The sequence below is a fragment of the Herbiconiux ginsengi genome (assembly GCF_900107435.1).
Lineage (GTDB): Bacteria > Actinomycetota > Actinomycetes > Actinomycetales > Microbacteriaceae > Herbiconiux > Herbiconiux ginsengi.
Map to the genome: position 1 here is coordinate 803,425 of NZ_FNPZ01000002.1, position 110,376 is coordinate 913,800.

Sequence of the window (110,376 nt, forward strand, 5' to 3'; positions counted from 1 at the left end):
AGCGTCGTGGTCTTGCTCGTTCCGGGAGGCCCCTCGAGCACCAGGTCGCGCCCGGCGGCGACGGCCGCGAGCGCGAGTTCCAGCTCCCGCTCGCGGCCCACCAGGTGCGCGGCGATCCTGCGACGGGTCTCCGCGACATCCGTCTCACCCATTCAGGCTCCTCACTTGATCGTGTACCCGGCGTCGATCTTCAGCTCGGTGCCCGTGACGTAGCGCGCCTCGTCGGAGGCGAGGTAGAGCACGGCGTTCGAGATGTCGATGGGTTCGACCCACGGGATGGGCAGGGCGTTGGTGGTGGCGAAGATCTCCGCCGCCGCCTCCTGCGTCGGGTGCTCGACATCCGGCATGAACAGGCGGAACGTCGCCTCGTTGAGGATCATGTCAGTCGCCACCCCGGTCGGATGCACGGTGTTCACGCGGATGCGATGCGGCGCGAGCTCGAGAGCCAGCGTGCGCATGATCCCCACCACGGCGTGCTTCGACGCCGTGTAGGCGACCACGTTCGGGGTGCCCTTCAATCCCGCCGTCGACGAGGTGAGGATGATCGACCCGCCCGTGCCCTGCTCGATGAGATGCGGGATGACCGCCTTGGCGGTGTGCCAGACGCCCTTCGCGTTGATGTCGTTGACCATGTCCCACTCGTCGTCGGTGACCTGCTGCGACTGCTCGCCGAAGGCGAAGATGCCCGCGTTGGCCGACACGATGTCGACGTGCCCGAGCTCGGCCACCCCTTCGTCGAGCGCGGTCTTCAGCGCGTCGTAGTCGCGCACGTCGGCCTTGCGGGCCACGATCCGCCGGTCGAGCGCCTCGACCTGGCGCACGGTCTCGGCGAGGTCCTCCTCCGTCGCGCCCTGGTAGAACCGGTCCATGCCGGGGATCGACTCAGCGATGTCGATCGCGATGATGTCGGCGCCCTCCTGGGCCAGGCGCAACGCGTGGCTGCGCCCCTGCCCACGGGCGGCGCCGGTGATGAAGGCGACCTTGCCGTCTACGCGTCCCATCGCGCCCTCGTCACTTGATCGCCGCGCCGGCATCGACCGGCAGGGTCACGCCGGTGACGTAGCGCGACTCGTCGGAGGCCAGCCAGAGCAGGGCGTTCGAGATGTCGACCGCTTCGACCCACGGAATCGGCAGGGCGTTCATGCCGGTCGCGGCATCCGCGAAGTCCTGCTTCGTCGGGTTCTCGAGATCGGGTCGGAACAGTCGGTAGATGGCGTCGTTCTGCACCATCGGGGTGTCGACCGTGGTGGGGTGGATGCTGTTCACCCGGATGAAGTCCGGCGCGAGCTCGAGCGCCAGGGTGCGCATGAGGCCCACCACGCCGTGCTTGGCCGAGACGTAGTGCGAGATGTTCTCGTAGGGGAACAGCCCCGCATCCGAACTGGTGAGGATGATCGATCCACCGCGTCCGCCGGCCCGGAGGTGCGGGATGGCCGCCTTGGCGGTGCGCCAGACGCCGCCGAGGTTGATGTCGATCATGTTCTTCCATTCCGCATCGGGAATGTTCTCCGAGCGGTTGGGCGAGCCCGAGATCCCGGCGTTGGCCGAGACGATGTCGAGCCGGCCGAGCTGGGCGACGCCCTCGTCGAGCGCGCCCTTCAGCTGGTCGAAGTTCCGCACGTCGGCTTTCGACGCCACGATGCGCCGATCGAGTGCTTCGACCTGCCGCACGGTCTCGGCGAGATCTTCCTCGGTCGCCGGGTCGTACGGGTTCTCGGGGATCGCCTCGCAGATGTCGATCGCGATGATGTCGGCGCCCTCTTGCGCCAGCCGGATCGCGTGCGACCGCCCCTGGCCACGTGCCGCGCCCGTGATGAACGCGACCTTTCCTTCTACACGCCCCATGGCGTGCTCCTTCCGTCATGGGCCCGGAGGCCCGGGAACTACTTGATGAGCGAGCCGGCGTCCACCGGCAGAGTGACGCCGGTGACGTACCGCGACTCGTCGGAGGCCAGCCACAGCACGGCATTCGAGATGTCGACCGGCTCGACCCACTTGATCGGCAGCGCGTTCAGCGTCTGGAACCGTTCGCCGACCACGTCGCGAGTGCGCTCCTCGAGCGGCAGGTCGCCGGCGAACAGTGCGTAGGTGGCGTCGTTGTGGATCATGTCGGTGTCGACGCTGGTGGGATGCACCGAGTTCACCCGGATGAAGTCGGGCGCCAGTTCGAGAGCCAGCGTGCGCATCAGCCCCACCACGCCGTGCTTGGCGGCGACGTAGTGCCCGATGTTCGGGATCGCCATCAGCCCGGCCGTCGACGAGGTCAGGATGATCGACCCGCCGTTGCCACCGGCCTTCAGGTGCGGGATGGCCGCCTTCACGGCGTGCCACACACCCGTGAGGTTGGTGTCGAGCATGTCGCTCCACTGCTCCTCGGTGAGTTCCTCCATGCTGCCGAAGCTGAAGATGCCCGCGTTGGCGGCGACGATGTCGAGTCGGCCGAGCTGGGCCACGCCGTCGTCGAGCGCCGCCTTCACGGCCTCGTAGTCGCGCACGTCCGCCTTGGTCGCCACGATGCGCCGGTCGAGCGCCTCGATCTGCCGGACCGTCTCCTCCATGTCGGCCGGGGTCGACATCGGATACGGCACCGAACCGATCTGGTCTTCGATGTCGACCGCGATGATGTCGGCGCCTTCCTGCGCCAGCCGCAGCGCGTGGCTGCGCCCCTGTCCGCGTGCCGCACCCGTGACGAATGCGACCTTTCCTTCTACACGCCCCATTGCGTGCTCCTTCCTCTCTTGCGAGGCCCGGAGTGCCCGGGTCAGAACTGGGTGTTGCCGGCGTCGACGGTCAGCTCGAGGCTGGTGACGTAGCGCGACTCGTCGGAGGCGAGCCAGAGCACGGCGTTCGACTGGTCGACGGGTTCGGTGATCTCGATCGGCAGCAGGTTCGCGAGCATCCCGCCGAGCTTCGGATGCGCCTCAAGCAGCGGACCGAAAGCGCCGCCGCCGAGAGTGCCCATGGGCGTGTTGACGCCCGTGGGGTGGATGGTGTTGACCCGCACGTTGTACTCCGCGAGCTCGGTGGCGTAGGCCCGCATGAGCCCCACCACTCCGTGCTTCGAGGCGACGTAGGCCGAGAGGAACGGCAGGCCCTTGATGCCCGCGGCCGAACTGGTCATGATGATCGATCCGCCGCCGCCGTCGATGAGGTACTGCGCCGTGGTCTGGAGGGTGTTCCAGATGCCGGTGAGGTTGGTGCCGATGGTCTGCTCCCACACCTCCTCGGAGGTGCCCTTCCAATCGGCGATCACGCAGATGCCGGCGTTGGCCACCACGATGTCGAGCTTGCCGAGCTGGGCGACCCCGTCGTCGACGGCGGCTTTCAGGGCCGCGCGGTCGCGCACGTCCACCTTCGTGGCGATGATCCGGCGGTCGAGCGCCTCGACCTGTCGTACGGTCTCGGCGAGGTCCTCCTCGGTGGCCGAGGGGTAGTCGATGTTCGGGATGTGGTCGGCCAGGTCGACCGCGATGATGTCGGCGCCTTCCTGTGCCAACCGGATCGCGTGCGAGCGCCCCTGTCCACGAGCGGCTCCGGTGATGAAAGCGACTTTGCCTTCGACTCGACCCATTTTGCCTGTTCCTCTCTCTACACACGCGGGTCGTGGATGCGGCCCGTGGCCTTTGTGCCCGGGGTCAGTCTCCCGGGGTGAATCCGGCGAGGGGGTTCTCCTCGCACGCGCTGACCGGCGGATGCGCCGGGCGGCTGAGCGACAGCGTCACCGGCACCGGGCGGCGCGTCGTGACTGCGCCGGCCGTGATCAGACTTGTCGAGCTGGGTTTGCCGTCGCGGCGCGGCCCGCGCACGGTCGAGTGCGAATGGTCGCCATCCGGGCGCGGGATGGAGTCGGCCTCCTTGCGCTTGGTCAACGCCTCTTCGCCGAAGCCGCGCACGCACTCCGGGTCGGGCCCGTCGAGCGGCAGCCCGGTGAAGAACTTCGCCGCCATGCACCCGCCCTTGCAGGAGTCGAAGAACGAGCAGCTCGTGCACGCCCCGCCCGACTGCGGCTTCCGCAACCGGGTGAACAGCTCCGAGTTGCGCCAGACGTCCTGGAATCCGCCCTCGCTCCGCACATTTCCGGCGAGGAATTCCTCGTGAATGGCAAAGGGACACGCGTAGACGTCGCCCACCGGATCGATCAGGCACACCACCCGCCCGGCACCGCAGAGGTTCAGGCCCGGCAGGGCCGACCCGTACGCCGAGAGGTGGAAGAAGGAGTCGCCCGTGAGCACGTTCTCGCCGTTGGCGACGAGCCAGTCGTAGAGCTCCCGCTGCTGCTCGGGCAAGGGGTGCAGCTCGTCCCACACATCCGCGCCGCGACCCGACGGGCGCAGGCGGGTGAGGCGCAGCTGCGCTCCGTACTCGTCGGCGATGGCCTTGAACTCATCCAGCTGGGGAATGTTCTGCCGGGTGCAGACCACCGAGATCTTGAACCCGGTGAACCCGGCGTCCTTCATGTTCTGCATCGCCCGCATCGCCGTGGCGTAGGAGCCGGGCCCGCGCACGAAGTCGTTGACCTCGGCCGTCGCCCCGTCGAGCGAGATCTGCACGTCGACGTAGTCGCTCGACGCGAGCTTCTGCGCGACCTCGGGAGTGATCTTCACCCCGTTGGTCGAGAACTTCACGCCCACCTTGTGGGCGGTGGCGTAGTCGACGAGCTCCCAGAAATCGGAGCGCACGGTGGGCTCACCGCCGCCGATGTTCACGTAGAAGACCTGCATCCGCTCGAGCTCGTCGATGACGGCTTTGCACTCCTCGGTGCTCAACTCCCGCGGATCCCGCCGGCCCGACGACGAGAGGCAGTGCACGCAGCTGAGGTTGCACGCGTAGGTGAGTTCCCAGGTCAGGCAGATCGGCGAATCCAAACCGAACTCGAACAGATCGACCAGCCGCCCCGGCTTGGGCGGCGGGGCGGGCTTGGGGGCTTCGGGGCGGGCATCCAGGAGTGTCATTGCGACCTTTCGACGACCATCGACGACTGAGCGAGCGTGCCGAGAGCCTGCTGGTAGCGCGGCAGATCGGCGTCGCCGACCCCCGCGGATTCGCAGGCGGCGCGCACGCTCGACGCGGTTCCGAGCGATTGGACGACCGCCAGCAGAGTGCGGTCTTTGAGGAACGACAGCTTGCGCGTGCCGAAGTGGTAGAGCAGAGCGCCGAACGGCTCAGGACGGACGGACACTTGCGGATGCAGATCCCACGCCGTGTCCAGATCCAGCGTTACCATGGCAGCGGCTTTAGTAGACGCCGCACATACCGTCGATCGAAACCTCTTCGACCAGCGAATCGGCCTCGATCACCGCCGTGTCGTCTCCGAGGGACTCGGCCGAGGTGGTCTGTTCACGTGCACTCATGGGATTCTCCTCATGGTCGTAATTCGTCTACATCGTCGATTTACTGTGATTGAGACGATACTAATGACACCGAGTGCCGAATGGAAGAGGTGACCCGATGACGACTCCGACCCGACTCGGTCGCGCCCCGTCCACCTCGCAGGCCGAACTCAGTCACATCGCGCTGCAGTTGTTCGTCGAGCACGGTTTCGACGCCACCACGATCGACGAGATCGCGGCGCGCGCGGGCATCGGCCGGCGCACCTTCTTCCGCTACTTCCCGTCGAAGAACGATCTGCCGTGGGGCGATTTCGAGCAGTTGCTCGACCGGATGCGCCGGTACCTCCACGAACTGCCCGCGTCGCTGCCCCTCGTCGAGGCGCTGCGGGAGGCGGTGATCGAGTTCAACCGGTTCCCCGTCGAAGAGGTGCCCTATCACCGGCAGCGGATGGAGTTGCTGCTCAACGTGCCGACGCTGGTGGCGCACTCGACGCTGCGGTACGCATCCTGGCGGCAGGTGGTGGCGGAGTTCGCGGCCGAGCGCCTCGGGGTGCCGGAGGACAGCCTGCAGCCGCAGGCCATCGCCTGGACCTATCTCGCCGTCTCGCTCGCGGCCTACGAGCAATGGCTGAAGCACGACGACGCCGACCTCGCCGAGCTGCTCGATTCGGCGATCCGGATGCTCGAGACCACGTTCGACCCCGGTTCGCCGCACTAGACATGGCCGGCTCCCCCGGGTCACCGTCAGACCCGCCCCACCACGACGTGATCGTGGTCGGGGCGGGAGGAGCCGGAGCGCCCCTGGCGGCGTCGCTCGCCGAGGCCGGACGACGGGTGCTGCTGCTCGAAGCGGGGCCGGCCCCGGCCACCGCCGCCGGGATGCCGCGTGAGTTGCTGGATGCGGGCACGATCCAGGGGGCCGACCCGGCGCATCCCGACAACTGGGCCTTCGCGGCGCAGCTCACGCCCTCCCGGCCGTACTCGATCGCGCGGGGGCGCATCCTGGGTGGGTCGACGACGATCAACGGTGGCTATTTCGTGCGACCGCGCCGCGCCGACTTCGACGACTGGGTGGCGCTCGGCAACCCCGAGTGGAGCTACGAGGCGTGCCTCCCGTTCCTCCGCGCCCTCGAGTCCGACGCGGATTTCGGCACGGATGCCGCGCTCCACTGCTCGGCGGGCCCCATGCCCGTGACCCGCCCCGCCCTGCACCACCTCGCGTCGGCCCCCACGACGAGGGGCGCCATGGGATGGGCGGTCGGTGCACATCCGGTGACCGCGGCGTTCACCGCCGCAGCCGCGGGAGCGGGGTACGCGGACGAGACCGACAAGAACGGTGAGATGGCGGCCGGGCACGGGCCGCTGCCGATGAACGTGCGCGACGGCGTGCGGTGGAACACTGCGCTGGCCTATCTGCTGCCGCTCGCCGAGCATCCGAACCTCGAGGTGCGCGGCGGAAGCGTGGTGCGCCGCGTCGTCTTCGACGGCACCCGCGCGGTCGGCGTGGAGATCGAGGGGCGGGTAGGCGCGACGGGCGGCGGGACGCGCCACGTCGTCCGGGGGCGAGAGGTCGTGCTCGCTGCGGGTGCGATCATGTCGCCCACGCTCCTGCTCCGCTCGGGGGTGGGTCCGCGGGGCGAGCTCGCGCGACTCGGCATCCCGGTGGTGGCCGACGTGCCGGGCGTCGGTGCGGCGTTCAGCGACCACCCGCAGGTGCAGCTCACCTGGCGGCCCCGCCCCGAAGTGGCGAGCATGGAGCCGCATGGCGGGCCCACGATGGAGAGCGTGCTGAACGCCACCCTCGACGACGGCACGGACCTGGAGGTCCTGCCCCTGCTCAAGCCGATGCACTACCTGCTCACCGGCGAGCCCGCCGCCGTGCCCGAGCTCACGATGCTCGTGGCGGTGCAGAACGCGGAATCGCGGGGGCGCATCCGTCTCTCGGCGGACGGGCCGGACGCCCCGCCGCGGATCGACTACGACTACCTCGCCTCCCCCGCCGACCGCGCCCGGATGCGTGCCGCCGTGCGCCGAGCCGCCGCGCTCATCGAGTCGCCGGCCTTCGCCGAGGTCTCCGACGGCCTGACGAACATCGATGCCACCACCTTGGCCGACGACTCCGCGCTCGACGCGTGGGTGCACGCGAATCTCGGCACGGCCATCCACCTCTCCGGCGGCGCCCGGATGGGCCCGCCGGACGATCCGGGCGCCGTCGTCGAACAGCACGGCCGGGTGCGCGGTGTCGAGGGCCTGCGCGTGGCCGACACGTCGATCCTCCCCACCGTCCCTCGCCGTGGCCCCGCTCTCACAGCTGTGCTCCTCGGCACCCGCATCGCCCACTTCGTCGCCACCGACTGAGCCGCAGACCGCGAGCGCGGGCCCCTCGTCAGCGGAGCGACGACGCACCGATGACGGAGAGCAGCTGCAGCTTCTCGTAGCCCTCGCTGCCCGGTGACGCCGTGTACACGAGCAGCGCGTGCGACTGATCCGGATCGATGAGCGTCTGGCAACTGAGCTCGAGCGCGCCGAGTTCGCCGTGCACGAACCGCTTGGTCTCCCGCGGACGGATGCCGACCTCGTGCAGCTCCCAGAGGGTGCGGAACTCCTCGCTCCTCTCCAGCAGCTCGTCGGCCAGGTGCCCCGCGCGCGACGACCGCCCCCGCCTCGCCGCTATGTCGCGGAGGCTTGAGACCCAGAGCCGGGACAGGAACGGATGCTCGTCGGGCGCATAGAGCGCACGGCTCGACGGGTCGGTGAACCACCGGTACCCGATGCTCCGCGACGATCCGGTGAAGTGCGTGGTGTCGCCGGTCAGCGCCACGCCGAGAGGCGTCTGGCGCAGGGTCTCGCCGAGCTCGGTGACGATCTCGGCCGGGGTGTCCTGCAACCGGTCGAAGATGCGCAGCATCCCCGGGCCGATGTAATCGCTCGAGACGCCGCGCACCGGAGGATGGTGCCCCGCCAGCCGGAACAGGTGGTCGCGCTCGTCGGGCGTGAGGTGCAGACCCTGCGCGATCGACGCGATCATCTGTTCCGAGGGATGCGGACCGGTGCCCCGCTCGAGGCGAGCGTAGTAGTCGGTGGACATGTGGCTGAGCACTGCGACCTCCTCGCGGCGGAGCCCCGTGGTGCGGCGGCGCTGGCCCCGCCCGAGGCCGACGTCTTCGGGTTGCAGCGCCTCGCGCCGCCGCAGCAGGAACTCCCCCAGCCTGACCCGGTCGATCTCCATGCGCCCTCCTTCGTCGTGTCTCATTCATACCTGCTCCGGGACTCCTCATCAGTGACTCGGCGAGTCCTGGATGACGATCGCCGGAACGAGGAGAGTCGGATGACGCCCACCAGCCCCAGGAGAAGACCCATGGCACGCACACCCATCGACATCACCGTTCCCGACCTCAGCGACATCCGTGCCGTCGTCACCGGCGGCAGCGACGGCATTGGCCTCCGGATCGCGACCCGGCTGGCGGCCGCCGGCGCCGAGGTGGTGCTGCCGGTCCGCAACGCCCGCAAGGGTGAGTCTGCCCTGGCCACCATTCGGCAGTCCGCACCGTCGGCCCGGGTGTCGGTGCGGCAGCTCGACCTGTCGTCTCTCGAGTCGGTGGCGGCTCTCGGTGAGACGCTCCGCAGCGAGGGCGTGCCCATCCAGGTGCTCGTCAACAACGCCGGCGTCATGACCCCGCCCGAGCGGCAGACCACCGTCGACGGCTTCGAGTCGCAGTTCGGCACCAATCACCTCGGCCACGTCGCCCTGGTCGCCGCCCTCCTGCCGCTGCTCCGGGCCGGGCGTGCCCGGGTGACCGCGCAGATCAGCGTCTCCGCGAACCAGGGTGCCATCAACTGGAACGACCTGAACTGGGAGCACGATTACGACGGCATGCGCGCCTACAGCCAGTCGAAGATCGCCTTCGGGCTGTTCGGCCTCGAGCTCGACCGGCGCAGCGCGGCTCACGGATGGGGCATCAGCAGCAACCTCTCGCATCCGGGCATCGCACCCACCAGCCTCCTCGCGGCGCGGCCGGAGCTCGGCCGCTCAGCGGACACCCGGAGCGTGCGGATCATCCGCTGGCTGTCGGCCCGCGGCATCCTCGTCGGAACCCCCGACACGGCGGCCCTCCCCGCCCTCATGGCCGCGACCTCGCCGGAGGCGGAGGGAGGGCGCCTTTACGGCCCGAAGGGCCCTGCCCACGTGGGCGGCCGCCCAGCGGAGCAGCCCCTGTTCTCCCGCCTGCGCAACGCCGACGAGGCGCGCCGTGTCTGGGCCGTCTCCGAAGACCTGACCCGCGCCCCCTTCCCCGTGGCCTGAGCCCCGACGAACTTCTTGCCCCCAAACGTCCCACAATCCCGAATTTGGGACGTGTGGCGGCAAGAAGTTCGGGAGTCGGGACTTCGGGAGGGAGGATGGGAGCATGGCCAGAGACAAGTCGTTCGCCCTCTCGTTCGGTGGCGAAGCCGCCGCCTACGACAAAGGGCGGCCGGGGTATCCGCTCGACGCGGTGGAGTGGATGCTCACGCGCGCGGCCACCGACGACGGGCGGCTGCCCGACGTGGTCGACGTGGGCGCCGGCACGGGGAAGTTCACGGCGAGCCTGGTCGGGCGCGCGGCATCCGTCACCGCGGTCGAACCGGATGCGCAGATGCGCGCCCGCCTCGCCGCGAACCTCCCCGGGGTGGTCGCCGTGGCCGGCACCGCCGAGGCGATCCCGCTCGGCGACGACTCGGCCGACGTGGTGACCGTCGCCCAGGCCTGGCACTGGGTCGACGTCGACGAGGCGTCGCGCGAGGTCGCCCGCATCCTGCGGCCGGGCGGGGTGCTGGCGCTGATCTGGAACATCCGCGACGATTCGGTCGACTGGGTGGCCCGCCTCGGCGAGATCATGGGCGCCTCCGAGGCCGAGCGCTTCGACAGCATCACGCCGCCCGTCGGCGAGCCGCTCACCCGTGACGCCCATGCCGAGTTCCACTGGACCAGCCCGCTCAGCCACGACGAGCTGCTCGCCATGGTCACGTCACGCAGCTACGTGATCGCGCTGCCCGAACCCGAGCGCGCGGCGCTTCTCGAACGGATCGAGGAGCTGCTGCGCACCCATCCCGACCTCGCCGGCCGCGAGCACTACGACCTGCCCTACTCGACCCGCGTCACCATCGCACGGGAGTTCTGAGGGGCGCCCCGCCCGGGGTTAGCATCGAGTAATGGCCACACCGCTCGAGGCAACCGCATGACCGTGGTCGACGGGGTCGGATTCCGCTCGAAACGCGGCCCCATCCTCATCGCCCTCATGGTCACGACGGGGCTCGTGGCGATCGAAGCCACCATCCTCGCCACGGCCGTGCCGTCGATCGTGAAAGACCTCGGCGGCTTCGCGCAATTTCCCTGGCTGTTCTCGATCTATCTGCTCTCGCAGGCCGTCTCGGTGCCGATCTACGCGAAACTCTCCGACACGGTCGGTCGGAAGCCCATCATCCTCATCGGCATCGCCTTGTTCATGGTGGGGTCGATCCTCTGCGGTTTCGCCTGGAGCATGCCCGCCCTCATCGCCTTCCGCGCGCTGCAGGGCCTCGGCGCCGGTGCGGTGCAGCCCATGGCGCTCACCATCGCGGGCGACATCTACACCGTCGCCGAGCGTGCCAAGACGCAGGGCTACCTGGCGAGCGTGTGGGCGGTGTCGTCGGTGATCGGCCCGACCCTGGGCGGCCTGTTCTCGGAGTTCGTCTCCTGGCGCTGGATCTTCTTCGTGAACGTGCCGATCTGCATCCTGGCGGGCTGGATGCTCATCCGCCGCTTCCACGAGACCATCGAGAAACGCCACCACCGCATCGACTACCCGGGCGCGATCCTGCTCACCGTCGGCATGAGCGCCATCATCCTCGCCTTCCTCGAAGGCGGGCAGGCCTGGGAGTGGGTGTCGCCCGAGAGCATCGGCGCGTTCGCCCTGGGGGCGATCGCCCTGATCGCGTTCTACTTCGTCGAGAAACGAGCGGCGGAGCCGATCATCCCGATGTGGATCTTCTCGCGCCGCCTGCTCGTCACCACCACCCTGCTGGGACTCGGGGTCGGTGTCATGCTGATCGGCCTGACCTCCTACATCCCCACCTACCTCGAGGGCTCGATCGGTGCCTCTCCCCTGGTGTCCGGCCTGGCCTTGGCCGCCCTGACCATCGGCTGGCCGGTCTCGGCCTCCGTGTCGGGCCGGCTCTACTTCCGGATCGGCTTCCGGGGCACCGTGCTGATCGGTCTCACCCTCGCCGTGCTCGGCACCCTCGCCCTCACCCTCTCGGCGTCGTCGCCGTCGATCCCGCTGGTCGCGGTCTGCTGCTTCGTGATCGGTTTCGGCTTCGGCTGGGTCGCGGCCCCGAGCCTCATCGCGGCGCAGTCGAGCGTCTCCTGGAGCGACCGCGGGGTCGTCACGGGCACGAGTCTGTTCGCCCGCTCGATCGGCAGCGCGGTCGGAGTCGCGGTCTTCGGCGCCATCGCGAACGCGATCCTGGCCGGCGCATCTGGTGGCGAGCACGACCCCACGGCCATCGTCGCGGCATCCGGAGCCGTGTTCACGGCGGTCGCGGTGTGCGCCGTGCTCACCGTGACCGCGGGACTGCTGATGCCGCGCTCCCGTGTCGAAGACGTCGAACTGGTCGCCACCCGGGAGTAGCCCGGCGGTATCTTTGCATCATGTCCGAGACGCTCACCCCGGCCGCTCCCCCGGAACCGGCCCCGGGCCCCGCCTCCGGGTCGCCCGCTCCGGGCAAGCGTCGACGGACGTTCTCAGTGAACGCCGTGCTCGACAACCTCTTCTTCGTGGTGGCAGGCCTCGCATCGATCTGGCTCGCCTACCTGGTGCTCACCGACGGCTTCTCGATGGGATGGGCGCAGGTCTGGTTCTACGTGGTGTTCTGGGTGATCGTGGCCTACGTCGCGCTGCCGCGGCTGCACCGCATCCTCACCAACATCTACGTGCCCAATTACTTCATCGGCCGCACCCGCACGAGCGACGGGTTGCTCGGCGATCCGGTGAACCTCGGCCTCCTCGGCACCGAGGAACAGGTGCACACCGCCCTGCTCGCCGCTGGCTGGACCCGCGCCGACGACCTCACTCTGCGCAGCGCCACCAAGATCGTGACCTCCACGGTGCTCCGCCGCAGCTACAACGAGGCGCCGGTGAGCCCCCTCATGCTGTTCGGCCGCAACCAGGACTTCGCCTACCAGCAGGAGGTCAAGGGCAACCCCGCGAAGCGTCATCACGTGCGCTTCTGGAAGTGCCCGGACGGGTGGCTGCTGCCGGGCGGGCACACCACCGACTGGCTCGCGGCCGGCACCTACGACCGCGCCGTGGGCTTCTCGCTGTTCACGTTGCAGATCACCCACAAGATCGACGAGAACACCGACGTCGAGCGCGATCACATCGTGACGACGGTTCAGGATGCCGACCCTGCGGTGACCGTGCGCGTTCTGGAGGACTTCGCCACCGGATACCACTCCCGCAACGGCGGCGGCGACCAGATCGTGACCGACGGCGACCTGCCGATCGTCGACCTCCGGGCCGTGCTGCCGAGCGCCGAGTCGGTGGCCGAGACGCTCGCGCCGGTGCCGACACCGCACACCTCGGCGAACGCGAGCACGCTGCCCGAGAAGGCGGTGCGGCGCCCGGCGCAGATCACCTTCGGCGCCGTGGTGGTGGTGCTGCGCGCGCTGACGCCGGTGGTGCTGATCGCGCTGGTGCTGCTCGACTGGCAGAACCTGCGTGACTCGCTCCGACTCGACCTCGACATGGGACTGCCCGCGTCGCTCGATCCCCGCGACGCCGCGCTCTGGGTGGTGATCGGCGGCACGGCCGCATTCGGCCTGGCCGAGGTGCTGTTCGGGCTCTACGTGTTCTTCGGCAGCAACGTCGCCCGCATCGCGGTGATGACGTTCAGCGTCATCAACATCATCATCGCGGCGGTCGAACATGTCAGCGGACACCAGGCGATCACGCTCGGAACGAACCTGATCGGGGTGTCGCTCGACATCCTCATCCTGATCGCCCTCTCCAGCAGCCGGGCCCGCGACTTCGCCCGCCGGCCGCGCGAGAAGAAGGCGTCGCGCGCCGCTGTCTAGTCGGCTGCGGCCGGCACCCGGATCAGCACGCCTCCCGGCGACACCCAGGTCTTCAGCGACACCGCGCGCCCGAAGCCGTCGCCGTCGAGCTCGATCTCTTCGGGCTTGCTCAACCGCAGCACGAGTTCCCGGCCCTTGAGGTAGTTGAGCGCCCGCACCTCTTTCGTGGCGCCCATCAGTCTGCGGCCCGCCGTGGTGCGGCGCAGCACGCCGTTCTCCCAGAAGATCTTGGTGATGATCTGCAGCCAGCCGATGAAGCCCTCCGGGCGCAAGATGACGATGTCGAAGATGCCGTCGTCGATCGAGGCCTCCGGGAGCAGCAGGATGTTGGCCGGCAGCGATCCGCAATTGCCCACCATGATCGAGTTCGCCCGCACCGAGTGGTTGCCGCCCTGGTCGAGGTTGTACCGGATGCGCAGATGGTTCTTGTCGCCGAGCACCTGCGCGATGGCCTTCGCATAGGCGAGCCAACCCACGCGCTTCTTCAGCTCTTCGTCGGTCGCGGCGAGCATCTTGGCGTCGAGGCCGAGGCCGGCCATCACCAGGTAGGCGTGCTGCGTCACGGTCTGGTCTTCGTGCCGGATGCGGATGAGACCGAGATCGACCGGCCGGTTCTCGCCCTGGAAGGCGGTGCGGAGCGAGTTGCCCACGTCGTCGAGCGTGAGGTCGAGGTTGCGGGCGAGCAGGTTGCCCGTGCCGGAGGGCAGCAGGGCGAGCGGAACCTCGGAGGCGTGCAGCGCTTCGGCCACGGCGCGCACGGTGCCGTCGCCACCGGCCGCGATCACGAGGTCCACTCCCTCTTCGAGCGCCTTCTTCGCCTGACCCTGGCCCGGATCGTCGACCTCGGTCTCGAGCCACATCGTCTCGGCCCAACCCGCGGCCTGCTCCTCCGCCGTGACGGCCGCTCGCAGCGCTTCGAGGTCGACTTTGGTGGGGTTGTAGACGAGAGCGGCGCGGCGGGTCGAGGTCATGCTGGCGACCGTACCAGGGCACGGCTGCGGCCGCGCGGGCGCTGCCGTGCGCTCGTCGCCGGGTCGCCCTCTCAGAGCTCGGGGAAGGCGTCGCCGAACAGCGCGCGCAGGTAGGCCTCCGTCGCATCGAGATCGCCGTCCATGTAGCACCCGATGGCGCCCCGGGCGCTCGACGCGGCCCGCTCGATCGGGAACTGCGCCTCGATCGCCCGCCCGAGCGTGGCGCAGGCGCGCACCGGCTGGGTCTGGCTCGGGCTCGTGAGGTCGGGCACCGGGGCGAGGGCGTCGGTGGAGAGGCGTTCCCAGATCCAGCAGAGATCCCAGAGCAGGCTGAACGATCGCTGCTGCAGGGCTTGGCGGAGCGCGACGGTCTCGAGGTAGTACGACGAGACGGCCACCTCGTGCCGGTGCTTCCAGGCGAGCAGGAGCCGGATGAGCGTGCGCAGCGACCCGTCGTCGTCGATGCGCGAGAGCAGCACGGTGCGCGCGGCCGGCCGGTGCCGCACCCAACGGTGGCCGGCATCCGGCACCCAGACGGAATCGGCCGTGTCGGCCGGATCGCCGCTCGCCTCGTAGGCGGGGATGAGCCGCACACCGGCGCCGCCGAGGCGTTCGATGACGAGCGAGTCGTCGCGGACGGCGGCGGCCGAGAGCGCATCGACCGGGACCACCGCGTGCAGCATCTCGAGCGAGCGGCCGAGGGACTTGGGTTTGGTGCCGCGCAGCACCACGATCACGTCGAACAGGCTTCCGCCGCGCACCGCGGTGCCGTGCTCGAACGAGCCGGTGTCGACCAACCGCAGCACCCGGCTCTCGGTGACCACGGAGTCGGCGATGCGGTTGCGGAGCCGCCGCGACGCGTCGACGTCGGCGGCCGAAGGGCGTACCGATTCAGCGAATGCCAGGAAAGCGTCGGCGATCTGCTCGGGCACGGTGGTCCTCCGTCTCCGAATCTACTCCCGAGGGCATTCGCGACGATACCGGCCGTATGGCGCGAGGGCCCGGGCGCTCAGCGCACGCCGCCGCGTTTCGGCCTGCGGGCGTAGTTCTGGTCGGCCAACTCCCAGAGATCGAACTCGCGCAGGCGGCGCATCCGTTCGTCGCGGTCGCGGAAGTACTCGTCGTCGACCACCACGTTCGACACCCGCTCGACGTCGTCGAGTCGGTTGGACAGTTCGCGCCCGATGTCGTCCCAGGCGGCCCGGCGGGCGTCTTCGACGATGGTCGCCACCCATTCCGGGTCGTCGGCCGATCGGCGGAGGTCGCGGGCGACGTCGTGGTAAACCTGGCGCCGCGCCGCCAGCAGTTCGACGTCGCGCGACTTGTAGTCGTGCTCGTGCTGCGCCACCCCACGGTCGCCCTCGGCATGCTCGATCACCTCGTCGGCATGCTCCTCGTTCAGCTCCTGCTCGAGAGCGACCTCTTCGGCCACGTCGCGCACGATCTCCGCCGCCCGCTCGCGGTCGAAGCGCTGGTCGTCGCGCAGTGCCGCCACGATGAGGCGGTTCTTCACCGCCATCACCACCGAGAACCGGGCGATGAGGATGCCGTCGACGGTCGCCGCCTCGACGTCTTTCGGACCGAAGGGCTCCGGTGCTTCGACCGGTTTGCCGGTCGCCAGCCAGCGCGGTGCCCGTTCCCGCCGCCGCCAGCCCATGGTGCACCCTCCTCGCCCTTCCAGGATACGGGGCGCACCCTCTCCGCGCGGCCCGCGTTCGCCCCGCCGCCTTCACGTCGCCATCGCACGTTCAGAAGGCCGACGACGGTTCGGGAGGCCGTTGCCGCCTCCCGGCCATCCGCCACGCCGCTCGCGGCCTCCCGATTGTCGCAGCGCGGGACGTCAGGCGGCGGGCGGGGCCGCGCAGAGGCGGTGCGCGATCCAGGTCGAGACGTCGCCGAGCGGCAGACGACCGGATGCGACCAGACGCGTGAACTCGATCGCCGCGTCGGTCAGCCGGCCGTCGGCGGAGTCGGGGTGATCTCGCCCGAGGTGCACCGAGGCCCAGCGCGCCGGAGCCGGTCCGATCCGCGCGGCGACCGCGACGATTCCCGCGAAGTGCCGGGCCTGGCCGCGTGTGCTGTCGTCGAACTCGGCCGCGAATCCCCGGCCCGGGAGGCGGTTGCGACCCCCGCGTGCCGCGTCGATCAGCCAGAGCGGCCCGGTGCGCACCCCGGCGGCGGCCCGGCCGAACTCCACCAGGAAGCGGCGCGGCGTGGCGCGCGACGCGATCGCCCGGGCTGCGACCTCGTCGGCGACCGAGCAGAGCCGCGTGCACGCATCCATCCTCCGAGCGTAACGACGCACGCTGGACACCCGCCCGAACGGTGCCGGCGGGATCGCACGCCGCGGGATCGCACGCCGCCGGATTCACGCCGCCGGAGGCCAGCCGATAGCATCGCGGTGAGAGAAGGGGGCGAACGTGGGCACACTCGTGTACGGACCGCACGGTTCCGAGTTCGAATTCGACGACCGCCTGCTCGCCCACCTGCGGGTGGTGATCGTCACGAAGTTCCGGCGGCGCGAATCCTTCACCCTCAGCTGGGAACTGCACCGCGAGAGCGGGGGCGGGCGGGTGTCGTTGTGGCTCGACCCGGCGATCCCGCTGCAGTTCCACTTCCGGGGCAGCCGGGAGCCGACGCTCAACCGCGAGTGGATCGAGCAGCTCGCCATCATCGCGGGCACCACCACCGGGCTCGTGCCCCTCGACGAGCCGGGCGCTCCGGCGTCGTAGGCATCCGCATCCGCAGCAGGCGCGGCCGGTCACGGCGACTCCGGCGCCGGAGGCACCCCACCTGCCGGTGCTACGCCGGCGGGGTCCAGAACGGATCGCGCCCGATGAAGCCGAGCAGGCGCGTCTGCGCATCCGATCCGGCGGGCACGGGAACCCTCGGACCGTACTGGCCCGATGATCGGATGATCTCCTCCATCGGCTCCATCCCGCCCAGCAGCGCGGCGCAGAAGTCGAGGTCGAGCCGGGCGTTCTGACCGGTCGCGGTCGCGAGGTCCCAGGTGTGCATGAAGACATCGGCGGTGTAGAACTGGTCGATCGCCTGCGGGAGCGGGATGTCGCCCACGTGCCGGTTGTGGAGCATCCGCCCGCTCGTGGCGGGGTCGTCGAGCAGGGCCTGGACCCCGTCGGCCTGGGCGCGCCAGGCGTCGGCCGGGTCGTCGGCGACGGATGCGCCGCGCGGCAGCACGACGCCGCTCCCGTTCTCGAGGAAGGGCGGAAACCACCCCACGAGGTGACCCACGACGTCGCGGGCGCTCCACTCGGCGACGGGTGAGGGAACATCCCACTCCCCCGGTTCGACGCCGGCCACTCGCGCGCTGAAGATCGCGGCGACCTCCCGATGCCGCTCGCCCGGCTCCCTCGCGAACATGCCCCCACGGTACCGGCAGCGTGCCGCGCCCGTCGAGTCGCCAAATTCTGACGGAATGGCGCCGGTCGTAGCGGCGCGTCTTGGCGAATCGATGCCCGCTCAGGGCAGTGGCGCGGTGAGCAGGGCGGCGCGCTCGGTGAGGTAGGGCACCAGGGGCGTGAGGCCCGCAGCCCCGGGCTGCTTGTTCCAGCGCACCATCACGGTGTCGCCCGCGAGCGAGAGCAGACTCCCGCCGGCGCGAAGGCCGTCGGCGTCGACCGCGACCGGTGTCGTGTCGTAGTTCACGGTGTCGCCGCGCTCGAAAGCACCTTGGTAGGCGGCGCGGCGGTAGTCGCGACGCTCTTCGGCGCGCGGCGACTGGTTCGTGACGCGACCGGGGTCGACCGCCCGGGTGACCGCACCGACCTCGTGCAACCCGCCGTGCGTATCCAGCAGCAGCACACCGAGACGCCACACACGCCCTTTCGGCACGAGCGCGGACCCCCGGCGGATGCCCAGGATGCTCCGCTTCTGCTCGAACGCCCCGAGCGCCTCGGTTCGCGCGCCCGCCGCGGTGAGGTCGCGCACGAGGTCGTCGAGTGCCGCTCGAAGCGCGGCAACCGCTGCCTCCGCGTCGCCGACCGTCGCGCCGTCACCATCCATGCTCCGACGCTACTATCCGACGACGGATGCCCGCTGCCGCGTCCACTGTGGTGCCCTGACAGCCCAAGCGAGCCCGAACACCGCACCCGCGATGAGCCCCACCGCAAGTCCGATGGCCGCACCGACACGCGCTCCCACCGACGCCGTCATCGCGATCCAGCCGATCGATCCGGTCAGATCCAGGCAGTCCGGCGCGAGCAGCTGCCCCGGAACGGAGTGCATCCGCGCGAACGACACTCGCACGATGACACCGACCGTCGGGCCACCGACCACCGCGAGTGTCGCGACACCTGCGAGTGGGGCGTGGAGTGACAACCTACGCCGAGGTCGCGGTGGCATCTTTCATCGGGCACTATATGAGCGCTTCTCGACTATATCCCAATAGTCGTGCGGTCGAAGCCCGGCCAACCAGGTGAGGAGAATCACCCCCGCCACTCCCCACGTCGAAGTCCACAACGGGACGAGGAGCGTTGCCGGATCGGAGCCGACAGTCACCATCACGAGGGTGGCGGCCGTTGCCGTCATGGCGCTCGACCCGACGACAATGGCGCCCGACTGCGGCGCGCGCATCGCCCATGCCGCCGCCATGGCCGCGCACGTCACGACGCCCACCACGAATCCGTATCCGATTCCGACCGCCAGGCCGACCATCGCACCGAAGACGCTGAGACCGACCGATCCGGTTCCACCCGCCCAGGCCGGATCGAGCAGGAGGTCCAGAACCGTGTAGAGGAGCGAATACTCGACACCCGCGATTGCGCCGACGACCATTCCGCCTGGGATTGCGAGAAGAGCCAGACGAGCGAGCGGTCGACGACGACGTGCCGCCGACCGCCCACCCCTCGGGTCAGACGCCTCCGCCACCACTGGAGCCGCTCGCGTGGTCAGCGACCCGCTGCCAGTAGAGCAGCCAGTTGGCACCGGCGATGTGGGAGTTCTGCACGTTCAAGAACACGCCGAGATCGCGCAGGATTTTCGCGTGCACGTAAAGGTGAATGTAACCGCTCGGGTCGTTGTACCAGGAAAAGGTGATCATCGACCCCGCCCCATCGAAATGACCGGCCTGCGCCACGAACTGCATGGCACCCTGGTTCGCCGTCTGCATCAACACGGGCGCCGCGGTGAGCTCGAGGGAGAATGGACTCGCGTTCAGCAGCAGTACCTGCCCGTCGAACGGGTATGAACGCGGCGCCCCGTTGATCGGGAAGTAGCAGTTGAAGCACGTGTGCAGCAGTCGGTCGACCGCGGTGTCCGTCGCCTTCGGATACGTCGCGTGGTAGCCCGGGAGCGTCGCCGAGAAGTCGTACGTGTAGTACCAGGTCGGGTCGATCAGCACCGGATAGGCCGTGTCGGCCGACAGCTCGACGTGCTGGGTGAGGGTCGATCCGCTCCACGAGTACGACGTCGGCAGGGCCCGACCCCGCGCATCCACCGCCCACGCCTCGCCGAGCGAGCCGATGTAGTGGTGGGAGGCATCCGACAGGATCGTGTCGCCGCCCGGCAGCGCGGTCGAGTACGTGCCCGCGGGCACGTCGAAGGTGTACGAGAAGTCCTCGCCGGCGGTCGCATCGGCCAGAGCCGTGAGCATCCGCACGCCGTTCTGCACGGGCTGCAGATAGGCGGCCGAGGAGGCGCCCGGATCGGCGAAGGCGGTGATGCCCTGCTCGAGCCTGGCCTGCCCGCGGGCGCCGTCGATCGTGACGGCGACGGGCAGCCCCGCCCCCTCGGTCTCGGCGGGCGAGAGGAGCAGCGGATGCGCCGGGTCGGTGGGCAGATCGGCCCGGAACGGCGCGACGCCCGTCTCGGCCTCGACCGCCGCCGCCTCGGCGGGAGTGGGCGGGATGCTCGTCTCGGCGAGGATCCCGGGAGCCAGCCGCCCGATCAGGCCGAGCGGATCGGTGATCGAGGGCGGCGCATCCGGCGGCAGGGTCGACGCCCCGGCCGGAGTGCTGATGAATGCGCTTGCAGCGGTCGCAACCACGGCCAGTGCTGAGGTGAGAAGCCGCAGCTTGAGTCGATGAGAAATGGGCATCGAAAGGCCTTTCGTGTGACACCACCCCCGAGGCCCTGCCGACGACGACAGCATATACACATGAAGCGTTTAATGCTCATGCGTGTGGGGCATTTCTCAGATTCGTGTCGCGGCCACCCGCGGGGTCGATCCGGTGGACGGAGCGGATGCGGGGCGCCGCCGCCACAGCCAGCCCACCTGGAACACCACGAGCGCCAGCAGCAACGCCCCCGCCGCCACCTCGGGCACGAGCTCGCCGCCGCCCAGACCGACGGCGGTGGCGCCGAGCGGCGGAGCCAGAGCGATCCCCGCATACATGGCGGTGGAGAACCACGAGAGCGCGATGCCCGAGGTCGCCGGATCGATCTCGATCAGCCGGTGCTGCAGCGGCAGCGTCGACGCGTTGGCGGATGCCCCCCACAGCGCGAACAAGACGGCCGTGCCCACCAGACTGCCGGCCACGACAGGCAGAGCCGCGAGGGCGGCGAGCTGCAGGAGCAGGGCGGCGGCCGTCATGATGCGACTGCCGAACCGATCGACGAGCCGCCCCGCGAGCACGTTGCCGATCACGCCCGAGACCCCGAACACGAGCAGCAGCAGGGCGAGCAACGATCCGGTGTCACCCGTGGCCTGGCTCGTGACGGCCGAGCTGAAGATGTAGACCGCGTTGAATCCGCAGAACACGAGCAGGGCGGCGGCGAGGGTCAGCAGGATGCGCGGATCGGCGAGCGTGGCGAAGCGGCGGCGCACCGAGACGGCGTGGCCGACCGGCACGCCGCGCACGAAGAACACGATGGCGATCGACACGAGAACGGCGAGACCCGCGAGGGCGAACAGCGGCAGCCGCCAGCCGCCGGCGGTCGCGAGGGCGGTGCCGAGCGGGGCGCCGAAGGCGGAGGCCGCCGTGAACCCCACAGCGACGAAGGCGATGGCGCGACCCCGCCGCTCGACCGGAGCGAGTGCGGCAGCGGCGGCCGTCGCGGCGGGCACGAGCGCGGCCCCGCCGAACGCGGCGACCAAGCGGCCGGCCGTGAAGACCTCGAGGCCCGGCGCGGCGGCGGCGATCACGGTTCCGACGGCGACGAGCGCGGTTCCGGTGGCCATCAGGGTCGTGCGCGAGAGTCGCGGGAGGAGGATGGAGATGGCCGGCGCAGCCACGGCGACGACGATCGCGTAGTACGAGATGGAATAGCTGACCTGATCAGCCGACACCCGGAACGAGGAGGCGATCGACGGCAGGAGGCCCGCGATGACGAACGCGTTCGTGGCCACCACGAACAGGCCCACCGCGAGGATCGCCAAGCGCGGGGTGAGCCGATGCGCGTATGATAGTTCGATCGATGTCATACGATCACGATAGCATAGTTCGATCGTTATCAAACTATGCAGGGCTGCATCCGTGGCCCGCTGTTCGCACAGGAGGGAATCGGCGCATGACGAACGACTACCCGGTGCCCGACATGGCCGACGTCGAACTGGTCGACGTGCTGCGCGCCGTCGCCGATCCGATCCGGCTGCGCATCGTGACCGTGCTCGGCGACGGCGAGCCCCACTCGAAGAGCGCGCCCGACTGGGGCTTCGACGTGCAGAAGTCGACCCTCGCCCACCACTTCAAGGCCCTCCGCGAAGCGGGGATCACGCGCACCATCGTCGAGGGCCGCTCCCACGCCATCCAGTTGCGGAGAGCGGAACTGGATGCCCGCTTCCCCGGGCTGGTGGACGCGCTGACGCACGCGGGCGCCGCCGCGGACTGAGCACCCGACCTGGTCGATGTCGGCGGGCTCGGGCATAGTCGGAGGATGACCGCGAGCGACTCCTCCAGCGAAACCGACCCGATCGCCGATCCCGCCAAGGCCGTGCTCCTCGACTACCTGCGCGTGCGCCGCGCCGATCTGCTCGCGAAACTCGACGGGCTGGGCGAATACGAGGTGCGCCGCCCGATGACGCCGACCGGAACCAACCTGCTGGGTCTGGTGAAACACGTCGCGAGCGTCGAGCTCGGCTATTTCGGCGAAGTCTTCGGACGCCCCACGCGCGAGCTGCCCTGGTATGCGGAGGGGGCGGAGCCCGACGGCGACATGTGGGCGTTCGCCGACGAGACGCGGGCCGAGATCATCGAGCTGCACCGCTACTCGGCCGAGCACAGCGACGCCACGATCGAGGCGCTGCCCCTGGATGCGCGCGGCGAGGTGCCGTGGTGGACCCCGGAGCGGCGCGTGGTCACGCTGCAGCAGATCCTCGTGCACATGATCGCCGAGACCGCACGGCATGCCGGCCATGCCGACATCATCCGCGAGTCGATCGACGGAGCGATCGGCAACGGGCCGGTCGACCCGAACATCCCGCAGCGCTCGGCGGCCGAGTGGGATGCCTACCGCTCACGCCTCGAGACGGCGGCCCGCACGGCGGCCGCCGGCGAAGGCGCGCCGTCCACTCCGCCCCCGCCGCCCGCGCCGCCCGTGAGGTAGCGCCAGGTGCACGATACGGGCACGCCACTCGACACTTCGCGCCACCTCGCGCGAGCGGTGACCGAACGCGACATCGTGACCCGCACGGCCCGGGCTACTCGGCGGGCTGCTCCGGGTCGCAGTGCGAGAGGTCGGTCTCGGCCAGCGGGTCGCCCTCGGGGATGACATAGGTCACGAGCAGCACCACGTCGTCGGTGCCCTCGTTCTTGCCTTCGTGCACGTAGTGCGCACCCTCGACGATCGAGTCGCCCGCGTGGTAGACGTGCACCCCGCCCGGATAGACGGGTGCGTAGTGGGTGAACGTGCCCTGCTCGACCACGGCGATCAGCTGGCCGTCGTGGCAGTGCTTGCCGGTTCCGGCGCCTGGGTGGAGCGTGATGCGGCGGAACGCGACCTGCGTGGGGCCGGCGACCTCCACGTCGACAGCTGCGTCCTGCTCCCCCTTGCCGAGCTCCTCCACCACGACGGGGGTGTCGGTCGCCGGCGCGGACGGGGTCGGGGTCGGGGCCATCGCGTCAGCGCTCGACGACGCCGAGGCGGGCGACGCGGCGGGCGTCGCGGCGCATCCGGCGACCGTGGCCGCGAAGACCACGGCGAGGGCGAGGGCGACGACGGTGGCGGGGCGATGCTTCACGGAGGACCTCTTCGCTGGTGTGGCGGGGCAACGGACAGGATGCGTGTGCTGTCACGCCCGGCCAGATCACGCGCCGGAGAATCCCTGATCATCGTCGCAGAACGCCCCGGCGCGGCGGCCGTCTGCGGCACCCCCACTTCGGGGAGCGACGAGGCCCAGCACATAACGACTCGATTGCGACCATCGACGGCCCGGCGCGCCGGGCGTCACAGTGCGGATGCCGCTGCCTACCCTGGTCTCGGGTGCGGACGGGCCGGGGGCGCATCCGTCGACCGCCGCATCCGATCCAGTGGCGGTCTCTGGCGAATCGGCCGAGAGCTGCGACACGATGACGACGACGAGGGAGAGACTCGAGCGCCGATGGACGCCCGGGCGCGTGGTGCTGCTCGTCGTCGGCATCGTGGCGGCTCTGCTCCTGGTGGCGGCGGGCGTTGCGCTGTGGTGGCTGCCGCCCGTGCTCGCCGAGACACCGCGCGAGCGCCTGATGACGCCGACGCCGGTCATGGTGCGGGATGCGTCGGGCAGCGCGGCCGTCGACGTCGAGGCCGGCTGGGTGCCGCTCGGCGTGGGGCCGTTCCTGCCCGAGGATGCAGCGACCCTCCTGTCTCCCGACGGGGTCTACCGCGCCGAACTGGGACTGGCGCCGCTCCCGGACACGAGTGCGGCCACGGTCGCCTCCGCCCTCTCGCACCTTCTCACGGAGCACGACCTGACGGGGCCGGCCGACACCCTCGGGAAGTCTGCCACCTCCGACCCGGCGATCCCGGGGAATGATGCCGCAGCGAATCCCATCCGCTGGAGCGAGGAGACGCTGACCTCGGGCGTCACGGTGCGCTACGCGGATGTCACCCGAGGCGACACCACCTACACGGTCGCGATCGCGCTCCCACCCGCCGCCGTGGCCGCCGGCACCACGTCGACCGTGCCGCCGGCCACAGCGGCGAGCGACGCGCGTGCCGATGCCGGCGATGTGCCCGCAGATGCCGCACCGAGCACCGACGACCCGGCCGCGCCACCCGGCGTCGCACTCACACTGATCGCCGCCGTGCCCACCGCCGACGCGGTCGCCTACCGCACCGTCACCGCCGACCTGCTCGCCACGGCCACGTTCGCGCGCACCTCGACCACCTCCCCGACCGCTCCCCACCCGTCCCCGGCGGCACTCGGAACCGCCGCGCCCCCGCCCCACCCATCCCCCACGGCATCCCGAACCACCCCGATCGAGTCCGAACCTTTCCCGACGGGCGGCGACCGATGACGCGCCCGGCGCACCGCACCCGCACCCGGGCCCGCGCACTCGCCCTCGCCGCCGCGAGCATCCTCACCGCGGCGTGCCTCGCCGGGTGCGCCGGCATCCCGGCGGCACCGGCCTGGGCGCCGCGCACCGCGGCGCCCGCCGCGCTCGGCATCTCCGACGCAGGCCCCACCGCGGCGCAGCCCGACGCACCCTCCGGCACCCCCGCGGGACTCGACGTGCGCCTCCTCTACAACGACGACCCGGCCTCCCCCGTCGGCGCGCGCTGGGGCGAGATCCCGGGCAACCAACCCTTCACCGACCTCTTGCGCGGTCGCGTCACCACCGCGATCGCCGAGCACGCCGCCGCCACCGGCACGCCCTACGAACCCGCTGCCGACGCTCCCGGCATCGCGCCCGAGGCCCGCGGGTGCGTGCCGGGCTCCTCCACGCGCGCCGCCGCCGATCTCCTCACCGACCCCGCCTTCACCCCTCCCGGCGACGGCCCCACCCTCACCATCACGTGCGAGATCGTCGCGGCCGCCGGCACCGTGCTCGTCGAAGCCCTGCGCATCACCACGGCGGATGCCGGCAAGGTGACGTCCGACACCACCACCGTCTACTACGCCGACACCTCCGGCGCCTTCGTCACCACGAGCGACACGCTGATCAGCGACGACGGCCTCCGCACCCTGCTGCGCCTCGTCGTGCAATCGCTGAAGGTGCGGGCCGGCGCCCTGCAGCCCGAGATGATGCAGAGCGTCGACGAGTTCCCCGTCGAGCAGCTGCGCGCCCTCTTCGCCCACTTCTCCTTCGCCCCCGACGGATCACTCGTCGTGAACCTGCCCGCCGACTTCAGCACCCCGGAGCTCGACCGGCTCGCCACGACCGGAGGCGTTCGCACTGCACCCCTCTTCGTGACCGTGCCGGCGGACACGACGACCGGTCTCCTCACCGAGCCAGGCGTGCGGGTGCAGTCGGTGCTCGCATCCGGAGCCCCGCTCACCCTGCCGGCGGCGCCGTGGCGCGGCACCGAGAACGTCGACTGCGCCCTCTTCGCCTGCGTGGCCGTGACCTTCGACGACGGCCCCGGCGATCACACCGCCGAGGTGCTCGATGCCCTCGACGCGCGCCGTGCGGCCGCCACGTTCTTCCTCCAGGGCGTGAACGTGGGCCGCCACGCCGATGTCGTCGCCCGCATGCAGGCGGAAGGGCACGAGATCGGCAACCACACCTGGAACCACCCCGACCTCACGAAACTCCCCGACCCCGAGATCGCCGACCAACTCGCCCGCACGAGTCAGGCGATCCAGGATGCGGCAGGTCAGCGCCCCTCCACCTTCCGTCCTCCCTACGGCGCCGTCGATCCGCGGGTGCTCGCGCAGACCGACCTACCGGCCATTCTCTGGACCGTCGACACCAACGACTGGCAGCTGCCCGACGACGAGACCCTGCTCGATCGTGCCGTGGAGCAGCCGAAGCCCGGCGCCATCGTGCTGCTGCACGACGTCCACGAGAACACGGCGCGGATGACGCCGGCTATCCTCGACGGACTGCTCGGTCGCGGGTTCACCCTCGTCACTGTTCAGCAGGTGCTCGGCGGACGACTGCCGGCGGCGCACACGACGACCTCACACGGGTGATCTGCAACTCATACAACCAAACGGTTGCGCATTCTGTGGGGTCGCGGTAACGTACAACCAAATGGTTGCACAACTGATGAGCGAGCCCGAGGCGGATGCCGTCTTCCACGCCCTCGCCGACACCACCCGCCGCGACATCGTGCGGCGGGCGATCCGGCGGGAGCAGTCCATCTCGAGCCTCGCCGAGCGTTACACCATGAGCTTCGCGGCGGTGCAGAAGCACGTCGCGGTGCTCGAGCGCTCGACCCTCGTCGTCAAGGAGCGACGCGGCAAGGAGCAGATCGTCCGAGCGAATCTCGACACCCTGCGCCGGGCCACGCGACTCCTCGACGAATTCGAGGCCATCTGGCGCGACCGCGTGGTGCGCATCGACGCCCTCCTCGCCGAGGAGGCATCCGGAGCCACCACGGCACCCTCAACCGAATCAGAAAGGTAAGCACGATGCCGGTCATCAGCACAGACAAAGACACCGACGCACTCACCCTCACCTTCGTCGCCGAATTCGACGCCGATGTCGAGCGCATCTGGCAGCTCTGGAGCGACCCGCGCCAGCTCGAGCGCTGGTGGGGTCCGCCCACCTGGCCGGCCACGTTCACGCAGCACGACGTGGTGGTGGGTGGCGAGTCGCGCTACTTCATGTCGGGCCCGGAGGGCGAGAAGTCGCGCGGCTGGTGGCGCATGACCGCCGTCGAGGCCCCCACCTACCTCGCCTTCGACGACGGCTTCGCGCACGACGACGACACCCCGAACGACGCGATGCCGGTCATCCACGGCTCAGTGCGCATCGAAGACGTCGACGGCCGCACCCGCATGACCACGGTCAACCGTTTCGAGTCGGTCGACCAGATGGATCAGCTGATCCAGATGGGCATGGCCGAGGGAATGGGCCTCGCGATGGGCCAGATCGACGACATCCTGGCCGCCTGACCCGCTGGGCGGTTCGATCGCGTACTCCTCGCGCGATCCGACGCCGTATTCGGCGAGGAGCCCGCCACGTTTGCGATTTCCAACCGTACGCCGCGTCGCGGGGCGCGCAGCACGGAGCGGGGCGCGCGGCCGAGTGGGTGCGCGCACAGCGATGCCGGCCGCGGCGGGCGGCACAGCACCGCGAGCCGCCGCGAGCTGCCGCGAGGTGCCGCGAGCCGCCGTGAGCGGGTGGGGCCGGACGCGTGAAACGGGCCGCCATCGGGGCCGGCGAGGGCTATCCTGAGAGCATGACCGATTTCCGGAATGCCGCAGGCAGAGACCCCGAGACCGGCCTGGGCTCGGGCGAAGAAGTCGACTCGTTCGACCGCGAGCTCGAAGACAAGATCCACAAGTACATCGCGGCCGCCACGCCCACCGACGGCCCCGCACCGGCCGGCTGAACCGCTCACCGCACGCCGGTGACCGACCTGACCGAGCCGCAGCAGGCCCTCTACGCCTCCGCCCTGGAAGCAGTGCGATCCGTCGCGCCCCTCGACGACGCCGATCGGGCCACCCGGATGCGCGTGCTCGGGTTCTTCGAGACCGGGCCGTCGGTCGTGGGCCGCCATCCGCATCCGGTGCACGCGACCGCGAGCGCGTTCGTGTTCGACGCCGAACGGCGGCACGTGCTGCTGTGCTTCCACAAGAAGGGGCGATTCTGGGTGCAACCCGGCGGACACCTCGAGCCGGGCGACGCCACCGTGATCGACGGCGCGGTGCGCGAGGCTCGCGAGGAGACGGGAGCTGAGCCGCCGAACGACCCCGCTCCGACGATCGTCGACGTGGATGCGCACCGCCTCTCGAGCCGCTTCGGGCACTGCGCCGAGCACCTCGACATCGGCGTGTCGTTCACCGCCGATCCCACGGCCTCACTCCGCCCGAACGACGAGGTCGAGGGCGTGCGCTGGTGGCCCGTCGACGCGCTGCCCGACGACGCGGCGGCGGGACTGGATGTGCGGATCGGCAAGATCCTGCAGCGCCTCAGCGCGCGCTGACCCGTCTTGACCGACTCGACGGAGGATGCCGCGTTCACCGGGCATCCGTCCGACTGTGCTAGAGATGACAGGACCCGCCCCCTCCTGGAGACCCGCCATGAGCATCCGGCCGCCGAGCACGCGCCCCTCCCTGGCCGCCACGCTGACCTCCGGCGCGGCGATCGCGGTGCTGGCCGGTCTCGTGCTGACAGGCGGCGCGCATCCGGGCACCTCGACCCCGGATCGCCACCTCGGCGGCGGCCACCTGCGCACGCCCGCGGCGCACTCGACCGTTCTCGACTGGAGCGGCGGCTGCGGGGGCGCCGCGAGTTACAACCGGCGGCCCTGCTGAGCTACGGCGCGTCGCGCAGGAACGGCTCCTGCCGGTATCGCCCCTCCTCGAGCACCGCGACCGTCGACTCGGGCACCTCCACATACGCCCCCGGCAGGTCGCTGAGGGGCTCCGACACGATCACCCGAGCCCCGTCGCCGTATTTCCGCAGCCGGTCGATATCGGGGTAGGTCTGCCGCAGGGCGCCGAGGTCTTCGGAGTAGAAGAGGGTGCGCGACCGGTGCTCGCTCGAGTAGCGGAACGCCCAGATCGTCATCCCGTCGGTCACCGCGAAGGTGCCCTGCACCGGATGCGGCACGCTGAGTGCGGCGCCGATCCGTTCGACCTCGGAGATCGCCCGCGCCATCGCCCCGATCGGATCGGTGGCGAGGCCCATCGTCAGCGCCAGGCAGAACAGGGCTTCGGAGTCGGTCGTGCCCCGGATCGACGTGAACAGCGCCGGCTCGACCTCGAGCAGGATGTCGCGCTTCATGACACCGAACTGCCGCAGCACGCCGTTGTGCATGAACATCCAGTTCTGGTGGCGGAACGGGTGGCAGTTGGTCTGCTGGATGGGCGGCCCGCTCGCCGCCCGCACATGCGCGAAGAAGAGCGGACTCTCGACCGCATGGGCGAGCTCCCGGAGGTTCTCGTCATACCAGGCCGGCTCGACGCTGCGGAACAGGGCGGGCGCCTTCCCCGGCGCCTTGCCCGGCAGGTACCACCCCATTCCGAAGCCGTCGCCGTTGACCGTCTCCTGCCCGAGCGGCGAGTGCAGCGACTGCGCCACGAGCGAGTGCGGGGTGTCGAGAAGGAGGGTCGACGGATGCAGCGCCGGCCCTGCGTAAGCCACCCACCGACACATCTGCCTACCTCCCGTCTCCCCACATCCGACCCTACGCGCGCTCTCGCCGCGCATCCACCCGCTGCGCGCGGGTAGCCTCGATGCATGGCGACGCACCGAATCGTGATCGAGCTGGAAATCGACGTCGAGAACGAGGACGCGTTCAAAGACGCCCAGATCGTCGACATGGATCCGCGTGCCATGGCGCTCTCGGATTCCGACGACGAATCGGTCACCCGCATGGTGACGGCGGCGGTGCTCTTCGACACCCATTGGCGGCGTCGCGGGCTCAACCCGCAGCTGCGTTCGAGCGGCTGGCGGGTGCGCGACGCCGCGGGCGGCTACCTTGAACACGTGCTGCCTGCCGAGCCGGCCGGCCCCACCGGCCCGGCCGATCCCACAGGCCCGGCCGATTCCGACCCATCGCGGTAGAGTCACGGCATGAGTGACGCCACCACCTATCTGGCCCGCCTTCTCGCCGATGAGCCGTCGGGTATCGGGGCCTCAGCCGTGACCGTCGCGGCCGATGACGGCGAGGCGCACGAACTGATCGCCCTGCGCAACGGCGACGACATGTACGACGTGTGGAAGGCCGACTCGACGAAGATCGAGCACGGCAGCTGCAGCTACGAGCTCCTCGAGCACAACATGCCCGACCCCGGCGAAGCCTTCCTGGTCACACCCGTCTGAGCCAGAACGCGGGGCCCGGCCGCCCCCTCAACAGGGGCTGGCCTGGTTTCTTCGACATCCGTAGTGTTCATCCGGGGCACGGATGCGCGACCACCCATCGCGCAGACCCGCCGTGACCCGACTCCCCCGAGTCGCCGCGCACGCCCGACCGAATGCGACCCTCATGAGCACACCGCTGCCCCCTGCCGGCTGGTATCCCGACCCGCATTTCCCCGATCGCCAGCGTTGGTGGGACGGTGGCCGCTGGACCGACTTCTTCCAGCCCGCTCCACCGCCGCTCCCCGTCGCGTCTCCCCCGTCCACCACACGGTCGATCCGCTCGTGGCGACCCGGCACGTCGACGTGGATCGTCGGTGCCATCGCGATCCTCTGCGGGGTCATCGGCATCCCTTCCGGCGGGATCGGCGGTTTCGTGCTGATGGTGTCGCTGTTCGTGCTCGGCGGCGGTCTCTGGACGCTCGCCACCGGCCGCCCCGGCTGGTTGAATCTCGTGCGCACGCGGAAGGCCGGCGGCGCCGCCACGGGTCTCGCGATCGCGGTGCTGCTGCTCGGCACGATCCTCCTCCCGCATCCCGCGGCCGCGCCATCCGCCACGCCCGTCGGAGTGGCGCGTCCGCTCGGCTCCGAAGCGGCATCCCCTTCGCCCACGCCGAAGAGCAGCCCCACTCCCACGCCCGCGCCGACGCCGACGCTGACGCCGACGCCGGTCGTCACGGTGAAATCGGTCGATGTCTCCGAGCCGATCCCCTTCGGCCGGTCGAGCTACGACGAACCGACGCTCGAGGTGGGCACGAACGTCGTCGTCACCGCCGGGGTGCCGGGAACCAAGGTCTCCACCTGGCAGGTGACGCTGACCGACGGGGTCGAGACCGGTCGCACCCTCGTCTCGGAGACCATCACGGTGGCACCCGTCGACGAGGTCACGGCGATCGGAGTGGCCGAGCCCGCCCCGGCGCAACCCGACCCCGCTCCGGAACCGGCCCCGGAGGGAGGCGGCTGCGACCCCAACTACACCGGCGCGTGCGTTCCGATCGCGTCCGACGTCGACTGCGCCGGCGGAAGCGGCAACGGTCCGGCCTACGTGCAGGGACCGGTCTACGTCGTCGGCGGCGATCCCTACGAGCTCGACCGCGACGGCGACGGCGTGGCCTGCGACTGAGCCTTCGGCCGAGCCCGGAGCCGACAGGCGTCGTGCCCGCCCGCGCTCACTCGGGCCGACGGGTGGCGAGGCGCAGCTGCAGGAAGCGGAAGACCTGATCCGATCCGGTGACCCGCCCGTATTCGTCGGTCACGCGAGCCACGAACTCGTCGCGCCGTTCCTCCGGCAGCCTCTCCGTGAAGCTCGTGAAGCCGAGGGCGCACCACGTGCGGAAAGCCGTGGCTCGGCCGAAGTCCCAGGCGAGGTCGCGCTCCGTCGCCTCCTCGACCACGAGCCCCGCCGCTGCAGCGATGTCACGCCACTGGCCACGCGTGCGGTGCACGTGCGGTGCGCTGAACCCCTCGAACCACGGAGCCCACGCCGGCGCCGTGGCCACCGACAACGCCACGTCTTCGATCGAGGGGCGCTCCCCCTCCGGCACGAACTGGCACACGACGGCGGCTCCCGGATGCACGGCCTCCCGCAGCCGGGACAGCGCCGCCACCGAGTCCACCACCCAGTGCAACGCGTTGAGCGACACCGCGAGGTCGAAGGGCTGCGTGGTCACGAAGGCGGTGACGTCGCCCTCCACGAAGTCGATCGACGGATGCGCGTCGTCGCGCGCCTTCCGGATCATCAGCGGTGAGGGGTCGAAACCGACCACCTGCACGACCTCCGGCCGGTCGGCGATGAGCCGGGTGACGTAGCCGTCGCCGCATCCGGCATCGAGCACGCGAGCGCCCTGGGGCGGGCTCAGTTCGGCAGCGAACCGGCGGCCGAGGTCGTGCTGCAGAGTCGCGATCGCGGCGTAACGCTCGCCGTCCCAGTCGGTCATGCGGTGCTTCCGTTCTCTTCAGCGATCAGCTTGGCACGGCTGCGCGGCGCACCGAGCAGCGCGCACCGGGCACGGGGTCATTCGCCGATCTCACCCGCCAGCCGGGCCGCGAACTCCTCGAGCGTCGCGCGGCGGTCGTGGTCGAAGAAGAACGACAACTGCCCGCCGTGCGTGGGACTGATGCTCACCATCCGCTTGTTCACCGTCATCCGCGGCCGGAACGCCCGATGGAACCGGTGCACGTCGGCGAACCCGAACACCTCGAGCACCCGGCCGTCGAAGCTCAGCAGGGTCGACTCGCTCGCCCACACCTCGACCGCGCCCGCATCCGTCTCGCTCATGCCACCACGATGCCGCATCCGTTCACCCGTCGGGCGAACAGCGGATGAACGGGCCCGGGTCGGTCAGCGGGGTGGCCCGAGCGTCGGCCGTGGAAAGAGACGTCCGTGCCGCTCACGCGAGGGGTCGCAGTTCGTCGGGCATCGGCCAGGCGAGCTCGAACTCGCGCAGCGGCACGGTGATGTCGCCGAAGTCGTCTTTCTTCACCCGGATGCGCCGGGTGCTGACCTCGGTGATGCGCACACGCAGCGACACCCCGTCGACGTCGAGCAGGTAGGGATCGGCGAGGTAGTGAAGCCCCCGCTCGTCGAGCAGCTCTTCGGCGTCGAACCAGTCGAGGGGGCCGCTCAGCTCACGGCCGAGCAGGTCGATGACGACGAACCCCTCGCCCTCGGGCCGCATCCATCCCACCAGCTCCCCGTCGCCCCGCCGGTGCTCGATCCATCCGTCCCGTTCCACCCCTCGACGCTAGCCGGTGTGTGATGTTCGAGCCACCCGCCGCGCGAACAGCATCATGGCGAGCACCACACCCACCAGCACAGGGTGTGAAATGTCTCATCCTTGCCGGACATGAGCCATCGTGGACTCTGTGAACAGCGCCGACCGGTTCGACCAGCACCTGTCTCAGGTGCTCGAACCCCTCCGTCGCTATCTCGCGCGCCGCACCGACCCGGCCACGGCCGACGATGTGCTCGGCGAGACGCTGCTGGTGCTCTGGCGACGGGCGGGCGACATCCCGGTGGGCGAAGCGGATGCCGTGCCGTGGGCGATCGGGATCGCCCGGTTCCAGCTCGCGAACGCCGAGCGGGCGGCGCGGAGGCAGCGGCGGCTGTTCGCCCGGATCGTGGCGGTCGACCGGCCCGAGGCGGCCGTCGACGCGCATCACGAGCGGGCGGGCGACGACGGCGGCGATTGGCACGGCGGCGGCGCGGGGCGTCCGGATGACGGCGCGGTCGAGCGCATCCGGTCGGCTCTGGCGGCGTTGCGGCCGGCCGACGCCGAGATCCTCCGCCTCGCGGTCTGGGAGGAGCTGACTCCTCCGCAGATCGCGTCCGTTCTCGGCATCACGCCGAACGCGGCGAGCATCCGTCTGCACCGCGCGCGCAAGCGACTCCGCGCGGAGTTCGAGCGCCTCGGAAAGGTCGGGGGCGCATCCGGACATGACGGGGTGAAGGAGGGAGAGCACGCATGACCGCCCACGATGACGACGGCACCGCACCGCACGCCGACGAGGCGACCACCTCGGATGCCGCGAGCGCCGCGCCCCCCGCGAGCGCCGCCGATGCGGCACGCACCGCGGATCCCGCGGGTCTCGCGCCCCGCACAGACGCGGTGGATGCGGATGGCGCGGTGGAGCGCCTGCTGCGGCGCGCCGATCCGGCCCGGTCGCTGCCCCCGCTCGACCTCGCGCAGATCGCCCACCTGAAGGAGACCACGATGAGCCGCGCCGCCGACGAACGCACCCCGGAATCGACGACCCCGACCCCCGCTCGCGCAGGCGCAGACGCACGCCGACCGCGCCGGCGCGTCGGTTGGGCCGTCGCCGTGGGAGCCGCGGCGGCCGTGCTGGCGGTCGTGGGCATCACGGCCGCCGTGCAGCTGAGCGCGAGCACGGGCGCCGGCGCCTCCCACGTGACCGAGCTTGCGGGCGGTCCGGGCAACGGCGCCGAGATCGCCCTGAAGTGCGCCGAGATCACACCCGAGATGCTGGCCGGCTCCGCGGATGTCGCATTCGAGGCCACGGCCACGAGCATCGCCGACGACGGCACGGTCACGCTCACCGTCACCGACCGTTACGCCGGAGACATCACCGACGTGGTGGAGGTGCCGCAGGGCGACGACGTGCTGCTCGACGGGATGCCGCTGCACTACGACGAGGGGGGAAGCTATCTGATCGCCGCGAGCGAGGGCGCCATCCTCACCTGCGGCCAGAGCGGACCCGTCACCCCCGACCTGGAGCAGCTCTATGCCGCCGCCTTCGGCCGCTGACATCATTCGATACGCGCGGCCGCACGGCGCAGGGTGACGGCATGCCGGACACCGCCTTCTGCCCCGAACCGTTCACCCTGAGCACGTCGACTACCGGGCCAACGACTTCGACTGGCCGGCGCAGGAGGCAGCGCTCGCCCGGCTCCCGCCGTTCCGGGCGACTCTCGGCGGACGGAGCTCCGGAGACGGCCCCGACGCATCGCTCTTTCCCGGCGACATCCTGCGCCCGCCTCGGGCGTGGCTCGGCCGCACCGCGAACTCCGCACGAGTCACCGAGCCCGCGCGCGGCGGGCACTTCGCCGCCTTCGAGCAGCCCGAGCTCGACGCCGAGGAACTCCGCGCCTTCTTCCGCCCCTTCCGGCACGGATGACGCAGGATCGCATCGAGCAGGAATCGAGAAGCATCCGTCGCGCCGCCTCCGTATCGTCGCAGGCATGACAACCATCGACTCCCTCATCCTCGACGTTCCCGATGCCGCCGCTGCAGAGGCGTTCTACACGGCCGCCTTCACCCAGAGCGGTCTGAACGGTCGCCTGCGCGTGCGCCAAGCAGCCCCCGGTGACGGCGCGGCAAGCACCGCGACATCCGGATTCCGCGGCTACACCCTCTCGATCACGGTGTTCCAGCCCGCGACCGTGCACGCGTTCATCGACGCGGCCGTCGCGGCCGGTGCCACCGTGCTGAAGCCCGTCTCGAAGTCGCTCTGGGGTGTGGGCGGGAGCATCCAGGCACCCGACGGTGCGATCTGGAAGGTCGCCACCACGGCCAAGAAGAACACCGACCCGGGCGACCGCCGCATCGACAAGATCGTTCTGCTGATCGGCGCCGACGACGTGGCGGCCAGCAAGGCGTTCTACGGGCAGCAGGGTCTCCCGGTGGGCAAGAGCTTCGGCAAGTACGTGGAGTTCGCGATGCCCGAGAGCCCTGTGAAACTCGGCCTCTACAGCCGCAAGGCGCTGGCGAAGGATGCCGGGGTGGCACCCGAGGGCAGCGGCTCGCACCGCCTCGCGATCATGGGCGACGCGGGCGCGTTCACCGACCCCGACGGGTTCGCCTGGGAGGCATCCGTCACCGCGTCCGCCTGATCGCGGAGGTTGCGGTAGGTGCGCTGCAGCATCGTGCTCACGGTGCCATCCGACCACCGCACCACCGGCATCGCCACGCGCGACCGCTAGCGTGGAGACCATGACTGATCTCCGCCAGACCCGGCCGTTCGGACGCACCGGATTCGACGTCACCCCGCTCGCCCTGGGCACCTCCTCCTGGGGTCGGGTGCGCGCGGGCGAATCGGGCGACGAGCGCGATGCCCGCATCCTCGAGGTGGCGCACGCCTTCTTCGCCGGCGCACTCGAGACCGACCTCCTCGACACCTCCAACATGTACGGGGCGACGGATGCCGGACACCTCTCCGAACTCTTCGTCGGGCGTGCGCTGGCGCAGGCCGGCGGCGTGGCGCCCGGTCTCGTCGTGCAGACCAAGCTCGATCGCGACACCGTCACCGACGACTTCAGCGGCCGTCGGATGCGCCGCTCGCTCGAGGAATCGCTCGACCGGCTCGGTCTCGACCGCGTCGACGTGCTCTACCTGCACGATCCCGAGGTCGTGGGGTTCGAGACCGTGATGGAACCCGGCGGAGCGGTGGACGCGCTGGTGCAGATGAAGGAACAGGGGCTCGCCACAGCGATCGGCATCTCGGGCGGACCGGTGGACATGCTGCTGCGGTTCATCGAGACCGACCTCTTCGACGCGCTGGTCACCCACAACCGCTTCACCCTGCTCGACCGTTCCGCGGCGCCCCTTCTCGACGCGGCGGCCGACCGCAACGTGGGCGTCGCGAACGCCGCGCCGTACGGCGGCGGAGTGCTCACCGGGGAGCCGGGATTGGCGGGCCGTTACGGCTACCGCCCGATCAGCGCCGCGCGGGCGGCGGCACTCTCCCGCCTGCGAGAGATCGCGGAGCGCCACGGCTTGGCGATGGGCGCCCTGGCACTGGGCTTCAGCCTGCGCGATCCGCGGGTGCACACCACCATCGTCGGCGCCTCCTCGCTCGACCGGTGGACGCAGGCGGTCACCGACGCGACGGCCGCGGCATCGGTTCCCGAGGAGGTCTGGGCCGAGCTCGCCGACCTCGCCGACGGCCTCCCGCCCCACGACGCGTAGCGCCGGGGCCCTCGCGACCGACGACCGACACGTCGCCTAGGCGCGCAAGCGGGCCGCCGCGATGCCGGCATCCCACCCGGGTGCCCGCCCACCGCGGGGCGGCACCACCGCGGCGGCGTCGATCCCCGAGGTCTGCAGCAACCAGGAGATGAGGGAGTTCGAGTTCCACATGTCGCTGCCGAAGGCCGCACGACCCCAGACGGGCGTGGGGACATCCGCGACGCGTTCGATCAGCGCCTCTGCAGCCGACGGGCGGAGCGGGAATCGCACCACCTCGCCCACGGCGAAGCGACGATCGGGGAGGATGCCGTCGGCCCAGCACCGCACCTCGTAGCGGAAGAACCGCGACCGTCCGAGCAGGCGCAGGCCGACCGCTCCGGTGGCCACCACTCCGCGCTCTCCGGCCGGCACGTTCCACGCCGGCGCCATCTCGACGAGGTGTCGCCGCTCACCCGCGACGACATCGAGTGCGGCGTGGAACAGCGGGCACGGCGCCCGGTGCTCCCGTCGTGCGCGGTAGAGCTCCCACCAGCGGCTGGTGTGCACGACGACGTGACCTCCGGCGCCCACCGGCAGCCAGGTCAGGTTCGCCGAAGCCTGCTGCTCACCCGTCCGCCCCACCGGCTCAGCCCTCCGTGACGTGCCCGGCATCGACGTGCCAGTGGCGGTTCAGCGCCACCGTGGAGAGCATCCGCCGGTCGTGCGTCACGAGCAGCAGCGTGCCCGTGTACGACTCCAGCGCCTCTTCGAGCTGTTCGATCGCCACCAGGTCGAGGTGGTTGGTGGGCTCGTCGAGTACGAGCAGATTCACGCCCCGCGCCTGCAGCAGCGCGAGCCCGGCTCGGGTGCGCTCCCCCGGCGAGAGCTCGTCGACGGGCCGGCCCACGTGATCGGCCTTCAGACCGAACTTCGCGAGCAAGGTGCGCACCTCCGCGACGGGCCAGTCCGGAACCTGCGCCTCGAAGCTGTCGGTGAGAGTGGCGGCACCCGCCAGCACGGCCCGCGCCTGGTCGATCTCGCCGATGGCGACGGATGCTCCGAGACTCGCCCTCCCCGAGGTCGGCGACACCCGCCCCAGCAGAAGCCGCAGCAGGGTCGACTTGCCGGCGCCGTTGGGCCCCGTGATGCCGATCCGGTCGCCCGCATCCACCTGCAGCGACACCGGTCCGAGCGTGAAGTCACCCAACGAGACCACGGCCTGTGACAGCGTCGACACCACCGACGACGACCGCGGGGCCGACCCGATGGTGAACTGCAGCTGCCACTCCTTACGCGGCTCCTCCACCTCGTCGAGCCGCGCGATGCGGCTCTCCATCTGCCGCACCTTCTGCGCCTGCTTCTCGCTGGACTCGGCCGAGGCCTTGCGCCGGATCTTGTCGTTGTCGGGCGCCTTCTTGATCGCGTTGCGCACGCCCTGGCTCGACCACTCGCGCTGCGTGCGTGCCCGTGCCACGAGATCCGCCTTCTTCTCGGCGAACTCGTCGTATTCCTCGCGCGCGTGCCGCCGTGCCGTTTCGCGCTCCTCGAGATAGGAGTCGTAGCCGCCCCCGTAGACGCGATTCGTGCCCTGCGCGAGATCGAGTTCGAGCACGCGGGTGACGCTGCGGGCGAGGAACTCGCGGTCGTGGCTCACGAGCACCACCCCACCGCGCAACCCCCGGATGAATCCCTCGAGCCGCTCGAGCCCGTCGAGGTCGAGGTCGTTGGTGGGCTCGTCGAGCAGCACGATGTCGAAGCGCGAGAGCAGCAGCGCGGCCAGTCCCACGCGAGCGGCCTGCCCACCTGAGAGCGAGGTCATGAGAGCGTCGGATGCCACGCCCAGCCCGAGTTCGGCCAGCACGACCGGGAGGCGCTCCTCGAGGTCGGCGGCACCGCTGGCGAGCCAGCGGTCGAGGGCGGTGGAGTAGACGTCGGCGGGGTCGGGGGCTCCGGCGGCCACGGGTTCGGTGGCGCCCAGAGCCTCGGCCGCGGCATCCATCTCGGCCGTGGCGAGCGTCGTGCCGGTGCGCCGCCCGACATAGGCGGCCACGGTCTCGCCGGGCACCCGCTCGTGCTCTTGAGGCAGCCATCCGATGAACGCGTCGGCGGGCGCGAGGTCGACGCGCCCCTCCATCGGAGCGTCGATCCCGGCCAGGATGCGCAAGAGCGTCGACTTGCCCGCTCCGTTGGCGCCCACCACGCCCACGACGTCGCCGGGCGCGACCACGAGGTCGAGCCCGGAGAACAGGGTGCGGTGGTCGTGGCCGCCGGCCAGGCCTTTGGCGACGAGTGTTGCGGTCATCCGTCCATGCTCTCGTATTCGCCCCCCGAAGGGTGTGTAGTATTGGTACACACCTGTAAAGCCACAGGTGAAACAGCGACGTTTGAGGAGGGCTGACGTGATCAGCACAGCGACCACCGGCACGATGGCAGTCGACTGGGAGGCGCGAACCGATTTCGATCGCCTCCGCGAAGAACGGCTCGGCCGGCTCCGAGCCCAGTTGAACGCCTCCGACCTCGGGGCGGTGCTCGCCTTCGACTTCTCGAACATCCGTTACATGACGGCCACCCACATCGGCACCTGGGCGATGGACAAGCTGATCCGCTTCTCCCTGCTCACCCGCAACTCCGACCCCATCTCCTGGGACTTCGGCTCGGCCGCGAAGCACCACAAGCTGCACAACCCCTGGCTCGACGTCACGCACTCCGAGATGGATGCCGACCCGCACTCCCCGCACCACGGCGCCACCCGGCCCCGCGCCGAGAGCGGCGCCCGCGCGGGCATCTCCACCCTCCGCGGCGCTTTCCACCCCGAAGCGGGGATCGCCGACGAGGTGGCGGCGAAGATCCGGCGGGAGCTCGAGAAGTTCGGCCTCCTCAACGAGCCGCTCGGCGTCGACGTGATCGAGCTGCCCATCCTGTTCGCCCTGCAGCGCGCGGGCATCACGGTGGTCGACGGCCAGCAGGTGTTCATGGAAGCCCGGCGCATCAAGACGCAGGACGAGATCACGCTGCTCACCCAGTCGGCGTCGATGGTCGATGCCGCCTACGAGAACCTCTACGAGTTCCTGCGCCCGGGCGTGCGCGAGAACGAGACGGTCGGCCTCGTCGCCAAGACGCTCTACGACCTCGGCTCCGAGTACGTCGAGGGCGTCAACGCCATCTCCGGCGAGCGCTGCTCCCCGCATCCGCATGTCTACTCCGACCGCATCATCCGCCCCGGCGACCCGGCCTTCTTCGACATCCTGCACAGCTTCAACGGCTACCGCACGTGCTACTACCGCACCTTCGCGGTGGGCTCGGCGAGCCGTGCGCAGCGGGATGCCTACGTGCGGGCTCGCGAGTACATGGACAACGCGATCGACCTGGTGCGCCCCGGCGCCACCACGGCCGACATCGTGGCGGTCTGGCCGACGGCTCAGGAGTTCGGTTTCCCCGACGAGGAGGCGGCGTTCGCCCTGCAGTACGGCCACGGCGTGGGGCTCTCCATCTGGGAGAAGCCGATCTTCTCGCGCCTGGTCTCCTTCGACCACCCGGAGGTGCTGCAGGCGGGCATGGTGTTCGCGCTCGAGACCTACTGGCCGTCGGCCGACGGCATCGGCGCGGCCCGCATCGAGGAGGAGGTGGTGGTGACCGAGACCGGCTGCGAGGTCATCACGAAGTTCCCCGCCGAGGATCTGCTGGTCGCGGGCGGCAACCGTTACTTCACCATCAACGGTCCGCTCAATCCGCTGCGCAGCAGCCAGTCGCACCTGAACCGGCCGGACGCATCCTGATGCCGGCGGTCGCGTTCGTCGGACTCGGCACGATGGGCAGCGCGACGGTGTCGCGCCTCATCGAGACCGGCCACGAGGTGCACGTCTGGAACCGGTCGCCCGAGCCGGTGGAGCGGATGCGCGCCCTCGGCGCCATCCCGCTCGGCTCGGTGGCCGAGGCGTTCCGGATCGGCACGGTGTTCTCGATGGTGGCCGACGACGCGGCCGCCGAGAGCCTGTTCACCGACGACGTGCTGAGCGCCGCCCCCGAGGGCGCGGCGCACGTGAACCTCGCCTCGCTCAGCGTGGCCGCCACGCGCCGGCTCGCCTCGGCGCACCGGATGCGCGGGATCGACTATCTGGCCGTTCCCGTGCTCGGCCGCGCGGAGGTGGCCGCCGCCGGCGCCCTCAACCTCGTGGCCGCCGGGCCGGAGCAGGCACTGAAACGGGTGGAACCGGTGCTCCAGAGCATCGGCAAGCGCACCTGGTACCTCGGCGACGATGTCGCGGCCGCCAGCGTCGTGAAGATCGGGGTGAACTTCAACCTCATCCACACCCTGCAGGCCCTCGCCGAATCCGTGACGCTGGTGGAGGCCGCGGGCATCGACCCGTCGGTCTTCGTCGACATCCTCACCGACACCGCCTACACCGGCACGGCCTACACCGGCTACGGCCGGCTGATCGCCGAACGGCGATACAGCCCGCCCGGGTTCACGGTCGGGCTGGGCCTGAAAGACCTGTCCCTGGTCGAATCCGCCGCCGCGGACTACGACGTGGTGCTGCCCACCGTGCCGACGCTCCGCACGATGTTCGAAGCGGCGATCGGAGCCGAACTCGGCGACGCGGACTGGTCGGCCATCGCCGAGGTCACCCGCGGGCTGGCCGCACAGCACAGCGAGCGCTGAGGCGCCACCGGCTCACTCCCCGGTGGCGCCGTAGTGGCTGCCGTAGCCGAAGCCCTCGCCCCCGGAGTGGCGGCCGAGCCGCGCCACCTGCTCGGCGATCTCGCGCGGGTGCGCGAACCCGTGGCGACCCACCACGGCCCAGATCGAGACGCAGTCCTGGGTGTAGGGATTGCTGATGCGGTGCGGGATGGTGGAGTCGAACGAGAGGCTGTCGCCCGGCTGCAGGGTGTCTTTGTCGAAGCCGACCTGCAGATCCATCTGCCCGGTCAGCACGTGCAAGTACTCCCAGCCGGCGTGCCGCATCATGTTCTCGACGGAGTTGGACTCGCTGCCGGCGGCGTAGGTGACGCGCAGGTATTCGACCAGCGGGTCGTCCTGCACGGTCAGGCGCTCCCAGCGCACGCCGTCGACCCGGATGTCGGGCGCGGTGCCCGCGCGCTGCAGCCCCGGGATGCCGACCGTGGTCAGCCGTTCCCCGACGGGCGCTGCCGCGGCCTCGCCGGTCGGAGCGCCGGACTCCAACGGCACCCCGGTGACGGCGGTGGCGAGCAGGGAGTCGAGCGAGAGATCGAGTTCGGAGACGATCGTGTAGAGCGTTCCGATCGAGGGCGTCGCGCGACCCAGTTCCACCTGCGAGATGAAACTCGCCGAGACGCCCACGCGCCGGCCGAGCTCGCGCAGCGAGATGCCTTCGGCCGTGCGGGCCTGCCGGATGGCGGCTCCCATGCCGGGCGCACCGTTGTCCCGCACCGCGTCGACCAGACGCTCCCGCGGGGAGCCAGCTCGTGCCATGTCACCCCTCGTCATCGCGCATTTCCGCTCTCCAGGGTAGACCGTGACCGTGATTCTCCGGCCAGGAACTGCCGTGATCGTTCAGAGGGGTGGGGATCCCCTGTAGTTCCCCACCCCCGCTCCGTGGCCGCGACGTGCGGTCAGCCCTTCGGGCGCGGTGTCGGCTGGAATGCGATAAGCCTCCAGCGACCGCTGGCGGGGTCGCGCGCCCACACCGACAACGTGACGCTCTCGAGTTCGAGCGGAGTGCCGGCCGACACGGCCGCGGCGCTCATGCCGCCGACCACCAGAACCGTGTCGGCACCCGCGACCACCACCTCGTGCACGTCGTGGTCGAGCCGGGAGTAGCGCAGGGTGCCGCTGCCGAGCTTCTCGAGCACGGCAGCCTTGCCGTCGCGCAGCGTGTTCGAGTGGCCGTAGCCGAGCCGATCGTCGAGGAGTTCCCGCAGGGTCTCGACGTCGGCGTTCAGGAAGGCCCGGTAGCGCTCGGCGTCGAGGCGGAGCACCTCCGTCTCGACGGCGGTCGCCGCGCCGCCTGCGCCAGCCTCGACGGTCATCGCGGAATCCTCCGCCGCCGGCGCAGCCGCACCGCCATCGGCAGCACGGCGGCCACCAGCACGAAGATGCCCTGCAGCCAGTACTGCCACGAGAGGTCGACGTTGAGGAACGGCAGCGAACTCGTGATGGTCTGCAGCAGGATGGCGGCCGCCGCGACGGCGAGCGCCGATCCCGAGCCGCCGAAGATGCTCACACCGGCGATGACGATCGCGGTCACCGAGGTGAGGGTGAGCGCCTGGCCCACGCCCGCGTCGCCGATGCCGGTCTTCGTGAAGAGCACGACCCCCGCGATGGAGGCCAGCACCCCGGATGCGACGGTGGCGAGCAGGCGCATCCGCGGCACGTCGACGCCCATCCGGTTCGCCTTCACGGCATCCGATCCGGCGGCCCGGAAGCCGCGGCCGACGGCCGTGTTGTTGAGACCGAGCCAGAGCAGCACCGCGATCACCACGGCGACCACGAGCACCAGCGGGATGCCGGCGACGGCGGTTCCGAGAGCCGTCATGAGATCGGCGCTCGCCTGCCCACCGGGCTTCGGCCGCAGCAACTGGGCGGTGCCGAGCACCGCGATCGACGACACCAGGGTGGCGATGACCGGAGGCATCCCGAGTCGGGTGACGAGCAATCCGTTGATCAGGCCCACCACGACGCCGGCCACGATGGCGATCGCGATACCGACCACCAAGAGGCCCGGCCCTCCCCCGCCGAAGAACGACACGATCACCGCCGAGAGCGCCACCACCGAGCCGATCGACAGGTCGATGCCACCGGTGATCACCACGGCGAGCTGGGCCAGCCCGACCAGGATCAGGATGGCCGCGGCCGCGAGCAGCTGGCCGATGCTCAGCGGGCTGAGGAACGACGGCGCGACGCCGGCGGTCACGAACACCAGGGCGAAGGTGATGATGAGGAGCGAGACGGTCTGCACCTCGCCGCGCTGGTAGAACGGGAGGCCCTTCTTCGACGTCAGCTCGCCCGCATCCGCGTCGTCATTGATCGAGGTCTCGGTCGAGAGCACGGCCGCGCCGGTGATCCGCCGTTCGGTGAGGGTGTCGCCCTCGAGTTCAGCTTGCACCCGGCCGCGGGAGAACACCACGACGCGGTCGCAGAGCCCTTCGAGCTCGACGGCGTCGGTGGAGAGGATGACGACGGCCATCCCGTCGTCGGCCATCGCGCGCAGGAAGGCGTAGATCTCCACACGCGCGCCGGCGTCGACGCCCTGGGTGGGGTCTTCGACGAGCAGCACGGCCGGGCTGCCGAGGCGAGCCCGGGCGAGCAGCACCTTCTGCTGGCTTCCGCCGGAGAGCGAGGTGATCGGGGTCTCGAGCGTGGGAGTCTTCACGGCGAGGCCGCCGATGGCCTCGTGCACCAGGGCGTTCTCGGTGCGGGGCGACACGACGCCGGCCGGCATGGCCAACGAGATGTTCGGGGCGATCACGTTCTCGCGCACGCTCAGCTGGCCGAACATCGCCTCGCCGAGGCGGTCGCCCGGGAGGTACACGATGCCGGCCGCAGCCGCACGCTTCGAGGTGAGGCCGCTCACGTCACGCCCGGCCAGCGTCAACGAACCCGTGCCGCGGGCGACGCCGGCCAGAGCCTTCATGAACTCGCGCTGCCCGTTGCCCTCGACTCCGGCGAGACCGACGATCTCGCCCCCGCGGGCGGTGAAGTCGACGTCGCGGAACGCGCGCCCGGAATAACCGGATGCGGCGAGCACCAGGGGGCGATCGCCACCATCGGGCTTGTCGGGGAACGTGGTCTCGAGCGACCGGCCGACGATGAGCTCGACGATCTCGTCGGCGTCGTAGTCGGAGACACGGCCGCGGCCGACCACGCGGCCGTCGCGGAGCACCGTCATCCGTTCGGCGATCTCCATCACCTCGGGAATGCGGTGCGTGATGTAGACCACGGCCGAGCCGGTGGCCAGGAGGCCCCGCACCTGCCCGAAGAGCCATTCGGTCTCGTCGGCGCCGAGCGCCTCGGTGGGCTCGTCGAGCACCAGCACCTTCGGCTCGGAGGCGAGGGCGGCCGCGATCTCCACGAGGTGCGCTTCGCGCTGCGACAGCGCCGAGACGCGCTGCCGCACGTCGACCTCGAGGCCGAGCCGGGCGAACAGCTCGGCCGTCCAGGTGGTGGCGGCGCGCCGGGGCGGGCGCACGGAGTCCGGCAGCAGCAGGAGCATGGCGTCGACGACCGTCAGTGACGGCGCGAGTGCAGGAACCTGGTAGACGATGGCGAGACCGCGTTCACGGGCCTCGCGGGGGTGCATGCGGGGGCGGGGTTCGCCGCCCAGGTCGATCGTTCCGGTGTTGGGAACGACCGACCCGGCGGCGATGCCGACCAGCGTCGATTTGCCGGCTCCGTTCTCGCCGAGGATCGCATGCACCTCGCCCGCGTAGACCGTGACGTCGACGTCGTCGAGGGCACGGACACCCGGGTACTGCTTCCCGATGCCCGAGAGCGTGAGGAGCGGCACGGGCTGGTCGACTGTCTCGTTCATCAGCTGGAGAACGCCTTCTTGACCTCGTCGGCGGTGAGCAGCGACGACGGGGAGCCGTCATCCGGCGCACCCTGCTGGCAGACATCCGAGGGCGACTTGGCGCCGTCGGTCTTGCCGGTGGAGTCCTCGGCCAGCGAGAGGTCGTAGATCGAGGGCTCGGTGTCGGAGGTTCCCGCGACGGAGGCGAGCGCCTTACGCAGGGCGACCCGGCCGACCCAGGTGCGCGACGACACGGTGGCGAGCTCGTACGACGGGTTCGCCGCCTTCAGCGCCTCGAAGCCGCAGCTCAGGCTGTTCTGGTCGGTGGTGGCGATGGGAGGCAGCGAGATACCGGCCGCCTCGTAGGCGCGGATGACACCGTCGGTCGAGGCTCCGTAGTCGGAGATCACGGCGTCGATCTGCGGGTACTGCGAGAGCAGTCCGCTCATGGCCTGCTGCGCCTGCGCCGGGTCCCAGTTCGTGGTGACCGGCTCGTCGGTGAGGAGCTTCACCTGGGGGTTGTCGGCGAGCACTTCCTTGATGCCCTCGAGCTCCTGCGACGAGACGGCGCTACCGGCCGGTCCGCCGAGGAACACGACGTTGCCGCCTGCGTCGCCGAGCTGGTCGACGACCCACTGGGCCCACGACTTGCCGCTGAACTGGGGCGACCAGTCGGTGTAGTCGAGGTAGTCGGAGCCGGCCGTGCCCTCGGGGTCGGAGGCGAACGCGACCACGGTCGATCCCGACTGCACCGCGCTGCGGAGAGCCGACAGGTGCGCTTCGCCGGGGCCCGCATCCGGGATGACGAGCACGATGTCGGTGCCCTTGGCCGCCATGCTGGTGATGGCGGCGGTGGTGGCCTGCAGGTCGCCGCGGCCGGCTTCGTAGTCGATCGACGTGATGGCCGGGCACTTCGCGGCCTCGGCCTCGATCTCGGCGCGCACGGTCTTCGACCACGAGTTGGTGCCGAAGCCGTCGACCACGCCGAGGGTGATCTCGCCGTCTTGCGGACAGATGCTCGAGATGTCGGCGAACTGGTCCATCGTGCCGGTGGTGCCGACCGCGATGTCGGCGCCGGCCGAGGTCGAGCCGCCTCCGCTCGCGTTGGTCGACGAGCATCCGCCGAGCAGGAGGGCGAGTGCCGACGCCGCGGCGATGCCGCCGACGGCGATGGTGGTGCGGGAGCGTGTTGCGGGTTTTTTCATCAGGATGACTCCTCGTTGAGTGCGGTGGGGTGGGCAGGGGTCTTGCGGCGGTGCACCATGGCCTTCAGGCGCGAGGTGTTTCCGCCGAGCTTGAGTTGCACGACGATTCCGACGGCGATGATCACGGCCTGGATGATGTTCTGGGCGGCCGTGGTCTGGGTGAAGGTCTGCACGAGCTGGCCGAGCTGACCGAGGAAGAGGGCGCCGAGCGCGGTGCCGATCACGCTGCCCTTGCCGCCGGTGAGGGCGGTGCCGCCGAGCACGACGGCGGCGATCGAGGGCAGCAGGTAGGCGTCGCCGGCGGTGAGGGTGGGTGAGCGGAGCAGGCCCGCCAGCAGCACGCCGCAGGCGGCAGCGAGCAACGCGGAGAGCGTGTACGCCGCGACCACGTAGCCGTTCGTGCGGAGGCCGATGATGCTCGCCGCCCGCGGGTTGGCCCCGACGAGCTCGAAGCGCCGGCCGGCCCGCAGGGCCTTCAGCACCACGTGCACCACCAGCACCACGATGGTGGCGATGACCACGAGCACCGGGATGCCCAACCAACGCGAGATCGAGAAGCCGGCCAGCGACGCCACCACCTGCCCGCCGTAGCCGCCCGAGACAGCCTGCACGGTGCCGACCATCAGGGCGTTGCTCGCGATCGTGACCACGAGCGGCGGCAGACCGAAGAAGGCGATCACGAGACCGCTCACCAGCCCGAAGGCTGCCGGCACGAGGATGGCGACGACGATCGCCGCTCCCAGTCCCAGCTGATCCGGGCCGCCGAATTTCGCCACGATCAGGGCACCGAGCGTGATGGCGCCCGGAACCGAGAGATCCAGGCCGCCCTGCTGGATGACGAGGGTCTGCCCCACCGCTACCACGGCGGTGAGCGCCGCGAACGGCAGCATCGACGACATCGCGGTGGCCGAGACGCTCCCGGGCGCGATCAACGGACTGATGGCGAACAGCACCACCACGGCGAGCAGCGCCCGCGCCGCCGGCCAGGAGGCGACGCGCGCCCAGAGCGAGACGGGCTTGATGCCGGGTCGCTCGTGTCCGGTCTGGGCTTTCGGCGCGGATTCCACGGTCATGCGTGCACCACGTGCGGGTGCCAGGCTCCGTCGACCGACGCCGTCGGCATCTGCGACAGGATGTAGTCGCGCGCATCCGCTGCGTCGTCGCGGAGCTTCTTCTGGTCGACACCAACGAGTCGGCCGTCGCGCTTGCGCACCACGCCGTCGACCACGACGTCGCGCACGAGGCCGGGATGGGCGTTGTAGACGATGCTGCCGAACGGGTTGTTGAGGGGCGACATCGCGAGGGTGGTGCCGTCGACGACGATCACGTCGGCCGCCTTGCCGACCTCGAGCGATCCGGTGAGCGTGCCGAGCCCGGCGGCGGTCGCGCCGTCGAGGGTCGCGAACTGGATGACGTCCTGGCACTCCAGCCCGATGCGCTCGATCACCGCTCCCGCGTCGACGAGCTCCTTGTTGTCGGCCGCGCGCTGCAGCCCGATGGCGGTGCGCATCGTGCCGAACATGTCGCCGCCGTTCGAGCTGCAGACGTCGATCGAGAAGGAGGGCCGCACGCCGGCCGCGAGCAGGCGCCCGGTGGCCGGGTAGCCGTGGCCCATCTGGGCCTCCACATCCGGAGCCACGGATGCCGACCCGCCGGTCGCCGCGATGATCCGCAGCTCCTCGTCGCTCAGCGTGGTGCAGTGCACATAGGTGGTGGTGTCGGAGAGCAGGCCGTCCTCCTGCAGCATGATGATCGGCCGCATCTTGCCCCAGTGACCGTCGCCGACGTGCACGGTAACGCGGAGGTCGAGGTCTTTGGCCAGCCGGTAGTCCTCGCGGTTCACCTCGCGGGTGGTGAACTGCGGGCCGCGCAGGGCGAGCGCCATCGTGACGAGGCCGTCGTTCGTGGCGAACTTGCCCTCGCGCAGGCGAGTGGCGTCTTCGCGCGGGTGCACGACCGGTGAGGGCATCTCGCCACCCCACTGCGCCGCTCCCCCGCCGTGGGCGAAGACCGCGCGCATCCCGGTGTCTTCGAGCGCCGCGATGGCGGCGTCGGTGTGCTGCTCGGTGCGCAGGTTGTGCGACCAGTCGACGAGAGTGGTGATGCCCGAGTCGAGCGCCTCGAGACCGCCCAGGTAGTTGCTGACGTAGGTGTCTTCGGGGCGGAAGTGACGGCTCAGTCCGACGTGCAGGCCCGCCATGTACTCGTCGAGCGACCAGTCCGAGGCGACGTTGCGCACGATGGCCTGCCAGGTGTGGCGGTGGGTGTCGACGAAGCCGGGCATCACGATGCTGTCGGTGGCGTCGATGACCTCGGCGCCGGGTGCGTCGAGGTTCGGTCCGATGGCGGCCACGATGCCGTCGCGGATGAGGACATCGCTCACCACGGCGGGGTCGCCGGCGCGGCCGGTGAGCACCGTGCCGCCGGTGATGAGGATGTCGGTCTTGTCGGTCATGGGGTTCGGCTCCTTCAGGGGGTGGGGCGGAATTGTCGGGTGGAGGGCGACGCGGTCACGCGCGTTCGCGGTAGAGGGGGATGTCGACGGGCGGCTGCGGGATGAAGCCGCCGTGGCGGTCCATCTGCTCGTAGAGATAGTCGTGCGATTCGCGGAGCAGCCGGAGGGCGGCATCCACGTCGACGTGCACCAGCCGGCCGCCGCGCTTGACGACCCGGCCGCCGAGGAGAACGGTGTCGACGTTGCCCGAGTTGGTCTGCGCGATCGCGGCGCCCGTGGGGTCGCGGCGGTTCCAGCCGGCCTGGCTGATGCCGCTCATGTCGAGCAGCACGATGTCGGCCTGCTTGCCGGGCGTGAGCGACCCGACCTGGTCGCCGATGCCGGCCGCGACGGCGCCGTTGCGGGTGATCCAGGAGAGCGCGTCCTTCGTGGTCCAGCGCATGGTCTGCGGGGCGACGAGCTTCTCGTAGCCGGCGCTGTCGTCGCGCCAGCGTGTGGCCTGCAGCACCAGCCGGGCGTGCGAGAGCATGTCGCCGGAATCGCCGCTCACGCAGTCGATGCCGAGACTCGGTCCGGGGGTGAATTCGGTGGCTTCGCGGATGACCGGGAAACCCATGCCCATCTGCATCTCGGTCTCGGCGCAGACCGAGACGGTGGTGCCCGTGCCGCGCAGCAGCTCCCACTCCTCGGGCGTGTTGAACGAGCAGTGCACGAGCAGCAGGTCGGGCCCGAGCAGGTCGTGGTCGTGCAGCACCTTCACGTCTTGGAAGAGCTGCCGCACCGCGAGCTGGTTCGCGTGCATGGTCATCCGGGCGCCGAGTTCGCGCGCGAGCCGGAACTCGGCGGCCACGTCGGCCACCGGAGCGATCGGCAGCTCCTGCGGCACCAGGCCGAAGCGCAGCGGCTGCGACTCGTCGCGGAAGTACTGTTCCTTGATCTCGCGGGCCAGCCGAGCGCGCGGCTCGAACTCGGCCGGGTCGACCTCGCCCTCCCGGCCGCCTTCGCTCTCCGACCAGGTGTTCGAGGTGACCGGGGTCATCCCGTGCCCGTAGAGCCCGCGGATGCCGGCGTCCAGCAGCCCGTTCACGGCACCGTGGGCGCACTCGGGGTCGAGGATGTTGTGGCAGTAGTCGACCACCGAGGTGATGCCGCAGTTGAGGGCGTCGAGGGCGCCCGCGTAGTTGCCGGCGTACATGTCCTCGGGCCGATAGCGGATGGCCATCTGCAACCGGATGCCGCGCAGATAGTCGGGGATGTTGCCGTCGGCGAGGGTGCCGCGCAGGGCCGTCTGCCAGGTGTGGCGGTGGGTGTCGATCATCCCGGGCATCGCGATCATCTCGGTCGCGTCGATGATGTCGGCGTCGAGGTCGCCGAGGTCGGGCGCGACGGCGGCGATCCGGCCGTCGTCGACCAGGATGTCGGCGCGCTCGAGATCGCCGATCGAGGCATCGCCCGTGGCGACCGAGGCGTTGCGGATCAGGATGCGCGCGCTCATCGGAGTGCCTCCTGCAACTCGTGCCGGGCAGGCCGCGGCGCGTCGATCCACGGGTCGATCAGGGTCTTGATCTGGGTCGACCGGCCGGCGGCGAGCGGTTCGAGGCCGCGCTCCACCAGCTGCGCGAGAGGAAGCACTTCGGCGGCGATGTCGTTCCAGCCCTCGGCCCGGGCACCGAGCAGCCGCACGGCCTCGGGCAGGTCGTCGGCCACCACGTGCGCCACGGTTCCCACCAGGGTGAACTCCGCCAGGGTGAAGCGTGCCAGGTCGAGCTCGGTGCGGCCCTTCTGGATGCCGACGGGCACGATCACGGCGCCGGGCGCAGCGGCCGCGAAGATCGACTCGAGCCCCTGCCGCGATCCGCTCACTTCGAAGAACACCTCGGGCTCGTAGCCGAGCGTCTCGAGCAGCTCACCGAGCGGGGCGCCCGACGCAAGGGCGGTGTGCGAAGCGCCGAGGCGCTCGGCCAGGTCGAGCCGCGCCGGATCGAGGTCGAGCACGAGCACGCGGGCGCCGGTGGCGGCGGCGACGTAGCCGAGGAACGCACCGATGCCGCCGGCGCCGATCACCACGGCGTCCTGGCCGGCGTGCAGCGCGCTCCGCCGCACGGCGTGCACCGCCACGGCCATCGGCTGGGCCAGAGCGAGGGTGTCGGCGCTGAGCCCCGACCCGGAGGCGTCGTAGAGGATGGCCGCGGGCGCGGCGACGAACTGCGCCAGTCCCCCGTCGTTCTGCAGACCGAGCGAGTGGTAGGAGCGGCAGACGTTGGTGCGGCCGGCCCGGCACATCACGCATCGGCCGCAGGAGATGCCGGCGCCGCAGACGGCGACCGCACCGATCGGGAAGCCCTCGACGCCCGGGCCGCGCTCGACCACGGTGCCCACGAACTCGTGTCCGAGCACGAGCTCGCGCGCCGTGCCGTCGGCTTCGCGCGGAGCGAGGTGCGGACCGCTGGCGTACTCGGCCGAGTCGGTGCCGCAGATGCCCGAGGCGCTCACGCGGAGCAGCACCTCGCCGGGCCCCGGTACGGGGACGGCGCGGGACTCGACCGACACGTCGTGCGCGCCGCGGAACACCGCGGCCGTCATCGTGCCGCTCATCGTCTCGCTCGTCGATCCGCTCATGCTTGAGCCGTCACCTTCTGCTCGGTTCCGTCCCACTCGGCGTAGCGGTAGGGGTTCGGGATGTCTTCAGCGGCCGGCAGGGCGGGATGCATCCCCTCGGTCCAGGCCTCCTCGCCGATGCTGCGGCGCACGTGCTCGACGCTCGCGGCCACCTCGTCGCGCACCGGCGCGAGCGGCAGGCCGATCCGCTCGCCCGCGTACTTGACCACGCGCCCGTCGATCACCACCGTGTGGATGTCGGCGGTTCCGGCCTGGAACACCAGGTGCGCCCAGGGGTTGAGGATCGGCGTCATGGCGGGCGACTCGTCGTTCTTCACCAGCACGAGATCGGCCTTCTTGCCGACCGCGATCGAGCCGAGGCTGTCCTCTTTGCCGATCGCGCGGGCGCCGCCGATCGTCGCGTAGCGCACCACGTCCTCGGCGCGCAGCGCGTTCGCCACCACGGTCTCGTTCTGGGCCTGGGCCTCGAGGTGCTCGCGCGAGCGGTCGCTGGAGAGGGTGGCGCGCATGGCCGAGAAGAAGTCGGCGCCCCACCACACGCTGGTGTCCATCGACAGCGAGGTCGGGATGCCGTGCTTGCGCAGCTGCCAGGTGGAGGGGTAGCCCTGCCCCGCGTTCTGCTCGCTCTCGGTGGCAACCGAGGCGCTGCCGCCGGTCGCGGCGATCTTCTGGTAGCTCTCCTGCGACAGGGTGGCGCAGTGCACGTAGTCGACCTCGTCGGTCATCACGCCGGCGGCGTACATCTGGTCGATCGCGACATCCGTCGTCGCTCCCCAGACACCGGCGTGGGTGCTCACCCGCACGCCCAGGTCGCGGGCGGCGCGGAACGCCGCTTCCTCGGGGAAGCCCTGCTGGCCGATCACGTCGAAGGCGAGCTCGAGGGTCAGCATCGAGTCGGCGGATGAGAAGGTGCGCTCGGCGAAGGAGCGGAAGTCGGCGCTCGTCGACCACTCCCAGGGTGCGCCGAGGTAGTCACCGTAGCCGAGCACGAATCGGCCGGGGATGGAACGCAGGGCGTCGACCGCCGCTTCGGCGTGCTCGATGGTGCGCAAGCCGTGCGACCAGTCGAGGGTGGTGGTGACGCCGGTGTCCACCGACTCGAGGGCGCTGAGGCGGTTGCCCGCGTGGATGTCCTCGGGCCGGAACACCGATCCGTGGTCGAGGTAGTAGAAGCTGAAGTACTGGCTGAGCGCCCAGTCGCCACCGTAGCCGCGCATCATCGACTGCCACATGTGGCGGTGCGTGTCGATCATGCCGGGCATCAGGATGCCCCCGGTCGCGTCGATCTCCACGGTGCCCTCCGGCACGGCGAGGCGGGAGCCGACGGCGGCGATCAGGTCGTCGATCACGAGCACGTCGGCGTTCTCGAGCACCCCCGCGGAGTCGACCGTCACGACCGTGGCCGAGCGGAAGACGAGTGGCCGCCCGTCGAATGCGGGGGCTCCTCCATCTGGTGCTGCCATGATTCTCCTCGTCGAGATCTCGGGGTCCGATTGTTCAGTATTGAGAAGCCTGAGCCACTTTGTCAACTATTAGTTGACATTTCTCTGCTGATGTAAAGCATCAGTTAATATCTGGTCAGACGAGCATGCTGAGTGGATTCTCGATCTTCTGCGTGAACGCGGCGAGCCAGCGAGCTGCGAGCGCTCCGTCGACCGCGCGATGGTCGACGGAGAGGGTGCACCGCATGACCGTCGCGACCGCCAGCTGGCCCTCCACGACCACCGGTTGAGGCTTCGCCGCTCCGACGGCGAGGATGCCCGACTGGGGCGGGTTGAGGATGGCCGAGAACTCGAGCGTGCCGTACATGCCGAGATTCGAGACCGAGAAGCTGCCGCCCTCGAGCTCGTCCTGCTTCAGCCGCCGGTCTTTCGCCTTCTGCACGAGGGCGGAGATCTCGCTGCTCACCCGGGAGAGGCTCGCGGCGCCGACATCCCGAACCACCGGAGTGACGAGACCGCCCTCGGTGGCGACCGCCACGGCGATGTCGACGGTGCGGTGCTGCCGCATGCCCTCGTCGCTCCAGGTGACGTTGGCCTCGGGAACGTCGGCGAACGCTGCAGCGACGGCCTTCACCACGAAGTCGTTGACCGAGATCTTCACGGGCGACGTGGCGTTGATGCGCGCACGCAGGGCGAGCAGCTCGTCGACCCGGCACTCCGTCGTGAGGTAGAAGTGCGGCACCGTCGACTTGCTCTCGGTGAGCCGTCGGGCGATGGCGCGGCGCATGCCCGTATGCGGCACGAGGTCGAATTCGGGGTCGCCGGTCTCGCTGCGTGACGCCGCGGGCGACGCGCCGGGAACGGTGGTGGCGGTCGGAGCGGCTGCGCTCGATGAACCGGATGCTCCCGAGTCGGCGACAGGAGCCGCGAGACTCCCGGATGGCGCGGCTTCGACGTCGCGCCGCACGATGCGCCCGCCCGGCCCGGAGCCAGTGAGGGTCGCGACGTCCACGCCCCGCTCGCGGGCGAGCTTACGGGCGATCGGGCTCGCGAACAGGCGTTCGCCGTCTGTGGCGGACTCGGGAGCGGGTGCCGACGGTTCGGCGCGATCCGCGGCATCCGTCGCCCCGGCCTGCGCCGGAGCGACCTGCACCGACGCGGCCTCGACCACGGGTGCGCCGGCTTCGGGGTCACGCGTACCGGCCGCCACGGCTGACTCCGGGTCACGCCCACCAGCCGCCGCGTCGAGCACCTCAGGCGCCGACGGCGACGCCGCGCTCGGGTCGCTCGCGGCAGCGGCGCCCGATTCGGCGGGAGCCGGCGCGGCCACTCCGCCCAGTGCCGCGTCGATGTCGGCGTCGGAGTCGCCCTCGGCGATCAGCACCGCGATCGGCGCGCCGATCTCACCCGAGGCACCCGCGTCGAGCACCAGGCGCCCGACCACTCCGGCCTCCTCGGCGTTGTACTCCACGATCGCCTTCTCGGTCTCGATCTCGGCGATCGGATCGCCCACGGCGATCGAATCGCCGGGGCCCACCAGCCAGTTCGCGATCGCGGCCTCGCTGGAACCGGCGAGCACGCTCGGCATCCGCACGATCGACACCATCTCAGGCCTCCCGTCCGAATGCGGCACGCACGCGCTCGAGGCCTGCGACGACCTCTTCGGTGCGGGCGATGGCGGCGCGCTCGAGCACCTTGGAGATGCTCGGCGACGCCTCGGAACCGGTGACGCGCTGCACGGGCTGATCGAGCCAGTCGAAGAAGCGGCGCTGGATCTCGTCGGCGAGCCAGCTGCCGTAGGAGGTGCCCTGGGCGCCCTGCTCCACGATCAGCACGGCGTTGGTCTTCTGCACACTCGCGCCGATGGTGTCCCAGTCGATCGAGGCGCGGTCGAGGAAGCGCAGGTCGATCAGCTCGCCGTCGACGCCGGTCTGCTCGATCGCCTCGAGCGAGTGGCGCACCATCGAGAGGTAGCTGATGACGGTCACCTCGGAGCCGGTGCGGCGGATCGCCGCCGTGCCGAACGGGATGCGCACGTCGAGGTCGTCGGGGATCTCGCCCGACTCGCCGTAGAGGTCGACGTGCTCGATCACGAGCACCGGGTCGTCCATGGCCAGCGCGGTGTTCATCAGGCCGATGTAGTCGTAGGGCGTCGAGGCGGCGACGATCCGCCACCCCGGGCTGGTGGCGAAGATGCCGGCCGGGTCCATCAGGTGCTGCGATCCGTAGCCGGAACCCATGGCGATCTTCGTGCGCAGCACGAGGGGAACCGGGTTCTCGCCGCCGAACATGTGCCGAGCTTTGCCGATCTGGTTGAACACCTGGTCGGCGGCCACCCACATGAAGTCGGGGTACATGAACTCCACCACCGGGCGGAATCGCCCGTCGAGTGCGATGCCGCCACCGAGGCCGGCGAACGCGTTCTCGCTGATCGGCGTGCCGAGCACCCGCCCCGGGTACTTCTCGGCGAGCCCCTTGGTGGCTCCGTTCGTGCCGCCCTTCAACCGGTGGATGTCTTCGCCGAGCACCACGATCCGGTCGTCCTCGCCCATGCGGCGATCCATCACGGCCGCCACGGCGTCGATGAACTTGCCGGGCTTCGACCCTCCGGCGTAGTCGGCTTCGTCGATCTCCTCGCCGCCCGCGAGCTCCGAGAGATCGCCGCGGATGCCGACGTCGACGAACGCGGGGTCGGGCCAGAGAGCAGGCACGATCCGGCGGATGCCGGGCTTCGCCTCAGGATCGGGCTCGACGAGTTCGGCCATCGCGAGGCGCATGGCCTCCTGCGCCTGGGCGCGCACCGAGGCGATGCCGGCGTCGTCGATCAGACCGAGCTTCGTCAGCTCGGACGCCATCCGGAGCAGCGGATCGCGCTCGCGCCACTGCTTCTCCTCCTCCTTCGAGCGGTAGCCGAAGGCGCTGCCCGGGTAGGGGCCGTTCTGGTGGAAGTAGCGGTAGACCTCGGCCTCGATCACGACCGGACCACGGCCCGAACGCAGGTGCTCGAGCGCCTGTTCCATCGCGAGGTGCACGGCCAGCGGGTCCATGCCGTCGACCCGCCAGGCGGGGATGTCGAAGCCCAGCGCCCGAGCCGAAAGCCGGGGCTCCTTCGTGACCTCGCTGACGTGGGTCGACACGGCATACAGGTTGTTCTCGATGAAGAAGCACAGGGGCAGATCCCACGCGGCCGTGAGGTTCATGCTCTCCAGCACCGAGCCGATGTTCGTGGCGCCGTCGCCGAAGTAGCTGACCGTGACGTCCGTGGTGCCGGCGTGCTTCTGCGACCACGCGTTGCCCGCGCCGAGCGGCACTCCCCCGCCGACGATGGCGTTGGTGCCGAGCGCACCGGCCTCGAACCACTGCAGGTGCATCGACCCGCCGCGACCGCGGCAGTAGCCCTGCGCGAGGCCGAGGATCTCGGCCAGGGTGCGTTGCAGCACCTCCTGCACCGCGGGGGTCACGAGGGCCGTGAGGTCGAGCCCGTCGGGGGCGACGTGGGCGAGGGCCTTGGCGAGGAACTGGTGGTGGCCACGGTGCGAGCCGTTCACCCCGTCGCTCGAACGCAGTCCCACGATGGAGCCGACCGCCCCGCCTTCCTGCCCGATGCTCGAGTGCGCCGGGCCGTGAACGAGGCCTTCACCGGCGAGTTCGAGCACGGATTCCTCGAACGCCCGGATGAGATGCAGCTGACCGAGCATGGTGGCGAGGAGGGCGGGATCGGCGTTCTTCCAATCCGCCGAGGTCGTCTGCAGTTCCACCCAGGGTGAGCCGGGCTTCAGACGCGTGGTGCGGGGCATTCGAGTTGCTCCTTTGCAAAATGCGTGGGGCGCTGCTGTGCGCTCTGAGGAGCACGCTACGGCATGAATGTATCCATTGCAACCGCAATTGCCCTTGAGATCGAGTTAATCTATCCTGGTTGGATACATTCGACGAAGGAGTCCTGAATGGCACTACCTGGCTTGCGCGGCGCCGAACACCTCGGCTTCACGGTGCCCGACCTCGACGAAGCACATCGTTTCCTCGTCGAGACCATCGGCTGCGAACACGTGTACTCCCTGCCCGGGATGCGCCACGACGACTCCGACTGGATGCGCGAGCACCTCGCGGTCGACCCGCGAGCGGCGGTGAAGGAGATCCGGTTCTACCGCTGCGGCACCGGACCCAACTTCGAGGTCTTCGAGTACTCCGTGGCGCCCGGCCAGAGGCCGCAACCACGCAACAGCGACGTGGGAGGGCACCACGTCGCGTTCTACGTCGACGACCTCGACGCCGCCGTGACCCGGTTGCGCGAGGAGGGCATCCGGGTGCTCGGCGAGCCGACGGCCAGCACCAATGCGTCCCGAGGCCAGCGCTGGGTGTACTTCCTCAGTCCCTGGGGGATGCAGTTCGAGTTGGTGAGCTACCCCGAGGGCAAGGCCTACGAGCAGGGCGCTCCGGTGCTGTTGTGGCATCCCGCCCGGCCCGCCGAGTGATCGCCCCGGCCGCGAGCCGCCGCGCGGCTCCGTCACTAGGATCGAAGCGAGGAGGCCCATGACCATCGACGATTCGCTCGACAACGTGGCCAGCCACCGCATCGCCGACAGTCTTCGCACCGCCATCCTCGACGGACAGCTGGCGCCCGGCACCCGCATCCGTCAGGGTGATCTCGCCGACCAGTTCGGCGCGAGCCGCATCCCGGTGCGCGAGGCGCTGCGGATGCTGCACTCCGACGGACTGGTGACCCTGGTCGCCAATTCGGGCGCCTGGGTCGCCAAACTGTCGATGGCGGAGTGCATCGAGGCCTACCAGGTGCGCGAACGCGTGGAGCCGTTGCTCTTGCGCACGAGCATGCCGCATCTCGACGGGGAGGCGATCGACCGGTTGCAGGCGATGGTCGAGGCGATGGAGGCCGACGACTCGGTCGACTTCTTCATGCGCACCGACCGCGACTTCCACCTGGCCACCTACGCCGGTGCTCCTCCGTCGATGCTGTCCGACCTCATCCGGCGCCTCTGGAACACCACCCAGCACTACCGGCGGGCGTACGCGATGCTCGTGCGTGCGCCGTCGATCGGGGTGACCCACATGGAGCACCACCTGTTGGTCGACTGCATCCGGCGGCAGGACGCCGACGACGCCGAACGGGTGCTCGTGATGCACATCCAGCGCACGCGGCTGGAGCTGCAGAAGCATCCCGATCTCTTCCGCTGAGCCGAAGCCGGTCGCCGAGCGGGATGCCCGCTCAGGCGGCGAGACCGGCGCCGGCCAGGTGGCGCAGCAGAGCCGCGTTCTCGGGCGACGGGTCGAGTTCGTGCCGCTCGATGCGGTGGGCCACCTCCACGACGGCCGCGTTGACGGGAGCCTGCAGACCGAGTCGCTTCGCCTCGGTGACAACGTATCCGTTCAGGTCGTCGACCTCGCTGTGCCGGCGTTTGGTCCAGTCCTGCAGGATCGTGGTGGTGGTGTTCGGCAGCACGAAGCCGCGATAGAGCGTGTCGAGCAGGGTCTCCACGACCGTCTCGGGGCGACTCACGTCGTCGTGGCCGAGGCCGAAGATGGGCATGATGCGGTGGCCGGCGGCCACGGCGACGTCGAGCGCCTCCTGGCCGGAGCGCAGCATCAGCTCGCGCATGCCGGGATGCTCGAGGGCGGCCATCATCGGCAATCCGAGGCTCGCCGTGGTGACGAGGGTGGTCGCATTGCTGACGAGCTTCATCCACTTGGCCGAGCGGATGTCGTCGACCACCTCCACCCGCCCCGCGTGGGCCAGCAGATCAGCCACCTCCCGCTCGCGGCCCCGCGTGGCGTCGGAGAGGCTGCCGACCGCGAACCAGGAACGGTCGGGGCCGGAGTGCCGCTCCACGACGCTCGGCGTGAACATCGTCGACGACACCTCGATGACGCAGCCCAGCGTGCGGTGCGCGCCGACCACCTCCGCGATCGCGTCCACGGTCATGCCGTTCTGCACGCCCACCAGCAGGCCGTCGGGAGCCAGGTGCGGCTCGATCAGGTGTGCCGCCCAGCGGCTGTCGTAGGCCTTCATCAGCAGGAGCACCACGTCGAACGGCTCGGTGAGCGTCGCCACCTCGCAGAGGTGGAGCACGCGCACGGCCGTGTTCTCCGAGCGGTCCGGCAGGTTCACGGTGAGGCCGCGCTCACGCATGGCCGCCACGTGCTCGGGCCACTGCTCGATCAGGGTCACGTCGAGCCCGGCGCGGATCAGGTCGGCGCCGATCGAGGCTCCGTTCGCCCCGGCGCCGAGCACGGCGATCCGGGGGCCGGTCATCGGGCGACCACCCCGCTGAGCAGCAGGTCGAGGTTGGCGGGATCGGCCGGGAGTTCGCCGGCCTCCACCTGCCGGGCGAGATCGACGACGAGTCGGTTGAACGGGGCATCCTGACCGGCTCGCTCGAGCACGTCGACCACGAGGCCGTTGATCTCGGCGACCTCGCTGCGGCGGCCCTTCAGCCAGTCCTGCAGCGAGGTGGTCTTCGTGTCGGGCAGTGAGAACCTGGTGAGCACGATCTCGAAGAGCTGCTCGGCGAAGGCGTCGGGCTCGTCGAGGCGGGCGCCTTCCATGCCGAAGATGGGGCGCAGCCGGTTGCCGTCGGCGAGTGCCGCTCGGGCCGCCTCCGTGCCGCAGGCCAACATGAAGTCGTACATCCCGGGCACCTCGGCAGCGGTGTTCAGCTCGAGATTGAGCAGGGCGGAGGGCACGAGCTCGGCGGCGTTGACGATGAGCTTCATCCACTTCGACGAGCGGATGTCGTCGGAGATCTCCACCGTTCCCGCGTGCCGCAGGGCGGCCGCGACCTCTTCTTCGCGGCCCTCGGTCTCGGGCGAGATGCTGCCCACGGCGAACCACGATTCCTCGGGCGGGTTCTGGCGGTTGGTGATGCCGGGCTCCCACATGTTGGAGGCGAGCTCGATGACGGCGCCGATGGTGCGCCCGGCGCCGACGACATCGGCCATGTCGTCGATCGACATGCCGTTCTGCAGCCCGATCACCAGGCTGTCGTCGTGCAGCAGCGGCTTCACGAGTTCGCAGGCCCAGCGCGTGTCATAGGCCTTGACCCCGACGAAGACGAGGTCGAATTTCTCGCGGATGGTCGCCACATCGCAGAGGTGATGGGCCTTCACCGGGGTGATCTCGGTGCGGTCGGGCATCCGCACCTCGATGCCGCGCTCGCGGATGGCCTCGACGTGGGCGGGCCACTGCTCGATGAACGTGACATCGAGCCCGTGGCGGGCCATGTCGGCGCCGATTCCCGCGCCGTTGGCGCCCGTTCCCACTACAGCTATCTTCGTCATCGAGGTGCCGCCTTCCCACCCGCGGGCGGCACAACCGTTGTGCTGTCCGGCCCAGGTGTACGTGTGAAGTAATACTACACACCCCGGCATCAGGCGGAAGGGTCGATCACCTTCCCGTCGAGCTGCTCGGTGGTCGACGCGCCCGCTCGCGCCGTGCGCTCGAGGAAGTCGATGATGCGCGGCACGGCGAACATCGTCACGTCCGGCACCCCGCGCGTGCTCGACTTCTTCACAGCCGAGGCCCTGGAGGAGGGAAAACACAGGGTTAAAGTAAACTCGGCCCCAGAGGGACCGAGCGGTATGCATCGAGTATGGCACACTCTGCATGACATTTCCTCGCATTACGTGCATTCTGCCGGACGTCACCATCCGTCGGGCCGGGAGAGCTTTCCAATCCGCGGCGGCAATTGCACCGCCGACAGGTCCTCGCCGATCAGGCGATGCCACCAGTGCCCGCCAACACCCTCGGCCGGATTGCCGTTGAGCCGGCCTGCTGGAAATCCCTTTGTCGGATTCACGAGCCCCGTAGGCACGCGTTTCCGCGCCTCCCGTATGGGGAATTCGAGATCACTGTCATTGCTCACGACGATCGCCGCATCCACGCGGCGTTCCAGAATGTCGATGAGGAGGTGCGAGGCGACGTTGACGTCGCTCCCCTTCTCCTCGCGGCGCGCGACCGATGCCATGAACCTCGCATCGGGGCGAGGGGCGCCGGCGCCATCCTGCACCATGAGAGGCCAGCACGGATGAGAGATGACAGGCCTGCCCCGCGCATCCGCCGTCGCCAGAGGCGCCGTGGACACTCGCGAGACGCAATTGCCCAAGGCGATCTCGTCAACGGAGCCAGCCGCCCGGAGCGCCCGCAGATAGACATCCTGATCCTGCTGACCGCTCGCATTCCCCGCCCCACTGATACGCGCGGTGCAGTAGACGACCCGCGTCTCGAAGGGCCCTATCCAACCCGAATGCGACGCGATCAACCGCAGGGCGAGTGCGCGCAGATCAAGCCACCGCCAGCCGGCAGTCGATCGACCGCAGACTCCGCGCGCGCCGTAATAGAGATTGAACCCATCGACATAGACACCCACCCTCACGGGGACCAATGTAGTACGCTATCTGATTAATCGTCAGTTCTCCGCGCGGGCGGCGCAATGAGCCGGGATTCATCGAGGCTTCCCTGATCAGCTCATCAACACCGGCCCAGAATGGGGGCTTTCAGGCGGACCAGCGCGGCTGCGGGTCGGTCACGGCGGCGAAGCGAGTGGCCCAGAGGGCGTCGAGGGTGGTGAGGGTGGACTCGTCGAGAAGGATGTCGGCGGCGGCGACGTTCTCGCGCAGGTGGGCGATCGATCCGGTTCCCGGAATGAGGAGCGCGTTCGGCGCGTGCTGCAACAGCCAGGCGAGCCCGATCTGCGCCGACGTGACGCCCAGTCGAGTCGCCGCAGCCTGCACCTCGGGCTGGTCGGCGGCCTTCGGCAGGCCCTCGAACGACGAGCCCAGCGGGAAGAACGGCACCCACGCGACCCCGTTGGCCGCGCTCAGCTCGAGCATGCTCTCGAACTGGCGGGCGACGAGCCCGTAGGCGTTTTGCACGGCGACGACGCCGGCGGGGAGCGATCGGCGAAGGCCATCGAGGTCGACGGCGCTCACGCCGATCGCCCCGACGAGACCGTCGTCGCGCAGCGCCATCAGCGCGGCGAGCTGATCGTCGAGATCGACGACCTGATCACCCTCGGCGCGGATTCCCGGCCCCACATCGAGGCGGCGCAGATACACCAGGTCGAGGCGCTCGACTCCCAGCGAGCGCAGATTGTCGTCGACCGCCGCACGCAGCTCGTCCGGGCGCTGCGCTGCACGCAGGGGCAGCGGCCCGCCCGGGTTCTTCAGCGCCCCCACCTTCGTGGCCACGACCACGTCGTCGCCAGGCCGGAGGGCGGCACGGATGATCGCATTGGACACGCTGTCACCGTAGAAGTCGGCCGTGTCGAGGTGATCGACGCCGAGGTCGATGGCCTCGCGCACGAGCCGCACACCGGCATCCGTATCGCCCGCGAATCGCTCGAGGGCCATGGCGCCGTAGCCGAGGCGGGAGACCGTTCGACCGCCGAGATCGACGACTCCGCCGGGTCGTTCACCGCTGTTCGTCATCGTGTCCGCCATGCTCGCGCACTCCTCGTGATCGTATAATCGACTGAAGCGGAGGTACCTCCGCTAAAACCACTATACGGAGGCTCCTCCACTTTGTCATCCCTGTCGACCTCACCACCGGCTCGCCGACCCCGCGCCCCTCGGGTCGACGCCGCGCGCAACCGCGTCGCGCTCCTCGATGCAGCGCGCGACGCGTTCTCCGATGACGACGCGGATGCCTCGCTCGAGGCCATCGCCCGCGCAGCCGGCGTGGGAATCGGCACGCTCTATCGCAACTTCCCCACCCGGGAAGACCTCGTGGCCGCCGTCTACGCCACAGAACTCGACGCGGTCATCGCCGCTGCCGATCCGCTCCTGCGCACGAAATCGCCCGATCAGGCGCTCCGGGCCTGGACCGACCGCTACGCCGCCTTCGTGGCCACCAAACGCGGGATGGCCGAGAGCCTGCGAGCAGGTGCACTCGTCGGCGCGGCCGCGGCGAACCACACCCGCGAGCGCGTCAACAGCGTGATCGGCGCCTTCCTCGCGGCGGGAACGGAGACAGGTGTCTTCCGCACCGACGTGCAGGCCGACGACGTCACGACCGCTCTGGTCGGCTTCTTCCTGGCCACGCGCGACTCCCCCGACCCCGCTCAGACCTCGCGCTTGCTCGACCTCCTCATCGACGGCCTCCACCCCCGGCCCTGAGCCCGCGCCGGCGAGCCCGCGCCCGCGAGCCGGACCCGGCGAGACGCCGTCGGAGTGCCGGCGGCGAGCTCAGCGCCCGCGGCGGCCCGCGAAGAGGGCGTGCAGCAGCGGGAGAACCGACACCACCATCAGCGCCGTGCCGAACACCGCGTCGTCGGCCCGCACCACAGCGCCGGCGACGAGCAGCGCCCCGAACAGCACCGCCGACACCACGCGACCCACCGACCGCTCGAGCCGCGTCACCCGCTTCTCGAGGTCGGGGCTGCGGAATCCGACCGAGCCCTCCTCGATCCGCGACACGAGCGTATCCACGCGTTTCGGCAGCCGCCACACGAGCCCGAGGGTGGAGAGCGCCTGCGCGCCGAAATCCTGCACCACGTTGCCGCGCTCCTCGCGGATCAGCTGCTGCGCGTAGGGCTCCACCGAATCCCAGAGGTTGAACGCCGGATCGAGCGCGCTGCACACCCCCGACGTGAGCGACATGGCCCGGATGACGAGCAGGAAGTTCTCGGGCAACTGGAACGGCAGCGACCGCACCACGTCGCCGAACTCCACGGCGAACTCGCGGAACTCGCGCGGATCGACCTCCCGCAGCTCGGCGAATCCCATCCCGCCGAAGCGGGCGAACAGGTGCGTCATCGCCCGCTCCAGCTCGCTGGTGTCGGCCGTCGCGAGCAGCACCCCCACCTCGCGGGCCGCATCCACGAGTCCCTTGCCGTCGCGCGAGGCGGCGGCGATGAGCAGCTTGCGCAACCCGCTGCGGGTGTTGGCGCCGACCTCGCCCATCATGCCGAAGTCGATGAACGTGAGCTTCCAGGGGCGCTCTTCCGAGCCCTCGGTCACCGCGACCGGGGTCACGAAGATGTTCCCCGGATGCGGATCGGCGTGGAAGAACCCGTTGGAGAACAGCTGATCGAACATCACCGCGGCGAAGACCGGCGCGACCTCGGCCGGGTCGATGCCGGCCGCCGCGAGCCCGACGGTGTCGGTGATCTTGATGGCTGTGACGTCTTCGAGCGTGAGCACGCGCCGGGTGGTGCGCTCCCACACGACCTCGGGCACGCTCACCCGCGGATCGTTCTCGAACTCCGCCGCGAACCGCACCGAGCTCGCTGCTTCGTGCAGGTAGTCGATCTCCTCGAGCGAGGTCACCGCGAACTCCTCGACGAGGGCGGGCGCGTCGACCCGCGACGAGACGAGCCGCACATGGCTGAGCCAGCCGCCGACGCGACGCAATGCCGCGAGATCCACGGTCACGATCTCGTCGATCCCCGGCCGCTGCACTTTGATGACGACGCCGCTCAGCCCCGTGTCGCGGGCGTCGAGCGGCGCGAGCCGGGCCCGGTGCGCCTGACCGAGGGATGCCGCGGCCACCGGAGTCTCGTCGACCCACGAGAAGGCGCGCGACAGGGGCATGCCCAGCTCGGCTTCGGCCAGCCGCGCGATGAGGTCGAACGGCACGGCCGGCACTTCGTCCTGCAGCCCCTCGAGCTCTTTCGTGATCTCGGGCGGCAGCACGTCGAGCCGCGACGACATGAACTGCCCGACCTTGATCATCAGTCCGCCGAGGTCGACGGCGAGCACGTGGAAGCGTCGCGCGAAGCGCTGCATCCGCTTCGATCGGGTGCGTTCAGCGATGCGCGCGAGTCCGATGCGCGGCAGCAGCAGTTCGTACCACCACGTCACCGCGAGATTCCACGCGGCGAAGCGCAGGATGCGGCGATACCGCGCACGAGCGACCCGGGCAGCGGGAACGTCGTCGCCCCGATCCGGACGGACGGATGTCACCCGGGTCAGTCCTCGGCGAGGATCGAGTAGAGGCGGCGGCGCGCGTCTTCGAGCTCTTTGACGGCCGCTTTCACCTGCTCGGGGGTGCCGGTGCGCCCCACCTGGGCCGCAGCCTGGGCGAGTTCGAAGCCGGCCTTGGGCAGGGCGCCGAAGTCTTTGTCGCCGGCCTTGCCCGCGCCCGTCTCACCGTCGGATGCCCAGGGAGCGGATGTGCTGGAGCTCGCGGCTTCGGCGCGTCCGGCGTCGGTGAGGGCGTAGGTCTTGCGGCCGTTCGACTCCTCGGCAGCGATCAGGCCCTCGTCGGCGAGCAGCTGGAGCGTCGGGTAGACCGAGCCGGGGCTCGGCTTCCACGCGCCGCCGCTGCGCTCCTCGATCTCGTGGATGATCTGGTAGCCGTGCATCGGCTGCTCGGCGAGCAGGGCGAGCACGGCCGCGCGCACGTCGCCACGGCCCATGCGGGTGCCGACGCGCTTCTCGAATCGCGCCTTGAACTCCTCCATCGCCTGCCAGATGCCCTCGGCGTTGACGCCGGCGCCGAATCCGCCGGCGGGGAATGAGTTGCCCATGGTGACCTCCTGTGTGCGATCGCGAACGATACTCAACGATATGCCCGGGCGACTGTCAGCGATAGCTCGTGGGGGAAGCATCCAGCGGATCGTCAGGTCGGGCCGTCAGTCCCCTTCCCGGGGCGTGTTGAAGGAGTGCAGGAGGGCCGTGAACAGGTGCACGTCGTCGACCGACCAGTCCCGGGTTCGGGCGAAGAACGTCGTTCCACGCAGATCCAGAGCCTCGACCACTCGAGCCACGCCGGCATCGGTCAACGACACCATCACCGCGCGCCGGTCGGCGGGATGGCGAGAGCTCTCGACCAGCCCCAACGCCTTCATCCGGCCGATCAGGTTGCTGGTGGAACTGCGGTCCATCGCGACGGCATCGGCCAGCGCGCTCGGTTGGGCCGGGCCGTAGGCATAGAGCCAGCGGGCCAGGTGGAAGGCGGCGGGCTGCAGGTCGGGGTGGAAGGCGGCGGCCGTCCGCTCCGTCAGTGCGCGGGATGCGCTGAGCAGCGCGTTGATCTCCACACCGAGGGCGAGTTCGGCTTCGCGACGCGTCCCGTCCCCGGCAGGGCCGGAGGCGTCATCCTCTGCACTAATGGACATTTCTCCATCAACTCCATATGATTGGCAATTCCCCACTATACCCGCGGTACTCGAAAGGGACACCACCACACCATGCCCACCCCAGCGCGACCCACCATCGTGATCACCGGCGCCACCAGCGGACTCGGACGCCTCGCCGCCATCGAATTCGCGAAGCAGGGCGCCCACCTCGTTCTCACCGCCCGGGACCCCGGTCGGGCCGAAGCCACCCGCGCCGACATCCGGCTCGCCGCGCCCGGCACGCCGGTCGATGTCGTCGACGTCGATCTCACCCGCATGGCCGACGTCCGCCGGGCCGGCAGGGAGATCGCCGAGCGCCACGACCGCATCGACGTGCTCGTCAACAACGCGGGAGTGCACGCCTTCGAGCAGCGCGTCACCGCCGACGGGCATCCGGAGATGATCGCGGTGAACTACCTCGCCCCCTGGCTGCTGACGCGCGAGCTCCTGCCGTCACTGGCCGCCACACGCGGCGCGCGGATCGTGAACGTCGGCTCGGAGGCATCCCGGCGGCACGGAACCCTCGCCCTGCCCGGAGACCTCACCGACACGGAGCCGTTCACGGCCCGCGGTTCCTCCGTTTTCTATGGCAAGAGCAAGCTGCTCGACATCATGTTCACCCTCGAACTCGCCCATCGGCTCGACGGCACGGGGGTCACCGCCAACGTGCTCGATCCCGGGTTCAACGTCACCGGCCTGGGGCGCGAACTCGGGTTCGCCGCCCCGCTCGAGAAGCTGTTGACCCGCCTGCACATCGGTGACCCGCGGCGAGGTGCCGGTCTCATCGTGAAGCTCGCCACCGATCCGTCGTTCGCCGGACGGAGCGGGGGCTACTACTCGGTCAAGGGCACCCGACGCCTCGTGCCCACCCGTCCCGGCGACGACCCGGAGTGGCAGGCTCGCCTCTGGTCCGAGACCGAGCGTCTTCTCGACGCCGCTTGACTCAGGCTCGGCCTGGCTCGACTCGCGGTCAGCGCAGGAAGACGTCGTCGAGGGTCACCGTGCGCAAACCGCGCTCGGCGATGATGCCCTGCAACTGCGGGAAGACGTTGGTGACCGGCAGGTAGTTGAGGTGCCCGATCACGATGTGCTGCGGCAGGAACCACTGCGTCGCGAAGTCGACCACCTGCTGCTCGGTGATGAGTCCGGAGTCGGAGAGCGAGCCGTACCAGAGCACCGGGCAGGTGTAGCCGATGCTCGCGGCGAGAGCATCCACCCGGTCGTCGTGGTAGCCGTAAGGCGGGCGGAAGTAGGGCCGAGCGTCGATCCCGTAGGTGCTCTGAAGGAAACCGTGATTGCGCTGCAGTTGATCGAGCACGTCGGCGTCGCTGAGCTTGGTGAGGTCGACATGGTCGAAGGTGTGGTTGCCGAGCTGGATCTGCCCGGATTGCACGAGTGGGCGGAGGAGGTCGGCGTGCTGCGTCCAGCCGGGGTAGGTGCCGTTCACGAAGAAGGTCAGCCGAGTACCGGAGCGTTCCGCGAACTCCGTGTAGAGGCGGATGACGTCGGCGTTCGAGCCGTCGTCGACCGTCCAGGCGAGCAGATCGCCGTCGCCGGGGAGGCCGGTGAGGGAACCTCCAGGGAGCGGGATCTTCTCGAGGGGAGGGAGGGCGGGCGCGGCCGGAGTGGGGGTGGGAGTCGGCGTGGGGGTCGGGCTCGGCGTGGGCGTCGCGCTCGACGTGGGCCGTGGGGTGGCTGACGGCGTCGGCGGCGCAGTCCTCGCTTGCGGGGCGGCCGCCCCGGACACGGCGAGGATCGCGGACCCCCCGGCGAGCACTCCGACGCCGAGCACGCCGAGAAACACCCGACGATCGACCAGCACCGGCGCCCTGCGCGCTCGTGCATGCCTCGGTGCCACCGTTGTCCTGTCTCCGCCGGTCGACATCGACCGCTCCGAACGACGCTAGATGAGTCGCCCTCATCGTCGCTACCGCCCTTTCGGGGGATGAACTCGACGACTGTCGACACAAGATCGGGAGAATGACGGGGGATGTGGACGAGGAGACACGCATCCCCGACCCCCGCCCACGACACACTCCCCTCTGAGCGCAGCTCTCACGGTGGCTGCTAGCGCTCACGGTCGACCGGCTGCGTTGGGCTGCCCTGGTAGAGGCTCGGACGACGCGTCGGCCTCCGCGACTCCGGCAACGGCTACCCGTTCGACCTCATCGTCGACGACGTCGGAGTGCTCACACTGGCCCTCGGTGTCCTCAGCGCGGCGGCGTGATCGCGCGGCATCGCTCAGGAGTCACCGAAGGAGACGAGGGTCGACGCACCCATCTGCGTTCATCGCGAAGGAGGTGCGGAATCCGGATCTGCGAAAGATGGTGCGCACCATGTGGGTGGTCGCACGTACGACCACGTCGACTCGACCAGGATGAGCGGCCTTCAACGCGGCGATGTACTCGGCTTGCCGCTTCTGGGTCTCGGGATCGTCGATCAGGATCGCGGTGAAGTACTTGACGCGAATGAGCTCATTGCGAGGGCGCAACGCCTCGAACAGTTTCACGAGGTCGAGCCAGAGATAGCGACGATCGTAAGCGTCGTGAATACCGTTGTAGAGATTGAATCCATCGACATCAGCGATCGCCCGACTCGGCGCACCATCCCCCATCATTGCCTCGCTCCTCACGAAATGCTAAGCCTTTCTCATACCCCCCCCGTGGGTCTCGACCAGACCTACGCTTGACGGCCCCGAAAGGGGCCGTCGTTGTTTGTCTGGCGGAAATCGAGCGCCTCGCCCATTTTATCGATTAATCCTCATTACCTGATCCTACGCGAATCGTAGTCGTGGCGGGCGTGGCAGAAATAGGCTCGGACCATGGTGAACGACGCGCAAGCCGAGCGGATGAAATCGGGCCAGGGCTTCATCGCCGCCCTCGATCAGAGCGGCGGATCGACGCCGAAGGCGTTGAGCGCCTACGGCATCCCGCCGAGCGACTACTCCACCGAGGCCGAGATGTTCGACCTCATCCACCGGATGCGCACGCGCATCGTCATGTCGCCCGCGTTCGGCGGCGACCGGGTGCTCGCGGCCATCCTCTTCGAGGAGACCATTAACCGCGCGTTCGGCGGCAAGCCGGCCGCGGACTTCCTCTGGCACGACAAGGGGGTGGTGCCCTTCCTCAAGATCGACAAAGGACTGGCCGACGCCGCCGACGGCGTGCAGCTGATGAAGCCAATCCCGGAGCTGGATGCGCTGCTCGACAGCGCAGTGCAGCACGGCATCTTCGGCACGAAGGAGCGCTCGGTGATCGGCGACGCGAACCGCGCCGGCATCGCCGCGATCGTCGAGCAGCAGTTCGAGGTCGCCCGTCGGGTGCTGTCGCACGGCCTGGTCCCGATCCTCGAACCCGAAGTCACGATCACCATTCCCGACAAGGCGGCCGCCGAGAGCATCCTGCTCGAGCAGATCACGACCCACCTGGCCGACCTGCCCGATGATCAGCACGTGATGGTGAAGCTGTCGCTGCCCACCGTCACGAATGTCTATCGGCCGCTCACCGAGCATCCGCGAGTCCTGCGGGTGGTGGCGCTCTCGGGCGGCTACACGCGCGCCGAGGCCGACGCCCTCCTCGCCGAGGACATCGGCGAGATCGCCAGCTTCAGTCGCGCGCTGACCGAGGGGCTGTCGGCCCAGCAGTCGGATGCGGAGTTCGACGCCACCCTCGACCGCGCGATCCAGTCGATCTACGACGCCTCGGTCTCCCCCACCGCGCCCTGAACCTGCTCACCATTCGACTCAGGCCGGAACGCCGATTCCGGATGCCGCGTCAGAGCTGGTCGGGCAGGCCCGCGCGCCGAAGGAAGTCGGCCCGGTCGGGGTTCAGCGGGAGGGGCCGGGTCGCCGTGTCGTCGGCCGCGCGGTCGGGACCCTCCCACACGGCGTCGTCACCGAAGAGCGCCGCGATCTCCGCGGCCGCGTCGCGGGGCTCGTCGAAGTCGCCTGCCGCCGCCCCGCCGCGGGATTCCGCGAATCCGCGCACGCCCGCCGCATCCCGCGGTGCCACGACACCGAGCGGCTCGGTCGCGTCGTGCCGGTCTCCGAAGCCGAGCGACCTCGCCGCATCCCGCAGGCGGCCGAATCCCCGCGACTCGCGGGCGCCGGGAGCCGCCGCGTCCTGCGGCGCCCCGGAGGCATCCTGCGCCTCCCCCGCCTCGAGCGACCGCTCCCACTCCTCCATCCGCTCTGCAGCACGCGCGGCGGCGTAACCGCCCCAGACCTCGAGCGCCTGCGCGATCACGGCCTCCTGCTGCTCCAGCACGGCCTTATTGATCCGCTTGCCGAACTTCACCTGCCGGGCAGCCCGATCCGACGCCACCGACACCTGCACTCCCGCCTCGGCCTCGATGGCCCGCGCGCGCTCCGAGGCCCAGATCTCGCCACCGGAGACCTCGCCGTCTTCGCGCACATCCACGAGGCGGTCGTACGCGGTCGGCACGCCGAGGTTCGACAACACCTTCACGATCACCGGCAGCAGCTCGATGCAGATGAACAGCAACGCGATCATGATGTGCGCCACGTTCAGCAGCGGATTCGCCTCCCCCAGCCGGAACAGCGCCTCCAGCCGCGAGAGCAACCCCGCGCTGTTGTCGACGGCGCTGTCGTAGGCGGCCTGCTCGGTGGCACGCTCGTCCTGCGCCTTGGCCAGCGAGGCCTTGTCGTCGGCCAGTTGCTCCTTGGCCGCGTCGAGCCGGCTCTGAGCGGATGTCTGCAGGTTCGCCTGCGCCGCCGTCTCCGCCGTCTGCTCGGCCGCCTTCGCCGCGTCGAGCCGTGCCTCGGCCTGCTGCACGGCAACGAGCTTCGACTGCGTCACCGCGCCGTCGCCCCGGATGCCCGTGCCGCCCGTGCCGTCGATCTCCGCCAGGTAGGCGGCCTGGGCCGAGTCGTAGGCGGCCTGGGCGGCAGCGGTCGCTGCTACGGCCGCGGCATAGTTCGGGTCGGACGAGAGGTCGGTCTGCAGCCCCTGGTCGACGATCGCCTGGTTGTCCGCGATGGACGACTGCAGCGACGGGATGGCGGCGAACCGCGGGTCGTTCGCCATCCGCTCTTCGAATGCCGCTTTGTCCTCGGCCTGCATCACCTGGATCTCGGAGTTGATCTCGGCCGAGAAGATCTGCAGCGTGAGCGGCGTGGAGATCACGGTTCCGATGATGAGCGCGAGCGCCACGCGCGGCAGAGCGAGCCCGATGTTGCGCGCCACCCCCTTCTGCTTGGCCATGCCGATGATGAGCAGCCGGTCGAGATTCAGGATGATCGCACCCCAGAAGATCCCCACCAGCACGGCCACCGCGATGGGCGCCCCCACCGCCATCTTCAGCGCGAACGCCGCCGACACCGCCGACAAGAACGCCGTGCTCAGGATGACCCCGCCCATCGCGACGAACCGCGCACGGTCGCCGGGCGCATCCTGCAGCACGTCGAGGCGGGCGCCGCCCAGCCAGGCCATGAAGTTGGAGACGGGGTTGGAGTTGTAGCGACGAGCCATTCAGCGGCGACCTTTCGGGGAGGTGACGTCGGTCAGAACTCCGGATGCGCGCTCGACCACGCCCGCACGTCCTGACACGAGGAGCGAAGCTACCCCACCAGCATCTGCGTTCCCTGGCACACGTCTGTGTTCGCCCGATGCGGCGAAGCCTCACCGGGTCAGGAGGTTCCCCCGGCCCGGCGCCCGCTGCCGCGCCGACGAGGGGCGGCGGAACGCGGCGGTGTCGACCTCATGTGATCGCGAACGAGGGAGAGCGAACGGGCCAGCTCTTCCACGTCCTCGCGCCCGAGGGGCGCGAGGAACAGCTTCTTGAGCACCGCGATGTGCCCCGGAAACACCGTCGCGAGCACGGCGCGGCCGGCCTCGGTGATGGTGACGGTCACGCTCCGCTCGTCGTCGACCGACGGGGCGCGCGTGACGAGGCCGGCCGCCTCCAGCAGCCCGGCCTGGTGCGTGAGACCACTGCGGCTGTAGACGACGCCGTCGGCCAGGTCGGTCATCCGCTTGCTGCCCGCCGGCGAATCGCCCAGGGTCGCCAGCAACTGGAACTGCACGTAACTGAGACCGCCCGCTTCCTTCAACTGCAGCTCGACGGCGTGCCGCAGCAGGCTGCTCACCTCGATGAGTGCGAAATAAGCGCCGAGTTCGACGGGGTCGAGGGAGGCAGATTCGTCGGTCATGTGCCAATTCTAACTTGCTTCGACATCGAAGCACTGTTATGGTCTTCTCAAGTGCTTCGACATCGAAGCATCTGATGCAGATGAGCGAAAGCGAGAACACCATGAAGGCAGTACGTTTCCACCAGCACGGCGCCCCAAGCGTGCTGCAGATCGAGGACGTGGAGATCCCCACCCCCGGCCCGGGCGAGGTACGCATCCGGGTCGCCGGCGCCGGCTTCAACCCCGCCGACAACGGCATCCGGGCGGGCTTCCTGCCCATTCCCGTCACCCTGCCGCACACCCCCGGCTTCGACGTATCCGGCACGATCGACGCGCTCGGCGACGACGTCTCATCGTTCGCCGTGGGCGATGCGGTCATCGCCTTCCTTCCCATGACCGCTCCGGGAGCGACGGCCGAGTATGTGATCGCGCCGGCGAGCGTTCTGGTGGCAGCGCCCACCAGCATCCCCCTGGCCGATGCGGCGGCCATCCCGTCCGCCGCGCTCACCGCCACGCAGGCCCTCTTCGACGAGGCCGGGCTCCAGAAGGGCCAGCGCGTGCTGGTCGTCGGCGCGGGCGGAACGGTCGGCGGATTCGCGGTGCAGCTCGCGAAGCGCGCCGGCGCCTACGTCATCGCAACGGCCAGCCCCCGCAGCAGCGAGAGCGTGCGGGCGGCGGGGGCGGATGAGGTCGTCGATCACACCGCATCCACCGTGCTCGAGGCGGTCTCCGAACCGGTGGACGCGCTGCTGAACCTGGCGCCGATCGCGCCCGACGAGTTCACGGCGCTCGTCGGCCGGGTGCGCGACGGCGGAGTCGTCGTGAGCACGACGGCGTGGATGCCGGCCCCGAGCGACGAGTCGCGTGGGGTGCGCTCCGTGGTGGTCTACGTGCAGAGCGACGCCGAGCAGCTGGCCCGCATCTCATCGCTGGTCGACAGCGGCGAACTCCGCGTCGAGGTCGCGCGGCGCGTTCCGCTCACGGAGCTCGCCGCCATCCACGAGCAGTCGGCGGAGGGAACCCTCCGCGGCAAGGTCATCGTGCTGCCGACCGTCGGCTGAGCGCCGCTCCGGGCGCTCGAGACCGCGCATCCGTCATCGGGCGGCCGTCGTGGAGATCACTCTCCACCCGGCCGCCCGCGGACCGTCGCTTCAGGGGTGACCCGGACGGTGCGCAAGGCGGACAACGCGCCGCTGCATCCGTGCGACGGATCCGTGCAGCCCTGCAGACCGCGGCCTGACGAAGCGCTCAGTCCCGCGGTTTCTGTGCGTCGGCGTCGTTGAGGAACTCCTCGAACGGCGGGAAGAGCCGCTCGCGGGACACCCGTTCGGCCTCGATGCCGAAGCGCATCAGGTCACGCACGGGCGTGGCATCGGCGTCGAGCCGTGCGCGCAGCTCCGCGACGCGGTCGAAGGGCGAGATCTCGCCGCCCCGGGATCCGGCCGACGAAGGAGGAGTCGAGATCCCGAGCGCCGCCTCGAGCGACGCGAGATCGGGCAGCACCCCGAGCCCCGCCGGCACGTCCGGCGACGCGAGCGGAATCTGCGCGGGAGTCGGCACAGGCAGCACGCGCACGACGTTCGACACCGCGACGACGTCGCCGTGGGCATTCGACGCCCGCACCCCGATGCGGCCGCTCTGCCGGGCGGTGAACCGCTCCGACACGACCCGCCCGCCCACGTCGCGCCGGATGTCGGCGCGCCCCGGCATCTCGATGGTGAGCTGCTGCGCCCCCGAGACCTCCACCTCGATTCGCACCTCGTCGCCCTCGGCCACGAGCGCCGGACTCACCACGACGCTGCGGATCACGGGCGCGTCGAGATTCTCGATGATCACTCCGCGCAGGTAGGAGTACCACTCGGATGCGGTCGGCCGCTCCTCGGGCTCGTCGCCCAGGGCGCGGGTCATCATCCGCTGTCCGGCTGCGTCGACCACACCCTGGATGCGCTCGGGGTCCCGGCTCCGCTCGAGCCCGTCGCCGGCGGGCGCGAGCACCCGCAGAATCAGCAGGCCGAGCTTGTAGCGGTCGGTCGCGACCGTCTGCACCGACGGCGCCCTCGACGTCGACGCATCCGTCTTCACGAACGATGCGCTCGACGTCGGAACAGCCGCTCCTCCATCGCCGTCGGCGATCTCATCGTCCGCGCCGCTCCCGCCCTCGTCGCCGTCTCCCCCCACCGTCTCGGGCGCCGCCCACCCGGCACTGTTGCGCTGCAGGGCCCCCTCGCCCGCGAACACCGCACCCTCGCATCCGACCACGAAGGCCTCGGCCACGTCGCCGACTCCGTACAGCACGGACTTCTCCGAGAGATCGCCGAACACCACGCCATGCCGGTGCATCGTCTCCAGCAGCAGGCACACCCGCGCGAGCACGGTGCACCGAGCCACCAGATCCCGCTCGGCCACGGCGACCGCGCCGGCCCGCCGGGCCCGCTTCGGTGCGGCGATCAGCCACTTCGCGTTCTGCGGCGTCTTGCCCGCGCTCTTCTCATCCGAGGGCAGGTAGTAGAACGGATGCGCCGCCAACGGCATCAGGCATCCCACGGCTTCCCCGCCGTCGTCTTCCACCACGGCTGCCGGCCACGCGGCCACCCCGTCGAGCATCGCCCGCGCCTCCGCGTCGAGCCCCAGCCGCAGGGCGACGAGTCGCGACAGCACGGCGGGGTTCCAGAGTTCGTCGGCGCGATCGCGCGTTCGCACGAAGGCGAGTCCACCGTGATGGCCGGGCACGGTGAAGCTGTCGAGCCGATAGACGTCGGTGGCGGCGCCGCTCCCGATCAGTCCCTTGGCGCCGAGGTCGGACTCGCGCAGGCGGATGCCCGCGGCGCGCGACACGAATCCCTCTTCACCCACACGTTCCGACACGAGCAGCGAACCTACCCCACCCGCATCCACGTTCCCTGGAGGTCGCGATTGCGCGGGGGCTACCCATCAAGGTGCGCGCGCAGCGCCTCCGTCACCTCTTCGACGGCGTCGAGACTCGCCTCACCGCCGCCCGCCGCGAACGCGTCGACGAACAGCTCCTGCACCGCCCGCAGGTGCGACGCCGACGCCCGGCGGAACTGTGACGCCCCCGACGCGGTGAGCACCACCTCGGCCCCCCGGTTGTCGGTCGCGCACGGCTCGCGCACCACGAGCCCACGCGCCTCCATGCGCCCGAGGTGGTGCGACAGCCGGCTCCGCTCCCAGTCGATCACCGACGCCAGATCGGATGACCGGAGCCGCTTGCCCTCCGCCTCGGAGAGCGCGAGCAGCACAGAGTAGTCCCCCGTCGACAGCCCCGACTCGGCCTGCAGCCGGGCCGCGAGCAGAGAACGGATGCGGTCACCCGTCTCCACGAAGTCGCGCCACACCCGGAGCTCCTCCGCGGTCGGCGACTTGCGGCTCCGCACCGCCTGGGAATTTTCCACGACTCCTCCTAGTTGACATGTCAATCATATAGACGCGAAGATGGACGCGTCAATCACTTCAGGAGGCATCCCGTGACCACTGGTTCGATCGAATTCGGACTGAACTCCTTCGGCGACGTGCCGACCGACGGCGCCCGCACCCTGTCCGACGCCGAGACGGTGCGTCTGCTCATCGAGGAGGCGAAGCTCGCCGAGAAGGTGGGCCTCGACATCTTCAGCATCGGCGAGCACTACCGCGAGGGCTACGTCGACTCGGCCGGCCCCGTGCTGCTGGCCGGTATGGCCACGGCGACCGAGCGCATCCGTCTCGGCACCTCGGTCACCGTACTGAGCACGAACGATCCGGTGCGCCTCTACAACGAGTTCTCCACGCTCGACGCCCTCTCGAACGGGCGGGCGCAGCTTGTGCTGGGTCGTGCGTCGCAGACGCAGTCGTTTCCGCTGTTCGGCTACAACCTCGAAGACTACGAGACGCTCTTCGAAGAGAAGCTCGACCTCTTCATGAAGCTGCAGCGTGAGATGCCGACGACCTGGTCGGGCTCCGTGCGTGCCCCGCTCGTCGAGCAGACGCTGCATCCCACGATGCGCCCCGGCGGCATCCCCACCTGGATCGGCGTCGGCGGCAGCCCGAACTCCGTCATCCGCGCGGCGCACTACGGCCTGCCGCTCATGCTGGCGATCATCGGCGGTGAGCCGCACCGTTTCGCGGGTCACGTCGACCTGTACTTCCGGGCGCTCGAGCAGTTCGGCAAGCCGATGCAGCCGGTCGGGCAGCACGCGCTGGGCCTGATCGCCGACACCGACGAGGAGGCGTCCGAGACCTGGTGGAAGTCGTGGCAGCCGCTGATCACGCAGATGGGTCAGGAGCGCGGTTTCTACCCGCCGACTCGCGAGCGCTATGAACTCGAGCTGGCGACGGGCGCGCTGTTCGTGGGCTCGCCAGAGACCGTGGCGCAAAAGATCGTGCGCATGACGAAGGAACTGCAGATCAGCCGCTTCGACCTCAAGTACGACATCGGCGGCCTGTCGGTGGATGCACGGTCGCGCACGATCGAGCTGCTCGGCACGCAGGTCGCGCCGCGCGTGCGGGAGCTGCTCGCCGCCGAGTCGCAGCTGGAGACGGCGGGTGCGACGCATGAGTGACCTGCAGTCCACCCTCCCCACCATCGGCATCCTGGGCGCCGGAAAGGTCGGCACCGTGCTCAGCCGCCTGCTCCTCGCCGCCGGCTACCCCGTGCACATCGCGGGCTCCGGCAGCCCGGCGAAGATCTCGCTCATCATCGACGTGCTCGCACCCGGCGCCGTCGCGATGACGGCTGCGGATGTCGCCCGCACCTCCGACATCGTCATCCTCGCCCTCCCCCTGGGCAAGTACCGTTCGATCCCGGCCGACCTCCTCGAGGGCAAGCTCGTCGTCGACGCCATGAACTACTGGTGGGAGGTCGACGGCATCCGCGACGACCTCAACGACCCCCGCGTCTCGACGAGCGAGCTGATCCAGTCATTTCTCCCCACGTCGCGCGTCGTGAAGGCCTACAACCACATGGGCTACCACGACCTCGACGAGGGCCCCACGCCCGCAGGCACGCCGGGCCGCAAGGCGATCGGCATCGCGGGCGACGACGACCTGGCCCTGTCCGACGTGGCCGCGCTGGTGGACGCATCCGGCTTCGACCCGGTGCTCGTCGGATCCCTCCGCGACAGCATCGCCCTCCAGCCCGGCAGCGAGCTCTTCGGTGCCAACTTCACCGCCTCCGGCGTCCAGGATGCGCTGACCCGCTTCCCGACCACGGAGCGCGGTCTCGAGGTGGCGGCGGCCCGGGAACAGGAGATCGCGGCGTAGCACCGCGGAATCATCCGATCCCGAACATCCTCCCGTCCGAGAACCCGACGACGTAGCCTCCGGCCGATTCCCATCGTTCATCCGACGCGATGGGGATCGTCCACAGTTCCTCTCCGCTCACGGCATCGAAGGCGGTGGCCGTTCCCGATCCGGGAATCACCCCGTCGAACACCCTCTGACCGCCGGTGCCGTACCCACCAGACAATTCGTAATCCACGGCCGATCCGAGCGAACCCGGATCGCGACGCGCGCCGACATCGACAGCGTCACCAGTCGCGTAGTCGAATGCGCAGCGTTTGTACACGTCCACCAGCACGCCGTCCGGTTGCAGTGTGAAGAACGCCGAACTCCGATCGAAGCTCGCAGGATCGACATCGCAGGCCGTCGCATCCGCCGTCCACTTCGCCTGCCCGGTGAGGCCCTCGATGAGCTCGAGCTGGTTTCCTGCGGTGAACAAGGCGAGGTCGCTGCCGTCGTTCAGGGCGATGGCAGCCGGCTTCTGGCCCGGAAGGTCGACCCGACCGATGGCGATTCCGGATTCGCTTTCCCGACTCCAGAACTCATTTCCGGCATCGTCGATTCCCGCGATCGCCGACGGGACGCCGTAGGGGGTGAACCCTGTCTCCCGAAGAGTGAAGCCGTCGAAGTAGATGTACGAGCGCTCGGGCACCCCCGCCGCCATCACGGCACCGGTGTCAGCGTCGAGCACGTCGTCGGCCCAACCGCTACCGTCCCGCAAGTAGGGCACGTTCAGAACGGAGCTCGAATTGCCGATCGGGTTGTAGCCCAGCACCTGGTCGGCAGTGATCTCATGCGACCACAGCGGGGTGCCGAGCGACATGGGATCCGCTCGCCTGACCGACCACTCCGTGGTCGGCTGACCGTCGGCATCCAGGCGCGGGGCGGTGTAGATCACGTCTCCGGATTCTCCGGGCACGGCATTCAGCTCTCTGATCGAGTAGCCGTCCGGCACGGTGACAGGGCCCAGTGTCTCGCCGGTGGCCAGCTCGAGCACTTCTGCCGGCCCGACGCCGGCCATCCGGTCCCAGATGAGCACACGCCCTGAGGTCCCCAGCAGGCGCGCCGTGGTCGAATCGCCGTCCGAGGGCTCCCAGCTCCAGTCCCTGCTCCACACGATGGAACCGGCGGCGGTGTCGACCAGCGTGACCGCGAGCCGATTCGAAGAGACATCGCAATGGTCGGGCGATGCACTGGCAGCGATCAGACTCTGCTGAACGACGGCGTATCCGTCGGAGACGTCGATCACCGTGTCGTACGTGCATCCGGGCGCTCCACCAAGTGCCGGCAGGTCGATTGACCACAGCGGTGACGCCCCAGGCGCCGAGACGATGTCGTGAGGCATGATCCGGTCGCCGGTGATGGCCAGCGAATGCGACGGTGCAGTCGGCGTGGGGGCGGGCGTGGCCGCTTCGGTGGCCGACGGCGAGGGCGCGGGCGATGAGGATGTGGTGACCGGCGCCGGCGCCCCGACGGTGAAGAGCGAACCGCCCGAGAGCGCGACCGCGACCGCCGTGCCCCCGAAGGTCACTCCGAGCGCCGCCAATACCGCTGCGAGTGTAATACGGAAGTGCACCCGGCGGGCTCGTGCGGGCTCAGCTTCCACGGTCTGGGTGAGCATGGTTCGGATGGCTGCGCTGCGCTCGGGGTCGAATCGTGGCTCGTTCACTTCCCACCTCCTACGGTGCTCATGGTGTTGAATCCGTCGCTGTTCAGGTCGGCGAGACGCTTCTTCGCCCGCGAGAGTCGCGACTTCACGGTGCCGTCCGGCACTCCGAGCGCCGCAGCGGCCTGTGCTTGAGTGAGTCCTTCGATCACGCAGAGGGTGATCACGTCTTGATCTGCTTTCGACAAGCTCGAAAATGCCCGACGCACCTGAGCATCGCGCGCATCCTGGTCGATCCGCTCTCCGACCGATTCGGCGTGGTCGGGCTGCTCGTCGTGGAGTGACGGCTTCGGCAACCGGGAGAGCGCGGCACGGTATCGACGCTTGCCGCGTTCGACGTTGCGCACCACGTTGTTGGTCGTGACCAGAAGCCACGGCATCACAGAGCCGTCGACGAGTCTCACTGAAGCCCGTCTGCGCCACGCCTCGAGAAAGACGAGCGCCGTCACGTCCTCCGCATCGTGCGGCTCACGGATGAGTCGGAGCGCCTGCCCGAACACCCGGTCCCGATGCAGATCGTAGATCGACGCGAACGCCGCGGAGTCGCCCGCGCATGCCGCGGCCCACGTCTCCGCCTCCTGGTTTTGCATCCCCATACCCACTAATGTCCACTCGCCTCGCAAGTGTTCCATATTGCCGTCAGCCGGGGTCAGGAAGTTTCCGCGCGCACCCGGGGCCGGCGGGCTCTGCGACGGGTCGAGGAGGCTCTCCGGCCGCAGCTTCTGGGTATCGCCGTCGAGGATGCCCGCGCCCGTTCCGAGCGCGGGGCCCCTCGTCAGCACGTCGTCGGTCGTGGAGACGATCTCGCCGGCCGTCCAGGCCCACGACGTGTTCCAGTCAGTCGAGTCGGTGGGGTTGTCAGGCGTCGAGGCGTCGCCGTTCAGCGTGAATCCGCGCGCGCAGGGCTCCGGCATGGCCGGTTGTTCCGACATCAGGTGATCCGTCGGAGGAGACGAGTAGCGTGGCCGCCATGAGAAGCAGAGCCGGGCGCACAGCGCTCATCGTCGTCGGTGTCGTCGCCCTGCTGGTCGGGGTCGTCTTCGCGGGACAGGGCGCGAACCTGATCCCGGGAAGCTCCATGACCGGCGACCGCACGTGGCTCTACATCGGCCTGGCCCTCGCGCTCGTCGGCGTCGTGCTGCTCGTGCTCGGCGTGCGGCGTCGCAAGGACGGCAGCTGACCTCCGACTACTGAAGCCTCTTGGGATGAACAGCTGGTGGGGCATTCTCTCTGGAGAGATACTTGAGGCCAATTGAGATATACGCAGGAGAACGGATGCCCGCCACGAAGACGAAGAAGCTCATCGGCTTCACCGAGGAGCAGGTAGCCCTCATCGACGAGCTCGCAACTCGTCAGGGCACGACGTTCACGGCGATAGTCTCCGACGCCGTGAACGAGTACACCTCAGTGCGCGCCAACGCCAAGGATCAGATCCTCGACCGCCTCCTGATCGAGCACGGAGACGTGATCGATCGCCTGTCGCGTACGTGAGCGTCGCGGTCGTCACGTTTCCCGAAGCGCTCCTATCATCGGCCGTCTCTTCAACACGGATCGGCCCGAGAAGCCGGTTCGTGATTCAGCCCTGCTCCTCTCAGCGCTCGATCGCCAATCGGCCTCGATGTTCGGGCAAGAGGCGTACCCGGGAATCCATCACAAGGCGGCCGCCCTGCTCCACGGCCTCACCAAGAACCACTCGCTCTTCGACGGCAACAAGCGCCTCGCACTCGTGACCGCGCTCTACCTCTACGCGAAGAACGGATATTGGAACACCACCGACATCGAGGCCGAGTACGACTTCATTGCCATCGCGTCAGACGAAATCGACTCCATCGACGAGATCGCTGCGTGGCTGAGCACGCGCTTCGTCCCGTCCGACCGGTCCCCCCTGTGACAAGGCGCCCAGATCTCCCCCGCGCGGCGGACCCCACTCCCCCCAGAGCCTGATCCCCCGCGGCCTCCGCCTCGCGATGATGAGTAGACCGCATTCACCCGAGGCGGCTCAGCTCCAACCGATCGGTTCTCGTGAACAAGCCCGCCAAGATCGCCCTTCTCTCCCTTGCAGTCGTCGTCGGGATCCCGACGCTCGGCCTGATCGCCACGACGACTGTGAACGCGATAGCCACCGCCTCGGAGAACGCCGAGCTGCGCCCGTACGGACAGCTCGTACCGGTCGACGGAAAGAACATGAACGTGGTCGTGAGCGAGGATGCGCCCGATGAGTCCGAGACGATCGTGGTGCTTCCGGGCCTCGGCACGGCATCGCCCGCGCTCGACTTCGCACCTCTTGTGCGCGAGCTGGACGACGACTTCCGGGTGGTGGTGGTCGAGCCGTTCGGTTACGGCTTGAGCGATCAGACCGACGCACCCCGCACATCCGCCGCCATCGCCGGTGAGGTGCATGAGGCCCTGCAGACTCTGGGAATCGACCGCTACGTGCTCGCGGGCCACTCGATCGCGGGGATCTACGGCCTCGAATACCTCAGCCGCTTCCGCGACGAGGTGACCGCGTTCGTGGGCATCGACACCAGTGTTCCAGGTCAGCCGGGCAGCGAGGAATCCGCCCCGCTCGAGGGTATGGATGCGTTGAAGCAGCTGGGCATCCTCCGCCTCCTCGCGTCGTTCACGCCCGGTGCGTACGACGGCCTCGCCGACTACGACGATGACGCCCGACGGCAACTGGCCATCCTGAGCAACCGGAACACGATGACACCCACACTCATCGACGAGGCGACCCGCACCCCCGAGAACTTCGCCGCCGCCCGCTCACAGACCTTTCCGCGAGACCTCCCCGTGCTCGTGTTCGTGGTGGGCACGGACCCCGAGATTCCGGGCTGGGTGAAGCTCCACGAGGCCCAGCTGACTCAGGTCGACCACGGAGAACTGGTGCCACTCGATGGCGGCCACTACCTCCACCACACGAAGTCTGCGGAGATCGCGGCGAAGACGAGGGAGTTCTTGGGCCGCTGACCCGTCGTCCTCGTTGCCGGGTGGGGACGGAGTCTTGTCCGGTTGGAGCCATAGTCCCCCGCCCGCTGCGCGGGCTCCCGCCAAACCCGATGCCAATGGCTCCAACCGGACAAGCCACCATCCCCACCCTCCCGTTTCGACCGTGGCCGCGAGGTCGTCGTGCCCGATCTCAAACGGTGACCGACATCACGACCTCACCGGATGCAGCGATCACCGGTTGCGATGGCAATCACACCAATTCCACTTCGCTCGGTTCAACTCCCATGGCCGACCGATTCCCATAGCCGACCGATCAATCCCAAGGCAGAAGCGAACCATCGTTGGTCAACCGATACCCACGCTTGCCAACCGGCGACATGTCGTTCGCCTTCTCCATCATCACGAAATGGAGCCATCGACCCGCGTTGACGAGATCGGAACCACCCCCGCCCAACGCGCTCCGAGCAGCCTTGGCGAACCCAGCCAAGTTGTTCTCAAACGCAGAAGTCGGTATCAGGAACTGCAATTGACTGCCGTCAATCCTCTCGTAGGAGACCACCTCCTCAGCCTCGTCGGCGCTCAAGATGCCCTCACCCGGAGCAAGGATTTGCTGAAAGAGCTCCCTCCGAAGATCTATCTGCACAATTCAGTCTCCGATCGCACCAGAAGGCCATGCCGTAACGACATTCTCCGTCGACCGGCCCACCGCGACATAGGCCGTGAAGCTCCGCATGCTTCCTGACCTTGTGTCGTAGAGCTCAATGTAGGTCGAATATTGGTAGGAGTTATTGCGATCGAGGCTGACGACACCGTCCGGCCAGACGAGCGTTTGGGTGATGACGAAACTGCGAATGAACGTGTCCATGGTCTTGTCATCCGTAGGCCCGTCCAGGAGCGGCGGTCGAGGACGTTCTTCTGCAGGAGCGCGAAGAACGATTCCATGGCGGCGTTGTCGCCGGTGGAGCCGACTCTGCCCATTGATCCGACCCCTTTCGCTACCCAGTTCTACTCTGGTGGCCTCTCAAGTACGGGTATTAGTACACTCATGGGTGGCTTGCAGTTCGCCCCTTATTAGGAGTGCAGCGTGATTACGATCGGTGAAGCCAAATGAACGATAAGCGAGGCTTTGCATTCGCGGTTGTGGGGGCGCTTCTCGCAGCATCGGGCTTTCTGATACTGCAGTTCGTGCGGACCTCACAATCCACCGGTGATTCCGTGGCCGCGGGGATTCTCGTCGGTGTGATGGCGATCTCACTGGTCACGGTCATGCTTATCGGTGGCTACGTCGTCGCCGTCGCATACGGGTGGGACATTCGAGCCCGGAATCTTCGCGCGCAGGGCTCATGGGATGTTATCGCTTCAGCGCTGCGCTCCGAAGAGTTGATTAGTGAACTTCGGAGGGGAAATCCAGCAGGAGCTCGCCGTGTCATTCCCCGGGGTTTGACTATTGTTGCCAACTCTCAGGGGATCGGAATTTGGTCAGGTCGAAGCACCCTTGCGCTCGAATTGTGGCTTCCCTGGTCAAACATTGACGACATACGGCCCGCGATAGGTCGTGATGTCCTAGAACGGTATCGGGCTGTTGGGTTGCTAGTTCGGTGGGGGCCCACGATGTTGCAGCTGCCGATACCGGTTACTGGCGGTTTCCCTTTTGGCGTACGTCCTGCAAACCAGCGGGTGATCGACGAGTTGATTGAGCAACTGCTTCGAGCACGGTCGCGGGGAATTGCGGCGACGACGAGGCAGGCGGCAGCGGCCTGTCATCGCCCGTACTTCGTGGACGATGGGGATGTGTGCGGATGATCCGACACGGCGAATCGTCGAAAGACGTCCTGTGGATAACTTGCCCAGCTGATTGCCGCAGCCAAGGACGCTGTGAAGATCTTGTCGACAATCTCCACCAGTGCAAGCGTGGCGGCTGCGACCTGGGTGGACATGAACAGGGGACTGCTGCACGGATAAGTGAAGATGTCACCTATTCGCGCAGCAGTCCCCTAACTTGGGCAGGCTCGGTAGTGGCCTGAGATCAGACCGATCAGCCATCAACCGAAGGAACAGTCAATGGATGCACCCAGCGTGATCATCGGCATCATCGTCTACGTCGTCGGCTTCGCCGTCGCGATCCTCGTCCTGTCGGCCGTCATCCGGAATGCGGTCAGGCGCGGCGTCGAAGACGTGCTCTACACGAAGGGCAAGGACGGCCTGTGGTCGGCGAATCCATGGGTTATCTCTATCGCCAAGGAGGTCGCAGCGGAGACGCGCAAGACCGACGCCTGATCGCGGGGCTGCCCGAACGGCTGAGGCAGTGGGTTCCAACAGGCGCCCCGCCTGCAAAGCCCGAGTAGCGTCACGACGATGAGAAGCAGAGCCAGGCGCAAAACGCTCATCGCCGTCGGTATTGCTACCCTGCTGGTCGAGGTCGTCTTCGCCGGACAGGGCGCGAACCTGATCCCCGGAAGCTCAATGACCGGAGACCGCACCTGGCTCGACGTCGGCCTCGCGCTCGCACTCGTCGGCGTTGTGCCGCTCGTGGGTGGAATTCGGCGTCGAGGGACCAGCAGCTGAAGCGCGCGCTTCTGCGTGAGGGCGGGAGGCCCAACACCCGACACCTCGCCGCTCGCCAAACATTTATAGCGGACGTGATACTCAGCGGTGCGGCGGGCCGCCCAACGGTCATCAGTTAGACGACGGGCACTCGGGTGATGGTCACGTCCAAATTCATGTTCTTGAGCTGTCGTCCGTGCTGCATCAGATTCAACTTGCTGAAGAACGGGAGCCAGTTAGTCCCATCGGCGGCGGAGTTGGCGAGCACCACGTAAGACACGGAGTACGCCGACCGATCAATTGGGTCGGCGCTGCCGGGTATCAGCGCGAGCCACCGAGACGTCAACGGTTCAGATGTGTTCTCAACGATGTGGGTGCGCACCTTATCGCGAAAGGTGCCATCGCCGATAAAGGTGGCAGCGGATACGCTCCCCTGCGCAAATAGGTGACTCAGCGTCGATGACCGAGACTTCCGCTTGACATGTATGAACTCGCCCGAAGATGTCAGAATGTCGCACACTTCGATGCCGCTCGCGGCGCCGCCCGGCCGTACTATGCGAGCATCCAAGAGGAGGCGATCGTCAGGGGCCGAGTCCGCAGTCCGCTCATTGAATAGTCTCTCCGCTTCTCCAGACACGGCATCCGGAAAGACTGTCGGTGACGCGCCGAGGGAATTAGCGAACGTGTCCACTTCGTCTACCAAGGACTCACTCACCACGAACCATCGTCCCTCAATGAGTACGTAAAGCTGCAAGTCGATTCGTTGCTCAGTCACGAGGCATTGATAGACCGTCCACCGGGATTCGAACGTCGTGGAGCGACTGAAACGAACTGAGACATGACGCTGTTTCAAAGCCTCAATGGTCAGGTCGACCCGGGCGTCGCCCAGAGCATTCAGGTATGCGTCAATCTCCAGATCGTCATATTCGGTGCTCCGGGTACCCGCGATCTTGAAGGCATCAACGTCTTCCCAGCTCAACGCCTCGGGCATGGCAAAATGCGTAGACGAAGTGTCCGACTCGATCAGCTGTTGGACCAGGAGACCGTCCAATTGCTCGATGATCGTGGCGTCTGTGACTAGTGCGAGATGGTCGATCCATTCAAAATTCGCCTTGTACGAATCTTCTTCATATGCGGCTAGGAACTCCCTGCAGATATCTGGTAGCTCCGAAGCAACAGCCACCAGATTCACGACCAGCGCATCCGAACCGGACAGCCGCTTGGCAATGCTCTTGTCTCTTGGCTCCCCTGTGACTGCTCGAAGTATGTCTCTCGACACGTCTACCCCGAACGTCGGCAGCTCCGAGCTCTTGCTGGCCTGGGTGGTTCTAGTCACAACCATGTCTTCGAACGTCTTGGTGTCGAGACTCCTGATCTGACTCGCGTCGATTCGATTTAGTGCGACGCGTAGTCCGAATTGATGCTCAATCTTCGCTGGGTCGAGAAAGCTGCGACCGTATCCGAAAGTGAAGGCTAGAAACTTGTTGTCGACCTGTAGCACGAGCAAACCCGAAGCTGACGATGAGGTCAGCGATTCTGGCTTGTCTTGTAGTGCGGGTGACACAAAGGAGACCCAACTCGGCGACACTTCCGGTTTCGATTCATAAAAGAACCGACCGACCAATCCGGAGTCGGCGTCTAGCTCGGCACTATGGGGAGACTTGTCGGAAGCCAGTGCGTCGTCAACCGTATCGATGTCCCGTAATAGGTAGATCGTCAAGCGTCTCGATGCCATTGCGAATCCCCGTTCCAGCGCTAAAGAACTGAGTTCGAAGCGTGTAGTCGAACGGAGGCTCGAATAGTCTCCGCGTGTTCGTATATCGCGTCCAGAGAATCAATCGGAATCTTCGTCTCAACCTTCTCGGCGTCGAAAACCCCGAGATACTTCTGCTTCTTCCCGTTGAACCACAACCGCGCAATCGGCTTCCGGTTGTTGTCGTCAAGCAGCACCGCGAAATACGACTTCGCATCTCGATGCACGACCCGCTGCGGCTTCACCTCAGCACAGGCGATCGCCTTCACGATCTGGTAGCCCTCGAGCTCCTCCAGAGTTGTGTCGATCTCGTCCGAGTTCTGCTCGATGTCGAGGTCGGCCACGGGCTGACTTTGGACGGCGGATGGCCCGTGCGCATCGACAGCCGATGAAACGGGGAGCGCGGTCGCCCCGAGCGCCGACTTGAGACGCTCGTTCACCCGCTCGTTGAGGAACTGCCGTGCTGCCTTGCCAACGAGCGTCGTGAACTGCGTTCGCACCTTCTGCGTGTACGCACCGTCGTAGACCCGCGAAGTGAAAAACTTGATCCACTCGTCGGATGGCTCGCGGAATTGGGCCGCAATCTCCCGCTTGAGCGCACCGACGTACTTGAGTTCTTCGGCCGCGCTGATCACCGAGTCGAGATCGAAGACATCCTTCGTGAGCTTCTTCAGCTCCGGGATGAGCGTCTCGTCAATGTCCGCAAGGTCGAGCACCAGGAAGGGCTTCTCGTCCATCCGGTTCGGTGCGTCGAGGTCGGTGTAGAAGTTGTAGACCTGGCCGTTGGTGAGCACGGCGATGCGAGCGTTGGTCACCGCGAAGTAGCGGAACAGCTGCGATGCATGCTCGATCTTCAGCTGTCCCATCGACGCCTTGCACTCGATCAGAATCTGGACTTCGCCATCACGCACGATCGCGTAGTCGATCTTCTCGCCGCGCTTGATGCCAACGTCAGCCGTAAACTCGGGCACGACCTCAAGCGGATTGAAGACGTCGTACCCGAGGATCGTCGAAATGAACGGCATGATGAACGCGTTCTTCGTCGCTTCTTCGGTCTGTATTGCGTCGCGCTGATTCTGCACTTTTGCAGCCAGTGCGACGAGCCGTTCTTCAAACTCCATTGTTTCCCCCGGATCGTTGGTTCCGAAGCTACCTGACAACTGTCGAGCAATGCGGAGCGGCCGCACCCCTACTTGTGGGGGCATGCCGGCCAAATCGAGATTCACGACAAAGAGATCCCGAACTTCCCGCTCGCGTAGATAAGGGGTGCCGCAACGACAATCGAGGAATAGACGTCGCCGGACAGACCGTTACCGACCTCGCCGGTTGTCGCCGTCCTGCTTGAGTACCGTGTCCACGGCGAGCGCCGCGGAGACCACGAGTGTTAGAAGCGGGTCTTCGAGCGACCGATGCATCTGAAGAACGTAGTTGTCGGCCTTGGTGAACATTTCTTTGCTGAAGCCCGCCCAAGTCTTCGTGATCCGAGCGATCTCGGAGCCGTGCGGGTCCTGGATGCTGAAGTCCCAGGCCTGCCAACTCTCCGCATTGATCGTCCCGAGCGTCTCGCCGTCGGCCTCCATGCGGAAGCGGACGTTGAACCTTCCTCCGAGCACTGACGCCAATACGCCGAAGTTCTCCTGCACGATCTGGCCCACATGGGTGCCGTCTTCACGCATGACGCTCACCGTCGACTTGAGAACAGTGGCCGGCCGGGTGAGCGTCAGGATTGGGCGGCCCGCCTCATCAACGATCTGGAACCGCTTGGTGGCGTTGTCCCGCCCCACGGCCATTCGAGACATGCTGCTTCCGAACTGCCGAACGCCGCCGACCTTCCGTCCGTGCTGATTGAAGACCGAATACTCGGCTTTCCTCTCGAACAGCTTCGCCTTCTGGTTCACGACCAAGAGCGGCTCGGTGAACAGCGTTCCACCACCTGCGCGGGCCGCATCTGCGACGCCGAGTTTACGAACCTGCCGTTGCACGCCCTTGTCAACTGGCGTGCTTGTCCCAGCTTGCCCCGTGGGCTGGTTCGCGTGCGTGGCTGTCGGCAGTGGCATCGCTGGCGTAGGCGCGTCGACCGCCTGAGTGCCGGCCGAGCCCACGTGCTCGGTCCACTGATAGCCATCCCAGTACCGGTGCTCATGTCGCCCGAACGGGTCCGGGAACCACCCCGCTGACGAATGCTGACTCATAGACGGAGGCTAACAGCGGCGGTCACCGAGTCCAGCAGGCTCCGACGGGTGATTCTGGTGGTCGATTCTTCTAATACGCTCGATCGAGCAGACTCCAGGGGGAACAGATGACACGTATCCGATCAGCGATCACCGCGACCATCATGGCGATCGGGCTTGTCGCCGGTTCCGTCGCCGTATCCACGTCATCCGCGGCTGCCTCCGACAGCGCGACGCATGCCATCTCGGGTCATGTTGCCAATCTGAGCCCCGCGGGCCAGAACAGCTTTGGCGTCAGCGCGCACATCCTTGTTTTTGACGAGAACGGCAACTACGCACAGTGGGGCGATGCCGATTGGAAGGGCAACTACCGCCTCGAGGGGCTCAAAGACGGGGACTATCGAATCCAATTCACCGAGTATCACTCGCCGTACTCAGCAGATGACGTCGGGCTTGCGCCGACGTGGTGGGGCGACACTCCATTCCGCTCCGAGGCGAAGGTGCTCACGATCGATGGAGCCGACGAGGTGGCCGACGTGGGCATGGTCGCTGGAGCCTCGATCAAGGGCGTCGTGGACACCACCGCCTGGTACAGCGACAACGTCCAGCGAGCAACCACCTACATCCAGAATCCCGACGGCTCGTGGGAACGCGGCGCTGAAGCCACCGTCACGAACGGCAGCTATTTCATGATCGGCGTGCCGGCTGCACCCCAGGTCATCCTGTTCAGCGACTACACGAACGGCATCGGCGGCGGGCGGATGTACAGCCCGCAATACTGGCCGAACCAGCCCACCCGATCGACGGCGAAGGTGATCCAGCCGGCCCCTGGCGACCAGTTGACCGGATACAACGCCACCCTGCTTCCCTGGGCCGCGCGGGCGGTGCAACGAATTTCCGGTGCCGACCGTTTCGAAGCGTCGGCGAACATCTCCGCCAGTCATTTCAGCGCGGGCGTGCCGGTGGTCTTCGTCGCAGATGGAACGAACTATCCGGATGCGCTGAGCGCCGGCCCCGTAGCCGCTCACCTGGGCGGTCCGGTTCTGCTGGTCACGCCGGGTGACGTCCCTGCACCCATCGCGTCCGAGTTGAACCGACTGAAGCCTCAGAAGATCTACGTGGTCGGAGGCCCGAACTCGGTCAACAACTCGACCTACTCACGGCTCGCGCAGTTCGCGCCTCAGATCGAACGGATCGGTGGTACCGACCGCTACGAGGTGTCTCGAAAGCTGGCTCTACTGGCCGCTCCTGCAATCACGCCCGACCCCACGTCGGGCGAGTCGCGCATTCAAGTGCTGTTCGCCGACGGGCGCGGCTTCGCCGATGCACTCTCGGCCGGCTCGGCTGCCGCCTCAGGAGGTGGCGTGGTGGTCTTGGTGAATGGAGCGAACTCGAAACTGGATGCGCCGACCACGGCACTCATTCATCAGCTGCAACCGGAGTCCGCCTGGGTGATCGGCGGCCCGAACTCGATGTCGCCTGCTCTGGATGACAACATCCGGTCGTTAGGAGTGGGCTTCAACCGCATCGCCGGCGCCACTCGCTACGACGTGTCGGCAGAGCTGGGCGACTATTTCGTGGGCTGGGGTGAAGACTCCAATGCCTACTTGGCTCTCGGCTCGAACTTCCCGGACGCCCTGTCGGGTGCGGCACTGGCCGGTGCAACCGACGCGATACTCTTCATCACACCGTCGGATTGCGTGCCCGGCAGGGTGCTGGACCGCATGAAGACGAGCGGCACACCGAACGCCATCCTGCTGGGCGGTCCGAACAGCCTCGGCGCGGGCGTGGAACAAATGCGCCGGTGCTGACGTCGTGGGCCAGGCCTTCGCACTCAACTCCAACGGGTCCAGGATGCACTCCTGCAGCTCGTCGGCGAATGCCCACCCGATGACCTCGCCGAGGATGACCGTCTTGCGGTTGGAGTACTGAGCGCGCCACAGGTGTGGCAAATCTAGACGCCTTACGGCCAGCGACAATCGACACAGTTCGCTCGCGCTCGGCGGCGCCGACGTGCGTCAGGCAGGCTTGCCGGACAGTAGTTCGAGATGCGCGCCGACGCGTTCTGCGAAGAGCGGGCAGTTGGCGTCCTCGAGCGCCTGCACGACGCCCTTGACTTGGCGCCCCGCGTCGGACTTGCCCTTCCAATATGCAACTTGCTTCATCACAACTCGAAGCACCATCTCCGCTGCTCCGTCATCGACAAGCACGAAGAACGCGTCAGGCTCATAGAGCTCGTAAGGAAGAGCGTCTGGATCACCGAAGTCACGACCATCGGACGTAAGAAGAAGGTCGGCCTTTGCGGCTATTGCGGCCGCGTGGACGTGAAGGTCGTCCGGATCAGCGCCCGAGAACTCCACACGTGCGTCGTAGTCCGGCTGAATCTCGTCGAGATTATTGATCAACTGGTCATGGAAGCTTCGCGTGATCGCGCCATCAAGCTGAGGCTTTTCCCGCCTGACCGCCCGCACAACCTCGACAACGACATCGATGGACGAATGGACTTGGAACATGTCGCGTGTTTCATTGCGCAACAAGAACAGCCAATCCCTGGTCGTTCGACTGTAGAGAACGTTGCTATCGACAAAAACTCGCTGAAGCACGCGCTCTACAGTAGTAGGACGCTAGGCGCCGCTGGGGATGTCGCCAAGGTCGCCGACCCCGTCGTCAGTTGCTCGCAGCATCTCGAATGACGCAGCGCGGCGCTGGTCTCGGATCTTCTTGCACTCGAGGACGTCTTTTGTTGCGAGACGAGTGTGCGACCCAACCTTCGTGGACGCGATCTCACCCGCAGCGATGAGTTTCATCAAGGTCGGTCGCGAGATTCCGAGCATTTCCGCCGCGGTTGTCGTCGTGAGTTCGTCGGGGAGCGTCATGACCGAAACCGGACCGTGAGCCAACCGCTCGAGCACCCCGACGAAGAATCGTCCAAGATCGGCACTCACCTTGATCTGCTGTCCATCATCCAACGAGACGAACAGGCCCGAGAGCGATCGATCGTGCGCCTCAGCAACGAGAGCCTCTGCCTGCTTACGAAGATCTTCGTCAACCAGAACGGTTCCATTTGACAGAAGCTTGGTAGACATGGGATTGACTCCAATAAACCGAGGTACACACCGAGGATCCGGCATCTCCCCAGCTTAGTTTGTTGCAGTTATAAGTGCAACAGGGGGCGAATGTCTCGGCAACCATAGAACCAGGTCCAGTCGACCGCACTGCCAGGCCGCGGTGCATCGTCACGGTGATCCTGAACTCGCGTGGAGTTCTCGTTGCCGGGTTGGGACGGAGGCTTGCCAGCTCTCAAACGGTGACCGACATCACGACCTCACCGGATGCAGCGATCACCAGTTGCAACTCTCGCACCGATCCACTCACCCTTCCGCCGAAAGCGAGCATCACCTCCTCCGGAAGCACCATCCCGCCCGACGTCGCGGCCCTCCACTCGTACCGGCCACCCCGATCGTCGCGAAGCTCCAGCCGCAGGGCGAGCACCTGACGCACGAACCCTTCGGCCAGCCCAACCATCCGCACCACGATCCCCCACTCCCACACCTCGACGAAGGACGCCACGTAGGCGGTGCCGCTCGGTAGAACGGAGACTTGATTCACGACGATCAGCGTCGGTCGGTGCCTGCTCACCTCCGACGACGGCTTCACAGAGCCACCTTGATGTCGCCGTCGCTCTGCACGATCGAGCCGTTCACATACAGATCCGCAATCGCCTCCCACCGCGTGCCCTTGACGGGACAGAAGTCGTTGCCGCGAGTCGTGAGATACGTCGACGTGGTGCTCGGCCCTGACGTGCCGCAGCTTTGCCACGACGTCGACGGCCCCGACATAGGCTGCATCCGATAGATGCAGCTGAGCTGCTTCCTCTTGCCATCCCGAGGAATTGAGTTGGCGTAAGCGCTAATCCCCATGAGGCCGGGACTGGCGTTGATCTGAGCGACGACGTTCGCATATGAGGTGAACTGCTCGGATGCATCGATCGCATGGAGGTACTGCTCGAAGGTGATCGCGCTTCCGACACCGGCATCGCAGAGATGCCGCACCTGCGACCGCGCCATGCTCAGTGCCTCCGGGTCGAGCGCTGTTCCCTGCGAATCCGTGGTCGAGAGCGAATTGCCGTCGCAGACTGCAATCTCGCTATTTTCATTGGAGCTGTGAGCTGCGGACGCGAACGCGGCCTGAGCCCCGCCACCCGCAGCGAGCGCGACGAGAACTGCAGCGACAGCAGGAATGGATCTTTTCGGTGACATCATCGAACCCTCTCGGTCTCCGCGCACCCGCTCCCTCTCAGAAGCTACAACTCAGATGAGTTTTTGTCGACTAATATCATGTTCATCTTCCTAAAGCGCATGCGAAGCCCTCAAGGAACAACCTTTGCTGAGCGTCCACCTTTGAGTGACCGGAGTCATTAATGCCCCCACGCCTCACCGCTCGCCAGATGTTCGTGTCGGGTGTGGTCCTCACGGCCATCGGCGCCACTCTCGCGCTCGTCACCGACGGATGGCTGGCCCTGCTCTTCGGGTCCGCCGACTTTCCGCACGCCATCGCCGGCACCATCGCGACGCTCCTCAGAGAGATCGCCATGACGCTCGGGCTGGTACTAGTCGGCGTCTCACTCCTCGCTCGCATCCTGGAGCCGTCCTCGAAGAGTTGATTCTCCAGAAGAAGCTCCCCTTAAGTGGTCTTCACTCCCCCATTTCGAGGGCGAGAATCGTCCGACACCTGTCGGATACGGTGTGCAGATGGGCTCACCAGGATTCGCCACTATCGACTTCGAAACAACGGGCCTCTTTCCAGGCAAACACGACCGCGCGATCGAGGTGGCGGTCGTCCACTCCGATCCGGATGGCACGATCACCGGCCGCTGGGACACGCTACTCAATCCCGGCCGCGACCTGGGCCGCCAAGACATCCACCGCATCTCAGCCGCGGAGATCTTGCGAGCTCCAACCTTCTCCGACATCGCGCCCGAACTGATCGAGCTCCTCGACGGACGAGTGCTGGTGGCGCACAACGCCAGCTTCGACACGCGGTTCCTGCTGGCCGAGTTGGCGCGAGCTGATATCTGGACAAGCCAAGACCTCGTGACCCTCTGCACGATGCAACTCGCTCGCGTCTACCTCCCTGGCTCCGGCCGAGCCCTCGTCGACTGCTGCGCAGCCTTCGACATCCAGCTCGAGGGCGCCCACCGCGCCTCTGTCGACGCCGGCGCGACGGCGCAACTCCTCGCCTCCTACATCGCGCACTCCGAAGACCGCTCAGGATGGACCGATCACCTAGACCGCGCAGCCGCCTATTCGTACGGCCGCGTCCCGAGCAGAGGCGTGGCTTGGTACCCCCGGGAGGACGCCCTGAGCGGCAACGACCACCACTTCCTCGAGCGCATCACCGACAACCTCCCCGAGTTCTCCGGCCCGGATGCACACAACGACTACCTCGCACTCCTCGACCGTGCTCTCCTCGACCGGGTGCTCTCACTGCACGAGGCCGAAGGACTCGTCAAGCTCGCCGAATCCCTGGGTATCAGTCGCCCGGCCTGCGAGAAGCTCAACCTCGAATACTTCTGGATGCTCGGTGCGGCAGCCTGGTCAGACGGCATCCTCACCGACGCCGAGACCGGCGACCTGGTCGCGGTCGCCACCCTGCTGCGCATCCCGCCCACGCAGATCGACAAGGTGCTGACTCCCCCGGATGTCGCACCCGCGTCGCCGAAGCAGCCCGGCGCCTCCCTGGGCGGTTTCGCGCTCAACCCAGGCGACCTGGTGACGCTGACGGGCGAGATGTCCCTCCCGCGCGAGCGCTGGTACGACATCCTCGTGGCGAACGACCTGGTGCCGAAGGATGCGGTCACAAAGAAGGTCAAGCTCGTCGCGGCCGCCGACCCAGACTCCATCTCGGGCAAGGCGAAAAAGGCACGCGACTACGGCATCCCCGTCGTCAGCGAGCAGGGACTCGCCAACTTGCTCGGGATTTGACCGATAGTTCTTGGACACCGCGCGACAACGCGATCAACAAATCGCTGGGTCAGGTTGACTATCCAGCGACGGGGCCGGGTATGTCGCGTAGCGGCCTTTCGAGGCCTGACTCAGGACTAAGTGCTTGGAGACTCATCCCGCTGCTGGATGCATCTGCATGTAGATTGAAGCTGTGACATCGGGGGATGGTCGGTTCGCACCTGAGGCGTACGTTGATTCGGGTGAGCTCTGGTGGGAGCTCGACACTTGGCCAGGCACGAGATCGCCGATGGGTGATGAGCCGAGAATCGCGGCGTGGTTAGCCTTTAACAAGGAGCCTGGCGAGACGTTCACAACCGATGAACTTCGAAATGCGCTCGGGCACAGGCTCAGCAAGACAAGTCGAAACGACATGGAACATTTTCAGCGTCGAATTAGACAGCTGCGGAGTATTCGGGACGGCTGGGTTTTTCCGTCAGCAAAACACGATCGCAATCTTGATGTGGGAGATTACAAGCTCGAGCGGATTGGCTGGCATCCTGCTTTGGGCAAGAGGCCCAAGGATAAATCGAAAGTCACAAAGAAGAATAAGCTGTTCGTCTTGACGCGTGACCATTACCGCTGTTTTCACTGCGGAATCATCGCGGGAGAGCCTTATCCCGATCATCCGGAGCGGACTGCCGTTCTAACAGCCGGTCATATCGTTGCAGCAGCCGACGGCGGCACGGGAGATCCCTCGAACTTGCGCGCGGAATGTTCTGACTGCAATGAGACAGCACGCTCTGACACTCGCGCTCCTGAATCGTTGAACAGCGTACAAACCTCAATCGATAACCTGAACAATCGAGACCGGAAGCGGCTGTTGGAATGGGTTTCGGCAGGCCAGCGCGGTCGGGATAAAGTCGACGAAGCCTATGACAGGTATCGTCTCCTAACCCCGTCTGATCGTTCGGCTCTCGTCACCCATCTACTGCGGACAACCAAGCTTCAATGACCTGCCTCAGCTGATGCGGCCACGGTGCTTTTCCATATAGAGATGCCTTTCGTGATCCTGCTGACCCGTAAATCCCTTGAACTTGCCTAAGCGGTAGGAAGTTCCTGACGTCGTGGTGCGCACATCGATCTCGAAGTCGTGCGACAAGGCCGCGAGCTTCTGCTCGATCACCGCTTGGGTGTTCGAGGGATCTAGCAGGGTGTGAAGGTGCTCAAGGGTGACATACCCAGTTGCGTTTGCGAGAGCCTTGTAGATCGGATCGTGGACCGCTGATCCCAGCCCGACTACGTCCTGGCGGCGCCCCTCATGAAGCAAGGCTGATCTGATAGAACGCCCAATTGCTTCGGCCACCGGCGGTGGGAAGGCATTGCCGATCTGGCGATATTGCGCGGTCTTGCGACCAGCGAAACGCCATTCATAGCCGTCACTCCAGCCCTGTAGACGAGCGACCATTGGAACTGTAAGTTTCGGCATTCGGATCGACGGATGTGGCCAATCCGCGCCCGGCGCCTCGTCGGCGACTCCCCGTCCATCGACGGCAAGATGAGCCCAGGCGGCTTTCGCTCGTGTAGGACCTAGATCCGCTCCCCCGTGCTTCTTACTTCCGCCCACCAATGTGGGCCCGATGTCGTCGGCGAGGCGCGCCCAGTCCTCCGCGTGCTTCCAGCCGTTTGACGCCATCAGGTCTTGGAGTGCGGCGCCGACGGTGACAACCTGCCCGTTCGGTTCAGGCCAGTGAAAGTAGGCGGCGTCCTCTTCCTTCATTGCGATCAGGACAAACCGGGGGCGGAGTTGAGCCACACCAAAATCAGCCGAATGGACTAGGCGCCAGTCCGCGACATACCCGAATTCCGCCAGACGATCAAGTATGCGCTGACGATATCCAGCGAATCGGTTGGAAGCGAGACCTCGCACATTTTCCAGAAGAAGAGCTCGAGGCTGAATCACGCCGACTTGCTCTACTGCCCACGCGAAAAGGTCTCGCTCGTCCGAAGATCCAAGCTGTTTGCCGGCGATTGAGAACGGCGGGCACGGTACGCCTCCCGCCAGCAAATCAATACCGACGTAGTCGGCAGGATCCCACACATTAATGTCGGCTACATCGCCCTCAGCGATCTTCCAAGAAGTGTTCTCCCGCAACGTCTGGCACGCATAGGCATCAAGTTCTACGGCGAGAGCATGGCTGAAGCCTGCGTTATGCAAGCCAAGCGCCTGCCCCCCTGCTCCAGCGCAGATTTCGACGACCGTCAGATCAGATTTCATGCAGCACTCCTGGCCATCATTTCCTCGCCCTCCGCACTCTGTTGCGCAGCGGGGCGAGATTGGTACTTTGAGAATAGATGTACATCATCACCGATACCTCCGACACGCGAGATTCTCCGACTAGCGCCGGACGATCGCGCAACATGCGAGCGATAAAACGCGTCGATACGAAGCCCGAGCTTGAGCTGCGATCTGCTCTGCATCGCAGAGGTCACAGGTTCCGTAAGGATTTCAGAATCGATACTGAACAGCGGCGAGCCCGTCCGGACGTTGTCTTTACGAAGCAAAAAGTATGCATCTTTATTGACGGGTGTTTCTGGCATTCCTGCCCCATCCATGGTCGAAGACCAACAGTCAATCAGGCCTACTGGACACCAAAACTCACGAGGAACAGTGACCGCGACAGGGCAACGAATGATGCCCTCGTTGCTGAGGGCTGGATCGTCATACGAATTTGGGAGCACGTCGAGCTGGCAGCCGCAACCGATCGAATCGAGCGCGCGCTCGCTGACCGAGCAGCGGGCGGTCCTGCGATGCAAAGTTCAGTCATACAGGTGGAGTGACTTGGCCTTCCGCTCAGCGCGTGTTTCAGCCTTGAAGTTGGCTTTGATCCAAATTTCGTCCGCGCAATCCTCCGAACACGCCTTCCACGGCATGACGCGCTCACGCTTCGTCACACGAATTCCGCAGTTGCGGCATCTGTAGAGACGCCGAGGCTTCCATTGTTTTGCGACAAGCCGGTTCATGAGTCTTCCCGCACATAATTGGCGAGTTCCTCGGCTACGACAGCACTTAGCTCGTCGCCATGTTGCACAGCTTTCGATTGGGCAGCCATCCAGAGCTCCGCAGAGACCTCGACGTGAATTGTTCGAATAGTCGGTGTCATGACACCATACTACAGCTCGTCATGACACCCCACAAGGTCAATCGTCATGACACCATTGGAGTTATGCCCAATCAGCCGAAGACACCAATGAAGTCGTTCAGGATCTCTGAGGACCTATATCGATCCGCGCTCTCGAAGGCCAAGTCGGAGGGAAAATCGCTCACCGATGTTGTGCGCGAAGCTTTGGAGCACTACATCAGCTCGTGAACTACGGATTGGTCGGGGCAGCGTCAGGCCTTAAGGACCTTCCAGTTCTTCGACGGTCCCGCGCTCAGGCAGCTGCGGAGCATCTCTGACTACCTCGTCATCGGCCCTCGCGCGTCGCCACCGCTCACCCGCGATCACGGCGCCCGAACCATCATTTGACGGAACAACTCGGACTGAGATGTACTCCATGGCAGACGGCACCGGCACGCCAAGAGCCTTGGCAATGTGAGCATGGTACTTCCCACTCAGTATCACGATGCCTTCGCTAGCTAGCACCGAGCGCGATCCACCGTTTCCGCGCACGCGCTTCTGGGCATCCAGTTGCCGCGCCACCGTCGCGACAGTGGTGCGATGGACTATGCGACCCTCTGCAGCGCGAAACAGTCGGTGAAGGCGCTGCGTTCCTTTTGTGCTGTCGAGAATGTGCGCAACGACGTCTTCCGGAAGCTGTAGCAGAACATTTGGTGGCAATTGAGCATCACGCCACAACCACTTGATGGCTGCCCTGCCCGCGGGACTCAACTGACTCTTCTGATCGCGATTGGTCTTCTCTCGGCGGTTCATTTCGGAGACTCGCACAAGCCCTACGGACCAGCGCGATGCGGCGTCGTCTGCGGTGCCTACAAGCGCAATCTGGTCAAAGACCTCAGGCGGAAGCATCCAGCCGCCCATCGACTGACTCCACTTGGCGTCTACCTCGTACCCCTCAATGAAGAAGTCGAGCTTTGCGCCGCCTTCGAAGGAGAACTCGCGCTGCGCATTGATTTCGAATAGCGATCCAAAGTGGGTCTTCTCGGTTTTCATTAGTTCGTCCCACTTATAACGGCCAGTCTCTTGGCCGTTATAGATCATGTCGAATGTGTGCCGAATCACGCTGCCCCACCGCGAACCGTCAGGGTCAAGTCTCAGTAGCTCTTCAGCGACCGTCTCGAGTGGGAGGTCGACTACTGACATCACGACTTCTTCATGATTGGACACGAGGCGAGCATACAGAGCGCCCGTGATGAGCGATGCGTGGCGGCGCCGCGGACAGCAGGGGCGATGCCCGTCCAAGAACAGGCCCATATGCGCGCGGCCGAAGTATTCGGCTGGTCCACTCGAATCAGTGAGAGCAGCGGGAGTCACGCCGACCTGCGGAAGCGCCCCAGCTCGAGTTGGCGATGGAGTGCACTCCTCAATCTACGGGGAGGGCTGACGCATGAAGATTTGACTGAACCCGACGACTCCAATCCTGAGTATTAGAGATTGGCTCGTGAACGTAGAAATCTCGAATCGCGCAACGATCGTGTCACCCGAATTGGGGATCCGTGAACGAGCGACAATCGCCATGACTACCGATTGACTTCTTCCAACGTAGGGGGAACATTGACAAACTATTCCGGCCTTGAGCTTGGCCCGATCGTGATGCACCAAGTCCGACGTACAGACGACCCGCAGCGGCGATTTGAGGTTCACCTCACTGATGAGCCAGTGGTGCTTGAATCTGAGGACCGCACGTTCCTTACGATGCGATTTTTGAAAGTACTCAGCAATCGCGGAGTTGCGATCATTGCGGACAGTGACGAACCGAGCGAGGTAAGGACGGCGGTTCTTCAAATGTGGGCGCCGGGCACCGACTTCGTAGCGCAGAGTAAGTCCATCGCAATGTCATTGTCGAACGTACAACCGGGGAGTGCATTGGCAGGACTTCTCATGGTGGCCCAGGCGAAACTCGGGGGTGATGACCTACTCGTGGTTGCGAAGGTTGAGCATCAGGAAGCCATGCGTCTGGAGCCCACGACAAACGCGGTCGGCCATCAAGTCTATGAGGTCGAGCACATTCGAGACCTGGTCTTTGGAGACGCTGCTCGGATCTACAAAGTTGCCGTTTTTTCACGCAGCTCATCAGCCGCCGGAATTGTCGGGGGCGAGCTTGTTGACGAACAGAATGGGCGCGGGTTTGCCGAGTATTTCTTGACTCGCTTTCTGGGAATGAAGCTTCGCGAGGAGCCAGCGGTACTCACAGAAAGATTCCTGACAGGCATGACTGCGGCCATCAACCAAAGCACAATGGGCGCCGAAGCCAAGATAGATGCGCAGTCCTCATTGCTTTCGGAGCTTAACTCCAACACGAATTTCATCAACCCGAATGCCTTCATCCAGGCTCACATACCGGCTGGACATGGAAGCGAAATTCGTCACCTCGCGGAGGCGTCCCAAACTCCCACCACCCAGTTCGCGAAGGACACTAGCCGAGTTGATACGCAGACGCGGCGGATGCGCGTGGATTTGGCAAATGGCGTGTTAGTGATCGCTCCCCCATCCGAAATCGGCCCCGAGAAGTCAGTTCGCGTTGAAGAGGGCGCTGACGGCACTGACCTAATCACTATTCAAGGAAGCCGCATAACCTCACTTAAGTCGACCGGCGGCCGTTAGCGTGACTGGTTGGACCCCTGAGCGGTTATACGACCGATTCACAGAGCAGTTCGCGGTGTACAAAGATGCAGCCTCAGAAATCGAGCTTCGTGTCAAAGGCGCCCTGGACCCAAAGATCGTACATTCGATTTCTGCGCGGCCGAAGGATCCACTCGAGCTGTTTAGAAAGCAGCGCCGGAAAGGATACCTCGACCCTTGGTTGGACTGCCCGGACCTAGTAGGTGCTCGGGTCATAGTCCCGGAAGCGAGCCTAAAGTCGGTGGTCACCGATACTTTGAATGCACAAGAAGGATTATCTGTGGTAGTTGAAGATCAGACTCTCGACGCCGACCCCGAAGTGCTTCACTATCGCGGCCTTCATTTACATATTACGTATAAGGACCTCACGAACGCCGACGGAATCCCCATTCGGTGTGAAGTTCAGGTTCGAACGATTGCAGAACACGCATGGTCTGAGACGGTTCACAAGTACGTTTACAAGTCACCGATTGACCTACCGGCAGACGCTCGGCGCGTGTTTAGTCGGCTGTTAGTGCTTGTCGAATTGTTTGATGAAGAGCTCACGAAGGGAGCGGGAATGGTCAGCTCATTGGAGAGCTATCAATGCCTCCAGCTTTCGAGACATCTTGAACGGAAGCTTCAAGATTTTGCGGCTGTCCCCTCTGACATAGGGCTCAGCGTGGAGAACATCGTCGCACTGGCGACGGCGGGGAGCGGAACGATCGAGTCGTTCCAACAGGACACCGATTCGTACATAGAGGAGCACCGCTCAGAGCTTCACGGCATCATGAGCGCCTACGGCCCGTCTGCGAGTGGCTTTGACATTGCGTCAAGGTGGATCTTGACACAAGGCGAAGCTCTCTTGCTACTGGCTCTCCTCGATAAGGACGAATACGCTCTAAGTGCTCAGCTTCGAGACTCTGATCTATACCACGTCGTGGAGCAGCTCGCCCTTATCAGCGGACACAGTGGATTTGTCATTGAGTAGAGATCCGACACCTGCGTCGCAGGCCTTCAACTCTCGAGCGCAGCTCACTCCAGTGTCGCTGACAACGAGAGGGACGACGCCGCGGAGTCTTGCATGAGTTAGAACCTGACCAAGAAGACTGTGCGGGTGCTCTTGGCTGTGATCCAGTCGAGCTGGGGCTTCGACGTGTCTTCGTGGTCGAACAGGTTCGTCAAGGTCCCGAAGGGCTTCCCTTTCAGGGCTCCGCCGACAAGTTCGCGCGCTGGTTCTGGCGATGAGTCTCGTTGAGAACCAGTTGATTCGCGTCGATCGGCGGCTCCGTCGCGCTTGCTCGCGGACTGACGGACTCCCGCTAAGTTCGTTCTCATGACTGACAAGGTTGCGCTCGCCTACTTGCTCCGGTCTGTAAACGCGCGCTATGTAGAAGTGTTTTACGGCGACGAGCGAATAAGCGAAGCTACTGGATTTGTGGTCGAGCACGAAGAGAGACTTTTCCTCATCAGCAACCGGCATGTGCTGGCCGGGATGAAGCCAGGGAGTATGGAATTAGTCGACAAAGCTGGCAGACAAGCAACTAGCGTGCGAATCACCTCATATGTCGCAACCGAATCGAGTTCGGCGACGGTGTGCCAAGACTTCCCTTTGATAGCTCCATCCACGGCTGGAGGATATCCGTCGGCCCTCTGGTTCGAGCATCCCACTTACGGAAACACCGTTGATGTTGCCGCTCTTGAGCTGACCGATCTACAGGCCCCCGACTACGCTCTGCAAGACGAGACCGTGGCGAACGACGAGTCTTCGATGTACCCGATCAGACAACTCGATACGATGACCGTAATCGGTTATCCAGGTGGCGTGCACGGTGGAGTTCGCGGCAAGGCCGTATGGATGAAAGGCACCGTTGCCAGCGACTACGCCGATGAAGTCGACGGACTGCCCAGATTCCTCATCGATAGTCGGACGCGTGCGGGAATGTCCGGTTCGCCGGTCTACTTCAGCGCCGCAGGTCGCAGCGCAGTTGTGAGCGAAGGGATTCTCTCAATCGCAGACCCTGACGCCTTTCAATTCGTCGGTGTTTACTCAGGCAGAATATTTGACGAGTCGGACGTCGGGTACGTCTGGCGAGCAAAGACAATGTGGGAGATCGTTGTCGGCGAAGTGTTAGGGCAGGCGTATCAGCCGATCTGAGCGTTGCCGCTCTCAATATCCCCGCTCCGCGTCAGTGACAACGGAGGATCTAGAGTGCCGGAGTGAAGGGCACTCCACGTTCTCTCGCACGGGACGTTCGTTCCAGCGTCGAACTGGAAGCGCCTGGCCGATTAGTGACCATCCGAGGTGTAGTTGGTTGGTGAGGTGAAATGGCCTCGCGAACGCTGGGAAGCCTTGCGCGATGTGACTCATGTGAATCGAGGATTGAGCATCAGCTCTTCACCTAGCCACTAGTAACGCGACCCGTTATCATTGAGCATGATCCACTCGTTCGCCGACCTCAACACGGAGCGGGTCTGGAATCGGCAGCATGTCCGCCGATTCGGCAGTGACCTGCAGCGCATGGCGAACCGCAAGCTCCTCATCCTGGACGCGGTTGAGGATCTCAATGAGCTTCGCATTCCGCCCGGCAACCGTCTCGAACAGTTGAAGGGCGATCGCGAAGGTCAGCACAGCATCCGAATCAACGACCAATGGCGCATCTGCTTCGTCTGGACTCCCACGGGTCCGGCTGATGTGGAGATCGTCGACTACCACTGAGAGGAGACATCATGGCAACCGCACACGCACCGATCCACCCGGGTGAGATCCTTCTCGAGGAGTTCCTGAAGCCGCTGGAGATCAGCCAGTACCGGCTCGCACAGGCGATCAACGTGCCGCCTCGGCGCATCAACGAGATCGTTCACGGCAAGCGCGGTATCTCCCCCGACACAGCAGCTCGGCTTGCCCGGGCGTTCGGGACCTCGGATCGATTCTGGACGAATCTGCAAACCCGTTACGACCTCGAACTCGTAGCGGAAGCCAAGACCGAGGAACTCGACCGGATCGTGCCGCTGCTCAGCGCGTGACCAATCAGAGGCTGAATCTCCGATTCACCCACTCGGAGGGCTGACTGCGCTTCACCGCAATGTTCGGGTTCCCAACCGCTACTCCGCGCCGGGACAGGTGCGGCGGATGCATGCGGAGGAATACACTCGCCGCATGTCCGATGCCAATGGAGGCAACAGGCCACCGTTTCCGGAGAACGTGCCGGCAGCGGGCACGGGCATGCCGCAGTCTTCTCATGACGGTGCGCAACAGCCGCCCGCGACGGCCGGCCAGCCGGCACCGGCTTCGGCCGCGACTCCGGTGGCGGCGCGGCATCCCAAGAGGGTCTATGCGATCGGCGGCGCGATTCTGGTGGCTGTGGTCGGGGCGACAGCGTCGGCCGTCATCACGCCCGAACGGCTCGACGGGCTCTTCGCCATGTTCGGTGGTGGTGCCGGTGCGGGGGTCGCGGCATCCGCTTCATCGACGCCGCCGGGGCTCGAGACCAAGAACGTCTCGAGTGGCGACAAGGCGCTGTCGTTCGCGATTCCTGCCGAATGGGGTGCGCGCACCGGGAATTACAACGTGAGTCCGGATGCCGGAACCGCCGTCGTCACCGGAACCCAAGTCGACTCACCGGTCGAGTTCGGCGAAGACGGAGCCTACGTCGCGGTGTCGAAGGACTTTGCGACCAGAACAGGGCTGGCCGGCCTCGAATCCACCGACCTCCGCGCCCGCGCCGACGACCTCGTCGGAAAGGCGGACTGGACGATCGACGGATGCATCGCCTCCGACGAGCCGTCCCGCGAGAAGGATGGCTGGCAGCTGGCGACGCGGTATTGGACGGATTGCGCGCAGATCCCCGACAGCAAGCTGTGGGAGATGGTGGCCATCGATGACGAGGGGACGATGGTCGTGACGCTGCAGGTGTTGCTGTCGCCGGATGCATCCCCCGAGGTCATGGACACGATCGTCGGCTCCTTCACTGTCGACCCGCGGAAGGTGGCGTCTGGGCTGGGGGGCGACGTCGTGCTTCCTTGAGGTGGGCATTTGCCGCGCCTGGAGGGATGGCGGCACAGTCGACGTCGGAGCGGGCCGAAATCAGGCGGCGTGGGCAGGGTGGCACGACTTCGCAGCGACGAACTGCACGACGTCATGGCCGCAATCGAGATAGTTGGGCCTGCACGTGCACGTATGTCCCGCGGATGCCTCGGCGCGCCTCAGTTTCGCGCGCAAGCACCACACGTGCAGAATAGGCAAGGGTCGACACCGTAGGCGGCCAAAGGGGGTGGACGCCGATGAAGGCACGATCGATGGTGGCCGCAGCAGGGATTACCGCCCTGCTGCTATCTACCGCACCTGTTGCGGCAGATGCATCCGTGTCGGTTCAAAGCGATGCGGCGGCTAGCCCCGCAACAGCGTCGGCGAATGAGGTCATCGCAACCGTCCAGAGCGAGCCGTATTACTACAACTCGTACGAGACTTTCTTTGCCACCCCAAACAACCTCCCGGCTCCGGTCACCCCGGTCACAACAGTGCTGCATGTCGAACTGACCGACGCGTTCCTCGCGGGAGCATCCGACAGCCTGACCTGGAAAGTCGAGGGCTTAGACGGCCTGACAGGGACTTCAATCATCGATCGAGAGGCGAAGGCCGTCGACATTGCACTTCCGGCCAACTTCTACGACCTGGCATCGACGTCGATCTGGCCTGGAACTCTGTATCTGACCTTCTCCTCGCGTGCGAGGAGCGCCGACCGCCTTCCATCCGTTCCCGCGCGATTCACCCAGGACCAGGCCTTCGGCTGGACCAGCACCACCAGCTATGTGCTCAAACTCAAACCCGCCAGCGCGGACTCTGAATCGACAGTGCAGATTCCGATGTCCAAGATCCATTCTCCTGGGCCCCAACTCACCAGACATTACTGGGCCACGACGGACGAGGGGGCGGTCATCGACGAGACGACGACGCTCCGCTTCGTCTCTTCCGACCCGATCTGGGCGGCGGCGGGCGCGGCCACCGCACCCAGCGCCTACATCCAGCGGCCATCACTCGACTGGAGCGACGGGTATCGCGTTCCGACGAGCGAGCGTCCATCGGTTTCACCCGACAACTCGTCGATCGCGGTGCCGTTCTCATCCGTGACCGGGGTGGACGGGCCCGCGATCGGCGGCGCCTCCCTGATTCAGTTCACTGCCGGCATGGCCAATCAGTACCTGGAAGGAACGCTGGCAACCGCGGTCATTCCGATCGGCACGAACACCTCCATCGGCGACACGCGCTCGACGCGGCTCGCCGGCCCCACTCGCTACGACGGGAGCATCACGGATGCTGCAGTCGCCTTCCCCGACGGCGCGCGGCGCGTGTACCTCGCTTCCGGCGAGGTGTTTGCCGATGCCTTGAGCGCCGGACCGGCCGCCGTGCACAATGGTGCGCCGCTCGTGCTCGTAACCTCGTCGCAATATTCCTCGGCGAAGTATCTCTCGTGGCTACAACCCGAAGAAATAGTCGTTCTCGGTGGACAGGCTTCCACACCGGATGACGTCGTGGCCGACATCCTTCGCGAATCCAAGCTCGACCCCGACTCATACACGCTGCGGCGTGATGCGGGCGCCGACAGGTATGACGCCTCACTTGCCATCTCAGCGGCCGAGTTTCCGGAGGGCGCGGCTACCGCATTTCTCGCCTCGGGGTCCGGATTCGCGGATGCGCTCACCGCGATCCCTGCCGCCTCGCGCGAAGGCGCGCCGGTCATCCTCATCCGTGGCGATCAGCCGCGACTCGATGACGCCACCATTTCCGAACTCGATCGCCTCGGGGTGTCGAATGTCGTGATCGCTGGGGGCCCCGCGAGCGTCTCAAACGGGATCGAGAAGCAGCTAGGGCAGCTCTATCCCGGCGAGGTGACTCGATTCGGCGGGGCCACCCGCTTCGACGTCGCAGAATCGCTCAACGCCGCCTATTTCCCCACGGCGACGACAGCCTACGTGGCGACAGGAGCCAACTTTCCGGATGCGCTTACCGGCGGCGTTCTTGCTGGCGTCAAGGATGCACCCCTCGTTCTCGCTCGCACCGAGTGCATTCCGGCGTCGACGTGGCAGCGTCTGGCCGACTGGGCGCCGTCGAAAGTCACCCTGATTGGGGGCACGAACAGTCTCGCGCCAGTGATGCAGAGTCTCCCGCGGTGTGACTGAGGTGTGAGTCTCGGCGCTGATCCTGAGTCGAGTGTCGACGTAGAGCAATGGGCGGCAACTGCTGAGAAGCCGCTGGACATCAGCCCGTATCGCTTCGCGCAGGCGATCGACGTGCCCGCTCGACGCATCGACGAGACCGTTCAGGGCAAGCGCGGGATTCGCCCGACGGCAGCGCAACTTGCTCGCGCATTCGGCACCTCGGATTGCTTCTGGACGAACTATCGGACCCGGTATGACCTCGAGCTCGTCATCCAGCATTCCTGGTGATCGTAGGTGCGGGCCGAGACTGGGCGACGTGGGGTGGGTGATCCGGTCGAGTCATTGGCATCGGGTTTGGCGGGAGGCCGCGCAGCGGCCGGGGGACTATGACTCGACCGGATCACCCACCCCGCGGCGCCCAACCACCCCGAACTAAACGAGTTTAAATCATCTAATTCTGATAGAATTTCAGTATGAAAAGCACCCTCCGCCTCCACGAGATCGCCGCCGATCTCCGAGGCGTTGCGGGTGAGATCGGCGTCCGGATGGCGGGGCTGAGCGACGACGAATTGCTCGACGTCATGGCCGCGATCGAAGCCGTCGGGCGGGTCGTCGGAGCGGCGCAGGTGCGGGTCGCTGGGGAGGTCGGGGTGCGGTCGCGCAGCGAACTCGGGGATGAGGGGCTGAGTCGGTCGCAGAACTTCACGAGCCCGGTCAAGCTCGTCGCGAGCGTCACGGGCACGTCGGCGCACGAGAGCAAGGTGCGGCTCGAGGTCGGGCGCAAGCTGCGCGGGGCCGTGCTTCTGGGCGGCGGCGAGGGGCCGGCGCCGTTCCCGGTCGTCGCGCAGGCGCTCGACGAGGGAATCCTCGCCGTCGAAACGGCGTCGGTCATCGTGGCGCGGTGCAGCGAGCTCGCGGTGCGTGGATGCTCGCCCGACGTCGTGGCCAGTGCCGAGCAGACGCTCGTCGATGAGACCGTCACGGGGCGTCTGACGACGGATCAGACGTCGAAGCTCGCCATCCATCTGCGCGAGGTCATCGATCCCGATGGAGCCGAGCCGCGGGACGAGGTGCACCAGCAGCAGCGCTCACTCACCATCGCTCAGGCGAGCGACGGCATGATCCGCGGGCGGTTCGCGCTCACTCCCGAGCAGGGCGGGGTGTGGCTGGCGAGCATCCAGGCGATGCAGAGTCCGCGCGTCTCAGATGCACAGGGCGGCGGCCCGCGGTTCCTCAGTGAAGAGGAGTTCGTCGCGCAGACCGTCACCGCCGACATCCGCACCCAGGCGCAGAAGAACGCCGACACCGTCACCGAACTCATCGCGCGTGCCGCCGGCGCCCCCGACATGCCGCGCATCAACGGCTCCGCCACCACGGTCAACGTGCACATCTCGCTCGACGACCTCGAGGCGGGGCGCGGAGTCGGGTGGATCGACGGGGTCGACGAGCCCGTTCCCGCCTCCACCGTGGCCCAGATGCGCTGCCACTCTCCCATCTCCGCGACACTCTTCGGCGACCGCGGCGAAGTGCTCTACCAGGGCAAGACGAAACGACTCTTCACCGCGGCCCAGAACCGCGCCCTCGCCGCCCGAGACGGCGGATGCGTGTGGAACGGATGCGATCGACCCCCGTCGTTCTGCGAAACGCACCATGTAGACGAATGGGTCTCCGACGATCATCCACCCGGCCGCACCGACATCGACAACGGCCTGCTGCTCTGCCATTTCCATCACAGCCACCTGCATCGCTCGGCGTGGAAACTCATCATGCTCGGAGGCGTGCCACACCGCGTGCCGCCCCGATGGATCGACATCGAGCAGACCCCCATCCCCACCACGCGCCGCCGCGCGGGCGGCCCACGCCGCAAGGCCGCCTGAGCGGAGTCGGGTCCGGGGGCGGGTCGGGGCGGGTCGGGCCACATACGACCAGCGGATACGGGAGACGACCGAGAACTCATCGACGATTCCCGACGCGGCGGCTCAGATACAGGCCAACCGGGCGCATCCCACCCCTAGTCGGCGTGATCGTTCAGGGCACTCAAGGCCTCGAAGAGCGCCGCACGCTGGGGCTCGTCGAGAGGCGCGAAGAGCTTCGGCAACTCATCGGCCACCACCCGACGGCCGGCCGCGAGCGCATCGGCCCCGGCGGAAGTGAGCACGTGCTCGAGGCGACGACCGCGGCCAGGCGCCCGCGAGACCAGACCACGATCGATCAGGCGGGTCGCGAGCGTTCCGAACGACTGATCGCTCTGAAAGGTCGCCACGGCGAGGTCGTGCGCGGATGCGCTGGGCGCCTGATCGATGGCCCGCAGCGCGTCCCACTGCACGAGGCTCACCCCGGCTGCCCGGAGCGCGGCATCCATCGTGCGGTGATTGCGGTACTGCGCACGCTTCAACGCCTGCCCGAGGAGTTCCAAATCTGTCGCCATGGTGTTAGCGTATCAGCAGATTTATATAAACATCTTGATTTGGAGTCGCCCATGTCCTCTCGCTTCGTTTCCCGCGCATCCGTCACCGAGGCCGGCGATCCGGCACTGCCGACCGCACTCGTGCTGCACGGAGGCGGCGGACCCCGCACCGTGGCACCGATCGTCGGCCACCTCGCCGCGACACACCACGTGCTCGCTCCGACCCACCCGGGATGGGACGGCACCGCCCTCCCCGACGACCTGACCTCCGTGGCCCAGCTCGCCGGCGACTACCTGGAGCTGCTGCCGAGCGACGCCACCGAGAGCCGCGAGCAGCACGGCGTGACGCTCGTGGGGTCGTCGATCGGCGGATGGATCGCACTCGAGATGGCGATCCAGGCCGCGAGCGATGCCCGCCGCTACGCCGGACTGATCGACTCGGTCATCGTCATCGATTCCGTCGGGGTCGACGTGGCGGGCGAACCGATCGCCGACTTCTTCTCCCTCAGCCCTCGACAGCTCGCCGAACGCGCGTGGCACGACGCCGACCGCGGATTCATCGACCCCGTTGGGCTCTCCGACGAACAGCGAGCGGTGCAGGCGGGCAACGGCCGCGCGATGGCGACGATCGCGGGCGCCGGCATGAGCGATCCGTCGCTGCTCGCACGACTCGCCGCCGTGACGGTGCCGACGCTCGTCGTGTGGGGCGCCAGTGACGGGGTGGTGACTCCGGCATACGGGCGCGCGCTGGCGTCGGCGATTCCGAACGCGAGCTTCGTGCAGATCGAGGAGGCCGGGCACCTCCCCCACCTCGAAGCGGCGGGCGCGACATTCGAGGCCGTCGACCGGTTCCTGTCGCTGCCGCACTGAGCGGCGTCAAGACGCCGCCAGGTGCCGCCAGGTGCGGCCAGGTGCGGCCAGGTGCAGCCAGGCGGTCAGCCGGCCGGCCTGAAAGCGACGCGGGCGGGGCGCCGGGTCGGGGCGACCGTCATCCGGTCGCGCACCGATTCCCGGGGCCCCGGCTCCACTCACACCCGAGCGGCGAGCGCCTCCGCGTAGAACCCCGACGGGTCGTTCGCGAGCGACGACTTCACCAGACGCGCCCACTCATCCACCAGCACCTCGATCGCCCCGGCCTCGACACCGTCGAGCGTGGCCACCGCCACCTCGCGCGGGTCGAGCATCGGGCCGTCGTAGCCGTCCATCAGGCGCGTGTCGGCCGCACCGAGGTGCACGCCCTGCACGAGGGTGCCCTGACCGGCGAGCTCGAGGCGCACACCGTTGGTCATCGCCCACTCCGCCGCCTTCGCCACGGCGTAGGCGTTCGCACCCTCGGTCGAGAACCACGACAAGGCCGACAGGATGTTGACCACCGCTCCCCCGCCGTTCGCCGCGAGCACCGGCTTGAACGCCCGGATGACGGAGAGCGTGCCGAAGAAGTGCGTGTCCAGTTCGAGGCGCAGGCCCTCGAGATCGCCGTCACCCAGCAGGTTCGCGCCCGTCGAGATGCCCGCGTTGTTGACGAGGAGGGTGACGTCGGTGGCCCGCGCCGCCGCATCCGTCACCGATGCCGCATCGAGTAGATCGAGCCGCAGCACCTCCACCCGCGGGTCGGCGAACTCGCCCTCGGCCAGCTGATCGGGCTGGCGCACGCC

The 110,376-nt window shown here is 67.7% G+C and carries 120 protein-coding genes (2 of these 120 cut by a window edge); 54 read left to right on the forward strand and 66 right to left on the reverse strand.

All coding sequences use genetic code 11. From position 1 onward, the window contains the following. From BLW00_RS12030 to mftA, 8 genes are all read right to left on the reverse strand, one after another. Positions 1 to 152 carry the 5' end (the start) of an AAA family ATPase gene (locus BLW00_RS12030; RefSeq protein WP_092554226.1) on the reverse strand. Its footprint begins 772 nt before the window's first position, so 152 of the gene's 924 nt are visible here — the first part of the coding sequence; it begins with the start codon at positions 150 to 152; the stop codon falls past the left edge of the window. A gap of 9 nt (positions 153 to 161) precedes the next feature. Then, positions 162 to 1,001, reverse strand: a complete 840-nt coding sequence (locus BLW00_RS12035) for a mycofactocin-coupled SDR family oxidoreductase (RefSeq protein WP_092554229.1) — start codon at positions 999 to 1,001, stop codon at positions 162 to 164. Between the two features lie 10 nt (positions 1,002 to 1,011). Continuing rightward, positions 1,012 to 1,845, reverse strand: a complete 834-nt coding sequence (locus tag BLW00_RS12040) for a mycofactocin-coupled SDR family oxidoreductase (RefSeq protein ID WP_092554232.1) — start codon at positions 1,843 to 1,845, stop codon at positions 1,012 to 1,014. Between the two features lie 38 nt (positions 1,846 to 1,883). After that, positions 1,884 to 2,720: a mycofactocin-coupled SDR family oxidoreductase gene (locus tag BLW00_RS12045; RefSeq protein ID WP_092554235.1), complete on the reverse strand. Its 837-nt coding sequence runs from the start codon at positions 2,718 to 2,720 to the stop codon at positions 1,884 to 1,886. Between the two features lie 41 nt (positions 2,721 to 2,761). Then, positions 2,762 to 3,571, reverse strand: coding sequence for a mycofactocin-coupled SDR family oxidoreductase (locus BLW00_RS12050; protein WP_092554238.1), 810 nt, complete (start codon positions 3,569 to 3,571; stop codon positions 2,762 to 2,764). A 64-nt stretch (positions 3,572 to 3,635) separates the two neighbouring features. After that, positions 3,636 to 4,952: a mycofactocin radical SAM maturase gene (mftC, locus tag BLW00_RS12055; RefSeq protein WP_092554240.1), complete on the reverse strand. Its 1,317-nt coding sequence runs from the start codon at positions 4,950 to 4,952 to the stop codon at positions 3,636 to 3,638. After that, positions 4,949 to 5,224 carry a mycofactocin biosynthesis chaperone MftB gene (gene mftB, locus BLW00_RS12060; RefSeq protein WP_092554243.1) on the reverse strand — a complete coding sequence of 92 codons (276 nt, stop codon included), beginning with the start codon at positions 5,222 to 5,224 and terminating at the stop codon, positions 4,949 to 4,951. Before mftB ends, mftC begins: the two co-directional genes overlap by 4 nt. 10 nt (positions 5,225 to 5,234) lie before the next feature. Next, complete coding sequence (mftA, locus tag BLW00_RS12065) at positions 5,235 to 5,351, reverse strand: mycofactocin precursor MftA (RefSeq protein ID WP_092554246.1); 117 nt, start codon at positions 5,349 to 5,351, stop codon at positions 5,235 to 5,237. 97 nt (positions 5,352 to 5,448) lie between these two features. Here mftA and mftR point away from each other — a divergent pair, with 97 nt between their 5' ends. Further along, positions 5,449 to 6,048, forward strand: coding sequence for a mycofactocin system transcriptional regulator (gene mftR / locus BLW00_RS12070; protein ID WP_092554249.1), 600 nt, complete (start codon positions 5,449 to 5,451; stop codon positions 6,046 to 6,048). 2 nt (positions 6,049 to 6,050) lie between these two features. Continuing rightward, positions 6,051 to 7,688 (forward strand): mycofactocin dehydrogenase MftG, encoded by a 1,638-nt coding sequence (mftG, locus tag BLW00_RS12075; RefSeq protein ID WP_092554252.1) that lies wholly within the window; start codon positions 6,051 to 6,053, stop codon positions 7,686 to 7,688. 28 nt (positions 7,689 to 7,716) lie between these two features. On the opposite strand, the gene BLW00_RS12080 is transcribed toward mftG, so the two are convergent. Continuing rightward, positions 7,717 to 8,559, reverse strand: coding sequence for a helix-turn-helix transcriptional regulator (locus BLW00_RS12080; RefSeq protein WP_092554255.1), 843 nt, complete (start codon positions 8,557 to 8,559; stop codon positions 7,717 to 7,719). A 129-nt stretch (positions 8,560 to 8,688) separates the two neighbouring features. Here BLW00_RS12080 and BLW00_RS12085 point away from each other — a divergent pair, with 129 nt between their 5' ends. From BLW00_RS12085 to BLW00_RS12100, 4 genes are all read left to right on the forward strand, one after another. Then, positions 8,689 to 9,633 carry an SDR family oxidoreductase gene (locus BLW00_RS12085; RefSeq protein WP_092554258.1) on the forward strand — a complete coding sequence of 315 codons (945 nt, stop codon included), beginning with the start codon at positions 8,689 to 8,691 and terminating at the stop codon, positions 9,631 to 9,633. Between the two features lie 103 nt (positions 9,634 to 9,736). Continuing rightward, positions 9,737 to 10,489: a class I SAM-dependent methyltransferase gene (locus tag BLW00_RS12090; protein WP_092554261.1), complete on the forward strand. Its 753-nt coding sequence runs from the start codon at positions 9,737 to 9,739 to the stop codon at positions 10,487 to 10,489. 57 nt (positions 10,490 to 10,546) lie between these two features. Further along, on the forward strand, positions 10,547 to 11,977 hold the full coding sequence (locus tag BLW00_RS12095; protein WP_092554264.1) for an MDR family MFS transporter: 1,431 nt from the start codon (positions 10,547 to 10,549) through the stop codon (positions 11,975 to 11,977). Between the two features lie 20 nt (positions 11,978 to 11,997). Further along, on the forward strand, positions 11,998 to 13,422 hold the full coding sequence (locus BLW00_RS12100; RefSeq protein ID WP_092554265.1) for an LssY C-terminal domain-containing protein: 1,425 nt from the start codon (positions 11,998 to 12,000) through the stop codon (positions 13,420 to 13,422). Here BLW00_RS12100 and BLW00_RS12105 read toward each other — a convergent pair. The 4 genes from BLW00_RS12105 to BLW00_RS12120 all read right to left on the reverse strand — a co-directional run bounded on the left by BLW00_RS12105 (position 13,419) and on the right by BLW00_RS12120 (position 16,677). Then, the gene (locus BLW00_RS12105) at positions 13,419 to 14,393 is read right to left on the reverse strand and encodes a diacylglycerol/lipid kinase family protein (protein WP_092554268.1); all 975 of its coding nucleotides are present in this window, start codon (positions 14,391 to 14,393) and stop codon (positions 13,419 to 13,421) included. The two genes, BLW00_RS12100 and BLW00_RS12105, sit on opposite strands and share 4 nt — an antisense overlap. 71 nt (positions 14,394 to 14,464) lie before the next feature. After that, a complete protein-coding gene (locus BLW00_RS12110) occupies positions 14,465 to 15,325 on the reverse strand; it encodes a hypothetical protein (RefSeq protein ID WP_092554271.1) in 861 nt (286 codons plus the stop codon). A gap of 77 nt (positions 15,326 to 15,402) precedes the next feature. Further along, positions 15,403 to 16,050, reverse strand: coding sequence for a hypothetical protein (locus BLW00_RS12115; RefSeq protein WP_092554274.1), 648 nt, complete (start codon positions 16,048 to 16,050; stop codon positions 15,403 to 15,405). A gap of 183 nt (positions 16,051 to 16,233) precedes the next feature. Then, positions 16,234 to 16,677 (reverse strand): hypothetical protein, encoded by a 444-nt coding sequence (locus BLW00_RS12120; RefSeq protein ID WP_092554277.1) that lies wholly within the window; start codon positions 16,675 to 16,677, stop codon positions 16,234 to 16,236. 136 nt (positions 16,678 to 16,813) lie between these two features. Here BLW00_RS12120 and BLW00_RS12125 point away from each other — a divergent pair, with 136 nt between their 5' ends. After that, the gene (locus tag BLW00_RS12125; protein WP_175494235.1) at positions 16,814 to 17,125 is read left to right on the forward strand and encodes a DUF7882 family protein; all 312 of its coding nucleotides are present in this window, start codon (positions 16,814 to 16,816) and stop codon (positions 17,123 to 17,125) included. Positions 17,126 to 17,195: 70 nt separating this feature from the next. Here the strand turns inward: BLW00_RS12125 and BLW00_RS12130 are convergent, their stop codons facing one another. The 6 genes from BLW00_RS12130 to BLW00_RS12155 all read right to left on the reverse strand — a co-directional run bounded on the left by BLW00_RS12130 (position 17,196) and on the right by BLW00_RS12155 (position 21,774). Beyond that, positions 17,196 to 17,774: a TIGR03086 family metal-binding protein gene (locus tag BLW00_RS12130; RefSeq protein WP_092554280.1), complete on the reverse strand. Its 579-nt coding sequence runs from the start codon at positions 17,772 to 17,774 to the stop codon at positions 17,196 to 17,198. A 99-nt stretch (positions 17,775 to 17,873) separates the two neighbouring features. Further along, positions 17,874 to 18,416, reverse strand: a complete 543-nt coding sequence (locus tag BLW00_RS12135) for a hypothetical protein (protein WP_092554283.1) — start codon at positions 18,414 to 18,416, stop codon at positions 17,874 to 17,876. A 12-nt stretch (positions 18,417 to 18,428) separates the two neighbouring features. Beyond that, on the reverse strand, positions 18,429 to 18,731 hold the full coding sequence (locus BLW00_RS12140; protein ID WP_092554286.1) for a hypothetical protein: 303 nt from the start codon (positions 18,729 to 18,731) through the stop codon (positions 18,429 to 18,431). Positions 18,732 to 18,758: 27 nt separating this feature from the next. Further along, positions 18,759 to 19,187, reverse strand: coding sequence for a hypothetical protein (locus BLW00_RS12145; protein WP_092554289.1), 429 nt, complete (start codon positions 19,185 to 19,187; stop codon positions 18,759 to 18,761). 76 nt (positions 19,188 to 19,263) lie between these two features. Next, positions 19,264 to 20,448: a hypothetical protein gene (locus BLW00_RS12150; RefSeq protein ID WP_092554292.1), complete on the reverse strand. Its 1,185-nt coding sequence runs from the start codon at positions 20,446 to 20,448 to the stop codon at positions 19,264 to 19,266. 96 nt (positions 20,449 to 20,544) lie between these two features. Continuing rightward, positions 20,545 to 21,774 (reverse strand): MFS transporter, encoded by a 1,230-nt coding sequence (locus BLW00_RS12155; protein ID WP_092554295.1) that lies wholly within the window; start codon positions 21,772 to 21,774, stop codon positions 20,545 to 20,547. A gap of 86 nt (positions 21,775 to 21,860) precedes the next feature. Here BLW00_RS12155 and BLW00_RS12160 point away from each other — a divergent pair, with 86 nt between their 5' ends. Next, positions 21,861 to 22,181 (forward strand): ArsR/SmtB family transcription factor, encoded by a 321-nt coding sequence (locus BLW00_RS12160; protein ID WP_092554298.1) that lies wholly within the window; start codon positions 21,861 to 21,863, stop codon positions 22,179 to 22,181. 45 nt (positions 22,182 to 22,226) lie between these two features. Further along, positions 22,227 to 22,895, forward strand: coding sequence for a DinB family protein (locus tag BLW00_RS12165; RefSeq protein ID WP_092554301.1), 669 nt, complete (start codon positions 22,227 to 22,229; stop codon positions 22,893 to 22,895). 94 nt (positions 22,896 to 22,989) lie between these two features. On the opposite strand, the gene BLW00_RS12170 is transcribed toward BLW00_RS12165, so the two are convergent. Then, a complete protein-coding gene (locus BLW00_RS12170) occupies positions 22,990 to 23,529 on the reverse strand; it encodes a cupin domain-containing protein (RefSeq protein ID WP_092554304.1) in 540 nt (179 codons plus the stop codon). A gap of 217 nt (positions 23,530 to 23,746) precedes the next feature. On the opposite strand from BLW00_RS12170, the gene BLW00_RS12180 reads away from it, so the two are divergent. The 7 genes from BLW00_RS12180 (at position 23,747) to BLW00_RS12210 (ending at position 28,698) form a co-directional block, all read left to right on the forward strand. Next, on the forward strand, positions 23,747 to 24,787 hold the full coding sequence (locus BLW00_RS12180) for a GumC domain-containing protein (RefSeq protein WP_139256698.1): 1,041 nt from the start codon (positions 23,747 to 23,749) through the stop codon (positions 24,785 to 24,787). After that, positions 24,784 to 26,406, forward strand: coding sequence for a polysaccharide deacetylase family protein (locus BLW00_RS12185; protein WP_092554313.1), 1,623 nt, complete (start codon positions 24,784 to 24,786; stop codon positions 26,404 to 26,406). The genes BLW00_RS12180 and BLW00_RS12185 overlap by 4 nt, the downstream gene beginning before the upstream one ends. Before the next feature lie 61 nt (positions 26,407 to 26,467). Continuing rightward, the gene (locus BLW00_RS12190) at positions 26,468 to 26,842 is read left to right on the forward strand and encodes an ArsR/SmtB family transcription factor (protein ID WP_092554316.1); all 375 of its coding nucleotides are present in this window, start codon (positions 26,468 to 26,470) and stop codon (positions 26,840 to 26,842) included. A 5-nt stretch (positions 26,843 to 26,847) separates the two neighbouring features. Beyond that, positions 26,848 to 27,333, forward strand: a complete 486-nt coding sequence (locus tag BLW00_RS12195; RefSeq protein WP_092554319.1) for an SRPBCC family protein — start codon at positions 26,848 to 26,850, stop codon at positions 27,331 to 27,333. A gap of 287 nt (positions 27,334 to 27,620) precedes the next feature. Further along, on the forward strand, positions 27,621 to 27,773 hold the full coding sequence (locus BLW00_RS23440; RefSeq protein WP_175494236.1) for a hypothetical protein: 153 nt from the start codon (positions 27,621 to 27,623) through the stop codon (positions 27,771 to 27,773). An 18-nt stretch (positions 27,774 to 27,791) separates the two neighbouring features. Further along, a complete protein-coding gene (locus BLW00_RS12205; RefSeq protein ID WP_092554325.1) occupies positions 27,792 to 28,367 on the forward strand; it encodes an NUDIX hydrolase in 576 nt (191 codons plus the stop codon). A gap of 97 nt (positions 28,368 to 28,464) precedes the next feature. Continuing rightward, entirely contained in the window at positions 28,465 to 28,698 is a 234-nt protein-coding gene (locus tag BLW00_RS12210; RefSeq protein WP_092554328.1) for a hypothetical protein, read from the forward strand. A gap of 1 nt (position 28,699) precedes the next feature. On the opposite strand, the gene BLW00_RS12215 is transcribed toward BLW00_RS12210, so the two are convergent. After that, on the reverse strand, positions 28,700 to 29,530 hold the full coding sequence (locus BLW00_RS12215; protein WP_322788340.1) for a class II glutamine amidotransferase: 831 nt from the start codon (positions 29,528 to 29,530) through the stop codon (positions 28,700 to 28,702). Between the two features lie 96 nt (positions 29,531 to 29,626). On the opposite strand from BLW00_RS12215, the gene BLW00_RS12220 reads away from it, so the two are divergent. From BLW00_RS12220 to BLW00_RS24050, 3 genes are all read left to right on the forward strand, one after another. After that, positions 29,627 to 29,953: a hypothetical protein gene (locus BLW00_RS12220; protein WP_092554334.1), complete on the forward strand. Its 327-nt coding sequence runs from the start codon at positions 29,627 to 29,629 to the stop codon at positions 29,951 to 29,953. A 9-nt stretch (positions 29,954 to 29,962) separates the two neighbouring features. Continuing rightward, a complete protein-coding gene (locus BLW00_RS12225) occupies positions 29,963 to 30,211 on the forward strand; it encodes a hypothetical protein (RefSeq protein WP_092554337.1) in 249 nt (82 codons plus the stop codon). A gap of 163 nt (positions 30,212 to 30,374) precedes the next feature. Then, entirely contained in the window at positions 30,375 to 31,370 is a 996-nt protein-coding gene (locus tag BLW00_RS24050; protein ID WP_175494237.1) for a G5 domain-containing protein, read from the forward strand. A gap of 46 nt (positions 31,371 to 31,416) precedes the next feature. Here BLW00_RS24050 and BLW00_RS12235 read toward each other — a convergent pair whose 3' ends face one another. The 3 genes from BLW00_RS12235 to BLW00_RS12245 all read right to left on the reverse strand — a co-directional run bounded on the left by BLW00_RS12235 (position 31,417) and on the right by BLW00_RS12245 (position 32,982). Next, on the reverse strand, positions 31,417 to 32,184 hold the full coding sequence (locus BLW00_RS12235; protein WP_092554344.1) for a class I SAM-dependent methyltransferase: 768 nt from the start codon (positions 32,182 to 32,184) through the stop codon (positions 31,417 to 31,419). 77 nt (positions 32,185 to 32,261) lie between these two features. Further along, positions 32,262 to 32,525 carry a hypothetical protein gene (locus BLW00_RS12240; RefSeq protein ID WP_092554347.1) on the reverse strand — a complete coding sequence of 88 codons (264 nt, stop codon included), beginning with the start codon at positions 32,523 to 32,525 and terminating at the stop codon, positions 32,262 to 32,264. 112 nt (positions 32,526 to 32,637) lie between these two features. Further along, positions 32,638 to 32,982 carry a hypothetical protein gene (locus BLW00_RS12245; protein WP_092554350.1) on the reverse strand — a complete coding sequence of 115 codons (345 nt, stop codon included), beginning with the start codon at positions 32,980 to 32,982 and terminating at the stop codon, positions 32,638 to 32,640. Between the two features lie 121 nt (positions 32,983 to 33,103). Here BLW00_RS12245 and BLW00_RS12250 point away from each other — a divergent pair, with 121 nt between their 5' ends. From BLW00_RS12250 to BLW00_RS12265, 4 genes are all read left to right on the forward strand, one after another. After that, the gene (locus BLW00_RS12250; RefSeq protein WP_217634354.1) at positions 33,104 to 33,715 is read left to right on the forward strand and encodes an RNA polymerase sigma factor; all 612 of its coding nucleotides are present in this window, start codon (positions 33,104 to 33,106) and stop codon (positions 33,713 to 33,715) included. Next, the gene (locus BLW00_RS12255) at positions 33,712 to 34,512 is read left to right on the forward strand and encodes a hypothetical protein (RefSeq protein ID WP_092554353.1); all 801 of its coding nucleotides are present in this window, start codon (positions 33,712 to 33,714) and stop codon (positions 34,510 to 34,512) included. Before BLW00_RS12250 ends, BLW00_RS12255 begins: the two co-directional genes overlap by 4 nt. Before the next feature lie 434 nt (positions 34,513 to 34,946). Further along, positions 34,947 to 35,597, forward strand: coding sequence for a VOC family protein (locus tag BLW00_RS12260; protein ID WP_092554356.1), 651 nt, complete (start codon positions 34,947 to 34,949; stop codon positions 35,595 to 35,597). A gap of 100 nt (positions 35,598 to 35,697) precedes the next feature. Continuing rightward, complete coding sequence (locus BLW00_RS12265; protein ID WP_092554359.1) at positions 35,698 to 36,672, forward strand: aldo/keto reductase; 975 nt, start codon at positions 35,698 to 35,700, stop codon at positions 36,670 to 36,672. A 36-nt stretch (positions 36,673 to 36,708) separates the two neighbouring features. Here BLW00_RS12265 and BLW00_RS12270 read toward each other — a convergent pair whose 3' ends face one another. Beyond that, positions 36,709 to 37,293 carry a hypothetical protein gene (locus tag BLW00_RS12270; protein WP_092554362.1) on the reverse strand — a complete coding sequence of 195 codons (585 nt, stop codon included), beginning with the start codon at positions 37,291 to 37,293 and terminating at the stop codon, positions 36,709 to 36,711. 4 nt (positions 37,294 to 37,297) lie between these two features. After that, positions 37,298 to 38,953 carry an ABC-F family ATP-binding cassette domain-containing protein gene (locus tag BLW00_RS12275; RefSeq protein WP_092554365.1) on the reverse strand — a complete coding sequence of 552 codons (1,656 nt, stop codon included), beginning with the start codon at positions 38,951 to 38,953 and terminating at the stop codon, positions 37,298 to 37,300. A 97-nt stretch (positions 38,954 to 39,050) separates the two neighbouring features. Here BLW00_RS12275 and BLW00_RS12280 point away from each other — a divergent pair, with 97 nt between their 5' ends. Both BLW00_RS12280 and BLW00_RS12285 read left to right on the forward strand, forming a co-directional pair. Next, a complete protein-coding gene (locus tag BLW00_RS12280) occupies positions 39,051 to 40,427 on the forward strand; it encodes a M24 family metallopeptidase (RefSeq protein ID WP_245741541.1) in 1,377 nt (458 codons plus the stop codon). Continuing rightward, entirely contained in the window at positions 40,427 to 41,311 is an 885-nt protein-coding gene (locus BLW00_RS12285; protein WP_092554368.1) for an NAD(P)-dependent oxidoreductase, read from the forward strand. The genes BLW00_RS12280 and BLW00_RS12285 overlap by 1 nt, the downstream gene beginning before the upstream one ends. Positions 41,312 to 41,323: 12 nt before the next feature. On the opposite strand, the gene BLW00_RS12290 is transcribed toward BLW00_RS12285, so the two are convergent. From BLW00_RS12290 to BLW00_RS12340, 11 genes are all read right to left on the reverse strand, one after another. After that, the gene (locus BLW00_RS12290) at positions 41,324 to 42,103 is read right to left on the reverse strand and encodes a helix-turn-helix domain-containing protein (protein WP_092554371.1); all 780 of its coding nucleotides are present in this window, start codon (positions 42,101 to 42,103) and stop codon (positions 41,324 to 41,326) included. A 140-nt stretch (positions 42,104 to 42,243) separates the two neighbouring features. After that, complete coding sequence (locus BLW00_RS12295; RefSeq protein ID WP_092554374.1) at positions 42,244 to 42,660, reverse strand: nuclear transport factor 2 family protein; 417 nt, start codon at positions 42,658 to 42,660, stop codon at positions 42,244 to 42,246. Continuing rightward, entirely contained in the window at positions 42,657 to 45,161 is a 2,505-nt protein-coding gene (locus BLW00_RS12300) for an ATP-binding cassette domain-containing protein (protein ID WP_092554379.1), read from the reverse strand. Before BLW00_RS12300 ends, BLW00_RS12295 begins: the two co-directional genes overlap by 4 nt. After that, positions 45,161 to 46,345, reverse strand: coding sequence for a substrate-binding domain-containing protein (locus BLW00_RS12305; protein WP_092554382.1), 1,185 nt, complete (start codon positions 46,343 to 46,345; stop codon positions 45,161 to 45,163). The genes BLW00_RS12300 and BLW00_RS12305 overlap by 1 nt, the downstream gene beginning before the upstream one ends. Then, positions 46,345 to 47,418 carry an ABC transporter permease gene (locus BLW00_RS12310; protein ID WP_092554385.1) on the reverse strand — a complete coding sequence of 358 codons (1,074 nt, stop codon included), beginning with the start codon at positions 47,416 to 47,418 and terminating at the stop codon, positions 46,345 to 46,347. Before BLW00_RS12310 ends, BLW00_RS12305 begins: the two co-directional genes overlap by 1 nt. Beyond that, positions 47,415 to 48,800 (reverse strand): amidohydrolase family protein, encoded by a 1,386-nt coding sequence (locus BLW00_RS12315; RefSeq protein WP_092554388.1) that lies wholly within the window; start codon positions 48,798 to 48,800, stop codon positions 47,415 to 47,417. The genes BLW00_RS12310 and BLW00_RS12315 overlap by 4 nt, the downstream gene beginning before the upstream one ends. Positions 48,801 to 48,855: 55 nt before the next feature. Continuing rightward, complete coding sequence (locus BLW00_RS12320) at positions 48,856 to 50,295, reverse strand: amidohydrolase family protein (RefSeq protein ID WP_092554391.1); 1,440 nt, start codon at positions 50,293 to 50,295, stop codon at positions 48,856 to 48,858. Further along, on the reverse strand, positions 50,292 to 51,419 hold the full coding sequence (locus BLW00_RS12325; protein ID WP_092554394.1) for a zinc-dependent alcohol dehydrogenase: 1,128 nt from the start codon (positions 51,417 to 51,419) through the stop codon (positions 50,292 to 50,294). Before BLW00_RS12325 ends, BLW00_RS12320 begins: the two co-directional genes overlap by 4 nt. Beyond that, positions 51,416 to 52,882, reverse strand: a complete 1,467-nt coding sequence (locus tag BLW00_RS12330) for an amidohydrolase family protein (protein WP_092554397.1) — start codon at positions 52,880 to 52,882, stop codon at positions 51,416 to 51,418. Before BLW00_RS12330 ends, BLW00_RS12325 begins: the two co-directional genes overlap by 4 nt. Positions 52,883 to 52,997: 115 nt before the next feature. Continuing rightward, positions 52,998 to 54,467: a 2-oxo acid dehydrogenase subunit E2 gene (locus BLW00_RS12335; RefSeq protein ID WP_092554400.1), complete on the reverse strand. Its 1,470-nt coding sequence runs from the start codon at positions 54,465 to 54,467 to the stop codon at positions 52,998 to 53,000. A 1-nt stretch (position 54,468) separates the two neighbouring features. Beyond that, a complete protein-coding gene (locus BLW00_RS12340; protein WP_092554403.1) occupies positions 54,469 to 56,658 on the reverse strand; it encodes an alpha-ketoacid dehydrogenase subunit alpha/beta in 2,190 nt (729 codons plus the stop codon). Positions 56,659 to 56,805: 147 nt separating this feature from the next. Between BLW00_RS12340 and BLW00_RS12345 the strand changes: the two genes are divergently transcribed. After that, entirely contained in the window at positions 56,806 to 57,333 is a 528-nt protein-coding gene (locus tag BLW00_RS12345; RefSeq protein WP_092554406.1) for a VOC family protein, read from the forward strand. A gap of 58 nt (positions 57,334 to 57,391) precedes the next feature. Then, positions 57,392 to 58,051: a GntR family transcriptional regulator gene (locus BLW00_RS12350; protein WP_092554409.1), complete on the forward strand. Its 660-nt coding sequence runs from the start codon at positions 57,392 to 57,394 to the stop codon at positions 58,049 to 58,051. 31 nt (positions 58,052 to 58,082) lie between these two features. Here the strand turns inward: BLW00_RS12350 and BLW00_RS12355 are convergent, their stop codons facing one another. The 5 genes from BLW00_RS12355 to BLW00_RS12370 all read right to left on the reverse strand — a co-directional run bounded on the left by BLW00_RS12355 (position 58,083) and on the right by BLW00_RS12370 (position 62,311). Further along, a complete protein-coding gene (locus tag BLW00_RS12355; protein WP_092554412.1) occupies positions 58,083 to 59,126 on the reverse strand; it encodes a ketopantoate reductase family protein in 1,044 nt (347 codons plus the stop codon). Further along, positions 59,123 to 60,151, reverse strand: a complete 1,029-nt coding sequence (locus tag BLW00_RS12360; protein ID WP_092554415.1) for a ketopantoate reductase family protein — start codon at positions 60,149 to 60,151, stop codon at positions 59,123 to 59,125. Before BLW00_RS12360 ends, BLW00_RS12355 begins: the two co-directional genes overlap by 4 nt. A gap of 89 nt (positions 60,152 to 60,240) precedes the next feature. Beyond that, positions 60,241 to 60,384 carry a hypothetical protein gene (locus BLW00_RS23445; RefSeq protein WP_175494238.1) on the reverse strand — a complete coding sequence of 48 codons (144 nt, stop codon included), beginning with the start codon at positions 60,382 to 60,384 and terminating at the stop codon, positions 60,241 to 60,243. A 129-nt stretch (positions 60,385 to 60,513) separates the two neighbouring features. Then, a complete protein-coding gene (locus BLW00_RS12365) occupies positions 60,514 to 61,239 on the reverse strand; it encodes a PIN domain-containing protein (RefSeq protein WP_245741542.1) in 726 nt (241 codons plus the stop codon). Between the two features lie 127 nt (positions 61,240 to 61,366). Beyond that, on the reverse strand, positions 61,367 to 62,311 hold the full coding sequence (locus BLW00_RS12370) for an aldo/keto reductase (RefSeq protein ID WP_245741543.1): 945 nt from the start codon (positions 62,309 to 62,311) through the stop codon (positions 61,367 to 61,369). Between the two features lie 81 nt (positions 62,312 to 62,392). Here BLW00_RS12370 and BLW00_RS12375 point away from each other — a divergent pair, with 81 nt between their 5' ends. Beyond that, entirely contained in the window at positions 62,393 to 62,986 is a 594-nt protein-coding gene (locus BLW00_RS12375) for a TetR/AcrR family transcriptional regulator (protein ID WP_245741544.1), read from the forward strand. Between the two features lie 69 nt (positions 62,987 to 63,055). Here the strand turns inward: BLW00_RS12375 and BLW00_RS12380 are convergent, their stop codons facing one another. The 3 genes from BLW00_RS12380 to BLW00_RS12390 all read right to left on the reverse strand — a co-directional run bounded on the left by BLW00_RS12380 (position 63,056) and on the right by BLW00_RS12390 (position 65,931). Continuing rightward, positions 63,056 to 64,774: an ABC1 kinase family protein gene (locus tag BLW00_RS12380; protein WP_092554422.1), complete on the reverse strand. Its 1,719-nt coding sequence runs from the start codon at positions 64,772 to 64,774 to the stop codon at positions 63,056 to 63,058. 5 nt (positions 64,775 to 64,779) lie between these two features. Continuing rightward, a complete protein-coding gene (locus BLW00_RS12385; protein WP_092554425.1) occupies positions 64,780 to 65,340 on the reverse strand; it encodes a PadR family transcriptional regulator in 561 nt (186 codons plus the stop codon). Between the two features lie 105 nt (positions 65,341 to 65,445). Further along, a complete protein-coding gene (locus BLW00_RS12390) occupies positions 65,446 to 65,931 on the reverse strand; it encodes a MarR family winged helix-turn-helix transcriptional regulator (protein ID WP_092554428.1) in 486 nt (161 codons plus the stop codon). 72 nt (positions 65,932 to 66,003) lie between these two features. On the opposite strand from BLW00_RS12390, the gene BLW00_RS12395 reads away from it, so the two are divergent. Next, the gene (locus BLW00_RS12395) at positions 66,004 to 66,873 is read left to right on the forward strand and encodes an SDR family NAD(P)-dependent oxidoreductase (RefSeq protein WP_092554431.1); all 870 of its coding nucleotides are present in this window, start codon (positions 66,004 to 66,006) and stop codon (positions 66,871 to 66,873) included. Between the two features lie 28 nt (positions 66,874 to 66,901). Here BLW00_RS12395 and BLW00_RS12400 read toward each other — a convergent pair whose 3' ends face one another. Together BLW00_RS12400 and BLW00_RS12405 are read right to left on the reverse strand one after the other, a co-directional pair. Beyond that, complete coding sequence (locus BLW00_RS12400) at positions 66,902 to 67,753, reverse strand: polysaccharide deacetylase family protein (RefSeq protein ID WP_217634355.1); 852 nt, start codon at positions 67,751 to 67,753, stop codon at positions 66,902 to 66,904. 426 nt (positions 67,754 to 68,179) lie between these two features. Further along, positions 68,180 to 68,548, reverse strand: coding sequence for a PIN domain-containing protein (locus BLW00_RS12405; protein WP_092554437.1), 369 nt, complete (start codon positions 68,546 to 68,548; stop codon positions 68,180 to 68,182). Positions 68,549 to 68,752: 204 nt separating this feature from the next. On the opposite strand from BLW00_RS12405, the gene BLW00_RS12410 reads away from it, so the two are divergent. Then, entirely contained in the window at positions 68,753 to 69,655 is a 903-nt protein-coding gene (locus BLW00_RS12410) for a fructose bisphosphate aldolase (protein ID WP_092554440.1), read from the forward strand. 49 nt (positions 69,656 to 69,704) lie between these two features. On the opposite strand, the gene BLW00_RS12415 is transcribed toward BLW00_RS12410, so the two are convergent. Both BLW00_RS12415 and BLW00_RS12420 read right to left on the reverse strand, forming a co-directional pair. After that, on the reverse strand, positions 69,705 to 71,420 hold the full coding sequence (locus tag BLW00_RS12415) for a DUF4407 domain-containing protein (RefSeq protein ID WP_092554443.1): 1,716 nt from the start codon (positions 71,418 to 71,420) through the stop codon (positions 69,705 to 69,707). Positions 71,421 to 71,578: 158 nt separating this feature from the next. Then, the gene (locus tag BLW00_RS12420) at positions 71,579 to 72,100 is read right to left on the reverse strand and encodes a MarR family winged helix-turn-helix transcriptional regulator (protein ID WP_092554446.1); all 522 of its coding nucleotides are present in this window, start codon (positions 72,098 to 72,100) and stop codon (positions 71,579 to 71,581) included. Positions 72,101 to 72,180: 80 nt separating this feature from the next. Between BLW00_RS12420 and BLW00_RS12425 the strand changes: the two genes are divergently transcribed. Continuing rightward, positions 72,181 to 73,140 (forward strand): NADP-dependent oxidoreductase, encoded by a 960-nt coding sequence (locus BLW00_RS12425; RefSeq protein ID WP_245741545.1) that lies wholly within the window; start codon positions 72,181 to 72,183, stop codon positions 73,138 to 73,140. Positions 73,141 to 73,327: 187 nt separating this feature from the next. On the opposite strand, the gene BLW00_RS12430 is transcribed toward BLW00_RS12425, so the two are convergent. Further along, positions 73,328 to 74,944: a hypothetical protein gene (locus BLW00_RS12430; RefSeq protein WP_092554449.1), complete on the reverse strand. Its 1,617-nt coding sequence runs from the start codon at positions 74,942 to 74,944 to the stop codon at positions 73,328 to 73,330. Positions 74,945 to 75,003: 59 nt separating this feature from the next. Further along, positions 75,004 to 75,489: a MarR family winged helix-turn-helix transcriptional regulator gene (locus BLW00_RS12435; protein ID WP_245741546.1), complete on the reverse strand. Its 486-nt coding sequence runs from the start codon at positions 75,487 to 75,489 to the stop codon at positions 75,004 to 75,006. Between the two features lie 72 nt (positions 75,490 to 75,561). Between BLW00_RS12435 and BLW00_RS12440 the strand changes: the two genes are divergently transcribed. After that, positions 75,562 to 76,632 (forward strand): LLM class flavin-dependent oxidoreductase, encoded by a 1,071-nt coding sequence (locus BLW00_RS12440; RefSeq protein WP_092554455.1) that lies wholly within the window; start codon positions 75,562 to 75,564, stop codon positions 76,630 to 76,632. Further along, the gene (locus BLW00_RS12445) at positions 76,625 to 77,332 is read left to right on the forward strand and encodes an NADPH-dependent F420 reductase (protein ID WP_092554458.1); all 708 of its coding nucleotides are present in this window, start codon (positions 76,625 to 76,627) and stop codon (positions 77,330 to 77,332) included. The genes BLW00_RS12440 and BLW00_RS12445 overlap by 8 nt, the downstream gene beginning before the upstream one ends. Before the next feature lie 10 nt (positions 77,333 to 77,342). Here BLW00_RS12445 and BLW00_RS23450 read toward each other — a convergent pair whose 3' ends face one another. Both BLW00_RS23450 and BLW00_RS24055 read right to left on the reverse strand, forming a co-directional pair. Next, positions 77,343 to 79,019, reverse strand: coding sequence for a hypothetical protein (locus BLW00_RS23450; protein ID WP_092554461.1), 1,677 nt, complete (start codon positions 79,017 to 79,019; stop codon positions 77,343 to 77,345). Further along, on the reverse strand, positions 79,016 to 79,948 hold the full coding sequence (locus tag BLW00_RS24055; protein WP_245741547.1) for an RNA polymerase sigma factor: 933 nt from the start codon (positions 79,946 to 79,948) through the stop codon (positions 79,016 to 79,018). Before BLW00_RS24055 ends, BLW00_RS23450 begins: the two co-directional genes overlap by 4 nt. 38 nt (positions 79,949 to 79,986) lie before the next feature. On the opposite strand from BLW00_RS24055, the gene BLW00_RS12460 reads away from it, so the two are divergent. From BLW00_RS12460 to BLW00_RS12475, 4 genes are all read left to right on the forward strand, one after another. Beyond that, complete coding sequence (locus BLW00_RS12460) at positions 79,987 to 80,196, forward strand: LPXTG cell wall anchor domain-containing protein (RefSeq protein ID WP_092554769.1); 210 nt, start codon at positions 79,987 to 79,989, stop codon at positions 80,194 to 80,196. 95 nt (positions 80,197 to 80,291) lie between these two features. After that, positions 80,292 to 80,507 (forward strand): hypothetical protein, encoded by a 216-nt coding sequence (locus tag BLW00_RS12465; protein WP_092554464.1) that lies wholly within the window; start codon positions 80,292 to 80,294, stop codon positions 80,505 to 80,507. A 37-nt stretch (positions 80,508 to 80,544) separates the two neighbouring features. Further along, on the forward strand, positions 80,545 to 80,907 hold the full coding sequence (locus BLW00_RS12470; RefSeq protein ID WP_407650967.1) for a type II toxin-antitoxin system death-on-curing family toxin: 363 nt from the start codon (positions 80,545 to 80,547) through the stop codon (positions 80,905 to 80,907). 131 nt (positions 80,908 to 81,038) lie between these two features. Next, positions 81,039 to 81,983: an alpha/beta fold hydrolase gene (locus BLW00_RS12475; RefSeq protein WP_092554470.1), complete on the forward strand. Its 945-nt coding sequence runs from the start codon at positions 81,039 to 81,041 to the stop codon at positions 81,981 to 81,983. Between the two features lie 292 nt (positions 81,984 to 82,275). On the opposite strand, the gene BLW00_RS12480 is transcribed toward BLW00_RS12475, so the two are convergent. Further along, positions 82,276 to 82,545, reverse strand: a complete 270-nt coding sequence (locus tag BLW00_RS12480; protein WP_139256701.1) for a hypothetical protein — start codon at positions 82,543 to 82,545, stop codon at positions 82,276 to 82,278. Between the two features lie 63 nt (positions 82,546 to 82,608). Continuing rightward, positions 82,609 to 82,827, reverse strand: a complete 219-nt coding sequence (locus BLW00_RS22950) for a hypothetical protein (protein ID WP_139256702.1) — start codon at positions 82,825 to 82,827, stop codon at positions 82,609 to 82,611. 1,196 nt (positions 82,828 to 84,023) lie between these two features. Between BLW00_RS22950 and BLW00_RS12490 the strand changes: the two genes are divergently transcribed. Continuing rightward, on the forward strand, positions 84,024 to 84,239 hold the full coding sequence (locus tag BLW00_RS12490) for a hypothetical protein (protein WP_092554478.1): 216 nt from the start codon (positions 84,024 to 84,026) through the stop codon (positions 84,237 to 84,239). A gap of 78 nt (positions 84,240 to 84,317) precedes the next feature. Continuing rightward, the gene (locus tag BLW00_RS12495; protein WP_092554481.1) at positions 84,318 to 84,527 is read left to right on the forward strand and encodes a hypothetical protein; all 210 of its coding nucleotides are present in this window, start codon (positions 84,318 to 84,320) and stop codon (positions 84,525 to 84,527) included. 115 nt (positions 84,528 to 84,642) lie between these two features. Here the strand turns inward: BLW00_RS12495 and BLW00_RS12500 are convergent, their stop codons facing one another. From BLW00_RS12500 to BLW00_RS12510, 3 genes are all read right to left on the reverse strand, one after another. After that, positions 84,643 to 86,241, reverse strand: coding sequence for a DUF6119 family protein (locus tag BLW00_RS12500; RefSeq protein ID WP_092554484.1), 1,599 nt, complete (start codon positions 86,239 to 86,241; stop codon positions 84,643 to 84,645). 20 nt (positions 86,242 to 86,261) lie between these two features. Then, positions 86,262 to 87,380 (reverse strand): type I restriction endonuclease, encoded by a 1,119-nt coding sequence (locus BLW00_RS12505; protein WP_092554486.1) that lies wholly within the window; start codon positions 87,378 to 87,380, stop codon positions 86,262 to 86,264. Positions 87,381 to 87,569: 189 nt separating this feature from the next. Beyond that, entirely contained in the window at positions 87,570 to 88,451 is an 882-nt protein-coding gene (locus tag BLW00_RS12510; protein WP_092554489.1) for a phospholipid scramblase-related protein, read from the reverse strand. 107 nt (positions 88,452 to 88,558) lie between these two features. Between BLW00_RS12510 and BLW00_RS12515 the strand changes: the two genes are divergently transcribed. Continuing rightward, positions 88,559 to 90,241, forward strand: a complete 1,683-nt coding sequence (locus tag BLW00_RS12515) for a cell wall-binding repeat-containing protein (RefSeq protein ID WP_092554491.1) — start codon at positions 88,559 to 88,561, stop codon at positions 90,239 to 90,241. Positions 90,242 to 90,448: 207 nt separating this feature from the next. On the opposite strand, the gene BLW00_RS12520 is transcribed toward BLW00_RS12515, so the two are convergent. From BLW00_RS12520 to BLW00_RS12535, 4 genes are all read right to left on the reverse strand, one after another. Next, positions 90,449 to 91,033 carry a PIN domain-containing protein gene (locus BLW00_RS12520; RefSeq protein WP_092554493.1) on the reverse strand — a complete coding sequence of 195 codons (585 nt, stop codon included), beginning with the start codon at positions 91,031 to 91,033 and terminating at the stop codon, positions 90,449 to 90,451. 21 nt (positions 91,034 to 91,054) lie between these two features. Beyond that, positions 91,055 to 91,516, reverse strand: coding sequence for a helix-turn-helix domain-containing protein (locus BLW00_RS12525; RefSeq protein WP_175494239.1), 462 nt, complete (start codon positions 91,514 to 91,516; stop codon positions 91,055 to 91,057). Between the two features lie 214 nt (positions 91,517 to 91,730). Then, a complete protein-coding gene (locus tag BLW00_RS12530; protein ID WP_139256703.1) occupies positions 91,731 to 92,039 on the reverse strand; it encodes a hypothetical protein in 309 nt (102 codons plus the stop codon). A 44-nt stretch (positions 92,040 to 92,083) separates the two neighbouring features. Beyond that, entirely contained in the window at positions 92,084 to 92,689 is a 606-nt protein-coding gene (locus tag BLW00_RS12535; protein WP_139256704.1) for a hypothetical protein, read from the reverse strand. Positions 92,690 to 92,850: 161 nt separating this feature from the next. Between BLW00_RS12535 and BLW00_RS12540 the strand changes: the two genes are divergently transcribed. From BLW00_RS12540 to BLW00_RS22955, 3 genes are all read left to right on the forward strand, one after another. Further along, positions 92,851 to 93,093, forward strand: coding sequence for a hypothetical protein (locus BLW00_RS12540; RefSeq protein WP_139256705.1), 243 nt, complete (start codon positions 92,851 to 92,853; stop codon positions 93,091 to 93,093). A gap of 88 nt (positions 93,094 to 93,181) precedes the next feature. Continuing rightward, positions 93,182 to 94,414 carry an exonuclease domain-containing protein gene (locus tag BLW00_RS12545; RefSeq protein ID WP_092554503.1) on the forward strand — a complete coding sequence of 411 codons (1,233 nt, stop codon included), beginning with the start codon at positions 93,182 to 93,184 and terminating at the stop codon, positions 94,412 to 94,414. Positions 94,415 to 94,682: 268 nt separating this feature from the next. Continuing rightward, positions 94,683 to 95,387 (forward strand): HNH endonuclease, encoded by a 705-nt coding sequence (locus BLW00_RS22955; RefSeq protein WP_139256706.1) that lies wholly within the window; start codon positions 94,683 to 94,685, stop codon positions 95,385 to 95,387. 6 nt (positions 95,388 to 95,393) lie between these two features. Here BLW00_RS22955 and BLW00_RS12550 read toward each other — a convergent pair whose 3' ends face one another. Beyond that, a complete protein-coding gene (locus BLW00_RS12550) occupies positions 95,394 to 96,650 on the reverse strand; it encodes a DNA cytosine methyltransferase (RefSeq protein WP_092554505.1) in 1,257 nt (418 codons plus the stop codon). Positions 96,651 to 96,727: 77 nt separating this feature from the next. Between BLW00_RS12550 and BLW00_RS24425 the strand changes: the two genes are divergently transcribed. After that, the gene (locus tag BLW00_RS24425) at positions 96,728 to 97,213 is read left to right on the forward strand and encodes a very short patch repair endonuclease (protein WP_092554507.1); all 486 of its coding nucleotides are present in this window, start codon (positions 96,728 to 96,730) and stop codon (positions 97,211 to 97,213) included. Between the two features lie 560 nt (positions 97,214 to 97,773). On the opposite strand, the gene BLW00_RS12560 is transcribed toward BLW00_RS24425, so the two are convergent. Next, positions 97,774 to 98,721, reverse strand: coding sequence for a NaeI family type II restriction endonuclease (locus tag BLW00_RS12560; RefSeq protein ID WP_245741548.1), 948 nt, complete (start codon positions 98,719 to 98,721; stop codon positions 97,774 to 97,776). Positions 98,722 to 99,108: 387 nt separating this feature from the next. Between BLW00_RS12560 and BLW00_RS12565 the strand changes: the two genes are divergently transcribed. The 9 genes from BLW00_RS12565 to BLW00_RS12605 all read left to right on the forward strand — a co-directional run bounded on the left by BLW00_RS12565 (position 99,109) and on the right by BLW00_RS12605 (position 108,191). Beyond that, positions 99,109 to 100,158, forward strand: a complete 1,050-nt coding sequence (locus BLW00_RS12565) for a nucleoid-associated protein (RefSeq protein WP_139256707.1) — start codon at positions 99,109 to 99,111, stop codon at positions 100,156 to 100,158. A 55-nt stretch (positions 100,159 to 100,213) separates the two neighbouring features. After that, positions 100,214 to 101,146, forward strand: coding sequence for a RelA/SpoT domain-containing protein (locus tag BLW00_RS12570; RefSeq protein WP_175494240.1), 933 nt, complete (start codon positions 100,214 to 100,216; stop codon positions 101,144 to 101,146). Positions 101,147 to 101,491: 345 nt separating this feature from the next. Continuing rightward, positions 101,492 to 102,313 (forward strand): trypsin-like peptidase domain-containing protein, encoded by an 822-nt coding sequence (locus BLW00_RS12575; protein ID WP_092554515.1) that lies wholly within the window; start codon positions 101,492 to 101,494, stop codon positions 102,311 to 102,313. A gap of 279 nt (positions 102,314 to 102,592) precedes the next feature. After that, complete coding sequence (locus BLW00_RS12580; protein WP_092554517.1) at positions 102,593 to 102,874, forward strand: type II toxin-antitoxin system RelE/ParE family toxin; 282 nt, start codon at positions 102,593 to 102,595, stop codon at positions 102,872 to 102,874. 11 nt (positions 102,875 to 102,885) lie between these two features. Beyond that, positions 102,886 to 103,182: a HigA family addiction module antitoxin gene (locus tag BLW00_RS12585; protein ID WP_092554519.1), complete on the forward strand. Its 297-nt coding sequence runs from the start codon at positions 102,886 to 102,888 to the stop codon at positions 103,180 to 103,182. Positions 103,183 to 103,315: 133 nt separating this feature from the next. Further along, positions 103,316 to 104,182, forward strand: a complete 867-nt coding sequence (locus tag BLW00_RS12590; protein WP_139256708.1) for a hypothetical protein — start codon at positions 103,316 to 103,318, stop codon at positions 104,180 to 104,182. Between the two features lie 272 nt (positions 104,183 to 104,454). Then, positions 104,455 to 106,335, forward strand: a complete 1,881-nt coding sequence (locus BLW00_RS12595; RefSeq protein WP_175494241.1) for a cell wall-binding repeat-containing protein — start codon at positions 104,455 to 104,457, stop codon at positions 106,333 to 106,335. 3 nt (positions 106,336 to 106,338) lie between these two features. Then, positions 106,339 to 106,602: a helix-turn-helix transcriptional regulator gene (locus BLW00_RS12600; protein WP_245741549.1), complete on the forward strand. Its 264-nt coding sequence runs from the start codon at positions 106,339 to 106,341 to the stop codon at positions 106,600 to 106,602. A gap of 185 nt (positions 106,603 to 106,787) precedes the next feature. Then, positions 106,788 to 108,191: an HNH endonuclease signature motif containing protein gene (locus BLW00_RS12605; protein WP_092554525.1), complete on the forward strand. Its 1,404-nt coding sequence runs from the start codon at positions 106,788 to 106,790 to the stop codon at positions 108,189 to 108,191. A 134-nt stretch (positions 108,192 to 108,325) separates the two neighbouring features. On the opposite strand, the gene BLW00_RS12610 is transcribed toward BLW00_RS12605, so the two are convergent. Beyond that, positions 108,326 to 108,742 (reverse strand): MarR family winged helix-turn-helix transcriptional regulator, encoded by a 417-nt coding sequence (locus tag BLW00_RS12610; RefSeq protein WP_092554527.1) that lies wholly within the window; start codon positions 108,740 to 108,742, stop codon positions 108,326 to 108,328. A 51-nt stretch (positions 108,743 to 108,793) separates the two neighbouring features. Between BLW00_RS12610 and BLW00_RS12615 the strand changes: the two genes are divergently transcribed. After that, entirely contained in the window at positions 108,794 to 109,591 is a 798-nt protein-coding gene (locus tag BLW00_RS12615; protein ID WP_092554529.1) for an alpha/beta fold hydrolase, read from the forward strand. 158 nt (positions 109,592 to 109,749) lie between these two features. Here BLW00_RS12615 and BLW00_RS12620 read toward each other — a convergent pair whose 3' ends face one another. Further along, positions 109,750 to 110,376: the 3' portion of an SDR family oxidoreductase gene (locus BLW00_RS12620; protein ID WP_092554531.1), read on the reverse strand. Its footprint extends 105 nt past the window's final position; 627 of the gene's 732 nt are visible here — the last part of the coding sequence; its start codon lies off the right edge, out of view — the gene reads right to left on this strand; it ends in the stop codon at positions 109,750 to 109,752.

Excerpts from the sequence above, each read along its gene's own strand:
- BLW00_RS12595 (WP_175494241.1), top strand. The coding sequence starts at position 104,455 with ATGGTGGCCGCAGCAGGGATTACCGCCCTGCTGCTATCTACCGCACCT.
- BLW00_RS12325 (WP_092554394.1), bottom strand. The coding sequence starts at position 51,419 with ATGAGCGGATCGACGAGCGAGACGATGAGCGGCACGATGACGGCCGCG.
- BLW00_RS12120 (WP_092554277.1), bottom strand. The coding sequence starts at position 16,677 with ATGGATGCGTGCACGCGGCTCTGCTCGGTCGCCGACGAGGTCGCAGCC.
- BLW00_RS12145 (WP_092554289.1), bottom strand. The coding sequence starts at position 19,187 with ATGGTCGTCGGCGCAATCGCGGGTGTCGAGTATTCGCTCCTCTACACG.
- BLW00_RS24055 (WP_245741547.1), bottom strand. The coding sequence starts at position 79,948 with ATGTCGGAACAACCGGCCATGCCGGAGCCCTGCGCGCGCGGATTCACG.
- BLW00_RS12460 (WP_092554769.1), top strand. The coding sequence starts at position 79,987 with ATGAGAAGCAGAGCCGGGCGCACAGCGCTCATCGTCGTCGGTGTCGTC.
- mftR (WP_092554249.1), top strand. The coding sequence starts at position 5,449 with ATGACGACTCCGACCCGACTCGGTCGCGCCCCGTCCACCTCGCAGGCC.
- BLW00_RS12330 (WP_092554397.1), bottom strand. The coding sequence starts at position 52,882 with ATGGCAGCACCAGATGGAGGAGCCCCCGCATTCGACGGGCGGCCACTC.
- BLW00_RS12300 (WP_092554379.1), bottom strand. The coding sequence starts at position 45,161 with ATGAACGAGACAGTCGACCAGCCCGTGCCGCTCCTCACGCTCTCGGGC.
- BLW00_RS12415 (WP_092554443.1), bottom strand. The coding sequence starts at position 71,420 with ATGGCTCGTCGCTACAACTCCAACCCCGTCTCCAACTTCATGGCCTGG.
- BLW00_RS12345 (WP_092554406.1), top strand. The coding sequence starts at position 56,806 with ATGGCACTACCTGGCTTGCGCGGCGCCGAACACCTCGGCTTCACGGTG.
- BLW00_RS12410 (WP_092554440.1), top strand. The coding sequence starts at position 68,753 with ATGGTGAACGACGCGCAAGCCGAGCGGATGAAATCGGGCCAGGGCTTC.
- BLW00_RS12035 (WP_092554229.1), bottom strand. The coding sequence starts at position 1,001 with ATGGGACGCGTAGACGGCAAGGTCGCCTTCATCACCGGCGCCGCCCGT.
- BLW00_RS12085 (WP_092554258.1), top strand. The coding sequence starts at position 8,689 with ATGGCACGCACACCCATCGACATCACCGTTCCCGACCTCAGCGACATC.
- BLW00_RS12240 (WP_092554347.1), bottom strand. The coding sequence starts at position 32,525 with ATGAGCGAGACGGATGCGGGCGCGGTCGAGGTGTGGGCGAGCGAGTCG.
- BLW00_RS12050 (WP_092554238.1), bottom strand. The coding sequence starts at position 3,571 with ATGGGTCGAGTCGAAGGCAAAGTCGCTTTCATCACCGGAGCCGCTCGT.
- BLW00_RS12285 (WP_092554368.1), top strand. The coding sequence starts at position 40,427 with ATGCCGGCGGTCGCGTTCGTCGGACTCGGCACGATGGGCAGCGCGACG.
- BLW00_RS12550 (WP_092554505.1), bottom strand. The coding sequence starts at position 96,650 with ATGAAATCTGATCTGACGGTCGTCGAAATCTGCGCTGGAGCAGGGGGG.
- BLW00_RS12590 (WP_139256708.1), top strand. The coding sequence starts at position 103,316 with ATGTCCGATGCCAATGGAGGCAACAGGCCACCGTTTCCGGAGAACGTG.
- BLW00_RS12090 (WP_092554261.1), top strand. The coding sequence starts at position 9,737 with ATGGCCAGAGACAAGTCGTTCGCCCTCTCGTTCGGTGGCGAAGCCGCC.
- BLW00_RS12275 (WP_092554365.1), bottom strand. The coding sequence starts at position 38,953 with ATGACCGCAACACTCGTCGCCAAAGGCCTGGCCGGCGGCCACGACCAC.
- BLW00_RS12310 (WP_092554385.1), bottom strand. The coding sequence starts at position 47,418 with ATGACCGTGGAATCCGCGCCGAAAGCCCAGACCGGACACGAGCGACCC.
- BLW00_RS12615 (WP_092554529.1), top strand. The coding sequence starts at position 108,794 with ATGTCCTCTCGCTTCGTTTCCCGCGCATCCGTCACCGAGGCCGGCGAT.
- BLW00_RS12505 (WP_092554486.1), bottom strand. The coding sequence starts at position 87,380 with ATGGAGTTTGAAGAACGGCTCGTCGCACTGGCTGCAAAAGTGCAGAAT.
- BLW00_RS12095 (WP_092554264.1), top strand. The coding sequence starts at position 10,547 with ATGACCGTGGTCGACGGGGTCGGATTCCGCTCGAAACGCGGCCCCATC.
- BLW00_RS24050 (WP_175494237.1), top strand. The coding sequence starts at position 30,375 with ATGAGCACACCGCTGCCCCCTGCCGGCTGGTATCCCGACCCGCATTTC.
- BLW00_RS12610 (WP_092554527.1), bottom strand. The coding sequence starts at position 108,742 with ATGGCGACAGATTTGGAACTCCTCGGGCAGGCGTTGAAGCGTGCGCAG.
- BLW00_RS12295 (WP_092554374.1), bottom strand. The coding sequence starts at position 42,660 with ATGACCGTCGAGGCTGGCGCAGGCGGCGCGGCGACCGCCGTCGAGACG.
- BLW00_RS12305 (WP_092554382.1), bottom strand. The coding sequence starts at position 46,345 with ATGAAAAAACCCGCAACACGCTCCCGCACCACCATCGCCGTCGGCGGC.
- BLW00_RS12340 (WP_092554403.1), bottom strand. The coding sequence starts at position 56,658 with ATGCCCCGCACCACGCGTCTGAAGCCCGGCTCACCCTGGGTGGAACTG.
- BLW00_RS12500 (WP_092554484.1), bottom strand. The coding sequence starts at position 86,241 with ATGGCATCGAGACGCTTGACGATCTACCTATTACGGGACATCGATACG.
- BLW00_RS12535 (WP_139256704.1), bottom strand. The coding sequence starts at position 92,689 with ATGTCACCGAAAAGATCCATTCCTGCTGTCGCTGCAGTTCTCGTCGCG.
- BLW00_RS12235 (WP_092554344.1), bottom strand. The coding sequence starts at position 32,184 with ATGACCGACTGGGACGGCGAGCGTTACGCCGCGATCGCGACTCTGCAG.
- BLW00_RS12185 (WP_092554313.1), top strand. The coding sequence starts at position 24,784 with ATGACGCGCCCGGCGCACCGCACCCGCACCCGGGCCCGCGCACTCGCC.
- BLW00_RS12510 (WP_092554489.1), bottom strand. The coding sequence starts at position 88,451 with ATGAGTCAGCATTCGTCAGCGGGGTGGTTCCCGGACCCGTTCGGGCGA.
- BLW00_RS12465 (WP_092554464.1), top strand. The coding sequence starts at position 80,292 with ATGCCCGCCACGAAGACGAAGAAGCTCATCGGCTTCACCGAGGAGCAG.
- BLW00_RS12100 (WP_092554265.1), top strand. The coding sequence starts at position 11,998 with ATGTCCGAGACGCTCACCCCGGCCGCTCCCCCGGAACCGGCCCCGGGC.
- BLW00_RS12190 (WP_092554316.1), top strand. The coding sequence starts at position 26,468 with ATGGTTGCACAACTGATGAGCGAGCCCGAGGCGGATGCCGTCTTCCAC.
- BLW00_RS12160 (WP_092554298.1), top strand. The coding sequence starts at position 21,861 with ATGACGAACGACTACCCGGTGCCCGACATGGCCGACGTCGAACTGGTC.
- BLW00_RS12540 (WP_139256705.1), top strand. The coding sequence starts at position 92,851 with ATGCCCCCACGCCTCACCGCTCGCCAGATGTTCGTGTCGGGTGTGGTC.
- BLW00_RS12360 (WP_092554415.1), bottom strand. The coding sequence starts at position 60,151 with ATGACGAAGATAGCTGTAGTGGGAACGGGCGCCAACGGCGCGGGAATC.
- BLW00_RS22950 (WP_139256702.1), bottom strand. The coding sequence starts at position 82,827 with ATGGACACGTTCATTCGCAGTTTCGTCATCACCCAAACGCTCGTCTGG.
- BLW00_RS12350 (WP_092554409.1), top strand. The coding sequence starts at position 57,392 with ATGACCATCGACGATTCGCTCGACAACGTGGCCAGCCACCGCATCGCC.
- BLW00_RS12115 (WP_092554274.1), bottom strand. The coding sequence starts at position 16,050 with ATGGGCTGGCGGCGGCGGGAACGGGCACCGCGCTGGCTGGCGACCGGC.
- BLW00_RS12395 (WP_092554431.1), top strand. The coding sequence starts at position 66,004 with ATGCCCACCCCAGCGCGACCCACCATCGTGATCACCGGCGCCACCAGC.
- BLW00_RS12445 (WP_092554458.1), top strand. The coding sequence starts at position 76,625 with ATGAGTGACCTGCAGTCCACCCTCCCCACCATCGGCATCCTGGGCGCC.
- BLW00_RS12335 (WP_092554400.1), bottom strand. The coding sequence starts at position 54,467 with ATGGTGTCGATCGTGCGGATGCCGAGCGTGCTCGCCGGTTCCAGCGAG.
- BLW00_RS12080 (WP_092554255.1), bottom strand. The coding sequence starts at position 8,559 with ATGGAGATCGACCGGGTCAGGCTGGGGGAGTTCCTGCTGCGGCGGCGC.
- BLW00_RS12605 (WP_092554525.1), top strand. The coding sequence starts at position 106,788 with ATGAAAAGCACCCTCCGCCTCCACGAGATCGCCGCCGATCTCCGAGGC.
- BLW00_RS12220 (WP_092554334.1), top strand. The coding sequence starts at position 29,627 with ATGGCGACGCACCGAATCGTGATCGAGCTGGAAATCGACGTCGAGAAC.
- BLW00_RS12290 (WP_092554371.1), bottom strand. The coding sequence starts at position 42,103 with ATGGCACGAGCTGGCTCCCCGCGGGAGCGTCTGGTCGACGCGGTGCGG.
- BLW00_RS24425 (WP_092554507.1), top strand. The coding sequence starts at position 96,728 with ATGTACATCATCACCGATACCTCCGACACGCGAGATTCTCCGACTAGC.
- BLW00_RS12425 (WP_245741545.1), top strand. The coding sequence starts at position 72,181 with ATGAGCGAAAGCGAGAACACCATGAAGGCAGTACGTTTCCACCAGCAC.
- BLW00_RS12585 (WP_092554519.1), top strand. The coding sequence starts at position 102,886 with ATGGCAACCGCACACGCACCGATCCACCCGGGTGAGATCCTTCTCGAG.
- BLW00_RS12515 (WP_092554491.1), top strand. The coding sequence starts at position 88,559 with ATGACACGTATCCGATCAGCGATCACCGCGACCATCATGGCGATCGGG.
- BLW00_RS12490 (WP_092554478.1), top strand. The coding sequence starts at position 84,024 with ATGGATGCACCCAGCGTGATCATCGGCATCATCGTCTACGTCGTCGGC.
- BLW00_RS12135 (WP_092554283.1), bottom strand. The coding sequence starts at position 18,416 with ATGGATGGTGACGGCGCGACGGTCGGCGACGCGGAGGCAGCGGTTGCC.
- BLW00_RS12150 (WP_092554292.1), bottom strand. The coding sequence starts at position 20,448 with ATGCCCATTTCTCATCGACTCAAGCTGCGGCTTCTCACCTCAGCACTG.
- BLW00_RS12165 (WP_092554301.1), top strand. The coding sequence starts at position 22,227 with ATGACCGCGAGCGACTCCTCCAGCGAAACCGACCCGATCGCCGATCCC.
- BLW00_RS12155 (WP_092554295.1), bottom strand. The coding sequence starts at position 21,774 with ATGACATCGATCGAACTATCATACGCGCATCGGCTCACCCCGCGCTTG.
- BLW00_RS22955 (WP_139256706.1), top strand. The coding sequence starts at position 94,683 with ATGGGTGATGAGCCGAGAATCGCGGCGTGGTTAGCCTTTAACAAGGAG.
- BLW00_RS12545 (WP_092554503.1), top strand. The coding sequence starts at position 93,182 with ATGGGCTCACCAGGATTCGCCACTATCGACTTCGAAACAACGGGCCTC.
- BLW00_RS12105 (WP_092554268.1), bottom strand. The coding sequence starts at position 14,393 with ATGACCTCGACCCGCCGCGCCGCTCTCGTCTACAACCCCACCAAAGTC.
- BLW00_RS12225 (WP_092554337.1), top strand. The coding sequence starts at position 29,963 with ATGAGTGACGCCACCACCTATCTGGCCCGCCTTCTCGCCGATGAGCCG.
- BLW00_RS12525 (WP_175494239.1), bottom strand. The coding sequence starts at position 91,516 with ATGTCTACCAAGCTTCTGTCAAATGGAACCGTTCTGGTTGACGAAGAT.
- BLW00_RS12320 (WP_092554391.1), bottom strand. The coding sequence starts at position 50,295 with ATGAGCGCGCGCATCCTGATCCGCAACGCCTCGGTCGCCACGGGCGAT.
- mftC (WP_092554240.1), bottom strand. The coding sequence starts at position 4,952 with ATGACACTCCTGGATGCCCGCCCCGAAGCCCCCAAGCCCGCCCCGCCG.
- BLW00_RS12575 (WP_092554515.1), top strand. The coding sequence starts at position 101,492 with ATGACTGACAAGGTTGCGCTCGCCTACTTGCTCCGGTCTGTAAACGCG.
- BLW00_RS12210 (WP_092554328.1), top strand. The coding sequence starts at position 28,465 with ATGAGCATCCGGCCGCCGAGCACGCGCCCCTCCCTGGCCGCCACGCTG.
- BLW00_RS12255 (WP_092554353.1), top strand. The coding sequence starts at position 33,712 with ATGACCGCCCACGATGACGACGGCACCGCACCGCACGCCGACGAGGCG.
- BLW00_RS12040 (WP_092554232.1), bottom strand. The coding sequence starts at position 1,845 with ATGGGGCGTGTAGAAGGAAAGGTCGCGTTCATCACGGGCGCGGCACGT.
- BLW00_RS12580 (WP_092554517.1), top strand. The coding sequence starts at position 102,593 with ATGATCCACTCGTTCGCCGACCTCAACACGGAGCGGGTCTGGAATCGG.
- BLW00_RS23440 (WP_175494236.1), top strand. The coding sequence starts at position 27,621 with ATGACCGATTTCCGGAATGCCGCAGGCAGAGACCCCGAGACCGGCCTG.
- BLW00_RS12355 (WP_092554412.1), bottom strand. The coding sequence starts at position 59,126 with ATGACCGGCCCCCGGATCGCCGTGCTCGGCGCCGGGGCGAACGGAGCC.
- BLW00_RS12260 (WP_092554356.1), top strand. The coding sequence starts at position 34,947 with ATGACAACCATCGACTCCCTCATCCTCGACGTTCCCGATGCCGCCGCT.
- mftA (WP_092554246.1), bottom strand. The coding sequence starts at position 5,351 with ATGAGTGCACGTGAACAGACCACCTCGGCCGAGTCCCTCGGAGACGAC.
- BLW00_RS12195 (WP_092554319.1), top strand. The coding sequence starts at position 26,848 with ATGCCGGTCATCAGCACAGACAAAGACACCGACGCACTCACCCTCACC.
- BLW00_RS12420 (WP_092554446.1), bottom strand. The coding sequence starts at position 72,100 with ATGACCGACGAATCTGCCTCCCTCGACCCCGTCGAACTCGGCGCTTAT.
- BLW00_RS12180 (WP_139256698.1), top strand. The coding sequence starts at position 23,747 with ATGCCGCTGCCTACCCTGGTCTCGGGTGCGGACGGGCCGGGGGCGCAT.
- BLW00_RS12385 (WP_092554425.1), bottom strand. The coding sequence starts at position 65,340 with ATGGGCAACTCATTCCCCGCCGGCGGATTCGGCGCCGGCGTCAACGCC.
- BLW00_RS12405 (WP_092554437.1), bottom strand. The coding sequence starts at position 68,548 with ATGATGGGGGATGGTGCGCCGAGTCGGGCGATCGCTGATGTCGATGGA.
- BLW00_RS12265 (WP_092554359.1), top strand. The coding sequence starts at position 35,698 with ATGACTGATCTCCGCCAGACCCGGCCGTTCGGACGCACCGGATTCGAC.
- BLW00_RS12495 (WP_092554481.1), top strand. The coding sequence starts at position 84,318 with ATGAGAAGCAGAGCCAGGCGCAAAACGCTCATCGCCGTCGGTATTGCT.
- mftB (WP_092554243.1), bottom strand. The coding sequence starts at position 5,224 with ATGGTAACGCTGGATCTGGACACGGCGTGGGATCTGCATCCGCAAGTG.
- BLW00_RS12370 (WP_245741543.1), bottom strand. The coding sequence starts at position 62,311 with ATGGCGGACACGATGACGAACAGCGGTGAACGACCCGGCGGAGTCGTC.
- BLW00_RS12390 (WP_092554428.1), bottom strand. The coding sequence starts at position 65,931 with ATGTCCATTAGTGCAGAGGATGACGCCTCCGGCCCTGCCGGGGACGGG.
- BLW00_RS12130 (WP_092554280.1), bottom strand. The coding sequence starts at position 17,774 with ATGTTCGCGAGGGAGCCGGGCGAGCGGCATCGGGAGGTCGCCGCGATC.
- mftG (WP_092554252.1), top strand. The coding sequence starts at position 6,051 with ATGGCCGGCTCCCCCGGGTCACCGTCAGACCCGCCCCACCACGACGTG.
- BLW00_RS12315 (WP_092554388.1), bottom strand. The coding sequence starts at position 48,800 with ATGACCGACAAGACCGACATCCTCATCACCGGCGGCACGGTGCTCACC.
- BLW00_RS12045 (WP_092554235.1), bottom strand. The coding sequence starts at position 2,720 with ATGGGGCGTGTAGAAGGAAAGGTCGCATTCGTCACGGGTGCGGCACGC.